The sequence below is a fragment of the Sulfitobacter marinus genome (genome assembly GCF_900116285.1).
Classification (GTDB): Bacteria; Pseudomonadota; Alphaproteobacteria; order Rhodobacterales; family Rhodobacteraceae; genus Sulfitobacter; species Sulfitobacter marinus.
In genome coordinates this window covers 340,915-455,832 of record NZ_FPAJ01000002.1, presented here as the reverse complement: position 1 = coordinate 455,832, position 114,918 = coordinate 340,915, and the positions used below count along the sequence as shown (strand labels likewise).

General features: G+C 57.2%; 108 protein-coding genes, 4 tRNA genes, 1 other RNA gene and 1 pseudogene (1 of these 114 only partly in view). 56 read left to right on the top strand and 58 right to left on the bottom strand.

The window, feature by feature from the left end; genetic code table 11:
- On the top strand, nt 1-725 hold the 3' end of the coding sequence (gene acs / locus BM347_RS07710; RefSeq protein ID WP_093915832.1) for an acetate--CoA ligase. 1,228 nt of this gene lie to the left of the window's left edge; only the last 725 of its 1,953 coding nucleotides appear in the window; its start codon lies beyond the left edge, outside the window; it ends in the stop codon at nt 723-725.
- A 133-nt stretch (nt 726-858) separates the two neighbouring features.
- Here acs and BM347_RS07705 read toward each other — a convergent pair whose 3' ends face one another.
- Nucleotides 859-1,269, bottom strand: a complete 411-nt coding sequence (locus tag BM347_RS07705; protein ID WP_175498530.1) for a response regulator — start codon at nt 1,267-1,269, stop codon at nt 859-861.
- Nucleotides 1,262-2,719, bottom strand: a complete 1,458-nt coding sequence (locus tag BM347_RS07700; protein WP_139226463.1) for a sensor histidine kinase — start codon at nt 2,717-2,719, stop codon at nt 1,262-1,264. The genes BM347_RS07705 and BM347_RS07700 overlap by 8 nt, the downstream gene beginning before the upstream one ends.
- 161 nt (nt 2,720-2,880) lie before the next feature.
- On the opposite strand from BM347_RS07700, the gene BM347_RS07695 reads away from it, so the two are divergent.
- Nucleotides 2,881-3,405 carry a flavin reductase family protein gene (locus BM347_RS07695; protein WP_093916107.1) on the top strand — a complete coding sequence of 175 codons (525 nt, stop codon included), beginning with the start codon at nt 2,881-2,883 and terminating at the stop codon, nt 3,403-3,405.
- On the opposite strand, the gene BM347_RS07690 is transcribed toward BM347_RS07695, so the two are convergent.
- The 3 genes from BM347_RS07690 to acnA form a co-directional block, all read right to left on the bottom strand.
- A complete protein-coding gene (locus BM347_RS07690) occupies nt 3,402-7,556 on the bottom strand; it encodes a translocation/assembly module TamB domain-containing protein (protein ID WP_093915829.1) in 4,155 nt (1,384 codons plus the stop codon). The two genes, BM347_RS07695 and BM347_RS07690, sit on opposite strands and share 4 nt — an antisense overlap.
- Nucleotides 7,553-9,370, bottom strand: a complete 1,818-nt coding sequence (locus BM347_RS07685; protein WP_245764214.1) for an autotransporter assembly complex protein TamA — start codon at nt 9,368-9,370, stop codon at nt 7,553-7,555. The genes BM347_RS07690 and BM347_RS07685 overlap by 4 nt, the downstream gene beginning before the upstream one ends.
- 281 nt (nt 9,371-9,651) lie before the next feature.
- Nucleotides 9,652-12,426, bottom strand: coding sequence for an aconitate hydratase AcnA (gene acnA, locus BM347_RS07680; RefSeq protein ID WP_093915827.1), 2,775 nt, complete (start codon nt 12,424-12,426; stop codon nt 9,652-9,654).
- A 231-nt stretch (nt 12,427-12,657) separates the two neighbouring features.
- Between acnA and BM347_RS07675 the strand changes: the two genes are divergently transcribed.
- Nucleotides 12,658-13,356 carry a DUF1223 domain-containing protein gene (locus tag BM347_RS07675; protein WP_093915826.1) on the top strand — a complete coding sequence of 233 codons (699 nt, stop codon included), beginning with the start codon at nt 12,658-12,660 and terminating at the stop codon, nt 13,354-13,356.
- A 14-nt stretch (nt 13,357-13,370) separates the two neighbouring features.
- Here BM347_RS07675 and BM347_RS07670 read toward each other — a convergent pair whose 3' ends face one another.
- From BM347_RS07670 to purB, 5 genes are all read right to left on the bottom strand, one after another.
- On the bottom strand, nt 13,371-14,273 hold the full coding sequence (locus BM347_RS07670) for a lysophospholipid acyltransferase family protein (RefSeq protein ID WP_093915825.1): 903 nt from the start codon (nt 14,271-14,273) through the stop codon (nt 13,371-13,373).
- 68 nt (nt 14,274-14,341) lie between these two features.
- Nucleotides 14,342-15,418 carry a flagellar motor switch protein FliG gene (locus tag BM347_RS07665; protein WP_093915824.1) on the bottom strand — a complete coding sequence of 359 codons (1,077 nt, stop codon included), beginning with the start codon at nt 15,416-15,418 and terminating at the stop codon, nt 14,342-14,344.
- Nucleotides 15,419-15,497: 79 nt separating this feature from the next.
- Nucleotides 15,498-16,070, bottom strand: a complete 573-nt coding sequence (locus BM347_RS07660) for a hypothetical protein (RefSeq protein WP_245764213.1) — start codon at nt 16,068-16,070, stop codon at nt 15,498-15,500.
- A gap of 34 nt (nt 16,071-16,104) precedes the next feature.
- Nucleotides 16,105-16,260 (bottom strand): hypothetical protein, encoded by a 156-nt coding sequence (locus BM347_RS17570; protein WP_175498529.1) that lies wholly within the window; start codon nt 16,258-16,260, stop codon nt 16,105-16,107.
- A gap of 102 nt (nt 16,261-16,362) precedes the next feature.
- Nucleotides 16,363-17,667 (bottom strand): adenylosuccinate lyase, encoded by a 1,305-nt coding sequence (gene purB, locus BM347_RS07655; protein WP_093915823.1) that lies wholly within the window; start codon nt 17,665-17,667, stop codon nt 16,363-16,365.
- A gap of 258 nt (nt 17,668-17,925) precedes the next feature.
- Here purB and BM347_RS07650 point away from each other — a divergent pair, with 258 nt between their 5' ends.
- From BM347_RS07650 to arsJ, 6 genes are all read left to right on the top strand, one after another.
- Nucleotides 17,926-19,074: a trans-sulfuration enzyme family protein gene (locus tag BM347_RS07650; RefSeq protein WP_093915822.1), complete on the top strand. Its 1,149-nt coding sequence runs from the start codon at nt 17,926-17,928 to the stop codon at nt 19,072-19,074.
- 121 nt (nt 19,075-19,195) lie between these two features.
- Complete coding sequence (locus tag BM347_RS07645) at nt 19,196-20,329, top strand: patatin-like phospholipase family protein (protein WP_139226461.1); 1,134 nt, start codon at nt 19,196-19,198, stop codon at nt 20,327-20,329.
- Nucleotides 20,330-20,527: 198 nt separating this feature from the next.
- Nucleotides 20,528-21,811, top strand: a complete 1,284-nt coding sequence (locus BM347_RS07640) for a serine hydrolase domain-containing protein (protein WP_093915820.1) — start codon at nt 20,528-20,530, stop codon at nt 21,809-21,811.
- A 161-nt stretch (nt 21,812-21,972) separates the two neighbouring features.
- A complete protein-coding gene (locus BM347_RS07635; protein ID WP_093915819.1) occupies nt 21,973-22,815 on the top strand; it encodes an arsenate reductase/protein-tyrosine-phosphatase family protein in 843 nt (280 codons plus the stop codon).
- A gap of 3 nt (nt 22,816-22,818) precedes the next feature.
- Nucleotides 22,819-23,817, top strand: coding sequence for an ArsJ-associated glyceraldehyde-3-phosphate dehydrogenase (locus BM347_RS07630; protein WP_093915818.1), 999 nt, complete (start codon nt 22,819-22,821; stop codon nt 23,815-23,817).
- Nucleotides 23,814-25,079 carry an organoarsenical effux MFS transporter ArsJ gene (gene arsJ / locus BM347_RS07625; RefSeq protein WP_093915817.1) on the top strand — a complete coding sequence of 422 codons (1,266 nt, stop codon included), beginning with the start codon at nt 23,814-23,816 and terminating at the stop codon, nt 25,077-25,079. Before BM347_RS07630 ends, arsJ begins: the two co-directional genes overlap by 4 nt.
- A 67-nt stretch (nt 25,080-25,146) precedes the next feature.
- Here arsJ and BM347_RS07620 read toward each other — a convergent pair whose 3' ends face one another.
- The 3 genes from BM347_RS07620 to BM347_RS07610 all read right to left on the bottom strand — a co-directional run bounded on the left by BM347_RS07620 (nt 25,147) and on the right by BM347_RS07610 (nt 28,623).
- The gene (locus tag BM347_RS07620) at nt 25,147-26,664 is read right to left on the bottom strand and encodes a catalase (protein WP_093916105.1); all 1,518 of its coding nucleotides are present in this window, start codon (nt 26,662-26,664) and stop codon (nt 25,147-25,149) included.
- A gap of 176 nt (nt 26,665-26,840) precedes the next feature.
- A complete protein-coding gene (locus BM347_RS07615) occupies nt 26,841-27,776 on the bottom strand; it encodes a 2-hydroxyacid dehydrogenase (protein ID WP_245764212.1) in 936 nt (311 codons plus the stop codon).
- Between the two features lies 1 nt (nt 27,777).
- Complete coding sequence (locus tag BM347_RS07610; RefSeq protein ID WP_093915815.1) at nt 27,778-28,623, bottom strand: fumarylacetoacetate hydrolase family protein; 846 nt, start codon at nt 28,621-28,623, stop codon at nt 27,778-27,780.
- Nucleotides 28,624-28,902: 279 nt separating this feature from the next.
- On the opposite strand from BM347_RS07610, the gene BM347_RS07605 reads away from it, so the two are divergent.
- The 5 genes from BM347_RS07605 (at nt 28,903) to BM347_RS07585 (ending at nt 35,317) form a co-directional block, all read left to right on the top strand.
- The gene (locus BM347_RS07605; protein WP_093915814.1) at nt 28,903-30,411 is read left to right on the top strand and encodes a UxaA family hydrolase; all 1,509 of its coding nucleotides are present in this window, start codon (nt 28,903-28,905) and stop codon (nt 30,409-30,411) included.
- Nucleotides 30,412-30,563: 152 nt separating this feature from the next.
- Nucleotides 30,564-31,544, top strand: coding sequence for a sialic acid TRAP transporter substrate-binding protein SiaP (locus tag BM347_RS07600; RefSeq protein ID WP_093915813.1), 981 nt, complete (start codon nt 30,564-30,566; stop codon nt 31,542-31,544).
- 69 nt (nt 31,545-31,613) lie between these two features.
- A complete protein-coding gene (locus tag BM347_RS07595) occupies nt 31,614-32,180 on the top strand; it encodes a TRAP transporter small permease (RefSeq protein ID WP_245764211.1) in 567 nt (188 codons plus the stop codon).
- A 9-nt stretch (nt 32,181-32,189) separates the two neighbouring features.
- Entirely contained in the window at nt 32,190-33,470 is a 1,281-nt protein-coding gene (locus BM347_RS07590; RefSeq protein WP_245764210.1) for a TRAP transporter large permease, read from the top strand.
- A 353-nt stretch (nt 33,471-33,823) separates the two neighbouring features.
- Complete coding sequence (locus tag BM347_RS07585; protein ID WP_093916102.1) at nt 33,824-35,317, top strand: serine hydrolase; 1,494 nt, start codon at nt 33,824-33,826, stop codon at nt 35,315-35,317.
- A gap of 156 nt (nt 35,318-35,473) precedes the next feature.
- Here the strand turns inward: BM347_RS07585 and BM347_RS07580 are convergent, their stop codons facing one another.
- Nucleotides 35,474-35,902: an RrF2 family transcriptional regulator gene (locus BM347_RS07580; protein ID WP_093915812.1), complete on the bottom strand. Its 429-nt coding sequence runs from the start codon at nt 35,900-35,902 to the stop codon at nt 35,474-35,476.
- A 106-nt stretch (nt 35,903-36,008) separates the two neighbouring features.
- Here BM347_RS07580 and zigA point away from each other — a divergent pair, with 106 nt between their 5' ends.
- Genes zigA through BM347_RS07545 form a run of 7 tightly spaced genes read left to right on the top strand, consistent with a single transcriptional unit; the run spans nt 36,009 to nt 42,824 of the window.
- A complete protein-coding gene (zigA, locus tag BM347_RS07575) occupies nt 36,009-37,220 on the top strand; it encodes a zinc metallochaperone GTPase ZigA (RefSeq protein ID WP_093916101.1) in 1,212 nt (403 codons plus the stop codon).
- Entirely contained in the window at nt 37,217-37,843 is a 627-nt protein-coding gene (locus tag BM347_RS07570; protein WP_093915811.1) for a DUF1826 domain-containing protein, read from the top strand. The genes zigA and BM347_RS07570 overlap by 4 nt, the downstream gene beginning before the upstream one ends.
- Nucleotides 37,840-38,142 (top strand): DUF6525 family protein, encoded by a 303-nt coding sequence (locus BM347_RS17675; RefSeq protein ID WP_281247848.1) that lies wholly within the window; start codon nt 37,840-37,842, stop codon nt 38,140-38,142. Before BM347_RS07570 ends, BM347_RS17675 begins: the two co-directional genes overlap by 4 nt.
- A complete protein-coding gene (locus tag BM347_RS07560; RefSeq protein WP_093915809.1) occupies nt 38,139-39,644 on the top strand; it encodes an ABC transporter substrate-binding protein in 1,506 nt (501 codons plus the stop codon). The genes BM347_RS17675 and BM347_RS07560 overlap by 4 nt, the downstream gene beginning before the upstream one ends.
- On the top strand, nt 39,641-40,570 hold the full coding sequence (locus tag BM347_RS07555) for an ABC transporter permease (protein ID WP_245764209.1): 930 nt from the start codon (nt 39,641-39,643) through the stop codon (nt 40,568-40,570). The genes BM347_RS07560 and BM347_RS07555 overlap by 4 nt, the downstream gene beginning before the upstream one ends.
- Complete coding sequence (locus BM347_RS07550; RefSeq protein ID WP_217644017.1) at nt 40,567-41,385, top strand: ABC transporter permease; 819 nt, start codon at nt 40,567-40,569, stop codon at nt 41,383-41,385. The genes BM347_RS07555 and BM347_RS07550 overlap by 4 nt, the downstream gene beginning before the upstream one ends.
- Nucleotides 41,382-42,824 carry an ABC transporter ATP-binding protein gene (locus BM347_RS07545; RefSeq protein ID WP_093915807.1) on the top strand — a complete coding sequence of 481 codons (1,443 nt, stop codon included), beginning with the start codon at nt 41,382-41,384 and terminating at the stop codon, nt 42,822-42,824. The genes BM347_RS07550 and BM347_RS07545 overlap by 4 nt, the downstream gene beginning before the upstream one ends.
- Before the next feature lie 341 nt (nt 42,825-43,165).
- Here BM347_RS07545 and BM347_RS07540 read toward each other — a convergent pair.
- A tRNA-Leu gene (locus tag BM347_RS07540) sits at nt 43,166-43,251 on the bottom strand.
- A 179-nt stretch (nt 43,252-43,430) separates the two neighbouring features.
- Between BM347_RS07540 and BM347_RS07535 the strand changes: the two genes are divergently transcribed.
- From BM347_RS07535 to BM347_RS17815, 6 genes and pseudogenes are all read left to right on the top strand, one after another.
- On the top strand, nt 43,431-44,105 hold the full coding sequence (locus BM347_RS07535; protein WP_093915806.1) for a DsbA family oxidoreductase: 675 nt from the start codon (nt 43,431-43,433) through the stop codon (nt 44,103-44,105).
- A 48-nt stretch (nt 44,106-44,153) separates the two neighbouring features.
- Complete coding sequence (lipB, locus tag BM347_RS07530; protein ID WP_093915805.1) at nt 44,154-44,810, top strand: lipoyl(octanoyl) transferase LipB; 657 nt, start codon at nt 44,154-44,156, stop codon at nt 44,808-44,810.
- Between the two features lie 374 nt (nt 44,811-45,184).
- Nucleotides 45,185-46,858 carry a cytochrome c oxidase subunit I gene (locus tag BM347_RS07525; RefSeq protein ID WP_093915804.1) on the top strand — a complete coding sequence of 558 codons (1,674 nt, stop codon included), beginning with the start codon at nt 45,185-45,187 and terminating at the stop codon, nt 46,856-46,858.
- Nucleotides 46,859-47,049: 191 nt separating this feature from the next.
- Nucleotides 47,050-47,439, top strand: a complete 390-nt coding sequence (locus BM347_RS07520) for an MAPEG family protein (protein ID WP_093916099.1) — start codon at nt 47,050-47,052, stop codon at nt 47,437-47,439.
- A 110-nt stretch (nt 47,440-47,549) separates the two neighbouring features.
- Nucleotides 47,550-47,624: transfer RNA gene (locus tag BM347_RS07515), tRNA-Gly, on the top strand.
- 407 nt (nt 47,625-48,031) lie between these two features.
- Nucleotides 48,032-48,403, top strand: a pseudogene (locus BM347_RS17815) (response regulator); the annotation flags it as partial.
- Between the two features lie 611 nt (nt 48,404-49,014).
- Here BM347_RS17815 and BM347_RS07505 read toward each other — a convergent pair.
- A complete protein-coding gene (locus BM347_RS07505) occupies nt 49,015-49,350 on the bottom strand; it encodes a hypothetical protein (protein WP_093915802.1) in 336 nt (111 codons plus the stop codon).
- Nucleotides 49,347-49,586: an Lrp/AsnC ligand binding domain-containing protein gene (locus BM347_RS07500; protein WP_093916098.1), complete on the bottom strand. Its 240-nt coding sequence runs from the start codon at nt 49,584-49,586 to the stop codon at nt 49,347-49,349. Before BM347_RS07500 ends, BM347_RS07505 begins: the two co-directional genes overlap by 4 nt.
- A gap of 146 nt (nt 49,587-49,732) precedes the next feature.
- On the opposite strand from BM347_RS07500, the gene hisB reads away from it, so the two are divergent.
- Nucleotides 49,733-50,320 carry an imidazoleglycerol-phosphate dehydratase HisB gene (hisB, locus tag BM347_RS07495; protein WP_093915801.1) on the top strand — a complete coding sequence of 196 codons (588 nt, stop codon included), beginning with the start codon at nt 49,733-49,735 and terminating at the stop codon, nt 50,318-50,320.
- A gap of 3 nt (nt 50,321-50,323) precedes the next feature.
- A complete protein-coding gene (hisH, locus tag BM347_RS07490; RefSeq protein WP_093915800.1) occupies nt 50,324-50,962 on the top strand; it encodes an imidazole glycerol phosphate synthase subunit HisH in 639 nt (212 codons plus the stop codon).
- 54 nt (nt 50,963-51,016) lie between these two features.
- Here the strand turns inward: hisH and BM347_RS07485 are convergent, their stop codons facing one another.
- Nucleotides 51,017-51,406 carry a DUF2147 domain-containing protein gene (locus tag BM347_RS07485; protein ID WP_093915799.1) on the bottom strand — a complete coding sequence of 130 codons (390 nt, stop codon included), beginning with the start codon at nt 51,404-51,406 and terminating at the stop codon, nt 51,017-51,019.
- Between the two features lie 142 nt (nt 51,407-51,548).
- Between BM347_RS07485 and hisA the strand changes: the two genes are divergently transcribed.
- From hisA to BM347_RS07470, 3 genes are all read left to right on the top strand, one after another.
- Nucleotides 51,549-52,265 (top strand): 1-(5-phosphoribosyl)-5-[(5-phosphoribosylamino)methylideneamino]imidazole-4-carboxamide isomerase, encoded by a 717-nt coding sequence (hisA, locus tag BM347_RS07480; protein ID WP_093915798.1) that lies wholly within the window; start codon nt 51,549-51,551, stop codon nt 52,263-52,265.
- Between the two features lie 93 nt (nt 52,266-52,358).
- Entirely contained in the window at nt 52,359-53,120 is a 762-nt protein-coding gene (gene hisF / locus BM347_RS07475; RefSeq protein WP_093915797.1) for an imidazole glycerol phosphate synthase subunit HisF, read from the top strand.
- Complete coding sequence (locus BM347_RS07470; RefSeq protein ID WP_093915796.1) at nt 53,117-53,422, top strand: phosphoribosyl-ATP diphosphatase; 306 nt, start codon at nt 53,117-53,119, stop codon at nt 53,420-53,422. Before hisF ends, BM347_RS07470 begins: the two co-directional genes overlap by 4 nt.
- A gap of 111 nt (nt 53,423-53,533) precedes the next feature.
- Here the strand turns inward: BM347_RS07470 and BM347_RS07465 are convergent, their stop codons facing one another.
- The 3 genes from BM347_RS07465 to rlmB all read right to left on the bottom strand — a co-directional run bounded on the left by BM347_RS07465 (nt 53,534) and on the right by rlmB (nt 55,347).
- Nucleotides 53,534-54,001: a CoA-binding protein gene (locus BM347_RS07465; RefSeq protein WP_093915795.1), complete on the bottom strand. Its 468-nt coding sequence runs from the start codon at nt 53,999-54,001 to the stop codon at nt 53,534-53,536.
- 182 nt (nt 54,002-54,183) lie between these two features.
- A complete protein-coding gene (locus BM347_RS07460; protein WP_175498527.1) occupies nt 54,184-54,546 on the bottom strand; it encodes a hypothetical protein in 363 nt (120 codons plus the stop codon).
- A 24-nt stretch (nt 54,547-54,570) separates the two neighbouring features.
- Nucleotides 54,571-55,347: a 23S rRNA (guanosine(2251)-2'-O)-methyltransferase RlmB gene (gene rlmB / locus BM347_RS07455; protein ID WP_093915794.1), complete on the bottom strand. Its 777-nt coding sequence runs from the start codon at nt 55,345-55,347 to the stop codon at nt 54,571-54,573.
- Between the two features lie 127 nt (nt 55,348-55,474).
- Here rlmB and BM347_RS17565 point away from each other — a divergent pair.
- The 3 genes from BM347_RS17565 (at nt 55,475) to BM347_RS07445 (ending at nt 58,130) form a co-directional block, all read left to right on the top strand.
- Nucleotides 55,475-55,558: transfer RNA gene (locus tag BM347_RS17565), tRNA-Tyr, on the top strand.
- Between the two features lie 129 nt (nt 55,559-55,687).
- Nucleotides 55,688-56,692, top strand: coding sequence for a hypothetical protein (locus tag BM347_RS07450; RefSeq protein WP_093915793.1), 1,005 nt, complete (start codon nt 55,688-55,690; stop codon nt 56,690-56,692).
- A 145-nt stretch (nt 56,693-56,837) separates the two neighbouring features.
- On the top strand, nt 56,838-58,130 hold the full coding sequence (locus tag BM347_RS07445) for an O-acetylhomoserine aminocarboxypropyltransferase/cysteine synthase family protein (RefSeq protein ID WP_093916097.1): 1,293 nt from the start codon (nt 56,838-56,840) through the stop codon (nt 58,128-58,130).
- Between the two features lie 83 nt (nt 58,131-58,213).
- On the opposite strand, the gene BM347_RS07440 is transcribed toward BM347_RS07445, so the two are convergent.
- Nucleotides 58,214-58,909 carry an SIMPL domain-containing protein gene (locus BM347_RS07440; RefSeq protein WP_245764208.1) on the bottom strand — a complete coding sequence of 232 codons (696 nt, stop codon included), beginning with the start codon at nt 58,907-58,909 and terminating at the stop codon, nt 58,214-58,216.
- A 198-nt stretch (nt 58,910-59,107) separates the two neighbouring features.
- Between BM347_RS07440 and BM347_RS07435 the strand changes: the two genes are divergently transcribed.
- Entirely contained in the window at nt 59,108-61,603 is a 2,496-nt protein-coding gene (locus tag BM347_RS07435; RefSeq protein ID WP_093915792.1) for a hypothetical protein, read from the top strand.
- A gap of 114 nt (nt 61,604-61,717) precedes the next feature.
- Here BM347_RS07435 and hppD read toward each other — a convergent pair whose 3' ends face one another.
- Nucleotides 61,718-62,812 carry a 4-hydroxyphenylpyruvate dioxygenase gene (hppD, locus tag BM347_RS07430; protein ID WP_093915791.1) on the bottom strand — a complete coding sequence of 365 codons (1,095 nt, stop codon included), beginning with the start codon at nt 62,810-62,812 and terminating at the stop codon, nt 61,718-61,720.
- Between the two features lie 136 nt (nt 62,813-62,948).
- On the opposite strand from hppD, the gene BM347_RS07425 reads away from it, so the two are divergent.
- Nucleotides 62,949-63,407 (top strand): Lrp/AsnC family transcriptional regulator, encoded by a 459-nt coding sequence (locus BM347_RS07425; RefSeq protein WP_093916095.1) that lies wholly within the window; start codon nt 62,949-62,951, stop codon nt 63,405-63,407.
- A 46-nt stretch (nt 63,408-63,453) separates the two neighbouring features.
- Nucleotides 63,454-65,382: a cation:proton antiporter domain-containing protein gene (locus BM347_RS07420; protein WP_093915790.1), complete on the top strand. Its 1,929-nt coding sequence runs from the start codon at nt 63,454-63,456 to the stop codon at nt 65,380-65,382.
- Nucleotides 65,383-65,452: 70 nt separating this feature from the next.
- On the opposite strand, the gene BM347_RS07415 is transcribed toward BM347_RS07420, so the two are convergent.
- The 5 genes from BM347_RS07415 to BM347_RS07395 all read right to left on the bottom strand — a co-directional run bounded on the left by BM347_RS07415 (nt 65,453) and on the right by BM347_RS07395 (nt 70,612).
- Nucleotides 65,453-65,968 (bottom strand): CarD family transcriptional regulator, encoded by a 516-nt coding sequence (locus tag BM347_RS07415; RefSeq protein ID WP_093916094.1) that lies wholly within the window; start codon nt 65,966-65,968, stop codon nt 65,453-65,455.
- 303 nt (nt 65,969-66,271) lie between these two features.
- On the bottom strand, nt 66,272-66,610 hold the full coding sequence (gene fdxA, locus BM347_RS07410; protein ID WP_093915789.1) for a ferredoxin FdxA: 339 nt from the start codon (nt 66,608-66,610) through the stop codon (nt 66,272-66,274).
- A gap of 51 nt (nt 66,611-66,661) precedes the next feature.
- Nucleotides 66,662-67,048 carry an RNA-binding S4 domain-containing protein gene (locus tag BM347_RS07405; RefSeq protein WP_093915788.1) on the bottom strand — a complete coding sequence of 129 codons (387 nt, stop codon included), beginning with the start codon at nt 67,046-67,048 and terminating at the stop codon, nt 66,662-66,664.
- A complete protein-coding gene (locus BM347_RS07400) occupies nt 67,049-69,973 on the bottom strand; it encodes a helicase-related protein (protein WP_175498526.1) in 2,925 nt (974 codons plus the stop codon).
- Between the two features lie 18 nt (nt 69,974-69,991).
- Nucleotides 69,992-70,612 (bottom strand): tetratricopeptide repeat protein, encoded by a 621-nt coding sequence (locus BM347_RS07395; protein WP_245764207.1) that lies wholly within the window; start codon nt 70,610-70,612, stop codon nt 69,992-69,994.
- Nucleotides 70,613-70,632: 20 nt separating this feature from the next.
- On the opposite strand from BM347_RS07395, the gene BM347_RS07390 reads away from it, so the two are divergent.
- The 5 genes from BM347_RS07390 (at nt 70,633) to BM347_RS07370 (ending at nt 76,494) form a co-directional block, all read left to right on the top strand.
- Nucleotides 70,633-70,923: an SCP2 sterol-binding domain-containing protein gene (locus BM347_RS07390; protein WP_093915787.1), complete on the top strand. Its 291-nt coding sequence runs from the start codon at nt 70,633-70,635 to the stop codon at nt 70,921-70,923.
- The gene (locus tag BM347_RS07385; RefSeq protein ID WP_093915786.1) at nt 70,923-71,870 is read left to right on the top strand and encodes an alpha/beta fold hydrolase; all 948 of its coding nucleotides are present in this window, start codon (nt 70,923-70,925) and stop codon (nt 71,868-71,870) included. The genes BM347_RS07390 and BM347_RS07385 overlap by 1 nt, the downstream gene beginning before the upstream one ends.
- A gap of 122 nt (nt 71,871-71,992) precedes the next feature.
- A complete protein-coding gene (locus BM347_RS07380) occupies nt 71,993-73,006 on the top strand; it encodes a ligase-associated DNA damage response exonuclease (RefSeq protein ID WP_093916091.1) in 1,014 nt (337 codons plus the stop codon).
- On the top strand, nt 73,003-74,601 hold the full coding sequence (locus BM347_RS07375; RefSeq protein ID WP_093915785.1) for an ATP-dependent DNA ligase: 1,599 nt from the start codon (nt 73,003-73,005) through the stop codon (nt 74,599-74,601). Before BM347_RS07380 ends, BM347_RS07375 begins: the two co-directional genes overlap by 4 nt.
- Nucleotides 74,602-74,673: 72 nt before the next feature.
- Nucleotides 74,674-76,494 carry a M3 family oligoendopeptidase gene (locus tag BM347_RS07370; RefSeq protein WP_093916090.1) on the top strand — a complete coding sequence of 607 codons (1,821 nt, stop codon included), beginning with the start codon at nt 74,674-74,676 and terminating at the stop codon, nt 76,492-76,494.
- A 114-nt stretch (nt 76,495-76,608) separates the two neighbouring features.
- On the opposite strand, the gene BM347_RS07365 is transcribed toward BM347_RS07370, so the two are convergent.
- From BM347_RS07365 to BM347_RS07350, 4 genes are all read right to left on the bottom strand, one after another.
- Nucleotides 76,609-76,878 (bottom strand): DksA/TraR family C4-type zinc finger protein, encoded by a 270-nt coding sequence (locus BM347_RS07365; RefSeq protein ID WP_093915784.1) that lies wholly within the window; start codon nt 76,876-76,878, stop codon nt 76,609-76,611.
- A 28-nt stretch (nt 76,879-76,906) separates the two neighbouring features.
- Nucleotides 76,907-77,869: a Gfo/Idh/MocA family protein gene (locus tag BM347_RS07360; RefSeq protein ID WP_093915783.1), complete on the bottom strand. Its 963-nt coding sequence runs from the start codon at nt 77,867-77,869 to the stop codon at nt 76,907-76,909.
- Nucleotides 77,870-77,988: 119 nt separating this feature from the next.
- Nucleotides 77,989-78,885, bottom strand: coding sequence for an RNA polymerase sigma factor RpoH (gene rpoH, locus BM347_RS07355; protein ID WP_093915782.1), 897 nt, complete (start codon nt 78,883-78,885; stop codon nt 77,989-77,991).
- Between the two features lie 175 nt (nt 78,886-79,060).
- Nucleotides 79,061-80,095 (bottom strand): RluA family pseudouridine synthase, encoded by a 1,035-nt coding sequence (locus BM347_RS07350; RefSeq protein ID WP_093915781.1) that lies wholly within the window; start codon nt 80,093-80,095, stop codon nt 79,061-79,063.
- Between BM347_RS07350 and BM347_RS07345 the strand changes: the two genes are divergently transcribed.
- Nucleotides 80,094-80,381 carry a DUF6476 family protein gene (locus BM347_RS07345; RefSeq protein WP_093915780.1) on the top strand — a complete coding sequence of 96 codons (288 nt, stop codon included), beginning with the start codon at nt 80,094-80,096 and terminating at the stop codon, nt 80,379-80,381. The genes BM347_RS07350 and BM347_RS07345 overlap by 2 nt on opposite strands.
- Nucleotides 80,382-80,408: 27 nt before the next feature.
- Here the strand turns inward: BM347_RS07345 and BM347_RS07340 are convergent.
- A tRNA-His gene (locus BM347_RS07340) sits at nt 80,409-80,485 on the bottom strand.
- A gap of 147 nt (nt 80,486-80,632) precedes the next feature.
- Here BM347_RS07340 and BM347_RS07335 point away from each other — a divergent pair.
- Nucleotides 80,633-80,833, top strand: coding sequence for a DUF6324 family protein (locus BM347_RS07335; RefSeq protein ID WP_093915779.1), 201 nt, complete (start codon nt 80,633-80,635; stop codon nt 80,831-80,833).
- An 85-nt stretch (nt 80,834-80,918) separates the two neighbouring features.
- On the opposite strand, the gene BM347_RS07330 is transcribed toward BM347_RS07335, so the two are convergent.
- Nucleotides 80,919-81,377: an MmcB family DNA repair protein gene (locus BM347_RS07330; protein ID WP_093915778.1), complete on the bottom strand. Its 459-nt coding sequence runs from the start codon at nt 81,375-81,377 to the stop codon at nt 80,919-80,921.
- A gap of 106 nt (nt 81,378-81,483) precedes the next feature.
- Between BM347_RS07330 and BM347_RS07325 the strand changes: the two genes are divergently transcribed.
- From BM347_RS07325 to ssrS, 3 genes are all read left to right on the top strand, one after another.
- A complete protein-coding gene (locus tag BM347_RS07325; protein WP_093915777.1) occupies nt 81,484-82,770 on the top strand; it encodes a hypothetical protein in 1,287 nt (428 codons plus the stop codon).
- Complete coding sequence (locus BM347_RS07320) at nt 82,767-83,534, top strand: COG3904 family protein (protein WP_093915776.1); 768 nt, start codon at nt 82,767-82,769, stop codon at nt 83,532-83,534. Before BM347_RS07325 ends, BM347_RS07320 begins: the two co-directional genes overlap by 4 nt.
- A 47-nt stretch (nt 83,535-83,581) precedes the next feature.
- Nucleotides 83,582-83,735: non-coding RNA, 6S RNA (ssrS, locus tag BM347_RS07315), on the top strand.
- Nucleotides 83,736-83,788: 53 nt separating this feature from the next.
- Here the strand turns inward: ssrS and nusB are convergent.
- From nusB to BM347_RS07290, 5 genes are all read right to left on the bottom strand, one after another.
- Entirely contained in the window at nt 83,789-84,268 is a 480-nt protein-coding gene (gene nusB / locus BM347_RS07310; RefSeq protein WP_093915775.1) for a transcription antitermination factor NusB, read from the bottom strand.
- Nucleotides 84,265-84,813, bottom strand: a complete 549-nt coding sequence (locus BM347_RS07305) for a 6,7-dimethyl-8-ribityllumazine synthase (RefSeq protein ID WP_093915774.1) — start codon at nt 84,811-84,813, stop codon at nt 84,265-84,267. The genes nusB and BM347_RS07305 overlap by 4 nt, the downstream gene beginning before the upstream one ends.
- 5 nt (nt 84,814-84,818) lie before the next feature.
- Nucleotides 84,819-85,943, bottom strand: a complete 1,125-nt coding sequence (gene ribB, locus BM347_RS07300; RefSeq protein ID WP_093916089.1) for a 3,4-dihydroxy-2-butanone-4-phosphate synthase — start codon at nt 85,941-85,943, stop codon at nt 84,819-84,821.
- Between the two features lie 139 nt (nt 85,944-86,082).
- Entirely contained in the window at nt 86,083-86,658 is a 576-nt protein-coding gene (locus BM347_RS07295) for a hypothetical protein (protein WP_093915773.1), read from the bottom strand.
- Nucleotides 86,655-87,242, bottom strand: coding sequence for a riboflavin synthase (locus BM347_RS07290; protein WP_093915772.1), 588 nt, complete (start codon nt 87,240-87,242; stop codon nt 86,655-86,657). The genes BM347_RS07295 and BM347_RS07290 overlap by 4 nt, the downstream gene beginning before the upstream one ends.
- Before the next feature lie 130 nt (nt 87,243-87,372).
- Here BM347_RS07290 and BM347_RS07285 point away from each other — a divergent pair, with 130 nt between their 5' ends.
- From BM347_RS07285 to BM347_RS07275, 3 genes are all read left to right on the top strand, one after another.
- Nucleotides 87,373-88,665, top strand: a complete 1,293-nt coding sequence (locus tag BM347_RS07285) for a capsule biosynthesis protein (protein ID WP_093915771.1) — start codon at nt 87,373-87,375, stop codon at nt 88,663-88,665.
- A gap of 117 nt (nt 88,666-88,782) precedes the next feature.
- On the top strand, nt 88,783-89,919 hold the full coding sequence (locus tag BM347_RS07280) for a polysaccharide biosynthesis/export family protein (RefSeq protein ID WP_093915770.1): 1,137 nt from the start codon (nt 88,783-88,785) through the stop codon (nt 89,917-89,919).
- An 8-nt stretch (nt 89,920-89,927) separates the two neighbouring features.
- Nucleotides 89,928-91,964 (top strand): capsular polysaccharide biosynthesis protein, encoded by a 2,037-nt coding sequence (locus tag BM347_RS07275; protein ID WP_093915769.1) that lies wholly within the window; start codon nt 89,928-89,930, stop codon nt 91,962-91,964.
- Between the two features lie 92 nt (nt 91,965-92,056).
- On the opposite strand, the gene ribD is transcribed toward BM347_RS07275, so the two are convergent.
- Entirely contained in the window at nt 92,057-93,127 is a 1,071-nt protein-coding gene (gene ribD / locus BM347_RS07270) for a bifunctional diaminohydroxyphosphoribosylaminopyrimidine deaminase/5-amino-6-(5-phosphoribosylamino)uracil reductase RibD (protein WP_093916088.1), read from the bottom strand.
- A gap of 23 nt (nt 93,128-93,150) precedes the next feature.
- Nucleotides 93,151-93,618, bottom strand: a complete 468-nt coding sequence (gene nrdR / locus BM347_RS07265; protein ID WP_093915768.1) for a transcriptional regulator NrdR — start codon at nt 93,616-93,618, stop codon at nt 93,151-93,153.
- 194 nt (nt 93,619-93,812) lie between these two features.
- Between nrdR and BM347_RS07260 the strand changes: the two genes are divergently transcribed.
- The gene (locus tag BM347_RS07260; protein ID WP_093915767.1) at nt 93,813-94,484 is read left to right on the top strand and encodes an SDR family oxidoreductase; all 672 of its coding nucleotides are present in this window, start codon (nt 93,813-93,815) and stop codon (nt 94,482-94,484) included.
- A 9-nt stretch (nt 94,485-94,493) separates the two neighbouring features.
- Here BM347_RS07260 and BM347_RS07255 read toward each other — a convergent pair whose 3' ends face one another.
- Genes BM347_RS07255 through BM347_RS07245 form a run of 3 tightly spaced genes read right to left on the bottom strand, consistent with a single transcriptional unit; the run spans nt 94,494 to nt 95,777 of the window.
- On the bottom strand, nt 94,494-94,910 hold the full coding sequence (locus tag BM347_RS07255) for a secondary thiamine-phosphate synthase enzyme YjbQ (RefSeq protein ID WP_093915766.1): 417 nt from the start codon (nt 94,908-94,910) through the stop codon (nt 94,494-94,496).
- Nucleotides 94,911-94,952: 42 nt separating this feature from the next.
- Nucleotides 94,953-95,351 (bottom strand): hypothetical protein, encoded by a 399-nt coding sequence (locus BM347_RS07250; protein WP_093916087.1) that lies wholly within the window; start codon nt 95,349-95,351, stop codon nt 94,953-94,955.
- A 15-nt stretch (nt 95,352-95,366) separates the two neighbouring features.
- Nucleotides 95,367-95,777 carry a hypothetical protein gene (locus tag BM347_RS07245; protein WP_093915765.1) on the bottom strand — a complete coding sequence of 137 codons (411 nt, stop codon included), beginning with the start codon at nt 95,775-95,777 and terminating at the stop codon, nt 95,367-95,369.
- A 307-nt stretch (nt 95,778-96,084) separates the two neighbouring features.
- Here BM347_RS07245 and BM347_RS07240 point away from each other — a divergent pair, with 307 nt between their 5' ends.
- Nucleotides 96,085-96,501, top strand: coding sequence for an MOSC domain-containing protein (locus BM347_RS07240; protein WP_281247846.1), 417 nt, complete (start codon nt 96,085-96,087; stop codon nt 96,499-96,501).
- An 86-nt stretch (nt 96,502-96,587) separates the two neighbouring features.
- Here BM347_RS07240 and rpoD read toward each other — a convergent pair whose 3' ends face one another.
- The 8 genes from rpoD to BM347_RS07200 form a co-directional block, all read right to left on the bottom strand.
- A complete protein-coding gene (gene rpoD, locus BM347_RS07235) occupies nt 96,588-98,567 on the bottom strand; it encodes an RNA polymerase sigma factor RpoD (protein ID WP_093915764.1) in 1,980 nt (659 codons plus the stop codon).
- A gap of 136 nt (nt 98,568-98,703) precedes the next feature.
- Nucleotides 98,704-100,677: a DNA primase gene (gene dnaG, locus BM347_RS07230; RefSeq protein ID WP_093915763.1), complete on the bottom strand. Its 1,974-nt coding sequence runs from the start codon at nt 100,675-100,677 to the stop codon at nt 98,704-98,706.
- Between the two features lie 146 nt (nt 100,678-100,823).
- The gene (locus tag BM347_RS07225; protein WP_093915762.1) at nt 100,824-101,132 is read right to left on the bottom strand and encodes a hypothetical protein; all 309 of its coding nucleotides are present in this window, start codon (nt 101,130-101,132) and stop codon (nt 100,824-100,826) included.
- A gap of 39 nt (nt 101,133-101,171) precedes the next feature.
- Nucleotides 101,172-101,717 (bottom strand): sarcosine oxidase subunit gamma, encoded by a 546-nt coding sequence (locus BM347_RS07220; RefSeq protein WP_093916085.1) that lies wholly within the window; start codon nt 101,715-101,717, stop codon nt 101,172-101,174.
- Nucleotides 101,710-104,643, bottom strand: a complete 2,934-nt coding sequence (locus BM347_RS07215; RefSeq protein WP_093915761.1) for a sarcosine oxidase subunit alpha family protein — start codon at nt 104,641-104,643, stop codon at nt 101,710-101,712. The genes BM347_RS07220 and BM347_RS07215 overlap by 8 nt, the downstream gene beginning before the upstream one ends.
- Nucleotides 104,640-104,912, bottom strand: coding sequence for a sarcosine oxidase subunit delta (locus tag BM347_RS07210; RefSeq protein WP_093915760.1), 273 nt, complete (start codon nt 104,910-104,912; stop codon nt 104,640-104,642). The genes BM347_RS07215 and BM347_RS07210 overlap by 4 nt, the downstream gene beginning before the upstream one ends.
- Before the next feature lie 77 nt (nt 104,913-104,989).
- The gene (locus BM347_RS07205; protein ID WP_093915759.1) at nt 104,990-106,243 is read right to left on the bottom strand and encodes a sarcosine oxidase subunit beta family protein; all 1,254 of its coding nucleotides are present in this window, start codon (nt 106,241-106,243) and stop codon (nt 104,990-104,992) included.
- A gap of 164 nt (nt 106,244-106,407) precedes the next feature.
- Nucleotides 106,408-107,838, bottom strand: coding sequence for a Glu/Leu/Phe/Val family dehydrogenase (locus tag BM347_RS07200; protein WP_093915758.1), 1,431 nt, complete (start codon nt 107,836-107,838; stop codon nt 106,408-106,410).
- Nucleotides 107,839-108,187: 349 nt separating this feature from the next.
- Here BM347_RS07200 and BM347_RS07195 point away from each other — a divergent pair, with 349 nt between their 5' ends.
- The 3 genes from BM347_RS07195 to BM347_RS07185 are packed head-to-tail and all read left to right on the top strand — an operon-like array spanning nt 108,188 to nt 110,714.
- A complete protein-coding gene (locus BM347_RS07195) occupies nt 108,188-109,621 on the top strand; it encodes a Tad domain-containing protein (RefSeq protein ID WP_093915757.1) in 1,434 nt (477 codons plus the stop codon).
- Nucleotides 109,618-110,157: a TadE/TadG family type IV pilus assembly protein gene (locus BM347_RS07190; RefSeq protein ID WP_093915756.1), complete on the top strand. Its 540-nt coding sequence runs from the start codon at nt 109,618-109,620 to the stop codon at nt 110,155-110,157. The genes BM347_RS07195 and BM347_RS07190 overlap by 4 nt, the downstream gene beginning before the upstream one ends.
- Nucleotides 110,157-110,714: a TadE/TadG family type IV pilus assembly protein gene (locus BM347_RS07185; protein ID WP_093915755.1), complete on the top strand. Its 558-nt coding sequence runs from the start codon at nt 110,157-110,159 to the stop codon at nt 110,712-110,714. The genes BM347_RS07190 and BM347_RS07185 overlap by 1 nt, the downstream gene beginning before the upstream one ends.
- Nucleotides 110,715-110,723: 9 nt before the next feature.
- Here BM347_RS07185 and BM347_RS07180 read toward each other — a convergent pair whose 3' ends face one another.
- From BM347_RS07180 to BM347_RS07155, 6 genes are all read right to left on the bottom strand, one after another.
- A complete protein-coding gene (locus BM347_RS07180; RefSeq protein ID WP_093915754.1) occupies nt 110,724-111,785 on the bottom strand; it encodes a Hint domain-containing protein in 1,062 nt (353 codons plus the stop codon).
- 399 nt (nt 111,786-112,184) lie between these two features.
- Nucleotides 112,185-112,703 (bottom strand): hypothetical protein, encoded by a 519-nt coding sequence (locus BM347_RS07175; RefSeq protein ID WP_093915753.1) that lies wholly within the window; start codon nt 112,701-112,703, stop codon nt 112,185-112,187.
- 77 nt (nt 112,704-112,780) lie between these two features.
- On the bottom strand, nt 112,781-113,287 hold the full coding sequence (locus tag BM347_RS07170; RefSeq protein WP_093915752.1) for a periplasmic heavy metal sensor: 507 nt from the start codon (nt 113,285-113,287) through the stop codon (nt 112,781-112,783).
- Nucleotides 113,288-113,290: 3 nt separating this feature from the next.
- Nucleotides 113,291-113,638: a hypothetical protein gene (locus BM347_RS07165; protein ID WP_245764205.1), complete on the bottom strand. Its 348-nt coding sequence runs from the start codon at nt 113,636-113,638 to the stop codon at nt 113,291-113,293.
- The gene (locus BM347_RS07160) at nt 113,625-114,224 is read right to left on the bottom strand and encodes an RNA polymerase sigma factor (RefSeq protein ID WP_093915750.1); all 600 of its coding nucleotides are present in this window, start codon (nt 114,222-114,224) and stop codon (nt 113,625-113,627) included. The genes BM347_RS07165 and BM347_RS07160 overlap by 14 nt, the downstream gene beginning before the upstream one ends.
- A gap of 55 nt (nt 114,225-114,279) precedes the next feature.
- Entirely contained in the window at nt 114,280-114,855 is a 576-nt protein-coding gene (locus BM347_RS07155; protein ID WP_093915749.1) for an EF-hand domain-containing protein, read from the bottom strand.
- Nucleotides 114,856-114,918: the final 63 nt, after the last annotated feature.

Genomic DNA, 114,918 nt, shown 5'->3' with positions numbered 1-114,918 from the left:
TTGACACCTGGTGGCAAACTGAAACCGGCGGCCATTTGATGACCCCGCTGCCCGGTGCCCACGCCACAAAACCCGGTGCCGCGATGAAACCGTTTTTTGGCATCAAACCGGTTGTTCTGGAACCCGCCAGCGGCGACATTATCGAAGGCAACGGCGTCGAAGGTGTGCTCTGCATTGCTGACAGCTGGCCCGGTCAGATGCGCACCGTTTGGGGCGATCACGAACGGTTCGAAAAGACCTATTTCAGCGACTACAAGGGCTACTACTTTACTGGTGACGGCTGCCGCCGCGACGAAGACGGCGATTACTGGATCACCGGCCGCGTCGACGACGTGATCAACGTGTCGGGCCACCGCATGGGCACAGCCGAGGTCGAAAGCGCGCTTGTCGCCCACCCCAAGGTGGCCGAGGCCGCCGTGGTGGGATACCCTCATGATATCAAGGGCCAAGGCATCTATTGCTACGTGTCGTTGATGGCAGACGAAGAGCCTACGGAAGAGCTGCGCACCGAATTGCGCAACTGGGTCCGTACCGAAATCGGCCCAATCGCGTCACCAGACCTGATCCAATGGGCACCGGGTTTGCCAAAAACGCGTTCGGGCAAAATCATGCGCCGTATCCTGCGCAAGATTGCGGAAAACGACTTCGGCGCGCTTGGCGATACTTCAACGCTGGCGGAGCCCGAGGTTGTCGACGAGCTGATCGAAAACCGGATGAACCGCTAACGCATTTTTTCCGGACACGGATTGCGTTATCCATCAAGGTAGGGGGGCATCTGATCGGGTGCCCCTTTTCATATCTGTGCTGTCCCGCCCCGCACTGACGCTGGATCATTCCAATAGCCAATGCGTGCACGACTCATCGATAAAGCGTGTGAATTTTACGTACTCCTTCATCATCAAGGGGTTTGAAAACATAGCCGTTGATCGTTTCCAGTTGCTCTGCTTGCTCCATGTCGCGCGGGTTGCTGGATGAGGTCAGCATCATCACAACCATACTCGGCTGCTGCGCGCCTTTATCGATCAGTTCTTCAAGCTCTGCGATCGTTTCAAAGCCGGTCTTGCGGGGCATATTGACATCCATCAAGATCAGCAAAGGGGCGTCTGGAGGCTCGTTATGAAAATCACCATTCTTAAGCCGGTTTAAAAAGTCATCGCCATTATCAGCCTCGAATATCTGGCCGAACCCGCCAGCTTTGGCCAGACGTCTGCGGACGATATAACGATCGGTCACGTTATCATCGACAATGACCACAGGGATGTCAGTCACACGCAATCTCCATTTCTGGGAGGGTGAAGGAAATCGTGGTGCCCTCTCCTTCGGTGCTGGACACCTTGATCGCGCCGCCCAGACGTTCGACTTGCTTTTGAACCAAAGACAAGCCCAAACCATCGCCGCTGCGGTCATCCAACCTTTTAAACATCTGAAAAACCTTAGGTAAATTTTCTTCGGAGATACCAATACCATTGTCCGAAATGGATATTTTGACGCCGGGGGGGGCCGGTTCACTTTTCACGCAGATCCGGTGCTCCGGTTTTGATGCATCGACATAACGCAATGCATTGGACAACATGTTTTCGACAATCACCTTCAAAGTTGGCAATTCCGTCACAACCGGCCCTTCATGAGAAAAATCAAGCGATAGCTCTGTATCGCTGGTGTCGCCTGTCAGATCGACCCAAATCTCCCGAATTGTGGTTTCAAGCGAAACTTCGGTGGCTGGCATCCCGTCGCGGCCTGCACGTGCGATCTGCAAAACGCCCTCAACCTTGCTGGCACTACGACGGCTGATCTCAATCACCTTGCACAGGTTTTCACGCACGCCCTCGATGCACCCGTCGTCCAGATCCTCGATACATAGGGTCAAAAGTCCGGTGATTGAGGATAGAGGAGCCTTGAGATCATGACTTGCGCTATAAGCGAAATGGGAGAGCTCGACATTCAAGGCCGCTAATTCGGCGCTTTTCTCGGCCACTTCTTCGGCGGCCGCGACACGTTCTGACAAATCCACGATGGTGCTCATCACCAAGGTGCCCGTGGGCGCATCAACAGGGGTGAGCGAGATTTCAACGGGGAAACGGGTGCCGTCACTGCGCCGCGCATATAGATCCCTGCCCAACCCCATGAAACGTTCCGTGCGGTTGTTCATAAAACTTTCGATATATACCGGATGGGCGCGGCGGAATTCTTCGGGGATCAGCATTTCGACAGCGTGGCCCAGCAAGTCGTCCTCGTCATACCCAAATAGCATCGATGCCGCTTTGTTTACGAAAACGATTGTGCCCCGCCCATCGACCATCACCATCGCACACGCAGCAGCATCCATCGCACGGTGCATCCGTTCCTCGTGAATTTTACGGTGCCGTATGTCGATTGCAGCCACCAGGGCCATCGTCTCAACCCCGTCGGTGACCGGCTCAAGCCCCAGTTCAAGCGGGATCACTTTATTGGATTTAGTCACCCCATAAAGGTCGCGCCCCGCCCCCATGCTGCGCTTGGTCGACGCGCGGCTATAGGCATTTCGTAGCTCGGGATGATGGTCGCGTATCGATTCCGGTACCAGCGCCTCAACGCTCAGTTCGCGAATTTCATCAATCGTATATTCAAAAAGCTCTAGAAAACCGTCGTTTGCGAGCAACAATTTGCCATCACTGGCAACCAAAAGCATTGGCACAGGGGAAATATCAAAGGCCAGACGGTACTTTTCGATAATAGACACGCAGTTCCCTTTGTCAGCAGGATCGCCGTTCCAACGACCGTTCGCCAATCAGCTAAGCCCTAGCAGGTTAATATTTCGTTGGCCGCAGCCCGTGTTATGCCCCCTGCGCCCAAATGCTTTGGCGTCTGGACAATCGCGCCCACCCGTGGCACCGCTGCGTCATGACAGATCGCTTGCACCATTTTACCCCCGATACCAACGATACCGCAGACCTGCGCCGCGCCTTTGGGCGGTTTGCAACAGGCGTGACAATCGTAACGGTGCAAACGCCGCGCGGCCCACTGGGTATGACCGCAAATTCGTTTTCATCGGTGTCTCTTGATCCTCCATTGGTGCTGTGGTCCCCCGGAAAATCATCGAAACGTCACGACGCTTTTGTCACGGCAGCACATTTCGCCGTCCATATACTTGGCGCGGGTCAACACCCCTTGGCAGATCATTTCGCTGCAAATGGCGAAGGGTTTGATCAGGTTGAATGGTCAGTGGGGCCCAACGGTGCCCCGACGCTGGCTGGGTGTCTGGCGACGTTTTACTGCGATACCTTTGCAGTACATCCCGCGGGGGATCATTCGGTGATCTTGGGGCAGGTCACGCAAGGCGCATATGATGCCGACCTGAACGCGCCCGCGATGCTTTTTGAGCAAAGCCGTTTTGGCGTTTTCAGCCCAGACAAGCCGCTGACTTAATAGTCTTTTTCAAAGAACAACCCGATACCCGTATTCCCGTCTGACCCGACCGTGCCTTTGGCGGTCAGGCTTTTGCTGATGTCCAGATTGATCGAAATATCAGCTGATCCATCCGATGCCGCAGTCACATCGGTATAGACATTGTCCGAGATATATTTCCCCGCGCGCACAGCCGTAGCACCGCTGTCCGTGGTGGTCACATCAAGATCATCCAGACCAAAGCCAGACCGCAAATTGGAAATCACACCTGCCCCGCCACGGCCCGCAAGCGTCGCAACGGCGTTAGCCAATTGCAGCGCCTGAAAGGCCGAAATCTCGGATATATTTCGTCCGAACAGCAGCTGTGCCAGTACTTCGTCCTGCGGCGATGCCGGGGTCGATTCAAATGATACTTCGGGCGCGGTTGCAGGGCCTTCGATGATGATCCGCGCCTCGCCGGTTTGGGTGGTCGTGGCGGTAACAAAACGCAGATAGGGTACCAGTTCCCCTTGGAACTTTACGGCACCCTCGGTCAGGTTAAACCGCTTGCCCAGGATATCCAGCCGCCCGCGGATCAGATCAAAACGGCCTGCCGAAATCATCTGGTTGGTGGTGCCGGTCAGTAAAAGGCTGCCACCCAGCTCGGCATCCAAACCCCGCCCGCGCACGAAAATCCGGTTCGGCGCATTGATACGCACGTTCAATCCATAGCCCAGTCCACTGCTGTCATCAGTCACATCGGTGCCCGCGTCACCGCCGTTTAATCCGGCCTTATGTCTGGTTGCGATCACATCAGCAGGTGCGCCGACAAAATCGATCTGCGGGATATCCCCAATGCTGGTCAGGCCGGTCGATGGGACCGTGACACTGGTTTCCCCCACATCGATCCGCCCGTCGATCCGAGCGCCACCCGTCAGAGGGCCAGTAAAACTGAGCCCCCCGTTCAGCGAGGTGCGATAAAGCGACGGATCAATCAGCACCAGATTGTTCAAAGCAATCTGCAAATCAGCGGCCATGGACCCCGTTAAGCCTACGGCCCCGTCGACCTTGATCTGGCCGCCCTCTGTGCTCTCCGCTGACAGATCAACCTGGGCGCTGTTGTTGCCGATGTTGATATTGGCTGCGATGTTTTTCAACGCAATCCGCAGGTTAGGAGCAGAAAGTGATGCATTCGAAGTCCGGATCGTGCCCGTGACCGACCCCAGTTGCGGTGGGCCGTTCACGCTTAGATCAAACGCCGCCTGCCCTTGCAAAATACGCGGCGTCGTAAAAGGCGCGGACAGGCCCAGTGGGGCATTGCCGTCGATATCGATGTTCAGCGTCCCATCCGTCCCGACCAGCCCCGCAATCGTGGCCTGCGTGCCAGCAGGGCCATCAGCATTGGTGTTCAAGCGCCAGCCAGCGGCCTCTTGCTGCGCAGTGCCCGTCACATTCAGCGGACCGTTCAACTGCGGCACCAAGGCCGCCAAATTCGGGATCGTGACATCGTAGGTTAATGCCGGCACCGCGCCGGTCACGACCCCCGCAACCTGCGCCCGCGACGCGTAAGGCCCGGTCGCGGTGGTATCTACGGCAATGCCATCAGGTGTTTGCCGGATCGCTCCCGTCGCCGCCAGCGGGCCAGATACGCCGGGCATCAAGGGCTGCACATCGGGCAGCGACACATCAAAGGTCAGCGACATATCAGGGCCGGTTGCCAAGCCTTCAACCATAGCCCGCGCGCCGTAGAGGCCAGTGGCAGAGGTATCGATAAAGAAGCCCTTGTCGGTCTGGCGCAGCCGCCCGTTGGCAGTCAGCGGGCCGCTCACCTGCGGCACCACGCGGTTCACCTCGGGTAGCGCGGCGTCGAAAGATATATCGATCACCGGCGTCAACGCGCCTTGCACGGCAGCCTTTGCCGCATAAGGGCCCTCGGCCTGAGCATCGATGACAATACCACCCTCAGATTGTCTCAGATTGCCTGACGCGGTTAGCGTTCCAGCAACCTGCGGGGCAAAGGCCTGCACCCGTGGAATAGTTGCCTCGAAATCTATATCAAGGGGTGTCAGCGGCCCGTTAACCGTGGCCGACACATCCTCTGGCGCTTGCGCCTTGGCGTCGACCTGCCAGCCTGCGGGCGTCTGACGCGCGAGACCCTCCAGGGCAACTTTTCCTTCGATCGGTGTATCGGGTACGAAATCTTTGATTTCAGGCACTTCCGCGGCAAAGCTCATCACGGCATTTGGCCCCGTGGCCAGCCCTTTGGCCGTCAAAGCCGTCCCATAGGGACCGTCGGCGCTGGCGTCGACTGTCCAGCCACGGCTGTCTTGATCGGCCTGCGCCGTGAGCGTCACGGGGCCGGAATATTGCGGCGCGATCAACGCGATGTCCGTCAGCTTGGCCATAAACCGCGCTTGCGAATTATTGCTGCGCAGTTCTGCACCGCCCGTGGCGGTCAGTGCCGCATTTTCAAGCGACAGATCCCGCACAAATGTGCCCGTCTCATCGCGTAAGGCGGCGACGCTTAGGGCTGTCTCACCGACCAGCACGGCATCAGCTTGGTCAACACCGACCTTCAGATCGCGCGTCAGACCATTGATGTTCACATCAAACATACCATCCAGCGGCTGAATTTGCCCCGCTACATCAACATGGGCCGCGCCGCCCAGATCGCGCCCGGAAAGGGCGGAAAAACGCGTGATATCATCAGCCTCCAGACGCATCTTCAACTGTGTCAGGAACTTCTCTGCCGCCCCGAAAATAGAGATGTCACCGGACAACCCGTAATCGGTCCCCGACAGATCAAGCCCGCTGATTTGCACCGGCGCGCCAGTTTCATAGGCGATATTGGCGCGACCGTTTAACGCTTGGCCCAAAGCCTCAGACATTGCCGCATTGGTCAGGGTCAGCCCGTCGGACGAAAACACCAAATCCCCGTTGAAGGTCCCCACAGCGCCAGAGTTCCCTGCCAGCGCCCCGGTCAGGTCCAAACGGCTGCGTTCAATGGCCAGCGCATCAGTCGCCAACCCATCCACGTCAAACACTGCCGTAATCTCATCGCCGTCATCGACGTTATATTTAACATCCAGATCCATTCGCCTTACGTAGGTGCTGGCCCCTGACACGGGCAGCAAAACACGTTCACCATTGGTGGCGGCGACGGTCCCCGTAATATCAATGACACTTGGCCATTTTTCGCTGTCTAGGATAAACTTGCCGCGCAGCTTTGCCGCTTGGGCAGCGAGGGCGAGATCGCTGACCTCCAATCCGCCATCCGCCCGCACCAACGCATCAACGGTCAGCCCCACATCGGTGCCAAAGAACGCTCGGTATTGCGAGAGAACCAATGCCGTCACATCCCCGCGCAGATCGGCCTGAATGCGTCGGTCCGGATCATCGGCGGCACCCTGCTCGGCCAGATTAACCTGACCTGACAGGCGTTCGGCTGCATCGGTTGCGAGATTGATATCCACGTTAAAATCAGACAACGGCCCCTGCCCTGCAACGGTCAGGTTAACGGACGGTTCATCAGGAATGTTCAGCGACCGCGAAAGGATGCCATTTGGCTCTTCCGACAGGTTAATCAGCAAATCCAGCAACCTATCGTTCCGGTTCAGGTCAGCCGAAATTTTGAATACCCCTTGCTTGCCATCGGTCCGCACAGCGTCAATGTCCAAGGTTGCCACATCGGTGTTCAGTTTGGCCGTCGCTGTCAGGTTCATCTGCGCAGCTTCACCTAGAATAGGCGCGCCCAGAAAAATCTCAGCGACCTCGAAATTCGCAACATCAACAGCGACGGGCAAATCCGGCAGTGTTGGAAAACTGAACGGTTTTGCCTCGGGATCGGGCAACGTATCCTCTTGAGCGACGGGCAAACGCGGCACTGACAGTCGTTTGGCCGTCAGGGCCTGAACCTCGAGACGCCCGCGCAGCAATGCGGACCGGTTCCAATCCAGTTCAACACCTTCAAGCGTCAGCCAAACCCCTTGATCATCGGAAATCGTCATCTGATCGAATGTCGCGCGCGAACTAAGCGCACCTGCAAAGCCATCAATACTGACCGTACGCCCCGCCCCGCTAAGCGCGTTCTGGATGGTTCGAGTCAAAAAACCTTTGTCGTCTTCTTGGGCCGATGCCACAGAAGCAAGGAAAACCATGCAGGTAAGGATAAAGCTGCGTAAATAATGGATCAAAACGATTGTCCAATGCCGATATAAACCTGAAAATTTTCGTCGGTTTCGGGCCCGGATGTGGGCACCGCAAAATCGACACGGATGGGCCCGATGCCTGTGGCATAGCGCAGACCAATCCCGGCCCCCGAATGCCAACGGCCCGAGCCGTCAAAGATTTCCTCAGACCCGACATAGCCCGCATCCACAAAGGCGACGATGCCGATTTTGTCCCGTAGGGCCACGCGTGCCTCTGCCGAGAGACCCGCAAAACTACGCCCGCCAACGGTGTCACCGCTGCTCAAATCAACGCCAAGCGTTTGATAAGGTTGCCCGCGAACGCTGCCGCCACCGCCCGAATAAAACAGGTAATCCGCCGGGGCCTGCGCCAGCGTTGGTCCATAGACCGACCCAAGCTGCCCGCGCAGGGCAAATGTCACCGGGCGCACGGTGCCAAAGGTTTTGTAACCACGCAGATCAACATAACTCCGCAAGCCGTTCGCCGAACCGGATACTGCGAGAAACGGGGTCATGCTGGCTTTGGCATAGAATCCGTCTTTGGCGTCCAGACGATTGTCACGATAGTCATGCTCGGCGGTCAGTGGCAGCGTCAACAGCGTGTACCTTTGGGTCCCGAAGGCATCGCGCGTTTCCGCTGTGCGCACCCCGACGCCCAAGCTATAGGTCCGCTCGGCGCTGGCGATCCGTTCGATCCCTGTCTCTAGGTCCAGCTGGCGAGAAAAGAAATTCACCTCGTCCAATTGCTCAATTTCGCCAAAGGCATAAAAATTCGTGTCAGCGTTAAAGGTCGCTGGACGCTCAAACCGCGTCGACAGCCGGTAATCGGTCCCGCCCGAGCTCCCGCCGATGCCCGATACTTCACCTTCGATCCGCAGGTTTTCCGCGCCGCCCAAAAGGTTGCGATGCATCCAATAGCTGCTGACGCTCACCCCTTCGAGCGACGAAAGCTCGGCCCCGAAACCAAAGCGGCGCGGGGGTGCGTCAGCGATTTGGGCAGTGATCGGCAGAATATCAGGCGCGGTGATCTGATCCGCCTCGATCATTGCGACTGAACTAAACGCGCCGGTGCGGCGCAGACGGGTGGCCGCCAGATCAAGCTGTTGCTGGGAATAGATCTGCCCTGTCGGCAGCCCGGCGATCTTGTAAATGCGATTGCGGCGCACGGCGCTTGTGCCCTTTACGGTCAGTTCACCAAAGCGCAGGCGCGGCCCCGGATCGAGCCGCAACGCAGCACTGATTGTGCTCTCGGGTACACGTGCTGTTAACCGTTGTTCCGTTAAGATTGCCTTGGCATGGCCTTGATCACGCCAGCCGGTGATAGCCTTGGAAACCGTATCTTTCAAAATACCTAGACGCGCCGGCTGGCCCACGGCAAACCCATCAGGCAGCTCTGTTTCGGGGGCAACGGGGCTGATGTCAGCCTTGGCGAAGGTAAATTTCTTGCCGGGTTGGATATTGATTACGGCCCTGTTGATTTGCGCAGGCGGCGACACCGGCGCAATTGCCGAAGCGTCAACGCCATCAACAGTGATCTTGATCACAGGGGCAAAATACCCCCGATCATAAAGCACGGCCAGCACCCTGGCGTAATCGGCCTGCGCCGCCGCCAGCAATTCTTGGGTCGATGGGGCTGCATCTTCTGCGGTTTGTTCGCGCAGCAACGACCCGCCCAGCACCCCATCATAAAGGTCAGACCCTTGATCGATTCCGGTCACGTCCAACGATGCGGCATGCCCGATCGAACTGCACCAGACCATTGCTATGGCAACGCCAGCCGCCCGCATGCCCCTGAAAAACCCGTCTGCCGTAGAACGCACTCCGCGCCCCCCTTGTTTACGACTGAAATGTGATCAGCAACATCTAGCCCAATTATTCGGCGCGTCAGCACCTCTGTTCGATAATACTTGCTTCATACGTGAAAGGAACGGCTGGCAGCAAACACTCTGCTAGGCCAAGACACGAATGTGAACGCGTAATCAGACATCTGCCGCCGGATCGGCAGAAAGCTGCAAACGAACGTCCTATTTTTCGGCCTTAGAACGTAAGAACGCCCGCCAAGGCAGTGCTTGGCGGGCGTTCTTAAACCTGTGCAGATAGATCAGGCAGATTTGGCCAGATTGCGCAGAACATAGTGCAAGACGCCACCGTGTTCGATGTACTCAATCTCAATCGCGGTATCGATGCGACACTTGATCATGATCTCTTTGACCGACCCGTCCGCCATGGTGATTGTGCATGGCACTTCTTGCAGCGGCTTGATTGTATCCAGACCCGATATCGAAACAGTTTCGTCACCAGTCAGACCCAAAGTTTTGCGCGTGTCGCCATTGGTGAATTCGAACGGGATAACGCCCATACCAACCAGGTTGGAACGGTGAATACGTTCAAAGCTCTCGGAGATAACCGCCTTGACGCCCAGCAATGCCGTACCTTTGGCCGCCCAGTCACGCGAAGACCCGGCACCGTATTGTTCGCCACCAAAGATCACCAACGGCGTGCCAGCTTCCTGATAGGCCATTGCCGCATCAAAGATCGACGTTTGTTTACCATCAGGGCCCTTGGTATAGCCGCCTTCGACCCCATCCAGCATCTCGTTCTTGATCCGGATGTTGGCGAATGTGCCGCGCATCATGACCTCGTGGTTACCGCGGCGCGAGCCATAAGAGTTGAATTCGCGCACGGGCACTTGGTGTTCAAGAAGATACTGACCGGCAGGCGTGCTTTCCTTGAACGAGCCGGCCGGGCTGATGTGGTCGGTTGTGATCATGTCACCCAAAACAGCGAGGACTTTCGCCCCTTCGATGTTGGTGATCACGCCCGGTTCTGGCGACATGTTTTGGAAGTATGGCGGGTTCTGCACATAGGTCGACGCAGGGGGCCAGTCGTAGGTCTTGGCATCCGTTGTCTCGACCGACTGCCACTTTTCGTCGCCTTTGAACACGTCGGCATATTTCTCTTGGAATGCTTCACGCGTCACTGTTTTCTCAACAAGTTCAGCCACTTCCTGTGTGGTTGGCCAAATATCCCTAAGGTAAACATCGTTGCCGTCCTGATCTTGACCCAACGGTGCATGCGCCAGATCGACGTTCATATCACCCACCAGCGCATAGGCCACAACCAAGGGAGGCGACGCGAGATAGTTGGCACGGACATCAGGTGAAATCCGGCCTTCAAAGTTGCGGTTACCCGACAGAACCGACGTTGCAATCAAGTCATAGTCGTTGATGGCTTTGCTGATCGGTGCTTCAAGAGGGCCCGAGTTCCCGATACAGGTCGTGCAACCATAGCCGACAAGGTTAAACCCGATGGCGTCCAAATCTTCTTGGAGGTTTGCAGCCTCAAGATAGGCAGAAACCACCTGGCTGCCGGGGGCCAGCGATGTCTTAACCCAAGGTTTGCGGGTCAAACCAAGTGCGCGCGCCTTGCGGGCCACCAGACCAGCACCAATCATCACATAGGGGTTCGATGTGTTGGTACAGGATGTGATTGAGGCAATCACGATAGAGCCGTCATGCAGTTGGTAATGGCCATCGTCCGTCATCACGTAACCGCGTTTGTGGTTACCTTCGTCGCCGGGAATATCCTCTGGCTCGGGCTGACCGCCCTCACCTTCCCAACGCACTTCGGCAGCGGGTGACGCATCTTTGCCCTCACGGATGCCTTTAATATATTCGGCAAAGGCTGTGTGTGCAGAGGTCAATGCGATGTAATCCTGCGGGCGTTTGGGGCCGGAAATCGCAGGCACGATGGTACCCATGTCAAGCGACAGCGTGTCGGTGTAGATTGGCGCGTAATCCGCGTCGCGCCACATGCCGTTTTCTTTGGCATAAGCTTCGACCAGCGCGATACGATCCTCGTCGCGGCCGGTTGTCCGCAGGTAACGCAGGGTCTCACCATCAATCGGGAAGAACCCACAGGTTGCGCCATATTCAGGGGCCATGTTGGCAATCGTCGCGCGGTCTGCCAGTGGCAGGTGATCCAGCCCTTCGCCGTAGAATTCCACGAATTTGGAAACCACGCCCTTTTCGCGCAGCATTTCGACGACTTTCAACACAAGATCGGTACCGGTGGTGCCTTCCATCATCTTGCCTGTCAGCTCAAAACCCACAACTTCGGGGATCAACATCGAAATCGGCTGGCCCAGCATCGCGGCTTCGGCCTCGATCCCACCAACGCCCCAGCCCAGAACGGCCATGCCATTTACCATTGTTGTGTGGCTATCCGTTCCAACCAGCGTGTCAGGATAGGCAACTTCGGCACCGTTTTGGTCTGTGTCCGTCCAAACGGTTTGCGCCAAATACTCAAGGTTCACTTGGTGGCAAATACCGGTGCCGGGGGGCACAACACGGAAGTTGTTAAACGCCTTTTGCCCCCATTTAAGGAAGGTATAGCGTTCGATGTTCCGCTCGTATTCGCGGTCAACATTCATCTGGAACGCACGCGGGTTGCCAAATTCATCAATCATGACCGAGTGGTCGATGACCAAATCAACAGGGTTCAACGGGTTAATTTTATCAGCGTCGCCGCCCAGTGCAACCAGACCGTCACGCATCGCGGCCAAATCGACGACCGCCGGAACACCGGTAAAGTCCTGCATCAACACGCGCGCCGGGCGATAGGCGATTTCGCGCGGGTTCTGACCGCCCTTTGCACCCCATTCGGCAAATGCCTTGATATCGTCAACCGAGACGGTTTTCCCGTCCTCGAAACGCAGCATGTTTTCCAACACCACTTTCAGAGCAGCAGGCAGTTTCGAGAAATCACCAAGTCCGGCTTCCTGCGCGGCAGGAATCGAATAATAGTCAATGGATTGGTCGCCCGACGTCAACGTCTTGCGTGTCTTGGCGGTGTCCTGCCCAACAATAATGGTCATGGAAGCTCCCTTCGGTGGCTTAATAAAGATTGGTGGCTTGGTGCCTAGATGCAGTATTGCGCGGCGCGTTTCAACAGTTATCCATCACTGAAATCGCTTTTGTATACCATTGTGTACAGAAATTAGCGCAAATTGGAGAAAACTTGACGTTACAGCGCTTCAACAAAGCTTGAGTGGTAATTAATTCGCGCCCGGTCTACAAAAAGCCACCTTGTGAAAGTGGCCCGATCGATGAAATTCCTATTTTCCACTCTCCTCGTTTTGGGCCTTACTGGCGCGGCAGCTGTGCACGCTCAGGATCGCCCCGTGGTGGTCGAGCTGTTTACCTCGCAAGGCTGTTCCTCCTGCCCGCCCGCAGATGAAATATTGGCCGCACTTGCAGGACGCGATGACGTGATCGCGCTGGCACTACATGTCGACTACTGGGACTACATCGGCTGGAAGGACCAGTTTGGCGACCCAGATCATGCCACGCGCCAGCGGGCCTATGCTGTGGCTGGTGGCAGGAAATCGGTTTATACACCGGAAATGATTATCAACGGCATAACGGATATTGTGGGCGCAAAACCCATGGCCGTGGCCCAAGCGATCATTGATCATAAAAATGACCCTGCACTCGTTGATCTAACCCTGACCCGCAGCGGTGGCAGCTTGCGTATCAACGCCCAAACTCGGCCCGGTGCCAAGGGGCCCTTCACGGTACATTTGTTGCAATACATCCCCGCGCAAAAGGCCCATATCAAACGCGGTGAAAATGCGGGGCACGCCTTTTCATATCATAATATCGCCAAAGACTGGTCGGTATTGGGCGATTGGCCCGCGCAAGAGCCGCTTGCCCTGACCACCCAGATCGAGGCAAGTTTGCCCGCGGTCGTGATCATCCAGCAAAGCGGCGCAGGTCCGATCGCCGCCGCTGCACGGGCAAAGTAACTCTCTGAAATAACCTAACCTTCTTCAGGCCGCCACCGCGTGTGGACCCAAAACCACTGTTCAGGATGCGCCTTTACCCGTGCGGCCAAGCTGTCGTTCAGCGCCTGCGTCATGGTGATTGCGTCCGAATGCGGGATAGGGGCCTCAAGCACAGCATCAAAGGAAACGCCATCGGCTTGCCTGATTCCGTAAAACGGGATCAAAAGCGCGTCATAGCGCAGGGCAAGTTCCGCCGCCGATAGCGCAGTATTTGCGGGTTTTCCAAGAAAATCAAGCTTTGGCGCGCCAAAAACATGTTGATCGAACAGTAGCACAAGCTGCCCGCCATTCTTGAGGTGCCGCACAAAACCCGCCGTGCCGCGCCGCCCTTGCGGAAAGACCGGCCCCCCGAAAGCTTCCATCGTTTTTACGTAATGCGCGTTGAAATACGGGTTCTTCATATCGCGGTACAAGCCACCAATATCATAGCCGCGCGCAACCAGACAGGCACGGGTCGCCTCGTAATTGCCGAAATGCCCCGTCACCAGAATGACAGCTTGCCCCTTTTGCGCGGCCTCTTCCAATGCGGCAAAGCCCGGCCCTTGGGGGGTATTTCGCGCCATGCGGGCGGGAAACGCTTTGGTCGAATAATTTTCAATAAAGGTGCGGCCAACGTTGTTCAGGCAGCCCGCAACGATTTCATTTCGGCGCGTTTCCGAAAGTTCTGGCCAGATCATCGCCACGTTTTGCAACGCACGGTCGCGGTAACCGGCGACAGGACCGATGATATTTTGCATAACCCAGCCCACAAAACCAAGCCGTGCGCGAAACGGCATCAGCAACCCAACTTTGATAATCCCGACAATCAGCGCATTGGTCAGAAAATGACCAGCACGGCGGGAAAACGGTTCTTGGGGGGGGAGCTTGGGATCGGCCATATACCTCTGCCAGATAACTGCGTCGCGTGGTGCTGTTTACAGTGCACAAACGCAGGCAACAAGCACGATCAGGTGCCTTCTTCCTCCTCTTCAACGACCAGTTGCAGATCGCCCTCCGCCTCCATCTCGCGGATGACCGAGACGAAGCCCGCCATCGCCTCCTCTGCGTCAGCGGGTTTAACCTTGCCAGCATCGGTAATATCTTCGCGCAACTGGTCGGCCATGCGCCCCGACATGTTTTCAAGGATAAAGTCAGCGACGTTCTGCATCCCCGCTTCCTCTGCCCCGGCGAGGGCGATCACCAGCTGTGGCTGGTCGGCACGGCGCAGAATAGCCGGAATATCGCGGGGCATGATGCGGCCCGGGATATTTGCGAAAGTAAAGATCGCCTTGCGCACAGCTGTCGCAAACCCTTCGTCCGTTTCCTCTAGCCCCGATAACATGTCATCGCGTGTCAGCGTCGTGGACGAGTTCAAAATCGCACCGACCCGTTCCACCGCGCCGGTGTCGAATGCCATGACGGGCACAAAATCAAGCTGGCTGGCCAGTGAAAGACCAATGCGTTCAACAGCTTGGGGTGTGACCATGCTGGTTAGGGAAACCGCATAGGTGATCTGGCGCGCCTTGGGGCCGGGTAACAATCCCAGCAGTTCAGCCGCCAAACCGACCTTGAGCTTGGACAAGACCACGGCGGCGACTTCGATGCTTTCGTTTTCGATCATCGGCAGCAGTTTGGCCGCCTCAAGCCCGCGCAAACGATCCCATGGATCCCCCATTTCCAACACGCCCGCCTCTTTGCGCAGGCGGTCAGCGGTTTGTTTGCTGATTTTGCCATCCAGTGCCGAAATCGCCCCTGCAATCCCGCCCGGAAAAGACAGCCCAATACTCTCCAGCTCTTGTGCAAATTCCTCGACTACGGCGGCAAGCGTGTGGCGATCAACCGTCCGCATTGCGCCCATTTGCTGCGTCAGGCTGGCCTGAAGCGTCTCGGGCAACTCCTCAAGCGGGATATCCGCCCCCTCATTCAAGAGCAACCTGACCACAATCGCCGCCTTTGCGCGCCGGGTAAGCCCAGGCACTGTCATCGTGCCAGATGATGGCATCTGAACAGGTTGAATTTGCCCTAACGTCGCGAGTTCATTCATGAAATCTTATCTCTGACTGTCACCATGCCTGTCAGCGTTGTGGCAGTCAGAGATAAACAAAAAACGAAGAAACATGCGCTCAATAATTAAAAGTCTGTCCAGTTGCGATGGCCGTGCGCAAGGACGTTTCAGCCCATGTACCGGTGCCGCCATGGGATCGAATCGCGCGCAATTGCGCCAACGCACCGGCGATATTTCCCTGCTCGACCATGCCCTGCCCCATATAGGATCGCGCCAGAATATTAGCCGGATTAACTGCTAAAGCACGGGTATAGAAGGCCAGACCGGCCTCGGCTTTGCCTAATTTGCGGTTGGTAAAACCCATATAGGTCAGAGTGCGATCATCATCCTGCGGCATCGCGGCAAGAATGATCTGCGCGCCCTCATAATCACCCGCATAAGCCAATTCGCGAACAGTTTGAAATAAGTCTTCCGGAGTTAACCGGTTGTCCTGCGCCGAAACGCATTTCTTGGTTTTTTTGTCATAAACCATTCCCTGTTCACAGGTGACCTTCGGTTTGGGTGCCACCGGTTCAGGCCCATTGGCAAAAAGGCTGCAAGGCAAAACGGCTGCAAGGGCTGATATCAAAAAGACACGCATCATACTCTCCCGATCAGATGAGGGTCGGATGTTAAGACCAGCGCAGACCAAGTAAAGCAGCGCGGGTTAAACTTTGCGTGTTGTTTTATGATGTGACCACAGCTACGCAGGTCGCGGTTTTCGTGTCATAAACGCTGCCTTCGGCGCAAGACATCGCATGCTGTTGCCAGCCGCACTCGGCAAAACCAACCGCAGGAAGTGCCGCAAAGACAAATGCAGAAAGTGCAATTCTAAGTTTCATCATACTACTCCTTTGAGATGCAGCATAAGCGTACAATGGCTTGGTGCATTCTCAAAGGAATAATGTAAATCACGTTAGCCGGTTGGTTAACCGGCCAATGTTTCAGTCTTTAAAGACGCGGGAAAAGATCGTGTCGACATGTTTGGTGTGGTAACCAAGGTCGAATTTCTCTTCGATTTCCTCGACACTGAGCGCAGCCAACACTTCTGGATCAGCCAACAGTTCGGTTTTGAAATCCTTGCCTTCTTCCCAGACCTTCATCGCATTGCGCTGCACCAGCTTATAGCTGTCTTCGCGGCTTACCCCTGCTTGGGTCAAGGCCAGCAACACCCTCTGAGACATCACAAGACCGCTGAACTTGTTCATGTTGGCCAGCATGTTGTCAGGATAGATCAGCATTTTGTCGATCACGCCGGTCAAACGGTGCAAGGCAAAATCAAGGGTGATTGTGGTATCAGGCCCGATCGCACGTTCGACCGAGGAATGCGAGATATCACGCTCGTGCCACAGGGTGACATTTTCCATCGCCGGGATCACAGCCATGCGGATGGTGCGCGCCAAACCTGTCAGGTTTTCGGTCAATACAGGGTTCTTTTTATGCGGCATCGCCGACGAACCCTTTTGACCCGCCGAGAAAAACTCGGCCCCTTCCAACACTTCAGTGCGTTGCATGTGACGCACTTCGGTGGCAACGTTTTCGATGGAGCTGGCAACAACGCCCAGTGCTGCAAAGAATGCCGCGTGACGGTCGCGCGGGATTACTTGGGTGCTGATCGGCTCAGGGCTCAGGCCCAATTGTTCGCAGACATGTTCTTCTACGCGGGGATCGATATTGGCGAATGTCCCGACTGCGCCCGAGATCGCACCGGTGGCAATCTCTTCACGGGCAGCTTTCAGCCGGGTCAGGTTCCGGTCCATTTCGGCGTAGAAACGCGCGAACGTCAGACCCATTGTCGTCGGCTCTGCGTGAATGCCGTGGCTGCGGCCCACCCGCAACGTGTCTTTATGTTCGATCGCGCGGCGTTTCAGCGCTGCCAAAAGCAGGCCCATATCCGCGATCAAGATGTCAGCCGCGCGGGTCAGCTGAACGTTGAAACAGGTGTCTAGCACATCGGACGATGTCATGCCCTGGTGCACAAAACGCGCCTCGTCACTGCCCACATGTTCGGCCAGATGGGTCAGAAACGCGATAACGTCATGCTTGGTGACCGCTTCGATTTCGTCGATACGGGCCACGTCAAATTCAACGTCCTTGGCTTTCCACACCGCGTCGGCGTTGGCCTGCGGGATAACGCCCAGCTTGGCCATGGCATCACAGGCATGTGCCTCGATCTCGAACCAGATGCGGAACTTGGTTTCGGGGGACCAGATTGCAACCATCTCGGGGCGGGAATAACGGGGAATCATGTGGTGATACCTTTATCTAGGGGCGTGAGGGTTCGGGCGCGGCATAGACCGCAAAGGGCTAAAGAACAAGGCTCAACAGGGGTTTGCAGCCAGCGGTTGCGGCGCATGGCGCGAGGGTCGGATGCCTCCGGCGGGAGTTTAAGGGGCAAAATGAAACGCAACGCCGCGTTCGTACATTTCCAGGCTGGCAGTTTCACAAGGGTCCGGTTTAGGTGTAGGGGATTGAAAACAGGTCATCTTTGAGGAGCGGCGCGCGCCATGTCCGACACGTCACGTTTAAACCAAGCCACCATCGCCGCGCAGGCCGCAGGCAGCGTTGATCCGCAAAGCGGCGGCGTCGTTCCCTCGTTGCAGATGGCCACCACCTATCTGCGCGACGCCCAGTATGAACTGCTGCGTCCCGAGAACATCTATCTGCGCGATCAAAGCGATATCGTCCGCGTCGCCGAAACCATTTTAGCCCAGCTTGAAGGTGCTGCGGAAAGCTTGCTGTTTCCCTCAGGCATGGCGGCGATTGCAGCGGCGTTTCGCACGGTCCCCAATGGCGGCTGTGTTCTGGTGCAATCGCAAATCTATTGGGGCACCACCAAATGGCTGCGCGATTTCTGCAACCGGCGTGGGATCGCTCTGCATGAGGTCGAGGCATCGGATACTGGCGCGTTTGAAGCTGCCTGTGTCGCGCATAAGCCTTCGCTGGTGCTGATTGAAACACCTTCAAACCCGTGGCTGCGGGTGACCGATGTAGAGGCCTCGGCCAAGGCCGTTCATGCGGTTGGTGGGTTGCTGATGGTTGACAGCACCGCCGCCACGCCTGTGCTGCAAAAGCCGCTGGCCGCTGGTGCCGACATTGTAATGCATTCCGCGACCAAGGGCATTAACGGCCATTCGGATGTTCTGGCGGGCGTATTGGCGACCAATGACACCGAGGCGCAAATCTGGACTGATATCAAGGCGGACCGCCACGATGCTGGCGCTGTCATCGGCCCGTTTGAAGCATGGCTGCTGGTGCGCGGCATGCGGACCCTGCCCTTGCGGATGCGTGAAATGTCACGCAATGCCCAAGCGCTGGCCGAATTTCTGGACCAGCATGATCAGGTGGAAACCGTGCTCTATCCCGGCCTGCCCACACACCCCGGACACGACATCGCCCTGCGTCAGATGAACGGTGGTTTTGGGCCGCTGTTGTCCTTTGTCGTGAAGGGTGGGGCCAAGGCTGCATTGGCCGCCGCCGGAAAGCTTGAGCTGTTCCACCGTGCAACCTCGCTTGGCGGGGTCGAAAGCCTGGTGGAGCATCGCCACACGATTGAGCCACACACAGGTATTCCCGAAGGATTGTTGCGCGTATCCGTCGGGATCGAGGACGTCGCAGACCTGCAAGCCGATCTTGCTCGGGCGTTGGGCATCTAGGATGCCGTTGGCACAGCGGACCATCGATTGCAAATCTCCGCGCGCTGCTTTTTAGTGGCCGTGCGGCGGCGATCACCGCTTTTGCCCGCGACATTGCCAAGACGAGACCACGGAGCCAACAGTGAACACTTCGAGCGATATGCCCAATTTCTTGGGGCGGCGGCGGCTTTTGGCCGGGTTCGGTGCGACTGCGGCCCTGGGAGCCTGCGCAAACGCGGCCGAGCAAACCCCGCCCAATCGTCCACCCTTGGGCAGCGATCCGTTGGCACGGTTCCGTTTGTTTGCCGATGCCGGCCAACAAAAATGGGAGGACCATCTGGCAGAGCCAGCCGCCGGGCGCAAGCTGCGCGTTTTGGCCCTGTCCAGTGGTGGCGAAGAAGGCGCGTTCGGTGCTGGTGCGCTGGTGGGGTGGTCTGCCACCGGAACGCGGCCCGAATTTGATATCGTCACGGGCATTTCAATCGGGGCGTTGATCGCGCCTTTTGCATTTATCGGCAGTTCGGTCGACGATAAGCTAGAGGGCATATTCACCGATTTTGGCACCGAGGACATTGTAAAGTTCAGCCCGTTTCACAGCCTGTTCCGTCAGGCGCTGTATGACACAACCAAACTGGACCAGTTGATCACACGCTCAACGCCGAACGAATTTATCGACCTTGTGGCGCAGCGACATGCGGCCGGAGCGCGACTGTTTATCGTCACCTCCGAGCTTGAAACTGCCCGTGCCTCAGTCTGGGATATGGGTGAGATTGCGCAGGCCGGGGAATACACTTTGTTCCGTGCGATCATGCGGGCCTCGGCGGCGCTGCCGGGATTGTTTGCACCAGTCGATCTGAAATTCACCGCAAACGGCGAGACCTATACCGAAACCCATGTAGATGGCGGCGTGCACATGCAGTTTCTGGCGGTCCCTGCATTTGCCTTTAGGCAGCGCACCCGCGATTTGCCCGACGGAGAGATTTATCTGCTGATTAACAACACCCTAGATCCGGCACCCGTCGCTGTTGCACGCAATCCGCTTGCGATCTCGCAGCAGGCGCTTACAACATTTGCACGTGCCAGCGCCCTGTCATCCATGAACGCCACCAGCCTGTTCGCCCGCGAAAACGGGTTGGATTTATATGTGACATCGATCGATCCCAAGTCAGGGATCGTTTTTGATCCGTCGAACCGGTTTTCGCTGCCCTATATGACCGAGCTGTTTGAATACGGGCTAGAACGCGGGAAAAACGGCACCCTGTGGGTACGCGGGTAAGACCGCGCGCGCCAATTTGCCGGCAACACCTATGGCTGTAAGCTTTCTTTGCCGTAACTGCCCTAGGGTAAAGTTACGGTGCGTCAAATTGCGGATGGTAGTGCTTTAAGGTGCCCTGCGGCTGTTGCCACAGCTAAATCCCCCCTCCTAACCTGAAGATGTCCGCATATCGGGCAATAACATCTGGGAGGAGTTATTATGAAACGGTTGAAATCAGGCCTGTCGGTGGCGGCCCTCGCACTTGCTGCGACATTGGTTGGTGTCACGGGATCTTGGGCCCAAGATCTACCTCGTGGCGACGCCAAGGCGTTGGGGTTTGATCCCGCACGTCTGGCGCGAATGGACGCAACATTTGGCGCATTGATCGAAAAAGGCATGACACCGGGTGCGGTGATTATGGTGATCCGTGATGGTCAGGTCGCGCATCTATCCGCCATGGGCAAGCGCACGCCCGATGGCGACGCGATGACAGAAGACAGCATCTTTCGCATCTATTCGATGACCAAGCCCATCACATCAGTCGCCGCAATGATGTTGGTCGAAGAAGGTCGTTTGATCCTGAACGCGCCGGTGGCAACCTATTTGCCCGCGTTCAAGAACATGACGGTGGTGACCGGCGAAAAAGACGCCGACGGCAACGCAGTGACGCGCCCTGCAAAGGGGGCGATGACAGTACAGGATTTGCTGCGCCACACATCCGGCCTGACCTATGGATTTTTCGGGGCTGGTCCCGCCCGCGAGGCATATAAGGCCGCCGAAGTTGCCAGCGCGGAAAACACCGGCATCGAGCAGGCAAACCTGCTGGCCAGCCTGCCGTTGGAACATGATCCCGGCACCGTTTGGGAATACTCCCGCGCGACGGATGTCTTGGGTGCCGTGGTCGAAGTCGTGTCCGGACAAAGCCTTGAAGACTTTATGAAAGCGCGGATTTTTGACCCCTTGGGCATGACCGATACGGCATTCTATGTGGATGACGAAGCTGACTTTGACCGCATCGCGGAACCCTTTGCCGATCAAGACACGCTTGGCGGTAGCTCCCTGTTCGATCCGCGTGTGCGCAAACCCAACCAGTCGGGCGGCGGCGGGCTGATGTCCACCGCGCAGGATTATGCCAAGTTTGCGCAGATGATGCTGAACGGGGGCGAACTGAACGGCACGCGGCTGTTGTCGCCCAAAACGGTGCAGCTCATGACCTCGGACCACTTGAAGGGGATCAAACCGGGTAAATACTATCTGCCCGGCGCGGGATACGGGTTCGGCCTTGGCTATGCGGTGCGTCTTGAGGATGGCAATGCCCCGTCCTTTGGCACGGCTGGAGAATTCAACTGGGGCGGCGCTGCAGGCACCGGCTATTACACCGACCCCAAGGAAAACATGATTGCGTTATTGATGATCCAGTCCCCCGCGAACCGAGGGCCCCTGCGGCTGATTTTCCGCAACCTGCTCTATCCGACGATCGCAGAAAGTCGCAACGACGACTAATCACGGCAAAGGCCCCGGTCAAAGATGATCGGGGCCTTTCGTCATTCGGCAGCATCTATGCATGTATAGCGAGGCCCCTCTTCCTCACCGTCATGAAACTATCACATTCAACGCGCATATATCGGTTGACTCTGTGTCTTTATTTTAAATATACATGAAATATGGAAACAGCTCTTACAAACCGCCTTTCGACCCTAAGCCATCCCCAACGAATGGGAGTTTTTCGGCTGTTGATGCGGCGCTGCCCTGACGCGCTGCCCGCAGGGGAAATCGCCCAAGTGTTGAACCTCAAATCCAGCACTGCATCTGTCTATCTTGCCGCCCTGACCCAAGCCGGAATGATATCTCAGCGACGCGATGGCACGCGGCTTATGTATTCCGTGAATCTGGGTGCCGCACGCGAGGTCGTGTCTGATCTGTTTCTTGAATGCTGCCGTGGGCGGGCCGACGTCTGCCCGCCTCAATTTTCTGATCTTCTCAGGAGCATCTCTCCCATGACAGACAAAAACTATAACGTCCTGTTCATTTGCACGGGCAACTCTGCCCGGTCGATTTTCGCCGAAACCATTCTGCGCGACATGGCCGGTGACAGGTTTACCGCCTATTCCGCAGGTACCACGCATCGATCTGAACTGAACCCGCTTGCGGTGGAAATGCTAGTGTCCAAGGGGCATGATATCTCCGTGCTTCGGTCAAAGAATGTTAGCGAGTTCCAAGGGTCAGATGCGCCCAAAATGGATTTCGTCTTTACCGTTTGTGACCGTGCGGCGAACGAAGAATGTCCCACATGGCCCGGACAGCCGGTATCTGGTCACTGGGGTATGGAGGATCCGGTAAAGGCCCAAGGCACCGAGGCTGAAAAACGTCTGGCCTTTCATCAGACCTATGGCGCGTTACACAACCGGATCAATGCGTTTACATCCCTGTCCATCGAATTGCTGGACAAAGCAACCTTGCAAAAACACGTCGACGAAATCGGCAAAAACAAAGCGACACAGGAATAAATTATGACCACTTACGCACTTAACGGCCTAGGCCGGATGGGTAAACTTGCCTTGCGTCCACTGTTGGAAAGCGGGGCCGAGATTGCCTTTATCAACGACGCGGTGGGCGATCCGGCCATGCACGCGCATCTGTTGGAGTTTGATTCCGTCCATGGGCGCTGGCCCGCCAAGTTCGAAGTCGATGACAATTCGATCAGTATCGATGGCACCCGCATTCCCGTGACCAGCACCCGCAATCTGGACGATCTGCCGCTGGACGGCGTTGATGTGGTGATCGACTGCACCGGTGCGTTCAAGACCGAGGCCAAGCTGGCCCCGTATTTTGCCGCTGGCGTGAAAAAAGTCGTGGTATCAGCGCCGGTCAAGGACGGCCCCACGGCCAATATTGTTTTTGGCGTTAATGACGATGTCTATCAGCCAGACGCCCATCACATCGTGACCGCAGCCAGCTGTACAACGAACTGTTTGGCCCCCGTGGTCAAGGTGCTGCTTGAGGGGATCGGCATCAAACACGGGTCGATCACGACCATCCATGATGTGACCAACACGCAGACTATCGTGGACCGCCCGGCCAAGGACATGCGCCGCGCGCGGTCGGCGTTGACCAATCTGATCCCGACCACGACCGGATCCGCGACGGCGATCACCTTGATTTATCCCGAATTGACCGGAAAGCTGAACGGCCACGCCGTGCGCGTACCGCTGTTGAACGCCTCCATCACCGATTGCGTATTCGAAATGGCCCGCGAGACCACGGTTGATGAGGTCAACACCCTGTTCGAAGCCGCAGCCAACGGCCCGCTCAAAGGCATATTGGGCTATGAAACACGTCCTTTGGTATCCTCGGATTACACCAACGATACCCGCAGCAGCATCATTGATGCGCCATCGACCATGGTGGTGAATGGCACGCAGGTGAAAATCTATGCGTGGTATGACAATGAATACGGCTATGCGCACCGACTGGTGGATGTGGCCCTGATGGTAGGCGGCAAACTGTGACACGTCCGGCGGGTTTTGCAGCCTATATGACGGTGACGGCGGCCTATTGGGCGTTCATGCTGACAGATGGTGCCTTGCGTATGCTGGTGCTGCTGCATTTTCACACGCTGGGCTTTTCGCCCGTGCAACTGGCCTATCTGTTCGTTCTCTATGAGATCGCAGGCGTCGTAACCAACCTGTCGGCGGGGTGGATCGCCGCGCGGTTCGGGCTGACCTCGACGCTTTATGCCGGGCTTACCTTGCAGGTGATCGCATTGCTGGCGCTGGCACAGCTTGATCCCGCGTGGGGCATCACGGCATCGGTGGTTTTTGTCATGCTGGTGCAAGGGCTGTCCGGGGTGGCCAAAGACTTGGCCAAGATGAGCTCCAAAAGCGCCGTCAAAATCCTGGCTCCGACGGATGGTGGCGGATTGTTTCGCTGGGTGGCGCTGCTGACCGGATCAAAAAACGCCGTCAAAGGCTGCGGCTTTTTGCTGGGGGCGGCGCTGTTGGCGGTCCTTGGCTTCGTGCCATCTGTGCTGACAATGGCGGCGATCCTTTTCGCGATCTTGATCGGCGTGGTGATTGGCATGCCAACGGGGCTTCCCGTCGGGCGCAAAGACGCAAAATTCTCCGAGGTTTTTTCCAAGAACCGCAACATCAACTGGCTTAGCGCCGCACGGTTGTTTTTGTTCGGCGCACGCGATGTCTGGTTCGTGGTGGGCATCCCGATCTATTTCTATGCGGTACTGTCTGACGGATCAGAGGCCGGAAACCGCGCCGCGTTCTTTATGATCGGGTCGTTTATGGCGGTTTGGACAATCCTCTACGGCGTCGTGCAGGGCTGGGCCCCACGCATCCTGCGCGCGGCATCCCGCAGTGATGCCGAAATACTGGCGCAGGCCAGAAGATGGGTCGCTGTTTTGATGATTATCCCGGCGATGTTGGCCACCGTTGTCTGGGTCGCACCTGCACCGTCACCCCCGCTGACGGCAACGATCATCTTGGGGCTTTTGGTGTTTGGCGGGATATTCGCGGTCAATTCGGCCTTGCATTCCTTTTTAATCCTCAGCTTTACCGATGCAAAACGGGTCACGATGGATGTCGGGTTTTACTATATGTCCAACGCAGCAGGCCGGTTGGTCGGCACGCTGCTTTCGGGGTTCACCTATCAAATGGGCGGGCTGCCCCTGTGCCTTGGCATGGCTGCCGGTATGATCTTTTTCAGCTGGCTCGCCACATCGCAGCTGCGCGAGATGGCTGCGAATGAGGTTCATTCATAGCCTTTGATACAAAAGAATAAGCGAAGCCCGCAGGCTCCGCTTATTCTGTTTTCAGATTCCGGAAGACTTAGCCGCTGATGCTCTGGGCCGAGGCCATACCGGCGGCTTTGGATTCGCCGCCGATCGTCTCACGAACAGCTATTTCGATGCGATCCCCGATCTCTAGATCCACATTGCGCCAGTATTCAAACGCGCGCACCAGAACCTTTTCGCTGACCCCGTCCGCCAAATGGCCCGCGACGTTACCGACAAAGCGCTCGCGCGCATCATTGTCCATCACCTCACGCACCAAGATACCAGCTTGCGTCCAATCATCGTCCTTTGGTCGCAAGGTGTAGGCTTGACGCACCATGTCACCGTCAGCGTGCCACAGGCCCGCCTCGCCGCCTGGCTCTGGCTGTGCTGCCGGCCCGCCATAGGAATTCGGCGCGTAGACCGGATCGGTCACAGGTACGGTGCGGCCCGCCCCGTCTTTGGAATAGCTGTGAACAGGCGATTTCGGCGTGTTCACCGGAATCTGCTTATAGTTCACACCCAAACGGGCACGGTGCGCATCCGCGTAGGAAAAACCGCGCGCCAGCAGCATTTTGTCAGGCGACAGACCAACACCCGGCACCATGTTGTTCGGCTCAAACGCCAACTGTTCAATCTGCGTGTGAAAGTCGGTCGGGTTTTGATTCAACGTCAGTTTACCAACCTCGATCAGCGGATAGTCGTCATGCGGCCAGACCTTGGTCAGATCAAAGGGGTTGATGTCATAGGTTTTGGCATCCTCATAAGGCATGATCTGCCATTTGAGCGTCCAGCTCGGGTGGTCCCCCTTACTGATTGCATCGAAAAGATCGCGGCGGTGGAAATCGCCATCGGTGCCTGCCAGTTTGTCGGCCTCATCCTGGCTTAGATAGGCATTGCCGTCGCCTTGGTCGGTGTGAAAATGGAATTTCACCCAGAACTTTTCGCCATCCGCGTTGATCAGCGAATAGGTGTGGCTGGAATAGCCGTTCATCTCGCGCCAGGTCCGGGGAATGCCCCGATCCCCCATCAAATAGGTCACCTGATGTGCACTTTCTGGTGATAAGGTCCAGAAATCCCACTGCATATCATGGTCGCGCATGTTGTTGTCAGCGCGGCGTTTTTGGCTGCGGATAAAGTGCTGGAATTTCATCGGATCGCGGATAAAGAAGATTGGCGTGTTGTTGCCAACCATGTCAAAAATGCCCTCTTCAGTGTACATTTTGACGGAAAAACCACGCGGATCGCGCCATGTGTCGGGGCTGCCGCGTTCACCGGCAACGGTCGAAAAACGCATAGCCACGTCACATTTCGCACCGGGCTGGAAAATCTGGGCCTTTGTGTACTGCGACACATCCTGCGTCGTCTCAAACGTGCCAAACGCGCCCGAGCCTTTGGCATGAGGCTGCCGTTCGGGGATGCGTTCGCGGTTGAAATTCGCCATCTGTTCAAGAAGATAGTGATCGTTCAACACGATAGGACCATCGGGACCAACGGTCAGTGAATGCTCATCACTTTGAACCCTGATACCGGCATCGGTTGTTGTGGGGGGAACGTTTTTATTCTCGGTCATCATCACTCTCCAAAGCTTGTCTGGGTGAAAAACCCGTCAGAGCGAGGAAGGTTCCTTGTCCATATTCCACCAAGGCACCTGCAAGAATACCGCGTTGGCCCGGCGCAAGGGCCGGACCAACGTTTCAATGCCGCGAAATTAGTGCTGCGCGATTAGACCGGCGTCGCAATACTCAGTTAGAGACCTGAGCATTCAGGAACGGGGCTGATAACGGTGCCATCCTTGAGGTGCTGCAACAGGTTTTCCACGGTCAGCGCCCCCATGGCAGCGCGTGTTTCGACGGTTGCGCTGCCCACATGCGGCAGCAGCACCGTGTTGGGCAAATCCCGCAGGGCTTGTGGCACATGCGGCTCGCCTTCAAACACGTCAAGACCAGCCCAGCCCAACTTACCTGACGCCAGCGCCTCAATCAGCGCGGCCTCATCCACGACAGAGCCGCGCGAGACGTTGATCAGTGTGCCGCGCGGGCCAAGCGCCCCAAGCACTTCGGTATCCACCAGCTTTTCGGTGCCGGCACCGCCCGGAGTAATGCAGATCAAAACATCACAATCGGATGCCATTGCGGTCAGGTCATCGTAATAGGTGTATGAAACATCTTTCTTACTGCGGCTATGATAAACGATGGTCGGGTTCCATGGGGCCAATTTGTTGGCGATGGCCAGACCGATCCGGCCCAACCCCAAAATGCCAACGGTTTGGTTATCAGCGGATCGCGTCAGGGGCGCGCCGCCAGACGCCTCCCATTCCCCCGCTCGCACATAGGCATCGTCGCGCAGCAGCTCGCGATAACAGGCCAGCATCAGCAGAACCGCCGTGGTCGCCACCTCTTCATTCAGCACGTTGGGGGTGTGGGTCACCATAATGCCGCGCCGGGCCGCTTCGACAGCATCAATGGCATCATAGCCCACACCATAGCACGAGATCATTTTGAGGTTCGGCAAAGCGGTCATGATCTGAGGCGTGACGCCAGCATGGCCATTGGTGACGATATGGGTGATCTCCGCGCCATTTCCCCCCAGCCATGCCAAATCATGATCGCCCCATTTATGGATGGTGAAGTGTTTCCCAATGCGGGCCAACATGGCATCGGTCGCACCCCCGATCAAAAGCATATCAGGCATCCTGACCAACCTTTTGGCGCTGCTGCCCCAATCCTTCGATTTGCAATTCCATCACGTCGCCGACTTTCAGGTATACCGGCTCGGGCTTCATCCCCATACCAACGCCCGGCGGCGTGCCCGTTGTAATCACATCGCCGGGGTGCAGCGTCATTAATCCGCTGAGGTGTTCGATGATTTCAGCCACGGTAAAGATCATCGTGGAGGTGTTTCCGGTTTGCATCCGCTTGCCGTTCACATCAAGCGACAAGGCAAGAGCCTGCGGTTCCGCGACCTCGTCGCGGGTCACCAACCAAGGGCCAGTGGGGCCAAAGGTGTCGCAGCTCTTGCCCTTTGTCCATTGTCCGGTCAGTTGGGTCTGAAAGTGGCGCTCGCTGACGTCATTGATGATGCAGTACCCTGCGACATGCTCCAGCGCATCAGCCTTTGAGACGTATTTAGCCGTCTTGCCGATCACCACGCCCAGCTCGACCTCCCAGTCAGTGTGGGTTGATCCCCGCGGCATGACCACATCATCGTTTGGCCCCACCACAGCAGAGTTGGCTTTGAAAAACAGGATCGGGTGCTGCGGAATCGCGGCACCGGTTTCGGCAGCGTGATCTGAGTAATTCAGACCGATGCAGAGAAATTTGCCGATGTTACCTACGCAGGGGCCAATACGCGGGCTGCCGGTGACCTCAGGCAGGGTGGCAGGGTCGATGTTGCGCAGCTTTGCCAAGGTCGCATCGTCCAACATCTCACCGCTGATATCCGACACATGGCCGGACAAATCCCGCAACAGGTCCCCATCCATCAGACCCGGCTTTTCAGCACCTTTTTCACCGTATCGAACAAGTTTCATATGGTTTTCCTTAGTTAATGATCAGCGTGCGGGCGCGCCCGATGCCCTGCCCCGCAACCGTTTTCTTGTCATGGCATGTAGCCTAATTCCATTTTTCTGATCACCAGATTTTCGGTCAAGCTACGTCAGCCTGCTGCGCTTGACCACATCCTTTTGTTTCCTTCCAAAGACCCGAAATAATCGTCAACTCTGACTTCTTGTGACACCGGCTGCCACCTTGTAGCTTGACCACGGGCAAGATTTGCAAACACTTGCGCCCTGACAACGAAGGATCCTGAAATGCAGATTGTAAGACTTGACGACGCAGATAACGTCGTAACCGCTATCCGATCCCTCGAGGCAGGCACGCCGGTCGAGAACGTGCTAACCGCGCAGCTGATCCCGTCTGGTCACAAGATAGCAACCGCAGCCATCGCGCAGGGCGCGCCGGTATTCAAATACGCGCAGGTGATCGGGTATGCATCGCAAGACATTGCCGAAGGGGAACATGTTCACACCCATAATCTTGCCTTCCGGGCGACAGAGGCAGCGTACGAATTCTCAACCGATCTGCGCCCGGTTGCCCTCGTGCCAGAAGATCAGCGCGATACATTTATGGGGTACCGCCGCGAAAACGGCAGCGTAGGCACACGCAATTATATCGCCATCGTCACATCGGTAAATTGCTCGGCCACTGCGGCGCGGATGATTGCGGATCACTTTACCCCTGCACTGCTGGCCGAATATCCCAATGTCGATGGGGTGGCCGCCTTTGTACATGGCACCGGTTGTGGCATGGCCGGAGATGGCGACGGGTTCGAAGCCCTTCAACGGGTCATGTGGGGCTATGCCCGCCACCCCAACCACGGGGGCGTCCTAATGGTGGGTTTGGGCTGCGAAATGAACCAGATCGACTGGCTGCTCGAGGCATATGGCCTGAAACAAGGGCCGCTTTTCCACACGATGAACATTCAAAATGTGGCTGGCCTGCGCCGGACCGTTGAATTGGGCATCAAAAAAGTGTCCGAGATGTTGCCGCTTGCCAACCGGATACAGCGCACCCCCTGCCCGGCGTCTGAGCTAAAAGTGGCCCTTCAATGTGGCGGCTCGGACGCGTGGTCGGGCATTACGGCCAACCCGGCCCTTGGATATGCCTGCGATCTGCTGGCCGCGCAGGGCGGCACCGGCGTGTTGGCTGAAACCCCCGAGATTTATGGTGCCGAACACCTGCTGACCCGCAGGGCCGTGACACCCCAAGTGGGTGAAAAGTTAGTCGGGCTGATCAGATGGTGGGAAGACTACACCGCCCGCAACAACGGCTCGATGGATAACAACCCCAGCCCCGGCAACAAGAAAGGTGGACTGACCACGATCCTTGAAAAGTCGCTGGGGGCCGCCGCCAAGGGTGGCACAACTCCGCTGACCGGCGTCTATAAATATGCCGAACCTGTAACCGCACCCGGTTTCACCTTTATGGACAGCCCCGGTTATGATCCCGCCTCTGTAACGGGGCAGATCGCTGGCGGGTGCAATCTGGTGTGTTTCACCACGGGGCGCGGGTCGGCCTTCGGCTCCAAACCCAGCCCGACGATCAAGGTGGCCACGAATACCCAAATGGCCCAGCGCATGGTCGATGACATGGATGTAGACGCCGGAACGATACTTGGCGAAGGCATAAGCGTCGCTGAAAAAGGCCGCGAGATTTATGAGATGTTCCTGAGTGTCGCTTCGGGCCAACCCAGCAAATCCGAGGCACAGGGGCTGGGTGACTATGAGTTTGTTCCGTGGCAAATCGGAGCCGTAATGTGAAATTACGCCCCTAGAACAAACTTGACAGGTTTTTACAAAACATCTCAAGTTACCCTTGGTAAGCTGCGATTCACCTAAGGTTGAAATCAACGCTAACAGATGAACCCGGCAGTCAGATTGATAATGCCGGGTCACCCCAAGGGAGGAACGACATGAAATCCAACACGACAATTGCGCTTGCCGCATCGACTGTTACCGTACTGGGACTTATGCCAGCTATGGCGGCCGCTGAAACCAAATTGAAATGGGCCCACGTTTACGAGACGAGCGAGCCCTATCACACCTGTGCTGTCGCCGCGAATGACATGCTGATGACAGCCACCGACGGTCGCTACGGCATCGAAGTCTTCCCTGCATCTTCGCTCGGGAAAGAGGTAGATATCAACGAAGGCCTGGGCTTTGGCACGGTCGATATCATCTACACCGGGCAGCTATTTGCGGGCCGGTCTTATGGACCCATCTCGATCGGTGGCGCGCCCTTTATGTTCCGCGACTATGCGCATTGGGATAACTACCGTAACTCGGACCTGTTTAATGAATTGGCCAAAGGTTACACTGATGCAACGGGCAACCATATCACCGCAATGACCTATTACGGCGCGCGCCATGTGACCTCGAACAAGCCGGTCCTTGCGCCTAACGATATGGAAGGTATGAAAATCCGGGTGCCGAATGCGCCACTTTATATGATGTTCCCCGAGGCCGTTGGCGCGAATCCGGCCCCAATCGCCTTTGCCGAGGTCTATCTCGCGCTGCAACAGGGCACAGTGGATGCTCAGGAAAACCCTCTGCCTACGATCCAGGCCAAGAAATTCTATGAAGTACAAACCAACATCAACCTGACCGGCCACATCACAGATGCGCTGCTGACCATCGTGGGTGGCCCGGCATGGGATGCGATGGATGGCGCGGATCAAGCAGCCCTAACCGAAGTCACCAAGCAAACTTCGGTCTGTGCCACCGACGCGATCATCAAAGCCGAAAACGAACTGGCTGAATGGTTCCGTGGCGAGGGTGTCCAAGTCAACGAAGTCGACCGCGTCCCATTCATTCAAGCCGTGCAAAAGCTGCACAACAGCGATGCGGCGACATGGGATCAAGCCACCTATGACCGTTTGCAAGCCATCGACTAATCAACGTCTCCATTGAACACCCAGGCGGGGCGCAAGCAGCGCCCCGCCCTTATGTCAAAGGAGTTTATGATGGCATCGCCCTCACAGAACGACCCATCTGATACGCCCATCGCGTTTGAGGATGAAAAGATCGATCTATCCGACCACCAATGGGATGATGGCTTTGTGCTTATCCTGTTTTGGTTGCTGGCTGCGGTCGTGTTTTTGCAGTTCTTCACACGATATGTCCTGAACGATTCAGTTGCCTGGACCGAGGAAATCGCGCGGTTTCTATTGATCGGTGTTACCTTCATCGGATCGATTATGGCCACCCGCAAGCAAAGCCATATCGCGGTCGAGTTCATTTATCGCTGGATCCCGCGTACGGGCCGCAAGATTGCACAATTCCTGATCGACGCTGCAACCACCACTTTCTTTGCCGTTCTGGCAATCCTAAGCGGGCAGATCGCAGGTCGGACCCGGCAATTAATGGTCTCAATCGAGCTGCCAAAATCGACAGTCTACTGGATCGTCGCGGCCGCATTCGTCTGTATGGCGCTCTATTCCGCGTGGAACATGTGGGTTCATCTTCGTGATGGCACCTCGAAATTGATAGACCCTGAAAAATATGCGGATCAGGTCCGCGGCATCGACTAGGAGCACCCCTTGGATATTATCTGGCTTTTCGCGATGTTGTTTGGGATGCTTGTTTTCGGCGTTCCTGTTGCTGTTGCCCTTGCTGGCGCTTCCGTTGTTTTCATTTTTGCAAACGGCATGCCCCCGCCCATGGTGGTGGCACATCGCATGATCAATGGTGTCGATAGTTTCCCATTGCTGGCCGTTCCGTTCTTTATTCTGGCGGGTAATTTGATGAACACCGCTGGGATCACTGAACGTATATTCAGCTTTGCCCTCGCGATGGTCGGATGGATGCGAGGGGGATTGGGCCATGTAAATGTCGGTGCCAGCGTGATCTTTGCCGGTATGTCAGGCGCGGCTGTGGCCGATGCCGGGGGCCTTGGCGCGATCGAGATCAAAGCAATGCGCGACGCTGGCTATGATCCAAAGTTCGCCGTGGGGATCACGGCTGCATCCTCTACCATCGGGCCGATCATCCCGCCGTCCCTGCCGATGGTCATCTATGGGGTGGTAGCAGGCACAAGCATTGGACAGCTGTTCGTCGCCGGATTTATCCCCGGTTTGTTGATGGCCGTATCGTTGATGATCATGATTGCGATCATGGCACGCACCCGTGGTTTCGGTCGGGATCAAGCGTTCTACTGGCCGGTCCTGTTTTCCACATTCAAACGCGCTTTCCTGTCGCTGCTCACCCCGGTCATCATTGTCGGTGGCATCCTGTCAGGTGCCTTTACCCCTACCGAGGCGGCGGTGGCCGCCTGCGCTTGGGCATTGTTTTTGGGCGTTTTGGTCTACCGGACTTTGACGATCCCTCGTTTTCTGAAGGTCAGCTTTGACACCATTGAGACAACGGCAGTTGTTCTGCTGGTTGTCGGGGCCGCGTCCATCTTTGCCTGGATACTGACCAGCAACCGCGTCCCCGAACAATTCGCCGCCGGTTTGCTAGCCATCTCAGACAAGCCATGGGTGATCCTGATCGTGATGAACCTGATCCTGTTGGCCGTGGGCTGCTTTATGGAAACGGTGGCCGCGATCACTATTCTAGTGCCTGTGATGCTTCCTATTGCAATGGCTCTGGGCATCGACCCGGTCCATTTCGGCGTCATAATGGTATTGAATCTGATGCTGGGGCTTTTGACACCCCCCGTGGGCATGGTGCTTTATGTGCTGTCCCGTGTCGCAAAGATTCCGTTCGAGCAATGCGTTGTCGGCACGGCACCCTTTCTCGTCCCGCTGGTGATTGTATTGATGATGGTCACGTTCATTCCGAGCATCACCATGTGGCTGCCAACCCTGATCTACCGCTAGAACGCGGTGGCCAAACACTTCCCAATCTCGCGACAAGTATTTGGCCAATGTCCCACCCAGATGCCAAAGTGACCTAGCGGAAGTCTGTCCTTGTAATGCGAGCAAATTCTGTCAGCATGTTCGGGCCTGCATTCAGAACTGAGTATCTAGAATTTGGGGAATAGCTCTTGAAAAATTATTCCAATTCGCCGGCCATATCTTTCAAGCGAACACCTGATAAGGGTGCGAGGCTTGGGCTTGCGGCTCGTCATCTTCTTTGTAGCACCCTACTATTGACCTGCCTGCTTGTCGGGACGCTGCCAAGCGCGGCAGATACGGAAAGTCTGCTACCCACCCTTGCCTTACCCGATCCGATGACCGCACCGCCAAAGACCGTGCTATTGCCCGTGCCTGATGATCGGATTATGGCGGCGGTTTCGACATTAGATGATCTTGCTCAGGATACGCTAATGCGCACGGGCATCCCCGGTCTGGCCATTGCGGTCGTCCACGACGGGCGCACCTTATACGCGCGTGGATTTGGCACACGTGCCGTTGGTCGTCAGGGTGACATTGATGCCGACACGGTTTTCTTGCTGGCCTCGCTGTCAAAACCGGTAGGAGCCACCGTTGTCGCAACCCAAGTGGATGCTGGCCGGGTGAACTGGGACAGCCCCATACGGGATTTCATGCCGTCTTTCAATATGGGCGATCCCTGGATCAGCGATCACGTCACGGTGGGGGATCTTTACGCACATCGCTCGGGTTTGCCGGATCATGCCGGGGACGACCTTGAGGATATCGGATTCGACCGTAGCACAGTGCTTGAGCGGCTTGCGCTGTTGCCGCAAGGCGATTTCCGAGTGGACTATGCCTATACCAACTTCGGGGTCACGGCTGCCGCCGAAGCGGTGGCGACAGCATCTGGTATGGATTGGGCAAAACTGTCAGAAACCGCGCTCTATGCGCCGCTGGGCATGAGTTCGACCAGTTCGAGAAATGCCGACTACGTAGCGCGTGACAATCGGGCCTCAAGCCATGTTCCTGCGGGAGACCAATACGCGATTGCCGATGTTCGCCAAACCGATGCCCAAAGCCCGGCAGGCGGGGTCAGTTCCAGCGTTCGGGACATGGCGCGTTGGATGGCGATGGTGCTTGGCGGCGGCATGGCAGATGGCGAACGCGTGATATCTAAGGATGCCCTTTTGCCTGCAATATCCGCCCAGTCTATCCACGGGGCCCAGACGGATGCCTCTGCTCGAACCTCCGCCTACGGTTTCGGATTCAATGTCAACACGCGGTTTTCGGGGCGCGTCGCACTAAGCCATTCAGGGGCCTTCATACTTGGGGCTTCAACCAGTGTTGCGATGATTCCCGACCTTGATCTGGGCATTGTAGTATTGACCAATGCGCTCCCCGTCGGCGCTGCTGAATCTATTACTTCCAGTTTTCTCGACCGGGCGGAAATCGGAATGGACAGCCGCGACTGGCTGGCTGCTTTCGCCCCGTTCATGGCCCCTCTTTCGGCACCGACGGGACATTTAGTGGGCGCTGAGCCGCCAGCCAACGCTGCCCAATCGGGTCCTGCTGAAAACTATGTTGGCACCTATGAGAATGAGTATTTCGGCCCCGCGTCGGTGGGTATGACCAACGGACAGCTCGTGCTTGAGCTGGGGCCGAACAATTGGGAGTTGCCCATGCAGCATTGGGCCGGCGATAGCTTTGTTATTTATCCCCTGACCGAGAACCAGCCGGCAGGCTCGATCTCGCTTGTAGAGTTTCTGAAAACCACATCGGAAACAGGAATGACAATGAAGATTGAACACCTGGACGGCTACGGTCTTGGCAGTTTTCGACGTCCAGAATGACCTGTATGGCCTAACAGGAACATTCCTGGCGTCAGTGTCCCCTGCCTTGCGGCATCTCAGAACCCGACATCCGCAGGTAATTCTGGACCTGTAATTAGCTATGATTGGCGTGCCAGAGACGCGTGATCATTTTTAGCGCGTAAAACGACTACGCCTCTACTTGCTCATACTTTTTTGATCAGTCGCGCCGCGTATGGCAAGGATTGTGGTCTCCGACAGCTTCTGGATCAGGGTCTGTTCGACCTCTTCCATCACCTTGGAAACACGGAAATGAAGGGCGTGTTCGACGCTGCAATCATGCGTTTCGGCGGTGGGTTCAGCTGCAGTCAGGCGTTCGTCGAGTGCAAGATAAACATCCGCCAACGTGATCTCCTGCGGCGCGCGCGCCAGACGCCAACCACCGGCATGGCCGCTCTCGGACACCAGCAATCCTGCTTCACGCAGGCTCCCCAATACGCGTCGAACGACCACGGGATTCGTACCCGCATGTGCTGCGATATCGGCGGATTTGCGCATGCGTCCCGGGTCTCGGGCCATGTGTCCGAGGGTATGAAGGGCCAGTGACAGGCGGCTATTGCGTTTCACAAGCAGTCTCCGGTGATTGTGTTACCTTGTAACATTAACAGTTGCGCATCTTTAGTAACTCAACTAGTTACATGATTCTAAATTCTACAAACGGAAAGGTATGTCCGTGCTCCAAGATCGTCTTCCTGTAACAGTCCTGTCAGGCTTTCTGGGTGCTGGCAAGACGACGCTCCTTAACCGTGTTCTGAACAACCGCGAGGGCCGCCGTGTTGCGGTCATTGTCAACGACATGTCAGAGGTGAACATCGACGCCGATCTGGTGCGCGAAGGCGGGGCGAACCTTAGCCACACTGACGAAACGCTTGTGGAGATGTCGAATGGCTGCATCTGCTGCACCCTGCGCAACGACCTGTTGCAAGAGGTCCGGCGCTTGGCCGAGGACGGCCGGTTCGACTATCTGCTGATAGAATCCACCGGCATCTCCGAACCCCTGCCCGTGGCCGCAACATTCGATTTCCGCGATGAGGCGGGCGAAAGCCTGTCGGATGTGTCGCGTCTCGACACGATGGTGACGGTGGTCGATGCGGTGAACCTGCTGCGTGACTATTCCAGTCATGATTTCCTGCGCGACCGGGGTGAAACGCTAGGCGACGAGGACGAGCGCACGCTGGTCAACCTATTGGTGGAACAGATCGAATTCGCCGATGTGGTAATCCTCAACAAGATCGCAGACGCCGAACCACAACAGGTGGACGCCGCGCGCAAGATCATTCGCAGCCTGAACGCCGATGCGCGGATCATTGAGACCAATCATTCCGACGTCCCAGCGGATGCGATCCTGAACACGGGTCTTTTTGACTTCGAGAAGGCCCACGAACACCCGATGTGGGCCAAGGATCTGTACGGTTTTGCCGATCACGTGCCCGAGACCGAGGAATATGGCGTGGCCAGTTTCGTCTACCGTGCCCGCCGCCCGTTTGAACCGGAAAAAATCATGGCCGTGTTAAGCGGCGATCTGTCCGGTGTGATCCGCGCCAAAGGGCATTTCTGGATCGCCACGCGCCCCGAATGGGTGGCCGAATTCAGCCTCGCTGGGGCACTTTCATCGGTCAAACCTTTGGGGACCTGGTGGGCATCCGTCCCCCGAGATCGCTGGCCCGACCATGAAGGCGTACGCCAGTATATGGCCGCGCATTGGTCTGAGCCTTGGGGCGATCGCCGTCAAGAGCTTGTGTTTATCGGTGCGGGTATCGACTGGCCAGCGATCAAGTCACAACTCGACGGGTGCCTCGTGCCCGAACACCTTGCGCCAGGGCCCGATGGATTGCCGGACCTGCCCGACCCATTCCCCGTCTGGCGGCGTGCAGAGGCGGCATGATATATCAGCGTGACACTCTTTCAGCCGCCGCGATTGGCGTTGGCATCGTTCAGACCGGCCCAGGCCTGGACGTGATCAACACCGGTGGCTGCGCTGCTGCCATCTGGCATCGTCGCCCGACACCCTCATTGCAGAGCTGGATCGGCGCAATGGCCCCCTCGTTGTTGCCGCAAGTCCGGTTGACCCTGCGGCCAGAGACTGTCCGCGAAGCGGTTCTTCAAGCCTGCGTGGCATCCGGCACACCGGACTGCCCGGAACGGGCGATATTGATCGACGATATCGCGGCGCAGGCGGAAATCTTTACCGCGCTGATGCCCTCGCGCTATCTGCGGGTGCGGCTGGATGTCATAGAAACGAACGCCTGCCGGAAGTTCCACATCGACGCCGTGACTGTGCGACTTGTCTGCACCTATCGCGGGACAGGGACGCAATACGGCAACGGGGCCAAGCCGAGCCGTGTTTTCACGGTGCCAACCGGCAGCCCGATCCTGCTGCGCGGCACGCTTTGGCCGGAAACGCCCCGCTCTGGCCTGTCGCACCGCTCTCCCCCGATCGAAGGCACGGGGGAGACACGGCTGGTTCTTGTGATTGATCCGGTTGACGATCCGGAGGACGCGGTGTGACTGCTTCGAACCGAGGTGCGACCAGCCTTAGGACAAGACGCCGCGACGAGAACCCGATGCAGGCATTTAATGCGCTTCCGGCTCCCGTCAGGTCCTGGCTTTCCCAAGCGGCGTTGCCTTGGTCTGCCGCCTCGTGTCGCAAGATCCTGCGCCAAGCACGGGCGCGCGGCGAGAGCCTTGATGACGTACTGGCGCGGCTTGATCGCGCCCAGCAGAAAACCCTTGCCCGCGACCGTTATGCAAGGTGCGGCATCATCGCGAAAAACCATTCTTTCAATCAACAGGATAGGAACACATGACAAAACCATTCCTCAAAACAGCCTTGGCGCTCGCATGCCTCGCGTTGCCAACGCTTGCGCATGCAGACGGCACCCTTGATGTCGTCGCGCAATTTGAAATTCAGTCGCCGGAACCGTCAACAAGCGGCTACATCTTCACGCGAATGGGCGTGGCCGAGACTTTGGTTAACGCGAACGCCGACGGAAAACTGACACCCGGCCTCGCCACGTCTTGGGAGGTCTCCGAGGACGGTCTGACTTGGACTTTTGCGCTGCGGGATGGCGTCGCGTTTCACGATGGCAAAGCGATGACAGCCGATACAGTTGTTAATGCCCTCGAAATTGCGCGCGCCAAACCGGGGCCGTTGCGAGACCTACCAATCACCGGCATGGTGGCCAACGATGGTGCGGTCACGATCACGCTGTCCGAACCGCTGGCAGCACTGCCTGCGTTTCTGGCCGAATTCCGGTCGCAAATCCTGTCGCCCGCGTCTTTTGCAGCGGACGGCACCGGGGTCGCGATCATCGGCACTGGCCCCTACCGTATCACAGCGATCGAGCCGCCGCTCAGCCTTGATGCGACGGCATTTGCTGGCTACTGGGGCGCGGCACCGCATATCGCCGATGTCAGCTATTCGGGCGTGAGCCGGGTTGAGACGCGGGCACTAATGGCCGAATCCGGCGAAGCCAAATTCGTTTTCGGGCTAGATCCCGCCAGCGTGTCGCGCCTGAACATGCTGGACAATGTTGACGTTCTTTCTGTCGCCATCCCACGCACGTTGCTGATCAAGGTGAACGCGGCCCAACCGTTCCTTGCCGACCCCAACGCCCGCCGTGCGCTAAGCCTTGCCATTGACCGTGCGGGTATCGCCAAGGCCGTATTGCGGTACCCCGAAGGTGCCGATCAATTGTTCCCGCCCTCCATCGCCGGCTGGCACAGCGATGCAATTGCGCCTCTGGATTATGATGTCGAGGCGGCGAAAACCCTCCTGAAAGATCTGGGCTGGGAAGCGGGTAGCGACGGTATTCTGATGCGCGACGGTGAACGCTTTGCGGTGACGTTGACCACCTACCCGGACCGGCCTGAATTACCCCTCGTGGCCGCCGTTCTGGAACAGCAGTTTCGCGCCATCGGGGTCGAGTTGACAATCAATACCACGAATTCGTCAGCAATCCCTGCCGGACACCAAGATGGCTCTCTTGACCTTGGCCTGATCGCGCGCAATTTCTCGCTGATCCCTGATCCGATCGGCACCGTTCTGTCCGATTATGTCGGCAATGGCGACTGGGGCGCGATGAACTGGAAAAACCCGGAATTCGCAACGCTGGTGCGTAGCCTCGCGCGCGGTGAAGGCGGTGATGCGGAACGCGCCGCAGCCGCAGCCATCCTGCAAGCCGAACTGCCTGTCATCCCGATTGCATGGTATCAGCAAACGCTTGCCGTATCGGATAAGATTGACGGTGCGCAGATCGACCCGTTCGAGCGCAGCTTTGGCCTTCAAGACATGCGGTGGGCCGAGTGAGCGCGCTTGCCTCGCGATTGGTACAGGCAATCATGGTGGCGGTCCTGATCGGGACCGCTACTTTTGTCATGATGCGCAGTCTGCCCGGTGACGCAGCCTGGCGGATTGCCGCCGGGCGCTATGGTTACGACAATGTCGATGCCGCCGCTGCCGATGCTGTGCGTGCGGAACTTGGCCTTGATGGTCCAGCGCTTCCTGCGTTGCTGCAATGGTTGGGCGATCTTGCGCGGTTTGATTTCGGCAATTCGCTGGTCACCGGACAGCCGATCGTTGACGAAATCGCCCACCAGCTTGGTGCCTCGGCGTCTTTGGCGCTGGTGGCAGTCCTCCTCTCTCTTTTAATCGGGCCGCCTTTGGGAATACTCGCGGGGCTAAGACCCGGCGGGCTACTTGACCGCGTGTTGCTAGTCGTCTCAACCGGCATCAAAGCTATACCGCAATTTCTGTTGGCGCTTGTTCTAATTGTCGTTCTTGCCGTGCAACTGCGTTGGCTGCCTGCTGCGGGCCACGGTGAGGCACGTCATTTCATCCTGCCCAGCCTGACACTTGCGCTTGGCCTTGCGGCGGTGAATGCACGCATTGCACGTGATGCGATGGCCCGGATAGCCGACATGCCGTTCTGGCGCTTTGCGAAGTGGAAGGGCTTGTCTGAACGACAGACCCTGATGCGCCACGGGTTGCGCAATGTTTCGGTGCCGCTGATCACATATCTGGGCCTGCAATTCGTGACGCTGGTCGAAGGTGTCATCATCATGGAATCGATCTTTGGCTGGCCCGGTATCGGACACGCGCTGGTGCATGCCATCTTCTCGCGCGATGTGCCAATGGTGCAAGGTACGGCGCTGGTACTTGGTCTTGGCTTTGTCATGGTCAATGCGCTCATTGACGTCGCTGTGCGACGTCTGGACCCGAGGGTCGCGGCATGAGCACACTTGATTTTGCCACAGCACCACAGGCGCAGCTATCACCATCCCGCATGATCGGTGTGGTGCTGATCATGTCGGTCGCTGCGGTGTCACTGCTTGGCCCGCTGATCCTTCCGGGCGATCCGCTCGCGCAATCCTTGACGAAGGCGCTAGCGGGTCCCGAGGTTGGCGCGCCGCTGGGTTATGATCATCTGGGGCGCTCGGTGTTTCACCGTCTGGCGGACGCGCTTCGCTTGTCACCTGTCATTGCACTGGCGGCAGTGATGATGGCCTGTGCTGCAGGTCTTATTCTCGGAACGCTGACAGCTACCAAGGGGGGCTGGATCGACAAGGGACTGGTTATGCTGGCGGATGCGCTGCTTGCCCTTCCGGGATTACTGCTCATCCTCATCGTGCTGGCGATGGTGCCGGGAACGGTGGTTGGCTTCTGGGCGGGGCTGTCGCTTGTGCTTTGGGTCGAATTTTTCCGCCTGACCCGCGCAGCCACCCGTGAAACGCTGGCCTCTCCGGCGGTGCAGGCGTCACGACTTCTGGGGTTTGGCCCCGTCTATATCTTTCGCGTTGATATCTGGCCCGAGATCGCGCCGATGATGCTGACCGCTGCCGCCTTTGGCACGGCCACGGCAATCATGGCGATTGCTGCGCTTGGTTTCGTACATGTGGGCATGCGTGCACCGACACCCGAACTGGGGCTGATGATGGTCGAATTACTGCCCTACTGGCGCGAGGCACCGCTGGCGCTTTTGTCGCCGGTCATTGCCACCTTTGCCCTGCTTCTGGGTCTTACTCTACTGGCCGGGAGCCGTGAAACATGAGCTTGCTGAAAGCAGAAGACATCACCGTCCGCGATGGACCTGCAACGCTGTTAGAACCGCTCTCTTTGCGTCTTGAACCCGGTGAACCACTGGTCATTCTGGGCGAAACAGGCTCCGGCAAAAGCCTGATGGCCCAAGCAATCATGGGCACGCTCCCACCAGGGCTGGAGGCCAAGGGACAGGTTGGTGTGGGCAAGCACATGCTTAATGCCGCCGCTCCACAGCGTTTCCGGGGGCTCTGGGGGCGCGAAATCGGTGTCCTGCCGCAAGAGCCGTGGCTGTCGCTTGACCCTTTGATGCAGGCGCGCAGTCAAATCGCCGAGGCGCACAGGCTGGTCCGGGGGCTGGATCGCCCTAACGCAACGACGCGGGCAGAGGCCGATCTGGCCGCACTTGGCCTTGCCGGGGCTGCGAACAAGTACCCGCATGAATTGTCGGGGGGTATGGCACAGCGTGTGGCCATTGCCGCCGCAAGAGCTGGTGGTGCGCGGATCGTCATCGCGGACGAACCCACAAAGGGGCTGGATGCAGCCCGTCGCGACGATGTGGCGCGCCTGCTTTTGTCCGAAATGGGCCAGATCGGGGGGCTTTTGATCATCACCCATGATCTGGCGTTGGCTCGGATGGTTGGCGGTCGGATGATTGTTTTGCGATCGGGCAAGATCGTGGAACAGGGCACGACAAACCAGATCTTTGCCGCGCCGCAACACCCCTATACCAAAGAGTTATTAGCCGCCGACCCCGAAAATTGGACGCCCCGGCAAAGAGCCGGAAGCGGCCAAACAGTCGTGAGCACAAGTGGCCTCGCCGTGGAGCGGGCGGGGCAACACCTGTTTTCGAAAATCACTCTGGATATCCATGCGGGTGAGGTTCTCGGCGTGACCGGACCATCGGGTTGCGGCAAATCTTCTTTGGGGGACGCATTGCTCGGGTTGCTCAAACCTGCCGCAGGGACGATCACCCGCGGGTCTGAAAAGCATGCTTTCGCGTTTCAGAAGCTTTATCAGGACCCGGTCGCGGCCTTCCCGCGCAAGCGAACGCTGGGCCGGACCATTTACGATACCCTTACCCTGTCAGGCGGACGACCCAATGAGGTTGATGCTCTGCTCGCCCGACTTGGGCTCGATCCACGTCTGCTTGCGCGGCGGCCCGATGCGGTTTCCGGAGGCGAGTTGCAAAGAGTGTCGCTGCTTCGTGTCCTTCTGCGCAACCCAAGTTTCATCGTGGCTGACGAACCTACATCGAGGCTGGACCCGATCACGCAGGCTCAGGTCATATCACTGCTGACCGAAATCGCGGCACAAGACGACGTCGCTGTCATGCTGGTCAGTCATGATGCTGCGCTGATCCGAAACACAAGCGATGAGGTTCTGGATCTTGGTCCACACGGCGTTCCTGATACATTTGAGAATGCGACAGACGTGCGGGTGGGGACCTAGAAACCGCGGGGCGGCCGTTCTTCGCCATGAGCTTATTCTTGAGGTTATGGCGAAGGAAATAGACCACGTGGGGCAATAGCCGCTGCCCTTACATGTTTTTCAAGCACAGCAGAGACCGCTCAGGGCCAGCCTCAAGGGCCTAAGCAGGCCCTGAGGGACTTCTGGAAGATAGTTTTCCCTCTGACCTCGGCCACCTTATGTGGAGACTCTTTCGAGCATCGCGGCAGAGCATCAATATTGCAGGTTCACGGTTAAGGTCGTCGATAATGTCTCGCATGTGCCCCAAGACAACAACGCAAGCGCTTGTTAGCTAATGAGATATTAGGTCTCAACCGAAGTTGTGGTGCGGTCGGAGAGACTCGAACTCTCACGGGTGTTACCCCACAGCGACCTCAACGCTGCGCGTCTACCATTCCGCCACGACCGCACGCCATGGATGGTGTCGCTCGTTTAGACAAAGATGATCGCCTTGTGAAGAGGCAATCCTCATCATTTTAAACAACAGAATTTTCTGTCCCGCCCCCCTGCCTAAATTCCCCGCGCCCCTTGAATTACCCGCATAAAACCTGACTTTAGGGGCACGTCTTTAATAACAGGTGATCTCCCGTGACCAATGATGCGCCCCCACAAACCGCCCCTGCCCTGCAAATCGACATTATATCCGATGTGATGTGCCCTTGGTGCATTGTAGGGTATCGGCAGCTGGAACAGGCGCTTGCGCAAACCGGGGTGGGCGCTTTCATCCGCTGGCATCCGTTCGAACTGAACCCGCAGATGCCACCCGAAGGTCAGAATACGGCCGAGCATATTATGGAGAAATACGGCGCGAGCGCCGAGCAGTCAGCACAGAACCGGGCGCAGCTGGTGCAAATTGGCGAAGGGTTGGGCATTGATTTCAACTTCACCCCCGACAGCCGTATCGTTAACAGCTTTGCCGCGCATCAGCTGTTGCACTGGGCGCAGGAATACAATCTTCAGCACCCCCTGAAGCTGGCCCTGTTCAATGCGCATTTCACACAAGGGCGCGATGTCTCTGATCATAGCGTGTTGGCCGATGTTGCCGAAGAAGTGGGCCTTGACCGCGCCCAAGCCGTCGAGGTTTTGGAAGGCGGCAGCCACGCAGATGCGGTGCGCGAGCTGGAAGGGTCGTGGACCGGTCAAGGAATCAGCGGCGTGCCCGCGATGGTGTTCGAGGGTAAATATCTGGTAACCGGTGCGCAGGGTGCAGAGAACTATGGCCAAGTCATCCAGAAAATCATGGCGGAAAAGACAGCGGCCTAACGGCGGCAGTATTATGTCAGCCAATAGCGGGGCAAAAAGCGACTGAAAATGGTGGAATGGATCATCTCTGATGGCTTGACCGATTTCAGGACCGCCGAGGCGTGGATGGAAGAGCGTGCGACCCAAATCGCGGCGGATACGGCGGACGAATGCATCTGGCTGGTTGAGCATCCTGCCCTTTATACCGCTGGCACCTCGGCCAAAATCGATGATCTGACCGATCCTGATCGGTTTCCCGTCTACGATACCCGGCGCGGCGGGCAATATACCTATCATGGGCCGGGCCAGCGGGTCGTCTATGTTATGTTGGATGTGGGAAAACGGGGACGTGATGTGCGCCGCTTTGTCCAAGACTTGGAGGCTTGGGTGATTGCAACCCTCGACAGCTTTAACGTCACCGGCGAAATACGCGAGGGCCGGGTTGGCGTCTGGGTTGAACGACCTGATAAACCACTGACAGCGATTGGAAATACGGCAGAGGATAAAATCGCGGCCATTGGCATACGTCTGCGTAAATGGATTAGCTTTCACGGCATCAGCATCAACGTTGACCCTGATCTGAGCCACTTTGATGGCATTGTGCCCTGCGGGATCAGCGGCCATGGTGTTACGTCGCTGGTGGATCTCGGGCTGCCTGTCACGATGGATACTCTCGACGTCGCGTTGAGGGCCACCTTTGATAAGATTTTCGACCCCCAGCGATAGTACATCTTGATTCGCGCGCGCATTGCCCGCGGTCGATGCCGACTGCCCCAGCTGGCATTCCGGACGGCCACGCCATGAAACAGTCCAGAAAACGGTGCCTACAGCGGCTTTTCGGTCAAAAGGTATTCTGAAATTTACATATGTTTCACTTGTTTCATCTTACCTGTCGGGCGAAAGGTCCGAAAAACGTAGCCATAACAGCCTTTTTTCCAAAATCAGCGTAGCTGCCACGCGCTTGCTTTTTTGAGAAAATACCGCCCCTGCGGCAATGGTGGCCATTGCCCCTGTGGGCAAGGCGCACTAAAACGAATGATAATCCAACGCGCGTTCCCTGTCGGGGCGTGGGTTGACCAACCAATCTCAGGAGGCACCGCATGGCCGACGCAGCCATTCACGGGCAAGACCATCACGACGAGCGTGGATTTTTCACACGCTGGTTTATGTCCACGAACCACAAAGACATCGGTATTCTATATCTGATCGTCTCAGCCCTCGTTGGCTTTGTTTCTGTCAGTTTTACCATCTATATGCGACTTGAGCTGATGCACCCAGGTGTTCAGTACATGTGTATGGAAGGTGCGCGTTTTATTGCTGACAGTTCAGCGACATGTACGCCAAACGGACATCTCTGGAACGTTCTGATCACAGGCCACGGCATCCTGATGATGTTCTTTGTGGTTATCCCCGCCCTTTTCGGCGGCTTTGGCAACTACTTCATGCCGCTGCAGATCGGCGCGCCTGACATGGCATTCCCACGCATGAACAACCTGTCTTTCTGGCTGTATGTTGGCGGTACAACCCTGGCAATCTGTTCGGTTCTGACACCGGGCGGCAACGGCCAGCTGGGTTCTGGCGTTGGCTGGGTTCTGTATCCTCCTCTGTCCGTCCGCGAGGGTGGGATGTCGATGGATTTCGCGATCTTCGCGGTTCACGTATCCGGCGCGTCCTCGATCCTTGGTGCGATCAACATGATCACCACCTTCCTGAACATGCGTGCCCCCGGCATGACCCTGTTCAAGGTGCCATTGTTCAGCTGGTCGATCTTTGTCACCAGCTGGCTGATCTTGCTGTCCCTGCCCGTTTTGGCTGGCGCAATCACCATGCTGCTGATGGACCGTAACTTTGGCTTTGCGTTCTTTGACCCAGCAGGCGGCGGCGATCCGGTACTGTACCAGCACATCTTGTGGTTCTTCGGTCACCCCGAAGTGTACATTATCATTCTGCCCGGCTTTGGTATCATCAGCCACGTCATCGCCACGTTCAGCCGCAAACCGATCTTTGGCTATTTGCCAATGGTCTGGGCGATCATCGCCATCGGTGCGTTGGGCTTTGTTGTATGGGCACACCACATGTACACCGTCGGTCTGACACTGAACCAACAAGCCTATTTCATGCTTGCCACCATGGTCATCGCGGTGCCGACAGGCGTCAAGGTGTTCAGCTGGATTGCCACCATGTGGGGCGGTTCTATTGAATTCAAAACGCCAATGCTTTGGGCCTTCGGCTTCTTGTTTCTCTTCACCGTTGGTGGGGTCACAGGGATCGTTCTGTCGCAAGCCGCTGTGGACCGTTATTACCACGACACCTACTATGTGGTTGCCCACTTCCACTATGTGATGTCGCTGGGTGCCGTGTTCGCCATCTTTGCAGGCATCTATTTTTACCTGCCAAAGATGTCGGGCCGTATGTACCCTGAATGGGCGGGCAAGCTGCACTTCTGGGCGATGTTCATCGGCGCAAACCTGACCTTCTTCCCACAGCACTTCTTGGGCCGTCAGGGCATGCCACGTCGCTACATCGACTACCCAGAGGCATTTGCCTACTGGAACCTGTGGTCCTCGATCGGCGCGTTCCTCAGCTTTGCATCCTTTATCTTCTTCTTCGGCGTCATCTTTTACACATTGACCCGAGGCGCACGGAGCACGGCTGCAAACCCATGGAACGAATATGCCGACACGCTTGAGTGGACTTTGCCAAGCCCACCCCCAGAGCACACATTCGAAATCCTGCCAAAGCAGGAAGAATGGGACAAGCAGCCAAGCCACTAAGGCAAAGCACAGCACGCAACAAAAAGGGGCTCCAACGGCGGTTGAGGCCCCTTTTTCACGTCTGTTATATTTTACGTCTGTTATAGCCCCTCTCTCGACAGCGCAGCGCTTTGCCTATGCAGCAAAAGCTTTTGAAAATTGCGTTTTGCCTTAAGGTGCCATTTGAACCTGAAACAAATGGACGCCTACCTATGCACCTACCAATTACATCGCTCTATGCGGCCTTGACCGCTTTGATTTTTCTGACGCTCAGCATTCGCGTCATCGCCTACCGGCGGGCCAATACTATCTCGCTTGGCGATAGCGGCGACAAGAACTTGCTGAAACGAATGCGCGCCCAAGCAAACTGCGCCGAATATGCCCCACTGGCTTTAATCCTTTTGATGCTTAGTGAATTGGCTGGTGCCCCCTCATCGGCCCTGCATGCGCTTGGGGTCATGTTGGTTGCGGGGCGCGTGCTGCATGCCATTGGTTTTGCCTCCACGCCGCAGAAAATCATTCTTCGTCAATTGGGGATCCTTCTGACTATGGCCATGATCGTCTTCTCTGCTCTGGGGCTTTTGGGTCACGCGCTGCTTTAACAGGGCCCCAAAACTCTGACTGAAAAAAACTTTGAAAAAAGTGCATTCAAAGCTGATTTCCCTCTTGCAGACACAGCGCCCTATGGGTATCTCACGCCCTACCAGAGGATGCGGGCGTAGCTCAGGGGTAGAGCATAACCTTGCCAAGGTTAGGGTCGGGCGTTCGAATCGCCTCGCCCGCTCCAACTGGTTTCTGCAACCCCAGCAGATAAAAACAAGGCCGCCTTCGGGCGGCCTTTGTGTTTTCAGCGACAGATTTTGGGGGTGCTGAAATACCCTTCTGCCTCATAGACAAGTCATGAAGATTACGTTCAACCGCTGCTAAACGCTGATCTTGATGCAGCCCGAATTGCATCGAAAACTTTGGATTGCGCAACCGCCCGCCGTCTAACCCCTTGTCGCAATCGGCGGAAAAACGCGCCCCTTCTTTGCCGAATGAAATAACGTACTATGTGTATAAAAGAATGCTTCTTGTGGCGATAACGCAGCGGCCCAAGACCTATAAAACAGTAAGAAAACAGACCGTTGTCATATTCTTGCCTAGATTGAAAATTAGCTTCGAAACTACTCAGCGGCAGATGCGTCGAATTAGATGCAAAAGCAACAAATCAAGGACGGGCGAGTTATGAAAATTCTAGTGGTAGACGATGATCCATTTATTCTGGAGTTGTTTCCCGAGATTTTTGAGCTTGCCGATATGACAGATATTCACACGGCGGCTGGGGGGCCTCAGGCTCTGGAATTGATCGCCGCTGAAAAGCAACCATTCGATTGCTTTGTGCTGGATGTCGACATGCCCGAGATGGACGGGATCGAGCTGTGCCATCGCATCCGCTCGCTCGCCGGGCACGACATGACCCCGATCTTGATGCTGACCGCCCGCACCGATGCCTTTTCGATCGAAAGCGCCTTTGCCGCAGGCGCGAATGACTATATCTCGAAACCGTTTAACCTGAAAGACGTGTATAACCGCATTCGCGTCGCAGAGCGTCTGAGTGAAGCTGCCAAAACCGTGGTCAGCATCGACGCGCTTGATATTCCTGCTGAAAACCCGATTGGCGAACATCACTTTGCCCTAACTGAAAAGCTGTTTTTCTCCCATGTGGACCGGCTGATCCTGTCCTTTTCGCTGGGCAATTATCTGACCCAACTGGACCGGAAGACCCTGAACGGATGCAAGGCGTTCTGCGTATCATTAGATTCCGCCGACCGGGTGTACGAGGCAACGACTTCGGCCGGTTTTGCGAGGCTCTTGTCCGATCTGGGCACGAGCATCTACAACGTCGTCGCCAGCCCGCATCTTCTGATGTCCTACGAGGGCAACGGGCAATTCGTGTGCATCACCCGCGAGACTGAACTGCCTGATTGGGAGGTTATGGAAACCGAAATCCAGCGCAGCATCAAAGAGGCGTCATACGGGATGACCTTGGACGATCAGGTCGACATAACGGTTTCGGTCGGCACGCCGATTGTACCCAATGCGAACCGGACCCAACGCGTAAAGAACACCTTTACCCGTGCCATTTGCCGTGCGGAAATGCGCGCATCAAACAAGGGGTCGGTTGCCGTTAAGGTCTAGTTGATCGGAAACTGCACCAAACATTTGGCCGCATTGGCGCGGTAATCCTGCAGCGTGGCATCTATGTCCCGCCGGTCGCGTATGATCCCCATTGCAGCTTTCTTTTGGGCCCTTGTCCCTGTCACATGCCGCTCCAGGATCAAAACGGTAATGCCCAGCATGACGTTCTTTTGATCTTCATCGATCATATCCGCGCGCGCCAGCGTCACCGCAGTATAGGCCAGCATATTCGCACAGCGTAGTGCCGCAGCTTCCTCACCTTCGTAGATGCGTGCGGCAGAACTCGGGCCGGCACATAGCAGCGCGACGCACAGGGCGATCAGAAGTTTCAAAATACTTTGAACGTCATCGTCGTCAAAGACCGCTCAATCCCATCGATATCCAGCAAATGATCGTTGATATATACGCCGACATCCTCATTTTTCGGGATATACAGCTTCATCAGCAGGTCAAAATCGCCAGATGTTGAATACAGCTCTGAATGAATTTCGCGCAGGGCGATTTCTTCGGCAACGCGGTAGGTTGTGCCGGGGCGGCACCGTATCTGGATAAAGACGCAGGTGGACATGAATAGGCTTTCGGCTGGTTGCGATGTCAGCAGGCTGTCATAGCGGGGTAAGCGCCGCAATCCCCTATGACGCGCAAATCGGCTTTGCGGGCCTTGGCGTGGCCGCGCGCACTGCTATAAGGGCACCAACAGCCGGAGAATTTCCAATGCGCCAAAGTACCGTCAGCCGTTCCACCGCCGAAACCCAAATCGCCGTCGAGATCAACCTTGATGGCACTGGGGCCTATGACAACAACACCGGCGTCGGGTTCTTTGACCACATGCTGGATCAACTGGCGCGGCATTCGCTGATTGACATGAAAATCACCGCCAAGGGGGATCTGCATGTTGATGATCACCACACCGTCGAAGACGTGGGTATTGCATTGGGTCAGGCGCTGACAAACGCGCTTGGCGACAAACGTGGCATTCGCCGTTATGGTGCGTGTCTGCTGCCCATGGATGACGCTTTGGTGCGCACGGCCCTTGATCTGTCTGCCCGCCCGTTTTTCATCTGGAACGTGGATCTGCCATCGGCCAAGATCGGAAGCTTTGACACAGAACTGGTGCGCGAGTTTTTTCAGGCGCTGTCGACCCATGGCGGGATCACGCTGCACGTCGACATGCTGCATGGCCTCAACAGCCACCACATCGCCGAGGCTGCGTTCAAATCCGTGGCCCGCGCGCTGCGCGAAGCGGTCGAGGTCGATACCCGCAAAGCAGGCGATATCCCCTCAACCAAAGGTGCGCTCTAGGGCATGTTGACCGCGATTATTGACTACGAATCCGGCAATCTTCACTCGGCTCACAAGGCGTTTGAACGCATGGCCCGCGAAGGAAATGCAGGCGAGGTGGTTGTTACCGCCGATGCTGATGTGGTTGCCCGCGCCGATCGTCTTGTATTGCCCGGCGACGGGGCATTCCCGTCCTGCATGGCGTCTCTCAAGGGCCACAGTGGCATCTATGCCGCCATGGTCGAAGCCGTCGAAGTCAAAGGCCGCCCTTTTTTGGGGATTTGCGTCGGGATGCAGTTAATGGCCTCTTGGGGCCGCGAATACGAAGACACGCAAGGGTTGGGCTGGATCGAGGGGGAGGTGACCAAGATCACCCCCGCCGACCCCACGCTGAAAGTGCCGCATATGGGGTGGAATGACTTAATCATCGATCATCCGCATCCTGTGTTCGACGGCATCAACACCGGCGATCACGCCTATTTTGTGCACAGCTACCACATGGCCGTGACCGACCGTGCGGAACGGCTGGCTCATGTGGATTATGCGGGCGATGTCACCGCCGTGATCGGGCGCGACACCATGCTAGGCATGCAATTCCATCCAGAGAAAAGCCAAACCACCGGCTTGCGCATGATCGCCAATTTCTTGAAGTGGCGACCATAAGTTTCCCGCACCGGCCCGCTATTCGGGGCCGGGTGCGCCATACGAAAACCCAGCTTACTTAAGCCGGCTCCAGTTTTGCTTTGAACACAGCAAACCGCCCGCAATGCAGCCGGACAGCTTCAGGTTATCACCCGTAACGGTCATCTTCCCGATATAGATTTTATCGTTCGACGGCCGCCAGACCTTGCCCGCATAGTTGCCCTTGCCATCCGGCACCATGCCGATGACCAGCTGTTTGCCAAGGTTGGGAGACGTATACTCGCCATCGTCGTTAAACGTGCGCATCATCGTGCCGCAAATTTCTGCGCCACATGGCGTCATTTTCACATGCGCATAAGACCCGTCATCCGGTTGGGTCTTCCACACGCCAACAGCAGGATCCTCCGCCATCGCAGCGCCCGCCGCCATGACACCTAGTACCGCTGCCAAAATCACTCTTTTCATGATGTATCCTCCCGATATACGAGTAGCTTGCCGCATATTTGCCGCTTCGGGCAAGCTTAACGTAAGGGCGACACTGCTGCGTTGCACATTTCGGCCCATCATGCGATTTCATCTCTCAACACCCGCAACCCAAGGCGCCCACATGATACTTTACCCCGCAATCGACCTCAAAGACGGCCAGGCCGTGCGCCTCGTGCATGGCGACATGGAAAAATCCACGGTTTTCAATGACGACCCCACCGCACAGGCGCGCGCCTTTGTCGATGCAGGCTGCAGCTGGCTGCACCTAGTTGATCTGAACGGCGCATTTGCAGGGGCCCCGGTCAACGCCGCCCCGGTCGAGGCGATCTTAAAATCTTGCAACGTTCCCGCCCAGCTCGGCGGCGGCATCCGCGACATGGCCACAATCGAGGCTTGGCTGGACAAAGGGCTCGCCCGCGTCATCCTTGGCACCGTTGCCGTTGAAAACCCCGATCTGGTGCGCGAAGCCGCACGCGCCTTCCCCGGCAAAGTTGCCGTAGGAATCGACGCGCGCAATGGCCGCGTCGCGACCAAAGGCTGGGCCGAAGAGACCGACGTGATGGTCACCGATCTGGCAAAATCCTTTGAGGACGCAGGCGTCGCGGCAATCATCTACACTGATATCCTGCGCGACGGGGCCATGGGCGGCCCCAACATCGATGCCACAGCCGATCTTGCCCGTGCCGTCAAAATTCCGGTCATCGCCTCCGGCGGCGTCAGCTCTCTTGATGACCTCAAAGCACTCAAAGCCACCAACGTGATCTCTGGCGCGATCTCGGGCCGCGCGCTCTACGACGGGGCCATCGACCTCCAAGAAGCCCTCAAAGCGCTTGCCTGATCTTCCAAATGGCTACAAATCCTCGGGTGGTCTGGAGGGCAGACAGCCCTCCAGCGGCTTGCCACCCGAACCTGCGCCATCTAAAGAATACCCATGCTTAAAACCCGTATCATCCCCTGCCTAGATGTCGCCGATGGCCGTGTGGTCAAAGGCGTAAATTTCGTTGGCCTGCGTGATGCGGGCGATCCTGTTGACGCAGCCATCGCCTATGATGCCGCCGGCGCGGATGAACTGTGCTTTCTCGACATTCATGCCACCCATGAAAACCGCGGCACCATGTTTGATTTGGTCACCCGCACCGCTGAACATTGTTATATCCCCCTAACCGTGGGCGGCGGCGTGCGGACGGTGGCAGATGTGCGCGCCCTACTGCTGGCCGGTGCCGACAAGGTCAGCTTTAACTCGGCCGCCGTTGCAGATCCCGATGTCATCGCGCGCGCCGCCGATCAATTCGGCAGCCAATGCATCGTCTGCGCCATCGACGCCAAAACCGTCAGCCCCGGCAAATGGGAAATATTCACCCATGGCGGCCGCAAACCCACCGGCATCGACGCCGTGGAATTTGCCAGGCTGGTCACCGCCAAAGGTGCAGGTGAAATCCTGCTGACCTCGATGGACCGCGACGGCACCAAACAAGGCTTCAACCTTCCCCTGACCCGCGCCATCTCTGACGCTGTCAGCGTACCGGTTATTGCCTCGGGCGGCGTTGGCAATCTGGATCACCTCGTAGACGGCGTTACCAAAGGCGGGGCCTCTGCCGTTCTGGCCGCATCAATCTTTCACTTTGGCGAATACACGGTGGCGCAAGCAAAACAGCATATGGCCGCCGCCGGCATCCCAATGAGGCTGACATGACCCTAGATGACCTTTTCGCGACCATCAGCGCCCGCAAGAATGCTGATCCCTCAAGCAGTTGGACAGCACAGCTGCTTGCCAAAGGCCCGGAAAAATGTGCAGAGAAATTCGGGGAAGAGGCAATAGAAGCCATTATCGAAGCGGTGAAGGACGACAAAAAGGCGCTCACCTCCGAAGCCGCCGATGTGCTTTATCATCTGCTGGTCATGCTCGCTTCGCGTGATGTCCCGCTCACAGATGTACTGGATGAACTCGCGCGCCGTCAAAACCAAAGCGGAATCGCAGAAAAAGCATCCCGCTAGGCTTCTCTGGCTCTTAAATATCCTGGGGGGAAAGCCGATATATCGGCTTGGGGGGCAAGCCCCCCTTCCCCGCCGCCGCAGGCAAAATCGCCCCACATAGCGGGCATTCCATCACAGCTTGCTCGAAATCACGCCCGTCGCAAAACCGCCCATGCGCAGCTCGGAAAACAGCCGCTGATATTCCATCTTCGGGCAACGATTCTGAATCACGATGACCCCGCGCGCCTCTGCCAATGCCGCAGCTTCGGCATGCTCGACCCCAATTTGCATCCAGATCGTCTGTAACTTGGGAAACGCCGCCAACGCCTCGTCTACAATCTCGGGCACGGCTTCTGAGCGACGGAAAATATCGACCATATCCACATCACCGTCAATGTCAGACAGCTTCGCGACAACCTTGGCACCGAACAACGTCTTGCCCGCGTGACCGGGGTTCACGGGAATCACCTCAAACCCCTTGAGCGACAGATAACGCGCCACAAAATAACTGGGGCGCACGGGGTTCATTGACACGCCAACAACCGCGATCCGCTTGGTCCGAGTCAGCACATCTTTCAAAAGGGCATCTGAATACGTCATCGTCTACATCTACACCGATTCAAGCGGAAAAAAAGCGCCCATCAGACGAAGGTCCGAGGGCGCTAAGGTATGGAACGAGGGACAGTTACAGATCGGCAGGTGTTCCGAACCCGCCGCCTTGAACATGAAGTAAGCACTCTTCGCGCCATTCAAAGACCGTCTAACAAATCCGTGAATAAAATCTAAACATCTGGGCAGAATACCGCCCAAAGCTTGACGTTCCGCTCAATCAAAATGTCTTCTACAGCATCAAAAACGTCTTCAAAGACGTCGCTGGCCATCTTTTGCAGCCAGGATTTCCGGCGCTTCTGACGTTTCACCTTGGGCTTCAGCCCCCGTTTTACAGGCTTGGCACTTGGAAACCGCCGCAAGGCAGGCGACACGCCGCCGCCCGCATTTTTGGATTTAGAAACAGGGATTTGCTTCAAATCATGCAGCGGCGCGCCGCATTGCGCGCAGGACAGTTCGTGGCGGCCCACATCCAGCGTCAAAGCCGCTTTGCTGCCGCAAAAACAGCAGGTTGCGATCTTGGTTGGGTAGGCCATTGCGTCGTTCCTCTAGCGCCGGATTTACCCGTGCGGACGAGACGCATATAGGGCGATTGCCGCCGCGTTCGAGACGTTGAGCGAGCCAAATCCGCCATCTGCGTCAATCCGCACCAGCATATCCACCGTTTCTTTGGTCTTCTCACGCAGCCCCGGCCCCTCGGCCCCCAACACCAGTGCAACGGGGCGATCCCGTTTACCGTCCAATGCGGCCTCGACCGTCATATCGGCCTCACCATCAAGCCCAAGCACCAAATACCCCATATTCTGCAGCTCTTTGATCGAATCCGCCAAGTTACGCACCCGCAGATAGGGCTGACGCTCCAACGCGCCACTTGCGGATTTCGCCAGCGATCCGGTCTCGGGGGCGGCGTGGTGGCGCATGCCGATCACGGCAGACGCGCCCAACACCTCGGCAGAGCGCAAGATTGCCCCAACGTTATGCGGATCGGTGACGCGGTCGAGCAGCAACACACGCGGTGCCTCGGCCCCGATACATACCTCTTGCAAGGATCCCCACGCCAGCGGTTTGACCTCAAGCACAGCGCCCTGATGCACCGACCCTTGATCAAGCGGCGGGCGGAATTTGCGTGGGTCCACGACCTCTGGTACGATTCCCGCTTTGGCAATCGCCTCTTCCAGCTTGATCTGCGCATTTGGCGTGACCATCAGCTTTAGCTTTTCGCGTTTGGGATTCTCCAGCGCGTCACGCACAGCATGCAAGCCGAACAACCACACGGTCTGGTTCGCCTCAGCCTTTTTATCTTGCTCTTTTTGCACGACCCACTTCGGTTTTTTCATGCCCAGACCCTCTATCATATGCTGCAAGGATCATTTCCCTGCCTTTCGCCTAGGTTTTCGCCTTGACGCCTATCAGGACCGCTTGTAATCACGCCTTCACATCCGGTGCAATGCACTGGCTGAAAGTGGGCGACAGGCCGCAAGGTGTGGCAGGGGACTGTAACTCCCTCGCGGAGACGCACGCCTGGTTCGATTCCAGGGTCGCCCACCACTTTCACATCAGATGCGCAATAGGGTCAAACCCCGACCTCATGGCTGGTGTAACTGCCGAATTTATTTGGTATCTTTTGCGAAACGCCCTTTGCTCCTATAGTCCAGAAAAAGGACAAGAGGCAGCGCGTTGACCAACACCCCCGCCCCATCGCAGGACTTTAACATTGTCGTGGTCGGGCAGCAGGGCCGCTTGGCCTATGAGGCATTGCTGTTTGCAGCGTCCCTGCGCCACAGCAGCCCCGATTTTCACGGTCGTCTTTTGGTGGCCGAACCGCAGCCCGGTGACCATTGGCCAAAAGACCCCAACATCAAAAGCGATGAGATACGTGGCGCGCTAACCGATTTGGGCGCTGAAATTATCCCGTTTCACTCGGAACATTTCGGGGCATCCTACCCCTATGGCAACAAGATCGAGATGCTGAGCGCGCTACCCAAAGGCGAGCCCTTTGTCTTTTTCGATACCGATACGCTGATCACCGGCGACATCACCCGAGTTCCGTTTGATTTTGACCGCCCCACCGCATCCCTGCGCCGCACCAATACATGGCCTGTGCCGCAACTATATGGGCCGCAATATACCGGGCTGTGGAAATCTCTGTATGACATGTTTGGTCTGGATTTCGAAAGCAGCCTCGACCTAAGCCAACCAGACGAATACTGGCAAAGATACCTGTATTTTAACGCGGGCTTTTTCTTTTACCGCTGCCCGCATGAATTCGGCGCCAAGTTCTTGGAATATGCGCTGGCCATCCGCGACACGCCGCCGGAGGAACTCTGCGCACAAAGCTTTGATCCGTGGCTGGACCAGGTCGCCTTGCCATTGGTCATCCACGCATTGGGCGGCGGACGCGACACGCTACCAGAGGGTCTGCTAGATGGCAGCGTAAGCTGTCACTACAGGTTCCTGCCCCTGCTTTATGCGCGCGAAAGCCAAAGCGCGGTTGATATTCTGGAGACGGTCGCGGCACCTAATAAACTAAAGAAAGTCCTGAAAGGCCACGATCCGATCAAACGGATGGTATATCAGGGGCGCGGTCAGAAAGCGCGGGCGCTGTTTGACCAAGACAACTTGCCCCGCAAGGAACAAGCGATCCGGAACCGTCTGAAATCCAACGGCTATTGGATGCGATAGGCCTCGACGGGTGCCGCGAAATTCGAATTCTTCGGGCCGGAATTTTTCTGAAAATTCCGTCTCCCCCCGCGCGCCCTGCACAATTACTTGTACCGCAAAGCCCATTCCAATATCTCTTTCTCAAACAATCCACGGGAGGATGACCATGACTGACGGCCCAACATACGGTTTTGACACGCTGCAAATTCACGCAGGGGCCAAGCCTGATCCAGCCACCGGCGCGCGCCAGACGCCGATTTACCAAACCACCGCCTATGTGTTCCGCGACGCCGACCATGCCGCTGCGCTGTTCAACCTGCAAGAAGTCGGGTTTATCTATTCGCGCCTGACCAACCCGACCGTCGCTGTCCTGCAAGAACGCATTGCCACGCTTGAGGGCGGCGTCGGTGCCGTTTGCTGCTCCTCCGGTCACGCGGCCCAGATCATGGCGCTGTTCCCGCTGATGGGCCCGGGCAAAAACATCGTTGCATCGACCCGTCTTTATGGTGGCACCGTCACCCAGTTCAGCCAAACGATCAAGCGTTTCGGCTGGTCCTGCACATTTGTTGACTTCGACGATATCGACGCGGTCAAGGCGGCCGTTGATGATGACACCCGCGCCATCTTTGGTGAGGCGATTGCGAACCCCGGCGGATATATCATGGATGTGCGTGCCATCGCAGATGTGGCCGATGACGCTGGCATTCCGCTGATCATCGATAACACCACTGCCACGCCGTATCTGTGCCGCCCGATCGAACATGGCGCGACATTGGTCGTGCATTCCACCACGAAATACCTGACCGGCAACGGCACGGTCACTGGCGGCTGCATCGTGGATTCGGGCAAATTCGACTGGTCCGCGAATGACAAATTTCCGTCGCTCAGCCAGCCAGAGCCTGCCTATCACGGCCTCAAGTTCCACGAGACCTTTGGCCCGCTGGCCTTCACCTTCCACGGCATCGCCATCGGTCTGCGCGATCTGGGCATGACCATGAACCCCCAAGCCGCGCATTACACCTTGATGGGGACCGAAACCCTGTCCCTACGGATGGAGCGCCACGTCGAAAATGCCGTCAAGGTCGCGCAGTGGCTCGAAAATGATGATCGCGTGGATTACGTGACCTATGCTGGCCTCGAATCCTCGCCGTATTTTGAGCGCGCCAAGACCGTTTGTCCCAAGGGCGCTGGAGGCTTGTTCACCTTTGCGGTCAAGGGTGGCTATGATGCCTGCGTCAAGTTGGTCAATGCGCTGGAAATCTTTAGCCATGTTGCCAACCTTGGCGATACACGGTCGCTGATCATCCACTCGGCTTCGACCACGCACCGCCAGCTTAGCGCGGAACAGCAAGAGGCCGCAGGTGCGGGTGCAAACGTCGTGCGGGTCTCCATCGGGACCGAAGACGCCAATGACCTGATCGCCGATCTGGATCAGGCGCTGGCCAAAGCAACCAGCTGATCCAGCCATACCGACAACAAAAAGCGCCCGAAGGACCATCGTCTTTCGGGCGCTTTTGCATTTCAAAGATGTTTATAGCGCGTCTAGTCCTGCGCGATCGCGAATTGCATATTCACCTGCGCGCGTACGCTGACCTCGCCTGACTCAATCGGCACATCCAGACTGCGCATCTGCGACGCGTTCATTTCCATCGGGCGGAAACCTTGGCTGGATTCAGACATCTGAACAACCTCGCCCAGTTTGATCCCCGCCGCGGCGGCAAGCTGGTTGGCCCGCGCCATGGCATCTGCGACCGCCCCTTTACGCGCCTCGATCAAGGCCTTTGCATTATCTTGAAGGCCGAATTCCAAACCGTTGAAATCATTTGCGCCTTCCGCCACGACAGCATCCAAAAGCGCGCCCAGTTTGCTCAGGTCGCGCACGGTGACACTGACGGTATTCCCCGCCTCATAGGCCACCACTTGGGCCGGGCCGTTATTTTCGCGGGGGCGATTGTCATAGACCGGGCGCAGATACAGGCCGCTGGTTTGCCGATCCAGACCCGCCACCTGAATACTGTCCAATTGATCCAGAATGCCCCGAACCTTCTCTGAGGTCTGGAGCATCGCATCAGATGCAGTCGCCGCGCGTTCGGACACCCCTAACCGGATTGTGGCCATGTCTGGGGCCAATGAGACAACCCCTTCTCCCGTTACGCTGATACCCCGCATACCGTCTTGCGCCATGGCACCTGTTGCCAACGCAACCCAAATCACAGCTACCCATTGCAAAATTCGCATTTTTTCAACCTTTGGTTTGATAAGTTCATCCTAGTTCATACTTGGCGGGCCGATGTCGATATCACAAGCCCCGTCGCCCTGCAGCCCTTTCCATAGGCAAACTACTGCTATAACCTGAGAGAAGTTCCGAAGCTCTGTTTTAACGAACGTGCACATGATAAACTCCCACTCACAACAGCCCGGTCAAAAAGCGTCCCTATGAAGCCAAATTTTGCTCTGTCCCTGTCCGTAGAAGGCATCAGGCTATTGCACCGCTCTGCCGGGGGCTGGCACAGCATTGGCGATGTGTCTTTTGACGCCGAGGATATGTCGGCAAAACTGGCTATGCTGCGCAAGACCGCAGCGGCGTTGGAACCGGGCGGCGTGCGGACGAAACTGCTGATTCCCAACGATCAGATCAAGTTTATGACGCTGGATACCCCCGGTATTTCCGACGCAGACAGAATATCCGAAGCCAACCGCGCCCTTGAAGGGGCGACCCCTTATGCGGTTGAGGATTTGGCCTTTGATATCAGCAGTGCTGGCGGGCAAACCTATATTGCAGCCGTTGCGCGCGAAACCTTGGCCGAGGCAGAGACCTTTGCCACAGCACACCGGTTCCATCCCGTCAGCTTTGTCGCGCAACCGGACGCGGGCCAGTTTCAAGGCGAGCCGTTTTTCGGCCAAACCAATGCCGCCGAAACCCTGCTTGACGCTGGAGACAAGGTTGAACCGGATGAGTATGCCCTTGTGGTTCTGAGGCCCGGCGAGGCACCTGCCGGGAATATCTCCGCACAAGATAAAGACAATGCTACACAAAATCCTGAGACTGCCCCCTCTGAGGCTCTGCTGGAAGAAGACGAAGAAGGCAAAGACCCCGACGCGCCGACGCCATCAGCGGATCAGAAACAGGGTGATGTGCCTGAAGTAGAAGCCGAAACAGCGCAGGCCGATGATATCCCCGAAGATCCCGACCCTGTTGAGCCCGCAGCGGCACCCACGCCGTTTTCCAGCCGCCGTGCCGCCACTTCCCCCTCAGTCGGAGCGACCACGCGCGGTGCGGCGACGGCCATGACACCCCCTGCAGGGTACACGCCCGTTTCGGGGGACAGGGCCACTGCAAAACCAGTGATATCCGCAGATATCCGCCCCCAGCCTGTGCCCGACAGCAGCTCGCTCAGCACCACCGCGAATGATACGTCTTCAAGCAAAAAGCTAAAGTTCCTCAGCAGACGCACCAGCGCCGAGAAGGCCACTGCGGCGCTGGTCAAAGACGCAGGCTATACGTCTGGCAGACCCGACTCCGAAGCCGAAAAAATGATGATTTTCGGCGCGCGAAAATCCAATGGCGTTGGCGGAAAGCCGAGATTTCTGGCGCTCTTGCTGACGGCGGGTTTGCTGGTTTTCCTGGCTGGCGTTGCGGCATGGGCGTCGGTGTTTCTGGACGACGGTATTTCGCTGTCACGTTTGTTTTCCAACCGCGACACAACGGCGACCGCCTCAGCCCCCTCGCCGATCGCCGATCCCGTGCTTGCCGCCCCTGCTAATGCAACGGATGCACCCAACGCGCCGATGCCACCAAAAGAGGAACGCGTCGCCGCGTTGGCCCCCGGCCTGACAGACGAAGATGGAGCAGTATTGGACGCGTTGCGCGTGCCGGAGCGGGCCGCGCCTCGCGTGCTGTCCCGACAAGAGATCGAAGCGAAATATGCCACGTCGGGCATCTGGCCGTTGGCCCCCGAAACGCCGGGCGCGCCGGCGATGATCCCCATTGATGATCTGTATATGACCAGTATTGACCCGGTCAGCACCGCAAATGATGCGGTAGCGCTGCCTGCGCGGGCGTCTTTTGGCGGCGATGAATTCGATTTTGCGCCGTCTTCCCCGGCACCGCCGGGCACGACCTTTGCACTGGATGACAGCGGTATGGTTATTCCAACGCCTGACGGCGCTTTGAACGCGGATGGGGTTAAAATCATCGCGGGTCGCCCCCCGGTGGAGCCACCGCAATCGGTGATACGGGGTGCCGAAACACCCCAGAGCGGGCAGGATGCGCCGCCGCGCCAAGCCTTGCTTGATCTAAGGCCCGTTGAGCGGCCGGAGGGTTTGGTCGAAAGCAACGAGCGTTCAAACCTTGGCGGGTTAACGCGTAACGAGCTAAAGACATTGCGCCCAGTGTTGCGCCCGCAGTCTCTTCAGCAAGAAGCCGCAGCCGCTGCGCCCGAGGCACCCGACAGTTCCACCTCGGTCAACGCGTCGCTTGCGGCATTGGGCACACGCCCCCCCAACCCCGCAGACAATGTTTTGCAGAACGTCACCCCCTATGCGGTTCAGACATCGCTGCGCCCCGATACGCGGCCACGCAACTTTGCCAAGATCGTGCAACGTGCAGAACGCAACAGACCGGAACCGATCCAAGTGGCGAGTGCCGCGTCTTTGGTACCGCGCACCGTAAAGCCAACCCTGCCGTCAAAGGCCTCTGTCGCGAAACAAGCCACGGTTAAGAACGCCATAAAATTGCGTAAAATCAACCTGATCGGGGTTTATGGCAAACCGTCCAGCCGCCGCGCCCTGGTGCGGCTTGCCAATGGGCGATACCAAAAAGTCACCGTTGGTGACCGGCTGGATGGCGGCCGTGTGTCCGCCATTGGCGAAAGCGAGCTGCGCTATACGAGAAGTGGGCGCGATGTTGTGTTGAAAATGCCGCGCAGCTGACGTGGGTTCAGTTGGGGGCCAGCCCCCACCGCCAGTCGGCGGTTCCCCCGGGATATTTTCAAGCCAGAGAAGCAATAAGGCCGCACCATTCAGCGCGGCCCTTTTTATTCTTGATCACGCCGATTTCAGTTCGCCGCTGTCGATCTGCTCTTGCTCGATGCTTTCAAACAACGCTTTAAAGTTACCCTCTCCAAATCCGTCATCGCCTTTGCGTTGGATGAACTCAAAGAAGATAGGGCCAATCACTGTTTTCGAGAATATTTGCAACAGGATGCGCGTCTCGCCACCGTCGACCACGCCTTCACCGTCGATCAGGATCCCGTGCTTTTTCATCCGGTCCAGCGGTTCGTCGTGATCTTTCACGCGGCCCTTGCTGAGCTTGTAGTATGTATCAGGGGGGCCGGGCATGAATTTGAGGCCGTTGTCAGCGATTTTGTCTGTGGCATCATAGATATCGCGCGCGCCCACGGCGATGTGCTGTATCCCCTCGCCTTTGTATTTTTTGAGATAGGCGACGATCTGGCCCTTTTCATCTCGATCCTGATTGATCGGAATGCGGATGCGGCCGCAAGGTGACGTCAAAGCGCGCGATGTCAGGCCGGTAAACTTGCCTTCGATATCAAAGAAACGGATTTCGCGGAAGTTGAACAAATCGCCGTAGAATTTGAACCATACGTCCATGTTGCCCTTGAAAACATTATGCGTGAGGTGGTCGAGATAATAGAATCCTACCCCTGCCGGTTTGGACTGCGCGATCCAGTCGTATTCCTCGTTATAGGGGGATGTGTCATAATACTGATCGACGAAATAGATCAGCGAGCCGCCGATCCCTTCGATGGCAGGCACATCCAGCACCTTGCCCGGCCCAGTGTATTCGGTGGCCCCGTTCGACACCGCATGCGCCAATGCATGCTGCGCATCAACAACGCGCCAGCCCATAGACGGAGCGCAGGGGCCGTGATCTTGCACGAATTTCGCGGCAAAGCTGTCGGGGTCAGCGTTTAGCACATAGGTTATATCGCCCTGTTGCCACAATTCGACCGCCTGGGTTTTATGAGTGGCCACGTGGGCATAGCCCATGCGTGTGAACAGATCGCGCAATTCCTGCGGGTTTTCGCTGGCGAATTCAACGAATTCAAAACCGTCGGTTCCAGCCGGATTTTCATCAGTGATCTGAGACTTTTCTGCATCGTGGGGAAACGGACCCATGGGGATTCTCCTGTGGCTGGGATGTTTTGTCCAAGGTATCGGCAAAACCCCGCTGGAATTGCGCAAATTCGACCCATGTTCTGGCAAAATACGCGCGAACCCCGCATATTGGACCAAAATCAAGCGAGAACCCCGCATGACACTGGATGAAACAGATAGCCGCCTGCTGGCTGCCCTGCAAAAGGACGCACATTTGACGGCGCAGGAGTTGGGCGAGCGGCTGCATCTGTCGCCATCGCAAGCCGGGCGCAGACGCCAACGACTTGAAACCGAAGGATATATCGAAGGCTACCGCGCCAAGCTAAACCCGATCCGGTTGGGTCTGGCGGTGCAAGGCTTTATTCAGGTGCATCTTGGCACCCACGGGCCGGAGCATTCAGCCAGCTTTGCGCGGCTGTTGGCCACCCGCCCCGAGATTGTAAGCGCTTGGACCATGACGGGGGACGCCGATTACCTTTTGCGGGTTTACTGTACCGACCTGTCCAGCCTTAATCGGTTGATACATGATGTTCTGCTACCTCACGGCGCTGTCGCAAAAGTGCATAGTCAGATCGTTATGGACCAATTAAAGCACGATAGTCCCCTGCCCACCTAACGGCCCCCAGCCGGGACAATACCGGCCTTATGAAAGAAGACGCCCTATGGAAGGTTTCCTGTTCCAAGCCACGATATATCTGGCGGCCGCGGTTATTGCGGTTCCCATTGCCTCGCGCTTGGGGCTTGGGTCGGTGCTGGGCTATCTGGCGGCGGGTATTTTGATTGGCCCCGCCTTGGGTTTTGTCGGATCGGAAACCAAAGACCTGCAGCATTTCGCGGAATTTGGCGTGGTTATGATGCTGTTTCTGATCGGGCTTGAGCTGGAACCCCGCGCGCTGTGGAATATGCGCCATCGCTTGTTGGGTTTGGGCGGCTTGCAGGTGTTAATCTCTGCGGCAGCGCTTATGGGTATTGCGATGGCCTACGGGCAACCCTTGGGCGTGGCGATTGCAATCGGTCTGACGCTGGCCCTGTCATCGACCGCGATCGTGCTGCAAACCCTGTCAGAAAAGGGTTTGATGCAAACCGCAGGGGGACGATCAGTGTTTTCTGTCCTGTTAACACAGGACATCGCGGTGATCCCCATCCTTGCGTTTCTACCGCTACTGGTGACGAAAATGGCGGCCGAGGTATTGCCAGACGGGTCCATCTCAATCGCCGCGAATGATCATGCTGCGTCCGCAGCTGGACACGGGAATACAGAACACGTGGGTCAAGGGGCCGAGGTGGCCTATGCGGCGATATCGCTGGTTCAGGGTCTGCCCGGCTGGGGCATTACCCTTGTGACCATCGGTGCCATCGCGGGCATCATCATCACCGGCGTGTTTTTCACCCGGCCCGTGTTCCGCTTTATCCACGCGGCAAAACTGCGCGAGATGTACACCGCTCTTGCCCTGCTCATCGTCGTCGGGATTTCGTTTCTGATGGAGCTTGTCGGCCTGTCGCCCGCATTGGGCGCGTTTTTGGCGGGCGTGGTTTTGGCCAGCAGCGAATTCCGCCACGAGCTGGAAACCGACCTTGAACCCTTCAAGGGGCTGTTGCTGGGCCTGTTTTTTATCACCGTCGGCGCGGGCATCAACTTTGAGCTGCTTTATGCCGATACCGTGATTATCATGGGCATGGCCCTGCTGGTGATCATCGTCAAAGGGATCATTCTGTTTGGCTTGGGCAGCTTGTTCCAACTGCGCGGGCGCGACAGGTGGTTGCTGGCCCTGGGGTTGGCACAGGCGGGCGAATTCGGCTTTGTGCTGGTCAGTTTTTCGGTCGCGACCGGTGTGATGCCCAACGACGTTGCCGAGGTCTTGCTGCTGGTGGTCGCCCTATCAATGTTGATCACACCGCTGCTGTTCATTCTATATGACCAGATCAGCAAGCGCCTTGACACCAAGGCCGGCCCCATCGTGGCGGATGAAATCGACGAACAGGGCACCGTCATCATCGCAGGCGTTGGCCGGTTTGGTCAGATCGTGAACCGACTGGTTCAGGCCTCGGGCTTTCGCACGGTGGTGCTGGACCACAACCCCGAAACAATCACCGTCATGCGCCGCTTTGGGTTCAAGGCATTCTTGGGTGATCCGACGCGCCCTGACATCCTGCGCAAGGCTGGGCTGCGCGATGCAAAGGTGCTGGTCGTGGCCCTGGACGATCCCAAATCAGCGCTTCAGCTTATCACCTATGCCCGCAAGGAATGCCCAGATCTGCACATCGTAGCCCGCGCCCATGATCGCACCGATGTGTACCTGCAGTATCAGGCCGGTGCCAATGACATCGTGCGCGAGATGTTCGACAGCTCGCTGCGTGCCGGGCGCTATGTGCTAGAAAATCTGGGCCTGTCTGACTATGAGGCCGCCGAAGCGCAGCGTATGTTCTATAGCCATGACCGTGCATCGGTGCGCGAACTGGCGGCGCTGTGGCGGCCCGGTGTTCCGCCGAGCGAGAACAAGGCCTATGTAAGCCGTGCGAAAGAACTGCAAAAGGATCTCGAAACCGCATTCATGAACCGGATCGAGGCAGAGCAAAAGAAGCAAGCCTAGCACCAGACATGCAAAAGCCGCAGCAGGGGAAACCCGCCGCGGCTTCTGTTAATCTGTGATAGGGCCTCGTTTAAGCGGCGGCCACGCGGCTTTCCAATACGTCACCGATCTGCTTGGCGGCTGCCAATTCGTCACCACCGGCGACGGCAGACACTTCGCGCGTCAGACGCTCAAGCGCCGCTTCATAAAGCTGACGCTCGGAATAGCTTTGCTCGCGTTGGTCATCGGTGCGGTGCAGGTCGCGCACGACCTCGGCAATGGCAATCAGATCGCCAGAGTTGATTTTTTGCTCGTATTCCTGCGCACGGCGCGACCACATGGCCCGCTTTACCTTGGCTTTACCCTTGAGGGTTTTCATCGCGTGGGAAATCGTGTCGGGGCTGCTCAGCGCACGCATCCCGATCTCGATCGCCTTGTGGGTCGGCACGCGCAACGTCATCTTGTCCTTAACAAAGGCAATCACGAACAGTTCCAGCGTCATACCCGCGACTTCCTGCTCTTCGACCGATACGATCTGCCCAACGCCATGCGCGGGATAGACAACGAATTCGTTGGGGCGGAAATCTAGCTTTTTCGACTTGCTCATAAACATGGCTCCTTGGTCGCGGGACATGGCCCGCAGGGGTAGATTGCCTTTTCACAAAGACAAAGGCTGCACGGCCCAGAAGGGCCGACAGCCAGCATTCATAACTTCAGAATTACAATTTCAACCGCAGCAAAGAGGTTGAGAGATGGCAAACATGTAAGTTCATTGAGTAGAATATACCACAAAAACGCCCTTACCGAAAGCGATGGCAAGGCAGTTCTTGATCAAATTATCGCGCCGCAGGTGTATTTTACGTCAATTCACTGACAATTTTACCCAACTATGGTGCGCGTTGCGAATCGCTTAACCGCCCTCGCCCGGTGCCTCGGAGAAATACTTATCCAGCTTACCCTCTTCGCCGTCGCGCTCCTCTGCCTCGGGCAGCGGGTCCTTTTTCGTGATGATCACTGGCCACAGCTCGGAATACTTGCGGTTGAATTCAACCCATTTCTCCATATCCGGCTCTGTATCAGGGCGGATCGCATCGGCCGGGCATTCAGGTTCACAGACGCCGCAATCGATGCATTCATCTGGGTGGATGACCAACATGTTCTCACCCTCGTAGAAACAATCCACGGGGCATACCTCGACGCAGTCGGTATATTTGCATGCAATGCAGGCGTCATTAACGATATAGGTCATAGGGTCATCTTTTATAACGGATTTGGCGCATTGCTAAATCAGCACAGCACATCATTCAAGATGGCGTGCCCGAGAAAGATCAAGCACACGCCTATCGCGCTTGCTAGGGCGCCCTTTTCCCTCAAAAGCTGGATTTTCAGGCTGTTTTTTCTCGGACTTGGGCGCAGGAGGGGACAGATCGGTATAAAGTTCCTGAGCCTCGGGGGCTGGCCCACGCCGTGTGCCAATCCCGTCGATCTGTATCACACGAATGTCATCGCCCATCGCAAAGGACAAAACGTCGCCGGGCACAATAATTGTCGCCCGTTTCTGCGCGACACTTCCGTTCACCCGGACGGCACCCGCTTGCACGCGTGCCGCCGCCAGTGATCGTGTCTTAAAGAACCGCGCATGCCACAGCCATTTATCCAGCCGAAGCTTTGTGGCCGCTTCCGACAATTACTTGTTCTTGAGCCCCATCAGGGCCGCAGCAAAGGGGTTGTCTGGATCGATCGGCTTGTCAGCTTTGGGCGGGCGCGCACTATAGTTTTGCGATTTATTGCCCCCCTTATCACCGCGCGGGCCACCTTTTTTCCCACGTGGTCCGGGTTTTCCCTTACCTTGTGGACGATCACCACCGCCGCGCCGCGCATTCTGGTTGGCGCGGGGCGCACGGCCCCAGGTGAAGACGTAAAACACCTCGGTCTCGGCCCCGGCAATGGATGCGTCAGGCGCTGTGCCCTGCGGCGTTTCGCCCTTTGCCGTATCGCCGATGTGGTCAGACACCTCCGCACTTTCGCCCTCTTCCGAGATTATCGGCGCAATGCCTTCGTCAATGATTCCAGCGGTTTCAGGTACAATATCAGCCGGTTGCGCGGGTTCCGGATCAGCGACGATGCCACCTGCGGGCTGTTCCGCTGCGATATCCATGACGGGCTTGTCCGCATTTTCATCGGTACCGGCTGCAAACGGGGACTCGTCATGCGGCATCACCGTATCAACAGGTTTAACCTTGGTACGCTCCGCCTTTTCGGCCTTATAACCCAACCCTTCCATGAGGGCTGCGAACTGCTCAAGCGTCATACCGGTGATCGACAGCATGTCAGGCTTGGCTTCGAACCCGCCGCGAGAATCCTCGGACCGCAGCATATCTGCCAACCGCTCAAGCATATCGATGCGGATCGCGCGCGTGCCAGCGTTACGGTAGCCCGACATGGTATCCGCACCGGCTGGGGCACCGGCCTCAACGGGGATTGTCACCAAACCGGGTGGGGGCGATTCAGGAAACTCTTGCAGGCCTTTTGACAGCGACCACAGCACCAAACGCAGACGCGTCGGCGCGGGCTTTAGCAATGCTTGCATGAAGATGGTGAACTGACCAAAGCGAATGCCGTGTTTGCGCAGGGCACCGCGTGCCTCTTGATCCAGCGCCTTCACGTCATCGGCAATATCAGCGCGCGGAATAATCCCAAGGTTTTCAACCATGCGGAACGCAAAACCGCGGGCCAGACCTGTCAGCGTCTCGTCCTTGGACAACGCGACAAGCGGCTCGAAAAGTGCTGCGATCTTGCGATCAATGAAATGTTGCAAACGCCGCTGCACCTTTTGCGCAACCTCTGGGCCGGCAACATCATCAACGAAAACCTCGATCCCGGGTTTCAGCGCATCAGGGCCGGCAACCAGCTTTCCCACTGCCGCGCTGCCCCACATCAGGCCACCTTGTTCGGTGAAATCAATCTCGGTATCGGGTGCATTATAAAAACGGTCTGCGCGCAAATGGAATTGCGGAGCCAAAGCCTGCAATGACGCGGTCTTGATCGTTTTGTCTTCCGCGACGCCAGCGCCTTTGTCTTGCCGGAAGCGGAACCCGTCCAACTTGCCTACAAATTCGCCTTCAACGGTTACTTCACCGGTCTCGTTTACTTCGGCCACCATGGCTTCCTTCTGTCCTAGTCGGCGCAAAAGCACGGATGTGCGCCGATCTACAAATCTTTGGGTCAAACGCTCGTGCAGCGCGTCTGACAGTCTGTCTTCTACGACACGCGCTTCGTCTCGCCAATGGTTTTCGTCACCCGTCCACCCTTTGCGTTGGGTGACATAGGTCCATGTGCGGATAAAGGCCAGTCGCTTGGACAACGCATCAATATCGCCATCGGTTCGATCTATGCGCTGAATATGTCGCGCTATCCAGTCATCCGGGATAGATCCGCGCTGATGAAGATAGTTAAAAATCACCTCTAGCAGGCTGGCGTGCTCTGCATAGCTTATACCACGAAAGTCGGGAATCCGGCAAACATCCCACAACAGCTTGACCGACGGTCCGTCCGTGCAACGCGCAATGATTTCAGCGTCCTCGCCCAGGGTTTTAAGCGCCCTTAGATCATCTGCTTCGCGCGCTTTGAACAGGCGTTCGTGATCTGGTGCCATCTCAAGCGTTTTAATCAGCCGGTCAATGGATCCGAATTGCAGCGACGGGTTGCGCCAGTTGATCTTGTTCTGCGGGGTAAAGCTGTGATCCATGATGGCTTGGGCCACGCCATCCTCCAGCGGAGGAGCATCACCGGTTACGCCGAATGTCCCGCTCTTGAACCCGCGCCCCGCCCGCCCGGCGATCTGCGCCAGTTCGTTGGGGGCCAGCGGGCGCATGCGGCGACCGTCAAATTTCGTCAAAGCTGAAAATGCAACGTGATCGACATCAAGATTTAGTCCCATCCCGATGGCATCCGTGGCCACCAGATAATCAACCTCACCGTTTTGATACATCTCGACTTGCGCGTTACGCGTGCGCGGACTGAGCGCCCCCATAACAACCGCCGCCCCACCCTTCTGGCGGCGAATAAGCTCGGCTATCGCATATACATTATCAACTGAAAAACCGACGATTGCACTGCGTGGACGCATTCTACTTATTTTTTTCGAACCAGTATAGGTCAATTCAGACATTCGCTCACGCTTGATGAATTGCGCCTTTGGCACAAGCGCCGCGATGGCCCCGCGCATGGTGTCAGAGCCCATGAAAAGTGTCTCATGCAGCCCCCGCGACCTAAGCAAACGGTCCGTGAAGACATGGCCGCGCTCGGGATCGGCGCAAAGTTGAATTTCATCGACGGCCACAAGGTCTGCGCCCATGCCTTCGGGCATCGCCTCGACGGTACAGACCCAATACTGCGTGCGGGGCGGTACAATCCGTTCCTCGCCCGTGACCAAAGCCACCACAGAAGGGCCGCGCAGCGCTACGATCCGATCATAGACCTCGCGCGCAAGCAGCCGCAGCGGCAGGCCGATCACCCCCGTACGATGCGCCAGCATCCGTTCAATGGCATATGTCGTTTTGCCCGTGTTGGTCGGGCCTAAAACGGCCACGACCCTACCTTCGCCTGTCACCAGAATATTCCCGACGTATTAAACTGTGCGCCCGATGCCGTCGCGCCGAAGCCCGTCCAGCGCCTTTTGCGCATTTTCATGGTGAGGGTTAATCTCTAAAACCCGGCGATACAATTGCGCGGCGGACCGCAGGTTACCAAATTCTTGCAAGATCGCGCCCAACCCGAAAATCGCATAATATTGCAACGGGTTAAACGTCAAAGTTGATTCCAGATCATCAATTGCAGGACCATATAAATCGGCATGAAAATAGGCCTGCGCCCGCAGGTGATACCCTTCGGCGAACTCTGGCGCGTGGTCGGTCAGGGCGGTGAAATGTTCAATCGCCAGTTTTGTGTCCCCGGCGCGCAACGCATCGCTTCCTCGCTTGATCAGCAGGTCAATGGTCGCGGATCCGGACCGCAGCCATGCCGTCTGAATGTCCCGGTCGATTCTCGCGGCCTCGTCAGCGGGGGCGCTGCGCAGTTTGTCCAGCAATAAATCCACTTCACTTTCTGTGGATTGCGCAAAACATGCACCAGCAAGCAACACCATCAGACCAATTGCCGCTACGGTATGTTTGAGGTTGACGATTTGATTGGCCATAACAATGTTAAATGTAACAGGCTGCCGCCACTTTTCCAGACGTGTCGGTGCCATTTGACAAAAAAGGGCCCATTATGAGCGATATTGTGAACGAAGCGGTAACCGTACTTAATGAAAAGCTGGCAGGCGCTGATTTTGACGGGACAGCAAAATTCGACATCGAAGGCGAAGGCTGCGTGATGATGGACGACGCCGGCGCGCGCGCCGCGGACGAGCCTGCAGACGTTACCCTGTCCGCCGACGCTGAAACCTTTCAAGCGATCCTTTCCGGCGATACCAACCCCACCGGTGCCTTCATGAGCGGCAAGCTCAAGATTGATGGCGACATGGGTATGGCGATGAAACTGGCCTCTGTACTGGCTTGATGAACCTAACGCCCGCACCGCTATTTACCGACATCTACCCCGGGCCAGACACAGGTGTGGCCCATTGGGTAGAGACGTCTGATGGTCGGCGCGTGCGGATTGCACATTGGCCTGCTGAAGGGGCAAGAGGGACCGTCCTCTTGTTCCCCGGCAGGACCGAATACATTGAAAAATATGGCGTAATCGCCACTGAGCTGACCAAACGCGGGTTGGCTGTCATCACGATTGACTGGCGCGGTCAGGGGCTGGCGGATCGTATGCTGCCGGACCCGCGCATCGGATATGTCGACGCATTTTCCGACTATCAAAAAGATGTAGCCGCCATGATGCGTACCGCGCGAACGCTGCAACTGCCGCGCCCCTTCTTTTTGCTTGCCCATTCAATGGGCGGCTGCATTGGGCTGCGCGCCGTGATGGAAGGATTGGCTGTGCAGGCCGCGGCCTTTACGGCCCCGATGTGGGGCATTCGTCTGGCCCCGCATCTGCGCCCTATCGCCACTGTTTTGGCGCATCTGATGCCAAAGATCGGCCAGGGGCACCGTTTGCCAGCGGGCACGACAACAGCCTCTTATGTCGCGGACGCCCCGTTTGACGATAATATGCTTACCACCGACGAATCCATGTACGATATGATGCGTGATCAGCTTATTGCGCATCCAGATCTGTCTTTGGGCGGCCCCAGCTATGTCTGGCTGCGCGAGGCCCTGTCCGAGACCAAGCATCTGTCGCTCCGCGCGGCCCCCAGCCTGCCTTGTATTACATTTTTGGGCTCGAACGAGCGGATCGTTCATGTTGGACGGATCAAGGAACGGATGGAAAGTTGGAAAAACGGTCAGTTGCAGCTGGTTCAGGGGGCCGAGCATGAAATTTTAATGGAAACGCCCACCCTGCGTGATGCGGCCATAGATGACATTGCACGACTGTTTCTGAGAAATGCAAAAGGTTAAAACTCATGTTTTGCATGAGCTGTTAAACCTATCACCCTGATCCGGAATGAATTTGATAAGCCACTGCTTGTTTCATTCGCATGCCCCCTGTTCAAAGCACAAGACACCGCTATCTGTCTTACATGAGCAATCAACCGGTCCTTAGCTTTACCGAAAACGGAATCTACTGCGCGGCAGGAGATTTCTATATCGACCCGTGGCGGCCCGTAGACCGTGCGTTGATCACCCACGGCCATTCAGACCATGCAAGATGGGGGATGGGGCGGTATCTTGCCACCCATGCCGCCCTGCCCGTTATGCGCCACCGCTTGGGCGACATCACGGCCGAGGGGATAGCCTATGGCGAAACACGGCGGATCGGAGGCACCGATGTGTCGTTTCACCCGGCGGGACACGTACCCGGGTCGGCACAAATCAGGGTCGAAGTAGACGGCGAGATCTGGGTCGCATCGGGTGACTATAAGGTGGTTGATGATGGGCTGTCAGAGCCGTTTAACCCTATAAAATGTCACCACTTTATCACCGAAAGCACCTTTGGCCTGCCGGTGTTCCATTGGGCAGATCAAGCCAGCATCGCAGCCGAAATCAATGACTGGTGGGCGGACTGTGCAGCCCAAGGGAAAACCGCTTTTCTAGGCGCGTATGCGTTGGGTAAAGCGCAAAGGTTGCTGACCATGCTCGACCCTGACATTGGCCCTATCCTGACCCATACAGCCACGGAAAACACCAATCAGGCCATGCGTGACCAAGGGATCAGCCTGCCAGATACAATCATCGCTAATGCGGACCTGAAGCCCAAGGACCATCCCGGCGCAATCGTATTGGCACCGCCATCCGCGTTGGGCAGCGCGTGGTCAAAGAAATTCGGGCCCCAAGAAACCGCATTTGCAAGTGGCTGGATGGCGATCCGAGGCGTACGGCGCAGGCGCGCGGGTGATCGTGGTTTTGTTATCTCGGATCACGCGGACTGGGATGGGTTGCTGTCAGCGATCAAAGAAACCGAGGCTGAAAACATATATGTGACCCATGGTTACACTGATATCTTCAGCCGATACTTGAATATTAACGGTTGGAACGCGCAGGTCGTGCCGACGCAGTTCGAAGGGGAAAGTCTGGACAAGGATGCCAGCGAATGAAGCGATTTGCCCAACTGTTCAACACCATCGACCAAAGCACCAAGACGAACGTCAAGGTCGCGGCCCTTGCCGCCTATTTTCAGGACGCGCCTGATACAGATCGGCTGTGGACTATCGCGCTGTTCTCTGGCCGGCGGCCAAAACGCGCTGTCACGACAACCAAACTGCGCGAATGGGCGGCTGAGCGCGCAAATATCCCGCTGTGGCTGTTCGAGGAGAGCTATTCCATCGTTGGCGATTTGGCGGAAACTATCTCGCTTGTCCTGCCCCCGAACAGCAGCCAAGACACGCGGACATTGTCCGAATGGATCGCCGCCCTGCGCGAGGTCTACACTCAAGACGAAGAGACCCGCAAAGCCTTCGTTTTGTCGGCTTGGAAACAACTTGGCGGGACAGAGCGGTTTATCTTTAACAAGCTGATTACAGGCGGTTTTCGGGTGGGCATCAGTCAAAAGCTGATGACCCGAGCCCTCGCCCGCGCCACCCAAAAACCCGAGGCAGAGCTGGCGCATCGGCTGATGGGAAACTGGCACCCCGACGACACCACATGGCACGCTTTGGTCATTGCTGAAGATGCCTCAGTCGACGCCTCGCGGCCCTATCCGTTTTATCTGGCCTACGGGCTTGAGGACACAGCCCACGCCCTTGGTGACACCGCAGATTGGCGCGCCGAGTGGAAATGGGACGGCATCAGGGGCCAGTTGATCCTGCGTGATGGCCAGTATTTCGTTTGGTCCCGGGGCGAAGAGTTGATGACCGACCGCTTTCCAGAGCTAGCCCGCGCTGTGGATTACCTGCCCGATGGCACAGTGCTGGACGGTGAATTGTTGGTTTGGCCGTCAGATCAGCCAAATCCGTCGTCCTTCAACGCGCTGCAATCACGCATTGGCCGCAAAACCGTGCCGAAAAAACTGCTGTCCGAGGCCCCCGTGGTGCTGCACGCCTATGATCTACTGGAATGGCAAGGTCAGGACATGCGCGACACGCCCTTTGCCGCCCGGCGGGCACTGCTGGAAAACGCCTGTGTCAACCTGCCACCTGAGGCCCCCGTGCGCCTGTCGCCACAGCTGGATTTCACAACTTGGGATGATCTCGCCGCGATCCGCGCAAATGCCCGGGCGGCCCAAGCCGAAGGGTTGATGCTGAAACGTGCCGATAGCCCTTATTTATCGGGGCGAAAGAAGGGCGATTGGTGGAAATGGAAACTGGACCCGCTGACCATTGATGCGGTGATGATCTATGCCCAATCTGGGTCTGGTCGCCGTGCCAATCTGTTCACCGATTTCACCTTTGCGGTCTGGAATGGCAATGATCTGGTCCCCTTTACCAAGGCCTATAGCGGGCTGACCGATGCCGAATTTCGCCAGATCACGGCTTGGGTGCGGAAAAATACGCTCGAGAAATTCGGCCCCGTACGCAAAGTCACGCCGCATCACGTCTTTGAAATCGCATTCGAGGGCATCCAGCGCAGCACGCGCCATAAATCCGGTGTCGCCCTGCGGTTTCCCCGCATGCTGCGCTGGCGACAGGATAAACCCCTGCAAGAAGCCAACACATTGGCCGATCTGGAAGAGTTATTGCGCATTTACGGCTAATCGACCGGCTGGCCCGCTTGCTTTGGCGCGGTGGCGCGCCTAGGTACTTTAGACGTTAAAAAGAGGTATATGATGTTCCAACTCCCCTTCCCCGTCCGTGATGCAAATGCCGGTGCTGGCACCTCTCCTTTCGGGGATCTGCCCGAATGGAATCTTGATGATCTGTATACCGGTGAAAACGCGCCCGAACTAAAGCGCGATCTGGACTGGCTGGAGGAGGCCTGCCGGAGCTTTGCCGCGGATTACGAAGGTAAGCTGGCAGACCTGGACGCCGCTGGTTTTCTGGACTGCGTGCTGCGCAATGAAAAAATCAATCAGATTGCCGGGCGCATCATGTCCTTTGCGGGCCTGCGCTATTATCAACTCACCACCGATGCGGCCCGGGCCAAATTCATGTCCGACATGCAGGAAAGCATCACGAATTTCACCACACCACTGGTGTTTTTCACGTTGGAACTGAACCGCCTTGAAGACGACCATCTGGGCAAGCTCTTGGCCCAGAACGCTGATCTTGCGCGCTATAAACCCGTGTTTGACCGCATCCGCGCCATGAAGGATCACCAGCTGAGCGACGAGCTGGAGAAGTTCCTGCATGATCTGGGTGTCGTTGGGGACGCATGGGAACGCCTGTTTGATGAAACCATCGCGGGTCTGGAATTCGAGGTCGATGGCGAGCCGCTGAACATCGAAGGGGTACTGAACCTGCTGACCGATCCCGGCCGGGAAATTCGCGAAGCCGCTGCGCGTGAGCTGGCCGATGTGTTCCAAAGCAATATCAAAACCTTTGCACGGGTTCACAACACCCAAGCCAAGGAAAAAGAGGTCATCGACCGCTGGCGCGGCATGCCGACCCCGCAAACCGGCCGCCACCTGAGCAACGACGTGGAGCCCGAGGTTGTCGAGGCCCTGCGCAATGCTGTGGTCAAAGCCTACCCGAAGCTGAGCCACCGCTATTATGAGCTGAAGCGTAAATGGTTGGGGCTGGACGTGATGCAGGTCTGGGACCGCAACGCGCCGCTGCCTATGGAAGACCCCAAAACCGTGGACTGGGACCAAGCCCAGAGCATGGTGATGGATGCCTATAATGCATTTGATCCACGCATGGGCGAAATCGCCAAACCATTCTTTACCGATGGCTGGATCGATGCGGGTGTAAAACCGGGCAAAGCGCCCGGTGCCTTTGCCCACCCGACGGTGACCAATGTGCATCCCTATGTGATGCTGAATTATCTTGGCAAACCGCGCGACGTGATGACACTGGCGCATGAACTGGGCCACGGTGTGCATCAGGTTCTGGCTGCCGGTCAGGGCGAAATGCTGTCGTCCACGCCGTTGACCCTGGCGGAAACGGCATCTGTGTTTGGCGAGATGCTGACCTTCCGCAAGATGCTGGACAACGCCAAGACCAAGTGCGAGCGCAAAGTTTTGCTGGCGGGTAAGGTCGAGGATATGATCAACACGGTCGTCCGCCAGATCGCGTTCTATGACTTTGAATGCAAGCTGCATGATGCGCGGCGTGGCGGGGAACTGACCCCCGATGACATCAACGCGCTGTGGATGTCAGTGCAAGCCGAAAGCCTTGGGCCCGCGTTCGAGTTTATGGACGGGTATGAGACCTTTTGGGCCTATATCCCCCATTTCGTTCATTCGCCCTTCTACGTCTATGCCTATGCCTTTGGCGACGGGTTGGTGAACGCGCTTTATGCCGTTTATGCCGAAGGCAAGCCGGGCTTTGAAGACAAGTATTTTGATATGCTGAAAGCCGGTGGGTCGAAGCATCACAAAGAGCTGCTGGCACCGTTTGGGTTGGATGCATCGAATCCGGCGTTCTGGGACAAGGGTCTGGCGATGATCTCAGGCTTCATCGATGAATTGGAAGCGATGGAAGACTAGGCCGATGCCGTGCTGAAGAGAAGAATGCCTTCGGCGAGGTTTTTTTTCCATTTGGGAATAAAGACATGAATTAATGAACGGGCCTTTGATGTATCAGAGGCCCGTTTTTTCGTCTTACTTCAATTGGCTGTCTTTACTGCCACGGCGATTTATTCCGCCGCGTGTTTCGGGGCGGTTGTCGCGTTCATTCACGCAATCAATGCAAAGTTTGACACCTGGCAGTGCCGCGCGCCGGGCTTCGGGAATGGGTTCTTCGCATTCGGCACAGTGGGTGCGGCTTTCGCCCTGCGGTAGCTTGCGCGCCTTGAGACGGGCCAGCTCGTCGTTGATCGACGCCTCGATCTGTTCGCTTACCGCGCCGTCTTTTGCCCAGCCTCCTGCCATTTTACACGTCCTCTCACATTATCGCTGCCTAGCGTGCCGCATAGGCCATATCGATCATTGCTTGTGTGCCTTTGCTGAATTCAAGCGGGCACGGATAGGCCGCGCCTGTCGTGACCGAGCGGCCAAAAGCTTCAACCTGTTCAATATAATGATTTGTCCCGGGAAAACGTTCCGTGGTGATTGTATTCTTTTCTGTCTCTAGATGCAGTTCTGCCTGCGAATGCACTGTCGGATTGAACGGGCAAGTCAGGCGCAAGACCCCTTTCTCACCGTGAACGACGACTTCTTGGCGGGGGAACATCCGCATAGACACCGTTGCGGAATAGCCGAAACCGTCAAACTCTGCGGCCACCTGGGCAAAGACATCAACGCCGTTTTCATAGTCGATTTTCGCATAAGGGATCGAGAGCGGCTCCTGCCCCGTCAAAAACCGTGCGGAACCGAAGGTATAGATGCCGATATCGGGCAATCCGCCGCCGCCTGCCTCGGGTTTGTTGCGGATGTTATCTAAATCCCCGTTATAAAATGAGAATGTCGCACCCACATGGCGCACGCGGCCGATGGTGCCGGCCGCGATGATGTCACGGGCGCGGATCATTTGCGGGTGGTGGACGATCATAAACGCCTCGGCCGCGAGCAGGCCCGACGCGTCGCGCGCAGTGATCAATTGGTCAAATTCCGACGCCTGCATCGTCATCGGCTTCTCGCAGAGCACATGCTTTCCCGCCTCTAGCGCCTTGAGGGTCCATTCGACATGCATGTGGTTGGGCAGCGGTATGTAGACCGCGTCGATGTCCGGATCATTCAGCAGCGCGTTATAGTCGGAATAGACATTAATGTCGGGGGCGAAAGTTTTGAAACGTGACGCTTTATCCGAGCTAGACGTGGCGAGCCCTGCAAGACGTGCGCCCCGCGCGGCATGGATCGCGGGCCCCATATGTTCGCAGGCAAAATTCGCCGCGCCGATGATGCCCCAGTTCAATGTTTTCATGTCCAGCCTCCTGTTTTGACGCAGTTTAGGCAGGATCTACGGCCAAGACGAGGGGAGAATGAAAACCCCCGCAATAGCCGGGGCTATGCGGGGATGATTTTTCGACACGGATGGGCGCGTTATGCGTTTGCCATCATGCCTTTTTCGCGGGCCAGCTCACGCATGCGCTGTTGCAGCTTCTCAAATGCGCGCACTTCGATTTGGCGGATACGTTCGCGGCTGACGTCATACTGACTGCTCAGATCTTCGAGCGTGATGGTTTCATCGGAAAGGCGGCGCTGTGTCAGAATGTCCTTTTCGCGGTCATTCAGCACATCCAATGCCTCGGCCAACATCTCGCGGCGGGTTTCCAGCTCGTCACGTTCGGCGTAATCGCCGGCTTGATCGGCATCTTCATCCTCGAGCCAATCCTGCCATTGCATTGTGCCTTCGCCCTCGGACCCGACGGTCGCGTTCAGCGAGGCATCGCCGCCCGACATACGACGGTTCATCGAGATGACTTCGGTTTCGGTCACGCCAAGGTCGGTCGCAATACGCTTCACGTTTTCGGGGCGCATGTCGCCCTCTTCCAGCGCACCAATGCGGTTTTTTGCTTTGCGCAGGTTAAAGAACAGTTTCTTTTGGCCCGAGGTGGTGCCGAGTTTGACCAAGCTCCACGAGCGCAAGATATACTCCTGGATCGAGGCGCGAATCCACCACATGGCATAAGTCGCCAAACGGAAACCTTTTTCGGGATCAAACCGTTTGACGGCTTGCATCAGACCCACGTTGGCTTCCGAGATCACCTCGGCCTGAGGCAACCCATAGCCGCGATAGCCCATGGCGATTTTCGCCGCCAAGCGCAGGTGAGATGTGACCATCTTATGCGCAGCTTCGGTGTCTTGCTCTTCAACCCAACGTTTGGCGAGCATGTATTCTTCTTCTGGTTCCAACAGCGGAAATTTGCGGATTTCCTGCATGTAGCGGTTTAAACCGCCCTCTGGTGTTGGAGCTGGCAGATTTGCGTAATTAGCCATTTTCTTGTCCCTTTCCCTAGTTTTAGGGGCCCATGTTATTGGGCTTAACATAGATATGGAGAGCGCCAACACTGATTTCAAGGGCTCTCTACCGTCAGTTTACTAATATGGCGTTAATCTTAATGAAGGAAAGCTTAGCCTGGTATGCTCACGCGGACGTGCAATTTGTGACCAATTACGCCTGCGCAAGCCCGACCAGTTCCAGCAGCTCCATCATATCGGGCGGCAGAGGGGATTCAAACCGGACCAACTCGGCTGTCACAGGATGTTCAAACCCCAAAACAGCGGCATGCAAGGCCTGACGCGGAAAGGCCCGTACGGCGTCGGACGCAATCTCTGGCAAGGCAGCTTTGGGGAGTTTGCGTTTGCCGCCATAGGTTTGATCGCCAACCAACGAATGCCCAGCATGGGCCATATGTACCCTGATCTGATGGGTCCGCCCGGTTTCCAGCCAACATTCCATCAGCGCCAGAACAGGGGGATTCCCAAACCGGTTGATCGTCCGTGCCCGCGTAACAGCATGGCGGCCACCTTGGAACAACACCGCCTGACGCTGCCGATCGGTGCGGTGGCGGGCCAGCTGGGTGGTCACCTTGAGGATATTGCCTGGCTCAAAGCTAGCCCCTTTGACGCCGCGCAGACGCGGATCATTGGCATCGGGCACACCGTAAACAAGCGCCTGATAATAACGTTCCACCGTGTGTTTTTCGAATTGTTTGGCAAGCCCGTGATGGGCCGCGTCAGATTTCGCCACCACCAGCAGACCCGATGTGTCCTTGTCGATGCGGTGCACAATACCGGGGCGTTTCATACCGCCAACGCCAGACAGATCATCACCACAATGGGCCAGCAGGGCATTAACCAAGGTGCCCGAGGGGCTGCCGGGGGCGGGATGCACGACCATGCCCGCAGGTTTATTGATCACGATCAGATCAGAATCCTCAAAGATCACATCCAGCGGGATGGATTCGGGAGCGATGTGGCTTTCCTCGGCCTCTTCCACTTCGATGGTGATTTCCTGCCCTTCCATGACGCGTGCGCGGGGGTCTGTTACAACAAAGCTGTCGATTTGCACGGCCCCCTCGGTGATCAGCCGCAGCAAACGGGTGCGTGACAGGTTCGCATCCTCTGGCACATCGCGGGCAAGCGCCTTATCAAGGCGCGGCGGCGGTGTGTCCGCGATGACAAAGCTGATACGGCGGTGCGACATGACTGATCCTTCCGAGCCCCCAAACATCAAATTCCTGCGGAGACTGGTGACGGTGCTGACCGCCACAATGATTTGCGGCCTTCTAGTCGTGATTGGCCTGCTTGTCATCCGCTTCTCAAGCAAAGCACCAGATTTACCGAGTGTGATTACGCTGCCAAGCGGCGAAAAGGCGACTGCATTCACCCAAGGCCCCGATTGGTATGCCATTGTGACACAGGGCAATCAGATTTTGATATTCGACCGAACGAGCGGGAATTTACGACAAACCATCGATATCGATGAGTAGGGTCAGTATTAAATGGCTGGGGGGTGATGGTACCACCTCCTGGTCTCGAACCAGGGACCTCCTGATCCACAATCAGGCGCTCTAACCAACTGAGCTAAGGCGGCACTTGCGCCGATCTAACGTCCAAGCAAAAAGATTGCAATACCCTAAGACGTGGGAATTTGATTTGTTCGGGTTCATGGCCCATTTGGCCAAACTTGCCTTTCATCTGTACCCGCGCTAGGGCTGGCGACAACATTTCGGAGGGACCTATGGGTATCGACACTGAACGCGACATCGAAGCAAATCTGCAAATCGGACCGACCGATGCGGGCATGGTCCGGCTTTTTGTAGAGGCTGAAGGTGGCATTGAGATTCCGATGGATTTCACGCCTGATGAGGCGGTCGAGATCGCCGAAGAGATCATGGCAGCGGCCCACCGCGCAGGCAAAGCTGGCAAGAAAAAGCGTTAAGAGCTTTGACGCGGGGATAAGGGGGCCAGCCCCCACCGCGCCAAGGCGCGGCCCCCCGGGATTTAAATCCATTTGGAATTCAAGATCAGTCCCAATGCTGGGCCATGTGTGGATCGCGCAAGTGGTGGAGTCTGCGCGCGGCGTGGGTTGCGAACCTATGGGTCATGGCCTTGCGGCGGGCGGCGGCAAGACGGGTTTCCGCGCCCATGCGCAGCATTTCGGCACCGTAGCCATCCGCTATGATAAGGCCAGAGTGCTCCGGCAGTAGGTCCGTGTCGAATTCTGCATCAACGGCCCAGAAAAAGCGGTCTGCCCATTCAAGATAGCCCTGCCATTTGCTGTCAGTCAAGAAATCAACGCGGCTGGATTTACATTCGACGATCCAGATATCGCCCTTAGGACCGAGTGCCATAACATCGACGCGCAGGCCCCGTGTGGGGACCAGTTCCTCTACGCAGACAAAGCCGAGGGAAGACAGGTGGCGGGCCACGCCGCGGGCCAGAATCTGGCCGGGCTGAAGTTGTTTGGTGTCGTCGAGCATCATGACATCAACTATGAACAATAGGTGAACATGAGGCAAGGTCTGACCTTGTTTCTTGGTAATCTTGATGTGCCGCCCTATCTTAGGACCCTGAGATAGGGGACGATCCATGACAGATGAAACAACCGGCACGTCGGGGAACCAGCGTGGCGCGCGCTATGCTCTCGAGCTTGAGGGCCACTTGCGTTGGCTCGACACATTTTCTGGCACGGCTTTGGGCGTTCTGGCGGTGGCATCGGGGATTTACACCTACCTAGGGGTGTCGTCTTTGCTGGATGACAATGGCGCGATGTCGGCCTTTGCGGCAATCGCCTATTCCATTGCGGTATCCGTCGGCATCTTTGTGTTCTGGTCCTATATGCTACGTCTGTTCCCAGCGGTGCGCAGTGCGCGAGCGCGTGCCGGATTATTGGGGGCGATGGGGCTGGGGTCTTTCGCGATCATCGCGATGTCCAGCTGGCTGAATGCGGCGGCCCTTGCCGGATCGGCAGCGGTTGAGCAGCATCTGGCCGTCACGGTTCAGGAATATCAGGGGTCGCTGGAACGCGCCCACGAGATCGCCCTGTCCGCCCAAGGGTTGGAGCGTGACGTGACCCGCGTGCGCCAAAGCTTTGAAGACCTGAGCGAGCAGGAAGCCAGCGGCGGGCTGTCCGGTCTGGCCGGGCGCGGCGCTGTGTTTCGTGTGCTGCGGCAGAAATCATCCGAACTTGCCGGACTTGAGGCGCAGATCGCCACACAAACCCCGCTGGTCGAAGCCGCTTTTACCGAAGGCAATCAACTACTTAGCCGCATGCGTGCCCTGACGGTTGAGCCTGGCCCCGTAGAGGCACGGTCGGTCGAGTTTTCAGAGCAAGCCGTGCGGCTTGCCGGTTTGATCACGCAGTTGCGCCAGCTTTCGGTCGCCTCGCTGGTGGAGCGTGCAGCACAGGATTTGTCGGCCTCGGTTGTCCTTCCGGAACTGGATGGCAGTTCGGAAGAACAGCGCGGCAATCAGGCGTCCACCATCACATCGGTGCTTGAGGTCCTGGCCCAACGCGCCACCACATTGGAACGCGCCGCCCAAGCGGTACTCGCCATGCCACCACCGACCGAGACCACCTATACCCCGATCTCCAGCGCCGATGCGGTGATTAAATATGCGCGCAACTTTGTGCCATCCTGGGCCGGGGCCATTGCGATTGATCTCTTGCCGGCCGTGTTGGTTTTCATCCTTGCCATTACCCAAGGCGCGATCCGCGAGGGGCGCGAAGGCACATCCATCGAGGAAACCCTGACGCTGGCCGAACTGCGCGCCGCCGTACATGCAATGCGCGAGGTAGACGCGGAGTTGAAGGGGGCGGTGGAAATCGCCGAGGCTGACAGTCCGACACGTATCACGTCTTTGAAATCAACATGAGCGACACAGCAGACACGCCCAAACGCAACCCGATTGGCAGGGTGCTGGCGTGGGTTTTGATCTTTCAACTGGGGCTGGCGGCGTTGCTGTTTTGGGGCGACCTGCGTGACGGGTTGAGCCTGCCCAGCTTTGGCCCGCACGCGCCAGAGCTGACTGAACCCGTGCGCCCCGGTGACCAAACAAGGCGTTTCCGCCCTGACCGCGCACCGCCCGGCGGTCGACCCATGCCATCGTCGCCCCTGCCCGACCGGTTGACGCTGACAGTTGTTGAAGGCGGGCAAAGGGCGCTACTGGAAGGTGCCATTTTGCCGGGCGACGCCGAACGGATCGAGAAACAACTGACCGAGCTTGATCCCAAACCGCAAGGTGTGATCCTGAATTCCCCGGGTGGGTCAATACAAGACGCGCTGTTGCTGGGCCGTTATCTGCGCGATGCCGATCTGACGACGGCCTTGCGGTCTGGCGACATCTGTTATTCCGCCTGCCCCTATCTGCTGGCCGCAGGCATCGATCGCTCCATCCCTGATGATGCGTCAGTGGGCGTTCACCAACATTACTTCGGCGAAAGCACGCTGCTGCCAGCCTTTGTCGCGGTCGAGGACATCCAGCGCGGTCAGGGCGAGGTGATGGCGTATCTGGATGACATGGGCATCGATCCGCTGGTCATGCAGCACGCATTGGTCACACCGCCCAATGAAATCTATGTGCTGCTGCCGCAAGAACTGGAACGCTACCGTTTTATAGAAAAACCGGACGGCAGCTAAGATAGCCCCTTGTCGCGAGGCCAGCGCGGGCCTACCTGTTGGCTGTGACGGTTCTGCCCTGTTTGTAAAAGTTACATTCCAGTGGCCTTAAGCAAATCCGAGGGAGCTGGCTCTGTTCGAACCCTGGTTCTTTTACCTGGCGCCCACCTGTACATACAGGTCCTCGGGAATATACAACGGTACGGCAGTGGTGGTTCCGTCACACTTTGCAAGCGCGCTCAACGCGCGACAGCACCAGATTTCGTGAAATTCATTTAGAACGCTTCGGGACGCGCTTCTCGGGCCATGTGATCCAGAACCGCATTCACAAATTTCGGCTCATCGCTGCCTTCAAAGAACGCACGAGCTACGTCTACGTATTCGGTGATCACGACCTTTGGTGGTGTATCCTGATCGCGCAACTCGGCCCCCGCCGCACGGAACAAAGCGCGCAAGGTTGGGTCGATGCGGGCAATCGGCCATTTCGCGACCAAAGCGCGGTCTGTCATCTGGTCAATCGCCGCTTGGTCGTTCACTGCCGTCTCAAGCACCTGAGAGAAATGACGGATATCGCCGTCAATCATTTCCTCGCCATCGTAGGTCGCCCCGAACCGGTGGTTCAGGAACTCTACCTTCACGGTGTCATAGCTTTGCGATGAATGTTCCATCTGGAACAGCGCCTGCACCGCATAAAGCCGCGAGGCTGATTTCATCTTGCGTTTTTGATTGCCCGAAAGGCCGGCGGTGGGTGTCATGCTGTCTTGGGTCCGTCATTGTCGCCCGCCATCAGATATTCATCCGAGCGCGGCTTGAAACCGATGTCTTTGCGAATTTCGCCCCACTTACGGGCGAGCGCGATCAGATGCAAGGCCGCAGCCGCAGCGCCACCCCCCTTGTTTTGCCCGGCAGGATCGGCCCGGACCGCCGCCTGTTCGTGATCTTCCACGGTTAGGATGCCATTACCGATGCACAGCCCCTGTAGGCCCAGCAATTGCAAGGCGCGGCTGCTGTCATTGCACACGGTTTCGTAATGGGTGGTTTCCCCACGGATCACGCAGCCAAGGGCGACATAGCCGTCAAAGTTGCTTTTGCGGTCAGAGATGCCAATGGCGGTGGGAATTTCCAACGCACCCGGCATTTCAACCACATCCCATTCAACACCCGCAGCTTCCAATTCGGCCTTGGCCCCTTTTAGCAACCCATCCGCAATGTCGGAATAATAGGGCGATAGCACGATCAAAACCTTAACGGGCTTATCAAACTGCGGCGTCGCCAATGTGGTGTGGTTTGTAGCTACCATTGGGGTTACTCCGTTGTGATGGGGCGCGTGCCCACGATGCTTAGATCGTAAGCGTCCAGCCCCAGATAGCGCGTGTCAGGGTTGTCCGTCAGCAAGACCAGTTTATGCAACCCAAGCGTCGCCATGATCTGCGAACCAAGACCGGTGCGTTTGATGGTGCGCGGGCGTTCGTCTTCCTCGTCCTCAAACCGCAGGCGTGGATCGGGGTCACGGAACAGCAGTACGGCACCGCGTCCCTCGTCTGCGATGATTTGCATCGCGCGGGGCAATTCATCTGCGGGGCTTGGACCAAGGCCCAAGATATCCTCAAGCGCGTTAATAGCGTGGGTGCGCACCAAGACAGGTTCACCCGTGGTCAAATCGCCCTTAGACAATACCACGTGATCGGTGCCGCTGATCTCATCGGTAAAGATTTGCATCTTCCAGTCGCCGCCATAGGCCGAGGTCACGGTGCGGCTGGTGCGCTCGACCAGCAGGTTGTCGTGCTTGTGGCGATAGGCGATCAAATCGCTGATCGTGCCCATCTTCATGTCGTGCTTTTTGCAGAACTCAACCAGATCCGGCAGCCGTGCCATGGTGCCGTCTTCCTTCATGATCTCGCAAATCACGCCCGACGGGTGCAGCCCCGCAAGCCGCGAGATATCCACCGCAGCCTCTGTATGGCCCGCGCGCACCAGCACGCCACCATCGCGCGCGCGCAAAGGAAATACATGCCCAGGTGTGGCGATATCAGCAGGGCCAATATCCTCATCAATCGCCGCCTTCACAGTCAACGCGCGGTCAGCGGCTGAAATGCCGGTGGACACCCCCTCGCGGGCCTCGATGGACACGGTGAATGCAGTCTCGTGGCGGGCCGAGTTATTGACCGCCATCATCGGCAATCCCAGCTTTTCGATCCGCTTCTCGGTCAGCGGCAAACAGATCAAACCGCGCCCGTGGGTGGCCATGAAATTAATCGCGGCCGCATCGGCAAACTGCGCAGGGATCACCAGATCGCCCTCGTTCTCACGGTCTTCATGATCGACCAGAATAAACATCCGGCCCTTGCGGGCCTCTTCGATGATCTCTTCGATGGGAGAGATGGCCGATGACAATTCAGTTTCAACCGGGCCGGGCGTTTCAAATTGCATGGGGCATTCCTCTTGTGTCGCGTGTTCTGGCACATAGCCCACCACAGGTGACATTTCTAGAGCATGCACACCAACGCCCCTGCTTCATTTTGCCAAATAAACTCAATTCCGCCGCGTACCGTGCACGCAGATGCCCGCGCTAGGCCCCTGCCCCGAAATAACGCCCCGCCTCAAGATATCCGGCAGCCTTACTTGCGGCGGACCAGTCGCGTTCAATCGCCGTGTCGCCGATGATCAGCACTTGATCGCCAGCCAGCTTGCGGCCCTGTACCGCATCATTCAGATGATCGCGCATGTCGGACCAGCTATCGGTGAACTTGGGTGCCTGATCGACGAAATCCAGTGCGGGGTTGGCGCGGCTGATCATTTCTGGAGCAAGCGGGCGATGCACCAACGCCAGCTTTTGCGCCCCTTGAACCGCGTTCAACACATCAGCCTGACGCACAGGCATTTGCGGCGCATCGGCGCGCACCACCCGCAACGCATTGTTCGAAAACAGCAGCGCCAGAATATCACGCCCCGTGGCCTGACGGATTGCCGCGTAGGCCTTGTAGTCCAACCCCAATTCACGCGCCCGTTTGACGCGCATCTTTACCACCATCAGCGGGATCGTCTTTGGCATCGCCGCTTCGCGGGCCTTTTGCCATTGGAAGCTGCGCCACTTATGGCCCCCCTCCATGCTGGGACCGTTGTTATGACCGATCCCCGCGCTCATGACATTTCCGCCAACCGCGCGACGTAGCGCGCCAGCGTATCAATCTCGAGGTTGATGCGGTCTCCAACCTTCACATCGCCCCATGTCGTCACGTCTTTGGTGTGGGGGATAAAGTTGATGCCGAAATCACAGCCGTTCACCTCATTCACCGTCAGGGACGTACCGTTCAGCGCAACCGATCCTTTGGGCGCGATGAACCGCGCAAGGGCAAGCGGGGCGCGCAGGGTAACACGGGTGCTGTCACCTTCATCCTGCATCCCGATCACCTCGGCCACGCCATCGACATGGCCCGATACGATATGCCCGCCCAGCTCATCCCCGACCTTCAACGCCCGTTCCAAGTTCACCCGCCGCCCCAACTTCCAATCGCCAAGATTGGTTTTCTCGACGGTTTCGGCGCTAATCTGTACCTCGTACCAATTGGGCCCAAGATCCACGACCGTCAGGCAAACCCCGTCGCTGGCGATGGATGCGCCCATATCGATCCCGCTTGTGTCATATCCGGTCTCTATGCGCGCACGCAGGTCGCCTTCTTGCGTAAGCGTTGCGATTTTTCCGACGTCTGTGATAATTCCTGTAAACATGCGCAGCCCTTTTTGTACCCTATAAGGAGTTAGCCCCCCGCCACGACCATGACAAGTCCGCGCCCGCGCCCCATTTTAGCCCCAATTGAATGAATATACCCTCGTTAACCAAATTGAACCGAAAGCAGAGATGAATTCCGCCCCTTCAGATCATAGGGTTTTCTTGTTCTTGCAAGGCCCCCATGGCCCCTTCTTTAACAGATTGGGGAAAATGCTCCGGCTTGCCGGGGCCGAGGTATGGCGCGTGGGATTTAATGCAGGCGATCAGGCTTTTTGGTTTCATCCGGCCAGCTATATCCCGTTTCGGGGTAAGGCGGAGGCCTGGAAAGACACCTTTGTTGGACTGCTCGCCGACAAAGGTGTCACCGATATTGTACTATACGGCGACACCCGCCCGATCCATGCGCAGGCCGCGGCCGAGGCCAAAGCCCGTGGGTTGACGGTACATGTATTCGAGGAAGGCTATATGCGGCCCTATTGGGTCACCTACGAACGCGGCGGGGCGAACGGCAATTCACGTCTGATGGACATGACCATCGAACAGATGCAAACCGCGTTGGCCAATTCCGATATGGAGGCCCCGTTGCCGCCCGGCCATTGGGGCGACATGCGCCAGCATGTGTTCTATGGCGCGCTATATCACTGGTTCATTCTGGCGCGGAACGGCAAGTACCGTAATTTCCGCCCCCACCGCAGCATCCCTGTAACCAAAGAGTTCAGCCTGTATATCCAGCGGTTGCTCCTGATGCCTATACTGGCCTTGGACCGGCTGATTTCAACGATGCGCATTCGTTTGGGCGGCTTCCCTTATCATCTGGCCCTGTTGCAGCTGGAACATGACAGCTCGTTTCAAGAGCATTCCACATTCGATACGATGCCAGATTTCCTGCGTCTCGTGTTGGATGAATTCGCGAGCGGCGCGCCGCGTCATCACCATCTGGTGGTCAAGGCACATCCGCTGGAAGACGGCCGCGCAGCAGTGCGCCGCAACCTCAAACAGATCGCCCGCGAATTGGGCATATCAGACCGCGTGCATTACGTGCGTGGCGGCAAGCTGGCGCAGCTGTTGAACGACGCGCGCACGGCGGTGACGGTGAATTCGACCGCAGGCCAGCAGGTTCTATGGCGGGGGATCCCGCTCAAGGTGTTTGGCCGTGCTGTCTATGCCAAGCCGGAATTTGTATCTGATCAACCGTTAAGCGAATTCTTTGCAGCTCCCGCGCGCCCGGACAACAAGGCCTACAAGGACTATCGTCGCTATCTGTTGGAAACCTCTCAACTCCCCGGCGGGTTCTATGCCGCGCGCGCGCGGACCCAGTTGCTACGTCAAGTGGTCGATATGATGCTGGCCGCTCACGACCCCTATGACGCACTGGAACAGGGCACCGCGGCCCCTCGGCAACAGTTGCGCGCTGTAACTTAAACCGCTCCGTTCCAAACAGTAGCTTTTTAATCCAAACTGCGATAAGTTGTCCCAAATTACGCCGAAACAATCGGTGAACTTGAGGCAGAATTTGAAATAGGTCGAGGAGACCGGGCAGTGAAATCCGTATCTTTTCGGTGGGCGCGTCCCATCGCAGTTCTTGTGGCAACGGCGGTGATATCTTCATGTGGCTTGCCCCAACTTGGCCCGAATAAACGTCAGATATTTTCCGGTTCAGTGCAGCGTGAAGGTGACGCATTCATTGTAGAAGTGAATGATCGCGTGACTCGCGCCACTGCCGTAACCCCTGCCTTGGGATTTAACCAAGCCTTTATCAACGCAGGGAAAATCGGATCGGACACGATCAATGCCGGTGATACGCTGGGCCTGACGATCTGGGAAAACGTCGATGACGGGCTATTGGCCAACGAGGCCAGCAACGCAACCTTGCTCGAAGAAGTTCAAGTCGACGGGGCGGGTTTTATCTTTGTGCCCTATGCCGGGCGCATCAAGGCGTCAGGCAATTCCCCCGAAGCCATCCGCCGTATCATCACCGAACGCCTGTCCGAACAAACACCTGATCCGCAGGTTCAGGTGCGCCGTCTTGCAGGCGATGGCACAACCGTATCGCTGATCGGGGCCGTGGGCGCCCAAGGCGTCTATGCGATTGAGCGTCCAACGCGGACGTTGTCGACCATGCTGGCGCGCGCCGGCGGTGTGTCGATCACACCGGAAATCGCCCAGATCACCGTTCTGCGGGGCGGGCATCGCGGCAAAATTTGGTTCGAAGACCTGTATGAGCACCCCGAGCTGGACATCGCCCTACGTGGCGGGGACCGTATTCTGGTCGAGGAAGACACACGTTCGTTCACCGCACTGGGGGCTACCGGTTCCCAACAAAGGGTGCCATTTGAATCGCAAAACCTGTCCGCCCTCGAAGCGATTGCGCAGGTCGGGGGCCTGAACCCACGCTCGGCTGATCCAACCGGTGTCTTCGTGTTCCGCAACGAACCCCAAGAGGTCGTCGCACAGGTTCTGGGCCGCAACGATCTGCAAGGGGCACAACGGCTGATTTACGTGTTGAACCTGACCAAGCCCAACGGCATGTTCATGGCCCGCGACTTTGTGATCCGCGATAGCGACACGCTCTATGTGACCGAAGCGCCGTTTACCCAGTGGACCAAGGTGATCTCCTCCATCACTGGCCCTGCAGGCTCGATCAACGCGCTCAGCAGTCTCGCCTCGAGCGACTGATCGCAAAAATGGCTTTAGGGCCTGAGATATATGACAGCCCCGCCGCCGGACCTGACAAGGGCCGGCGGCTTTTTGTGTATAATGGCGGATTTCTGCGGCAGAAACGGCTGCGGCGGATTTTGCAGCTATCGGGATATTCCATTCATCTTGGCCTGCCACGACAAGGGGACGCCGTCGCGGTTTGGGGCAATTCCCCGACGGCCCATCGCGGTCTTGCGGTGGCTGCAAAACGTGGTGCCCCCGTCTTACGCATTGAGGATGCGATGCTGCGCTCGCTGTTTCCCGGCCGCGCGGGCGAGCTGCCCTTGGGGCTGCTGATCGATAGCAAAGCCGCCCATTTTGATCCGTCCCGCCCGTCTGATCTGGAAACCTTGCTGGCCAGTCATCCGTTGGATGATACGGCGTTGTTGAACCGCGCGCGCGGCTGCATTGCCCGCATGATCGAGGCGCATCTTACCAAATACACCGGCTTTGACGCAAATCGGCCCGCACCCGACCCCGGCTATGTGCTGGTGATCGACCAGACGCGCGGCGACGCGTCGGTGACGGCATCCGGCGCAGACCGGTCGCGGTTTTTGGAAATGCTGGTTTTTGCCCAGCAGGAAAACCCCGGTGCACGCATTATCATCAAAACCCACCCAGAGACGACCAAAGGCTACCGTGTGGGACATTTCAGGCCAGAAGATACCAATGATCAGATCACACTGCTAACGGACCCGATCAGCCCCTGGGCGCTGTTTGAAGGGGCTGTTGGCGTCTATACGGTGTCGTCGCAAATGGGTTTCGAAGCGATTTTTGCCGGCCATAAACCGCGCGTGTTTGGACAGCCGTTTTATGCGGGCTGGGGCCTGACGGATGACGAATTTCCCGTACAGCGCCGTCAACGCACACTTACCCGCGCCCAGATTTTTGCGGCGGCGATGATTTTATATCCCACATGGTATGACCCGCACCGCGACCAGCTTTGCGATCTGGAAACAGCCATCGAAACACTGGCAGCACAAACCCGCGCTTGGCGCGAGGATCACAACGGCTGGACCGCCTCTGCCATGCGGCTGTGGAAACGCCGGCCCCTGCAACGCTTCTTTGGTGCGTGGTCGCCAGTCGTGTTCCACGATGATCCAGTCCGCGCACGCAAGGCAGGTAAGCCTTGGATGGTTTGGGCTGGCAAAGCGGGTAGTGATCACGAAGGGGCAATTCGGGTCGAAGACGGGTTCTTGCGCTCGCGCGGGCTGGGGGCCGATCTGGTACCCCCCCTATCGTTGGTGTGTGACGATCTGGGCATTTACTATGATCCCCACCAGCCCAGTCGGCTGGAAAAATGGATCGAGACACGGCAAAAAATGCGGCCCGACCAACAGCTGCACGCCGAGCGTCTGATCGCTGCCTTGCGCACCAGCGGAGCGAGCAAATATAACCTCGGCGGCGCGGCTGGTCTTGAGAAAATCCCCAAGGGGTACCGCATTCTGGTGCCGGGTCAGGTCGAAGATGACGCATCGATCAGAACAGGGGCGGGTGCGGTGTCGACCAATCTGGCGCTGCTACAAGCAGTACGCGCAGTGCATCCCAATGCCGTGATAGTGTACAAACCCCATCCTGACGTCGAAGCCGGTCTGCGCAACGGGGCTGTTGATGCCACCGGTCTTGCTGATGTTGTGCTAAGGCATGCTGATCCCATTGCAGCACTTACCCATGTTGATGAGGTTTGGACTATGACCTCGCTTTTGGGGTTCGAGGCCCTGCTAAGGGGCATCAAGGTCGTCACATTGGGCGCGCCGTTCTATGCGGGCTGGGGGCTGACTGATGACCGCGGAGAGGTGCCAACGCGCCGCCGAGCAAAAGTAACGTTAGAAGGCCTCGTTCACGCGACGTTGATCGATTACCCGCGATATTTCGATCCGCGCACAGGCAGCGCCTGCTCGGTTGAGGTGGTATTGGAGCGGATCAGTGACGGAGATATCCCGCATCCCGGCGTGGCAAACCGGCTACTGGCCAAGCTGCAAGGTGCGCTGGCCAGCAGATCACATCTGTGGCGTAGGGGCTGAGCACTGGACTGTGGGCCAGCCCCCAGAAGGAACGCGCGGTTGGGGGCCAGCCCCCAAACCCCCGGGATTTAGGACCATTTGGAAGATAAGGGTTAAGCGCGGTCCCAGATGTGTAGCACGTCAGGGCCGATGGTTTGAGCTGAGTGGAGTTTGAAGCGTGGGGCGGAAGCAAGGCGGGATATGCCAAGCGGGCCGATTGCGGGTATGCCGTCAGAACCGATCGCGACCCCTGCGGTAAAACCGATGAGACGGTCGACCAGCCCCGCATTGAGCAAGCTGGCAGCAAGGCCGCCGCCGCCTTCGCAGAAGATACGGGTCAGCCCGTGGTTGCCGAGGTTCTGTAGCACGTCATGCGGGTCAAGTTGCCCCGCGCTGATCGCACAAGGCAGCAGGGTCGCCCCGATGCCCTGCCATGCCTTGACCAATTGCGGGTCAGCACTGGGCGCATGACACAGGAGCAGCGGAATTTGTGATGCTGTTTGCGCAAGTTTACCGCCCAAGGGCAGATCAAGATGCTTGCTGATCACGATGCGCGCCGGCTGGCGGGATATGCCAAGGTCGCGGACGGTGAGGCTGGGATCATCCTTGCGCGCTGTACCGCCGCCCACCATCACCGCGTCATGGCGCGCGCGCATGGCATGCACCAATCTGCGCGCTGGCGCAGCAGTGATCCACTGGCTATCCCCTGTCGCGGTCGCGATGCGCCCGTCAAAGCTGCTTGCCAGCTTTAGTGTCACCATAGGGCGGCCTTGATCTACCTTTGAGAAGAAGCCGAGATGATCCGCGCGGGCCTGATCCTCCCACAGGCCGATTTCGACCTGGATGCCAGCAGCTTCCAGCATCGCAATCCCTTGGCCGCTGACACGCGGGTCGCTATCGGTGCAGGCAATGACCACGCGCGCAATCTGCGCATCAATCAAAGCTTGCGAACAGGGCGGGGTTTTTCCCGTGTGTGAGCAAGGCTCAAGCGTGACATAGGCAGTTGCACCCTTGGCGGCACGACCCGCCTGGCGCAACGCTTCGGTTTCGGCATGGGGACGCCCGCCGGGCTTGGTCCAGCCGCGCCCCACGATACGGGTGCCTTGCACGATGACACAGCCCACGGCGGGATTGGGCCAAACCGCCCCTTCCCCCCGCTTGCCCAACGACAGGGCAAGCGCCATAAATCGAGTGTCGGCTGCGGTTGTCACTCTTCTGACGGAACGTCGGGACGCAATTCCTGCACGAATTTATCGAAATCATCCGCCGCTTGGAAGTTTTTGTAAACGCTCGCGAAACGCACATAGGCAACGGTGTCGATGCGGGCCAAAGCCTCCATCACGATTTCACCGATCTGCTTAGATCCTATGTCCGTTTCGCCCATGCTTTCCAGACGCCGTACAATGCCGGAAATCATCTGGTCGATCCGCTCGGGTTCAATCGGGCGTTTTTGCATCGAAATGCGAATGGAGCGTTCAAGTTTGTCACGGTCAAAGTCTTCGCGTTTGCCTGACGTTTTGATGACCACCAGATCGCGCAGTTGCACACGTTCATAGGTCGTAAAACGGCCACCACAGGCCGGGCAAAACCGGCGACGGCGAATGGATACGTGATCCTCTGCCGGACGGCTGTCTTTGACTTGGGTATCTATATTTCCGCAAAACGGGCAGCGCATTGCCGTCCCCCTCTATATTCTAATCCGCCTCAATAGTGGGGCTGCTCGCCCTCTTGTCTAGAACTATAGGATACCCGCAGAGTTTTGGGTAGGGGCGAAATGCAACGCTAGATGTTGTGCTTTGAAAAGTGGCATGAACCCAACAGCGTGCCCGTGCGTTGGCCCCGGAACGACACAGAATTCAGGAGACGATCATGACCAAGACCCTCTTTATTACTGGCGCATCCAGCGGCATCGGTGCCGCAACAGCCAAGGCTGCCGCAGCCGCTGGTTGGAACGTCGGATTGTTCGCGCGCAGCGAGGATAAGCTGAACAAACTGGTGAATGAAATCGGCGCGCAAGCGATTGCCTTGCCCGGCGATGCAACATCTTATCAGGCTCAAAAGGATGCGTTGACCAAACTGGCCGACAAGTTTGGCCAAGTGGACGCCGCGTTTGCAAACGCGGGTCGTGGCACGGTGCAAGGCGGCACGGAAAAGGGCGATCCCGAAGATTGGAAATCCATGGTCGACCTGAACGTGATGGGCGCGCTTTATACCGCCCATGCAGCCATGCCACATCTGCGCAAGACGACCGGCCAATACATCGTCACCGGCTCCGCGGCGGGACGTCGTCATATCAAAGGGTCGATCTATGGCGCGACCAAATTCTTTATCCACGGCTTCGCAGGCAATCTGGCGGATGAGATGGCCGAATGGGGTGGCCGCTGCATGGTGGTATCCCCCGGCATGGTGAACACGCCATTCTTTGATGAGGCCAAGCCAGACAAGCTGCAACCCGATGATGTGGCATCGGCTGTCATGCACGCGCTTGAGGCCCCTGCCCATGCTGCCGTGCGTGAAATTCACCTGATGCCGGTGGGGTAATGCCGTAATCTAAGACGCCGCAAAATGTGCTGCGACGCGCCTGACATGAGGTGCGTCGCGGTGTTCGAACAGATAGATACCCTGCCACGTGCCCAGCATCATCACCCCTGCTTGAACCGGGATCGACAAACTGATGGGTAGCATCGCTGCCTTGATATGGGCTGGCATGTCATCGTGTCCTTCCAGAGTGTGTGTCAGGTACGACATCGACGGATCATCGCCGCGCGGAACGGCACGGTTAAAGAACGCCAGCAAGTCGCGCTGCACATCCGGATCGGCATTTTCCTGTATCAACAAGGACGCAGAGGTATGACGTACCATCAGCGTCAGCAGCCCGTCTGACGGACCGTTTAACCATCTGGCCACGTCACCTGTGAACTCATACAGGCCCTGCCCTCGGCTGGTGATCTGAAACTCGGCAATCATTTATGCAGCTTAGGCGCGCAATCTGGTACAGACAACCACCGGTCAGCGGCTGGGAAGGTACAGATCAGGACAGAACGACAATGCATGCCCAACAGACAGCCGCGATCCCTGTCGGTTAAGCGATGGGCCGACGATCAAAACTTCCACCGGCGTCAAACCGGTTGGATCAAGCGTAAATGACACGGCGTTAGGGTGGCCAAGCCCGCGAATGCGCGGCTCACTAACGTAGAGATCTTGGTCGCTCCTTGCGCCAAGCTCATCACGTGCATAATCCGCAGCAGCACACCAAATGCCGCCCGCACCATTGCCCGTGTCACCTTCGATCCGGACACCGTTTTCGAGTGGCGTGAATACCAGCCGGCCGTTTGCCGGATACCTTTGGGCCGCCAAAGGGCCCGCCATCACCGAGGCGATGACGACTGCTGCTATATTGCGTTTCATAACAGGCTTCATCCCTTACAGGTCGTGCAATTCAATAATGTAATCTTTGCAATACTGGATGCTATGCCCGATGGTCAGACCAATGCTTTGTTGATCAACGCTAATGGAATAAGATTTCCGTGGCGGGCTTGGCAGATCGTTTGGGTCAGTTGTGAAAACAACACCGGTGGGACCCGCACCACTGACCGACGGGCCACGTGGGGTTTTGATATACATCCGTGTTGAATTGGTTAGCCCAAGGCGGTCCTGCGCGTAGCTTGCGGCGGCACACCAAATACCGCTCGGGCCTTCGCCCCGTGCCTCGATCACCTCAAAGCTTGATCCGCCAAGTGGAATAACATTCAAGCGGTTGATCGCCTCGTAGCTCTGCGCATAGGCGGTAAAAGGCACGGTGACACAGATAACGGCAGCAAGAATTGAACGCATTTGAATTTCTCCTGTTCAGCGGCTGTATTGCTAAGGTAGTGCCGCGTTGCAAATAGCAAAATCACAGCTCGGTGACTGGTGTCTTGCTGTTACTGAGGGGCTGATTGGGCCCTGTTTGACATCCTGTGGTGCGACAGAGAGTGTTCGCATATTCTGTTTAAAATCGATCGGAGACGCCTTGTTGACCAGAAGAGTTATTGCCGTCGCGCGGGATAGCGTTCATCGCTTCTCCAAAAGAGTAGTGCCTGAAATACGTGTTATAGACGGGTTAGGCGTCGAAGGTGATGCTCACCTTGGTGAGACTGTAATGCATCTCTCTCGCGTCGCAATTGATCCAACGCAACCCAACCTTCGGCAAGTCCACTTGATCCATTCAGAACTGTTCGACGAGGTCGCCGGAAAAGGATTTACCCTTCATCCTGCGGATCTTGGGGAGAACATTACGACCGTCGGCATCGATCTGCTGGCGCTCCCGCGGGGGACCATCTTGCGCCTTGGCGAGACGGTAGAGCTTGAAGTGACGGGCCTCAGAAACCCTTGCCACCAGATCAATGACTTTCAACCGGGGCTTCTGTCCGCCGTGTTGTGGAAGGGTGAGAGCGGTGAGGTCGTGCGAAAGTCCGGCATCATGACGGTGGTTAAGAAGGGAGGGATCGTAAAGGCAGGGGATTTTATCCAGTCCGTTCACCCCGAAAAACCCTATCTGCCGCTTGAAAGGGTCTGATACCCAGAACGTAAGCAGGTGGCTGCACAACGCAAAAGGGGCGAGGTAATGACCCCGCCCCTTACGCAAAATACTGAAATGCAGCTTTACTGATCCAGGAACGACCGCAGCTTGCGCGAGCGGCTTGGGTGCTTAAGCTTGCGTAACGCCTTGGCTTCGATCTGGCGAATACGTTCGCGCGTAACGCTGAACTGTTGGCCCACTTCTTCGAGCGTGTGGTCAGTGTTCATACCGATACCAAACCGCATCCGCAGCACACGTTCCTCGCGTGGCGTCAGTGACGCCAGAACCCGCGTAGTCGTTTCCTTGAGGTTTTCCTGAATGGCACTGTCGAGCGGCAGCACGGCATTCTTGTCCTCGATGAAATCGCCCAACTGGCTGTCTTCTTCGTCGCCAATCGGTGTTTCCAGCGAAATCGGTTCCTTGGCGATTTTCATCACCTTGCGCACTTTTTCCAAAGGCATCTGCAGCTTTTCTGCCAATTCCTCGGGCGTTGGTTCGCGGCCGATCTCGTGCAGCATCTGACGGCCTGTGCGGACCAGTTTGTTGATCGTTTCGATCATGTGCACAGGAATACGGATGGTACGCGCCTGATCCGCGATGGACCGGGTGATTGCCTGACGGATCCACCATGTCGCATAGGTGCTGAATTTATAGCCGCGACGGTATTCGAACTTATCAACGGCCTTCATCAGGCCAATGTTACCTTCTTGAATAAGATCAAGGAATTGCAGGCCGCGGTTCGTGTATTTCTTGGCGATCGAGATAACCAGACGCAGGTTTGCCTCGACCATTTCTTTTTTGGCCTGACGCGCTTCTTTTTCGCCCTTCTGAACCTGCTGCACGATGCGGCGGAATTCAGAGATATCAAGACCAACGTACTGACCGACCTGGGCCATGTCAGCGCGCAGATCTTCTACCTTGTCCGAGGAGCGCTCAATGAACATCTGCCAGCCGCGACCGGTCTTCTCGGCCATCCGTTCCATCCAGTTCGGGTCAAGCTCGTAGCCGCGATAGTTGTCGACGAATTCCTTGCGGTTGATCCGTGCTTGGTCGGCAAGTTTCACCATCGCAGAGTCGATCTGCATGATGCGACGGTTGATGCCATAAAGCTGGTCAATCAATGCTTCGATACGGTTGTTGTGCAGGTGCAGCTCGTTCACCAGCAAAACGATTTCCGAGCGAACCTTTTGGTACTCTTCTTCGTCCTTCTTAGAAAACGTGCCGTCTTCATTCAGGGTCGCAGAAATCCGGCTGTCCTGAATTTCGCTAAGGCGAACATAATCGTCAGCGATGATATCCAGCGCCTCAAGCACTTGTGGCTTAAGCGCGGCTTCCATCGCGGCCAGCGACATGTTGGCTTGTTCATCTTCATCGTCGTCATCGTCATTTGCAATCGGGTTACCGTCTGCATCAACCTCACTGGTTTCTTCAACAGGCTTGGCCTCGGCTCCGGGGACGGCGGGGACAACCGGCGTGGTCTCTTCCTCGCCCATCTGGGTGCCAAATGTCGCCTCAAGATCGATCACATCGCGCAGCAAAATATCTTCGGACAAAAGTTCGTCACGCCAGATCGTAATCGCCTGGAATGTCAGCGGGCTTTCGCAAAGCCCCGCGATCATCGTGTTGCGACCTGCCTCGATCCGTTTGGCGATGGCAATCTCACCCTCACGACTCAGCAGTTCGACAGACCCCATTTCACGCAGATACATGCGCACGGGGTCATCGGTACGGTCCAGCTTTTCCGAGGTCGAAGCCGACAGCGTTACATCGCGGTTGCTGTCCGTGGTGGCAACATCGGTGCCGCCCTTGGCTTCTTCTTCCTCAGCGTCTTCGTCTTCAATAATGTTAATGCCCATTTCGGACAGCATCGACATCACGTCTTCGATTTGCTCCGAGCTAACTTGCTCGGGCGGCAAAACCGTGTTCAGCTGATCATAGGTGATATAGCCTTTTTCACGGGCGTCACCGATCATTTTCTTGACGGCAGCTTGGCTCATGTCGAGCGAGTGGCCGGCATCCTGATCGTCAGACTTCGCGTCTTCATTAGTATCTTTGGCGGCCATTAAGCTTCCTCCAGCGAACATACACGAATCACCTGAGGTGATTCGAAATTTTCCGAATCATGCGGGGTTCTGGGTGATTCTTAAACCCGTTACCCTGCTTTTTATTAAACATCCCGACGAAAAAGCCACGCAGGGGTCATTTATCTTCCTCAGCGCCCTTTCCACGGATCGCCCCAAGCAACGCATCAAAGGCGCTGCGCTCGTCTCGGCTGATATGCGCACCGTTTTCCGCGATGTCATATTCCGCCGTATCTTCCTGCCCGCTACGCTGCGCACGGTCGGCATTTCGCGCCGCCTCACTTAACCGCCACGTCAGCCCCTCGTCGGCGACGCCGGTTAGATCTTCCATGGCATCGGCAATCTCGGCATCCAACCCGCGAACGGCTTCCAGCTTGCCCAGCTCTTCGGCAACAGTCATTCGGGTCATGTCGGAATTGCCGGGGGTCCTAATGCACGGCGTCACTGCAACGTGGCGTTGCGACCGCATATTTTCAAGGGTCTGCTCGCCCAGTGCGCCGTATATCTTTTCGCGCAACGCTGCGGGCTCCAGATGCATGTGGCGCAACATCAAATCCCTGATCCGCCCATGATGGCTGTCCTGACACTGCATCGCCGCCAGCCCGGTCTCGAATTCCTCGACCAGCGCGGGGCATTCCAGCAAAGCGCAAAGGATCACCGCCTCGCGCAAATGCTCTGTCGCGCCCAACCCGGCGGCGGTGACCAACATCGATGACTTTGCGCTGGGCGATGGCCCCTGCGGTGCCGCATTCCACCGCCCCTGCCCGCCGCTGCGCGCGCCCGGCGTAAAGGCCTTTTTCGCCTGTTGTGGCCGGAACAGCTGATAGCGCAGGTCCTTGATTTCCTGACCATAGTGGCTGCGGATTGACGGGTCCTTGATCAGCTTGATTTTCTCGCGCAGCGCCTTGTCCAACGCGGCCTTGCGTTCGGGGCTGTCAAAGACGCGCCCTTCCGTCTCGCGTTGCCACAACAGCCGTACCATGGGCATGGCCCCATCCAGCAACCGTTGTAGCGCTGGTGCCCCGTGGGCACGCAGCAGATCATCAGGGTCTTGCCCCTCTGGCATCATCGCAAACCGCAGGGATTGCCCCGCCTCAAGCAGTGGCAGCGCGAGGTCAATCAGACGCAACGCGGCGCGCTGACCAGCGGTGTCGCCGTCCAGCGTGATGATCGGTTCCGGCGATATCCGCCACAACATCTGCAACTGGCTTTCGGTGATCGCAGTGCCCAGCGGTGCAACCGCCGCACCAAACCCGGCCTCGACCAAGGCAATCACGTCCATATAGCCTTCGGCAACCAGCAAGGGTTGCCCCCGCCCTGCGGCCGTGCGTGCCTCTTTTACGTTGTACAGGCTGCGGCCTTTGTCGAATAATTCCGTCTCGGGCGAGTTCAGATATTTGGCGTTGTCGCTCGGGTCCATCGCACGCCCGCCAAAGGCAATAGCACGCCCTCGCGCATCGCGGATCGGGTACATAATCCGTCCCCGAAAGGTGTCATAGGGCCGCCCGCCCTTGGTCGACGGCTTGGCCAGCCCAGCACCAAAAATCAGTTCATCCTCGACGCCTTTCGCCTTCAGATGATCCCACAACCCCTGCCACTGATCCGCGGCAAAGCCGATCTCCCAACGCTCCAAGGCCTGCGCCGATAGCCCGCGCCGTGCCAGATACTCCCGTGCCGCCACCGCCGCACCGGTTTGCAACTGCAACCGGAAAAACTGAACGGCCTGCTCCATCACCTCCGCAAGCTGGGTGCGTTTGTCCGCCTTCTGTTGCGCACGCGGGTCCTGCTTGGGCACCGGCATCCCGACCTCGCGCGCCAAAATTTCGACCGCTTCCATGAAACTCACATTCTCGGTTTCACGGACAAAGGTAATCGCATCCCCCTTGGCATGGCAGCCAAAGCAGTAATAAAAGCCCTTGCGGTCATCCACATGAAAACTGGCAGATTTTTCCTGATGGAACGGGCATGGGGCCCACATGTCACCCTTGCCCTGATTGGACTTGCGCGCATCCCATATGACTTTGCGCCCCACCACCTGTGACAGGCTGGAACGGCTTCGCAATTCATCTAAAAATCCAGGGGGCAGACTCATAACACTATATATTGGCCCAGCATGGACAGAGTCCAGAACCCACTGCGTGAAACAGTTGTTTCATTTTGCCAGGTAAACTCCGGGGGTATCGCCCTTCAGGGCGATGGGGGCTGGCCCCCTTGGGCGCTCAGCCTTGATTTCATGGCTTACCGGGCCATGCACATTTCATTCCAAGCCGCGCCCAGATCAGTTGTTTTCACGTCGGACATTTTCATCTCATAGATCCACGGTGCCACCAGTGGCACAACCGCAGAATACTTTTCAGGCCAGCCGGGTGCCGCCGCCTGAACATGCGCGGCAACTTTGCGTTCTTTGACACGTTCAAGCCGCGCCTGGCGCACGGCATTGACGACATCGGCCTGATAGCCGCAGTCAGTTTGTTTCGCCGTCTGTGCCAGAACCGGGGCACCGCTCGCCAAAAGACCTGCGATCATCACGGCTGTTATACGCTTCATTCTTCGTCTCCAAATCTGTCTATCACTGCGGCAAGCACCTCAAGCGCGGCGCGCGACAATAGACTGCATCGCCTGTTTCAGTTCATGGATCAAGGTAGTCGCCATAGACCGGAAGACAAGGATCATAAAACTGTCTGGTCCCGTGCGCGTAATCGACGCTGGCATATGCCCGACCTGCGTCCGAACCGTGTGGCCCCGCTTGAACTCTGCGCGACGTATATCCACCGGCACCAACCGCGCCAGAACCGCCTCCGTTGCCTCCCCACTGAGCGACACCGCACACCATGCATCGCTTTGGTCGACAATCGCTGCGTGCTCGCCAAGGCTGGCATCCGCGGCCGCCCCAATCAGCAGCGCTTGATTTCGTCCGAACCAGATACAGCGGGCCGCGTTCTTGCTGCCGCTGCGGTTGGGTTTTGGAAACGCCATCCCATGCGCTGCCTTCATCGCCGCCGACAGCTCCTGCTGTGATCCCCATGCCGTAACCGAGGTCACCGGCCCCAAATCAAGCTCGGTCAATTGTGCCGCCCCAATCACAATGGGCAACGCGTCACCACAGGCCGTTCTCGCTTTCAATTCAGCCACGCGCACGCCCTCCCTCTGGGTCAAAAAACACGGGCGGGCAGATTTCCACCTCGACCTCAAGTTCACGCAAGTGATCCACCACGCGCATCACCTCACCATACCTCTCAGGCCCGTTTTTCACAAAGCCCAAGCCGATATAGGTGCCGACCTCAGGCGAAAAACACACCGATGTGACATAACCCTCGTCATTCTCCCGCACGGCTTCGGCGTCTTTGGCAAAAATATGCGCGCCCGCACTCAACAGCTTTACCGCGCCCACGGGCTTCATCCCGACCAACCGTTCACGATCCGCCGCAACCAAGCCGGGCCGTCCCGCCATGACCTTGCCGATGCAGTCTTTCTTGGCCGAGATCATCCCCGCCATACCCACATCAAAGGCCGTCGTCCGCCCGTGGATTTCCGAATGCGTGATGAACCCCTTTTCGATGCGCAGCACATTCAGTGCTTCCATCCCATAAGCGCCCCCGCCCACCCCTTGGGCGCGGGAAACCAGCTCGCGAAACAGGCTCTCGCCATAGCGCGCGGGCACGGCGATTTCATAGGCGTGTTCCCCCGAAAACGATATCCTGAACAACCGCCCCTTAACGCCCAGAACCGACATGTCGCCGCAGGCCATAAAGGGCCAGCTGTCATTATCAATGGGGGTGTCTAAAACCCCATTCAACAGATCGCGCGATTTTGGTCCGGCCACCGCAAACTGCGCCCATTGCTCAGTCACCGATGTCATCGCAACGCGCCATTCGGGATGCAGACATTGTGCTACAAACTCCAGATGCTTCATCACCGCACCTGCCGCCGCCGTTGTCGTGGTCATCACGAAATGCGTCTCGCCCAACCGTGCGCAGGTACCGTCATCCATCACTGTACCGTCTTCACGCAGCATCAACCCATAGCGCACGCGCCCGACCTTGAGCGTCGAAAACATGTTGGTATAGACGAAATCCAGCAACGCCGCCGCGTCCGGCCCCTGAATGTCTATCTTACCCAGCGTCGACACATCGCAGATCCCGACCGCCTTGCGGACATAGCCCACCTCACGGTCACAGGATTGCCGCCAGGTCTTTTCCCCCGGTTTGGGAAAATAGCTGGGCCGATACCACAACCCCGCCTCGATCATCGGCGCGCCTGCCTCGACGCTGGCACTGTGCGATGTGGTAAAGCGCTCTGGCGCAAACCCCTTGCCTTGCGCACCTGCCCCCATCGCCGCGATGCTTACCGGAGAATACGGCGGGCGAAATGTTGTCGTCCCCGTCTCGGGTATCCCGCGCCCGGTGGCATCGGCCAAAACAGCCAAGGCCCCAACATTCGAGTTCTTGCCCTGATCTGTCGCCATGCCTTGGGTCGTATAGCGTTTCATATGCTCGACCGACCGAAAATTCTCGACAGCGGCCTGTTTGATGTCCTTCACGCTCACATCGTTCTGGAAATCCAGCCAGGCACGCCCCTTGCCTGCAATCGCCCATAGCGGGGCCATCCTGTACGGCGCATCCTCGGCCTGCGGCAACGGCAAATCCGGCTGCTTTTTACCCAACATCCCCAAAACCTTACCCGCGACCTGCGCCCCTTCGGCTAAACAGCCATGGGTCGAAAACGTGCCATTACACGCCCCCGCCGCGACCATGCCGGGAATGGCCCCTTCGCTGGGCACGAACGCCTGAATGTCAGGCCGCCATGTGGGCCGTCCGTTCATGTGGCAGGTCAGATGCACCGTGGGATTCCAGCCGCCCGACATAGCCAGACAATCGGTCTGGATTTTCTCAACCCCGTTGATGGTGCGGATCGAAACACTCTCCAGCGCCTTGCCGCCACTTGTGTTGAACACTTGCGCGCCGCGATAAACGGGATAGTCGCCCTTGATATCCACATCGGTACGGCTGTCGATCACCGCAGCAATGCGCACACCCGCTTCGGCCAGATCAAGTGCCGTGCGATGCGCATCGTCGTTATTGCCAAAGATCGTCAGCGCCTTGCCCGGGCTTACCCCCCAGCGGTTCAGATAGGCACGTACCGCTGCGGCTGTCATAATCCCGGGCCGGTCATTGTTCTGAAACGCGATAGGCCGCTCCAACGCGCCACCGGTCAAGATGCTGTGCTTGGCCACGATGCGCCAGAAACACTCAAGCGGTGCGCCCTCGTCGCGGCGACCGTGATGGTGACCAACCCGCTCCAGCGCGCCAAAGGTACCATGATCATAGGCCCCGGTCACCGTGGTCCGCGACATCAGCCTGACGTTATCCATCTCGGCAAGCTCGTCCACAACCTCAGCCACCCAGACATGCCCAAGCTTGCCATTAATCTCATAGGTCTCGGCATTCAGCCGCCCGCCCATCAACGCGTCCTCATCGGCCAGGATCACATCTGCGCCGCCGCGCGCTGCGGTCAAGGCCGCCATCAGCCCCGCTGGCCCCGCGCCAATCACCAACACATCGCAAAACGCAAAAGCCCGCTCGTAGCTATCCGGGTTATGCGCACCGCTCAGCCCGCCCAAACCCGCCGCGCGCCGGATCACCGGCTCATAGACACGTTCCCAGAACTTCCGGGGCCACATGAAAGTCTTGTAATAAAACCCCGCCCCCAAAAACGGCGAAACCAGATTGTTCACGGCCATAATATCGAAATCCAGCGACGGCCAGGCGTTCTGACTGCGCACCTGCAAGCCGTCGTAAATCTCCTGTACGGTGGCCCGCACATTGGGCTCGGATGCCGCGCCCCTGCCGACCGTGACCAAGGCATTCGGCTCCTCGCTGCCCGCTGTCAAAACCCCGCGCGGGCGGTGATATTTAAACGACCGCCCCATCAATCTCACGTCATTCGCCAACAGGGCCGAGGCAACGGTATCCCCCGCAAACCCGTCGTAACTGCGCCCGTCGAAACTGAACGTGACCGTGTCGGACCGATCAACCAGCCCCTTGCCCGCGACCCTCATGCCATAGCCCTCTTCACGTCCGACGCCAGTTCAACGGCCGACACCGCATGTGTCACCGTATCGCGCGTCACCACAAGCCATGCGCCGCAGCCCGCCTCGTGCTGCCACAGTTCCCGCGTCTGACCCGCCGGATTATCCCGCAAATGCAAATAGCTGTCCCAAGCCGCCTCTCCCGCGTCCACCGCCGGGCGCGCCAGCATCACGGCATCCCCCTGATAATAGAACTCGCGCCGGTCGCGGCTCCCACACATCGGACAGTCCAGTCTCATGCCAACTCCCCCGGAACGGGCCCTTGCCCCTTCACCCTTTTAAAAATACTCAAATCCGACATCGCAATCATCGCCCCCTAATGAAGGTTATGCTGCGCGCCGGTGCCTTCTTCATCCATCAAACCGGTGCCAGTGCGGAACCGGTCCAACCGGAATTTCGCCGCAGGCCCGTGATGGTTTCCGGTTGCCATCAGATGCGCGAAACTGAACCCCGATCCGGGCACCGCCTTGAACCCGCCGTAGCACCAGCCGCAATCAATGAACAAACCCTTGGTATCGGTCTTGTCGATGATCGGGCTACCGTCAGGCGTCATGTCCATGATGCCACCCCAACTGCGCAAGACCTTGGCTTTGCCGATCATCGGCATCAGCGTCATCCCCGCCTCCATCACATGTTCGGCCATCGGCAGATTGCCCCGACTGGCATAGGAGGCATAGAAATCCAGATCGCCACCAAAAACCAACCCACCCTTGTCGGATTGTGAAATATAGAAATGCCCCATGCCAAAACTTACCACATGGTCAATGCAAGGCTTTAACCCCTCGGTGACAAAGGCCTGCAAGATGTGGCTCTCAATCGGCAGGCGCATGCCCGCCATGGCGGCCACTTGACCGGACCGGCCAGCGACCACGATACCAACTTTTTTGGCGCGGATCGCCCCGCGCGTGGTTTGCACGCCGCGCACCTGACCGTTTTCGATATCGATCCCTGTGACCTCGCATTTCTGGATCAGATCGACCCCGCGATCTGACGCGCCGCGCGCATAGCCCCAGGCCACCGCATCATGACGCGCCGTGCCGCCGCGCGGATGCAGCAAACCGCCGTAGATCGGAAACCGCACATTGTCGAAATCCAGATAGGGCAGATATTTTCGCACGCCTTCGCGGTCCAGCAGAACAGCATCATCGCCTTGGTTGATCATGCTGTTGCCGCGCCGCGCAAAAGCATCGCGCTGGCCGTCGGAATGAAACAGGTTGATCAGCCCACGCTGCGAATGCATGACGTTATAATTCAGGTCTTCTTCCAACCCTTCCCACAGCTTGAGCGAATGGGAATAAAACTCGGAATTGCCCTGAAGGAAGTAGTTGGCCCGCACAATCGTAGTGTTGCGCCCGACGTTGCCACCGCCAAGATAGCCCTTTTCCAGAACCGCAATATTCGTCAGCCCGTGCTCTTTGGCCAGATAATATGCGGTGCTTAGCCCGTGACCGCCGCCGCCGATGATGATTGCGTCATATTCGGCTTTGGGTTCGGCGTCGCGCCAATGCGGTGCCCACCCCTTGTTTCCGGTCAATCCTTCGCGCAGCACGCGCCATCCTGAAAACCGCATCCCGTCCCCCAGTTCATCTGCCGTGATGGCAGTGCCTTTGGTCTACTCAATCAACTCCATTGCAAAGGTGCAATGGCCGGAAAACCAATGGGGGGCATTTTGCGCCGCGGACAGGTCCGTCCGCGACAGTGTTTTATCGATTTCAGCTTTTGCGCGTCGTTCGCTTACAGCCCTTTGGCGCGGTAGCTTGCCGCGACCTTGGTAATGCTGACCAGATAAGCTGCCGTGCGCAGATCGGTCACGTCATCACGGGCATGCCAGATATCGGCCATCGATTTGTAAGATTCGATCATCGTGTCGTAGAGCCCCGAACGCACCAGCTCCAGCTCGTCCGCGCCGCGCAGGTATTTGTCCTTGAAATTCGGGCTCAGTTGCCAGCCGACACCGCTGTCCGAACTCAGACGCTCAAGCTCGTCCACCAGCAACTGGTGGCGACTTTCTTCGTTGCGACGCTGCATCCGGCCAAAGCGGATGTGGCTCAGGTTTTTGACCCATTCGAAATAGGATACCGTCACACCGCCCGCGTTTGCATACATATCGGGAATAATCACAACACCATTGGCACAAAGGATTTCATCGGCACCCGCAGTGACAGGCCCGTTCGCCGCCTCAACGATCAAGGACGCCTTGATCTGATTGGCGTTGCTCAGGTTAATCACCCCCTCCAGCGCGGCCGGGATCAGAATATCGCATTCCTGTTCCAACAACGATGCGCCGTTTTCGACCATCTTGGCGTCTGGATAGCCCTTGATTGTACCGTGTTTGACGATCCACTGATGGACCGCCTCGACATCCAGCCCGGCCTCGTTATGCAGTCCGCCGTCGCGTTCAATGATCGCAGTGATCAGGCTTCCGTCTTCTTCGCTTAGAAACTTGGCCGCGTGATAGCCCACGTTACCCAAACCCTGCACGATCACCCGCTTGCCGTTCAGCTTGCCCTCAAGCCCGGCTTTCTCAAGGCCCTTCGCATCGCGAAAGAACGCGTGCAGGGCGTATTGAACACCGCGGCCCGTCGCCTCGGTCCGGCCCTGAATCCCGCCCGCATTGATCGGTTTGCCGGTCACACAAGCGACGCCGTTAATGTCGGTTGTGTTCATCCGCTTATATTGGTCGGCGATCCACGCCATTTCTCGCTCGCCTGTGCCCATGTCGGGCGCGGGCACGTTTTGGGCCGGGTTGATCATGTCGCGTTTGATCAGCTCATAGGCAAAGCGGCGGGTGATCAATTCCAGCTCGTTTTCATCGTAATCGCGCGGATCAATGCACAACCCGCCTTTGGAACCACCAAACGGCGCTTCGACCAGCGCGCATTTATAGGTCATCAAAGCCGCCAGCGCCTCGACCTCGTCCTGGTTCACGCCAAGGCTATAGCGAATGCCGCCTTTTACCGGTTCCATATGTTCCGAATGCACCGAACGATAGCCGGTGAACGTCTGAATGCGTCCGCGCAAACGCACCCCGAAACGCACGGTATAGGTCGCATTACAGACCCGTACTTTTTCTTCTAGCCCCGGCGAGAGATCCATCAGGGCAACGGCCCTGTTAAACATGATATCAACACTGTCGCGAAAGCTGGGTTCATTTACGGGGGTCATAGAGTGCTCCTATTTGGCAATGTGACCTAGGGTAAAATATCGTTAGCCCCACCTGTTGAGCATGGACTGGGTCACTTTAGAACCCTCAAAGATTAAAAAATGCATATAAAACAGGCAGAATGAAAACTTTTCCCGCGCAAGCCCGCCCCGGCCACGCATAAGGTGCAATTCTGCCGGACCCGAAACAATGACCATCGATCAGCTCTCTTTACGTCCGAATCCCATAAAATCGCCTTAATTTGCAGAAATTTCCGCCGCATTTGAGCCATCTTCTATCTCTAAACCCAAGCGGTGAGGCCACCGGCACAAGGCCACGCGCCAAGGCCGAACCGGTTATAAGGGATTTGAAATGTCGCCTGCATTGCTGACGATGAAAACGCTGCGGAACGCAACAGCGCTCCAGGCGCGACGCTTTGCGCGCGAAGAAGACGGGATCATGACGGTCTGGGTTCTTTTCGTCGTCTTGATGATGGTCATGGTAGGCGGCATCCAACTGGATTTCATGCGCCACGAACTTGAACGCTCAAAGCTTCAGGCGGTATCGGATCGCGCGGTTCTTGCGGCGTCTGATCTAGACCAGACACTGGACCCCGAAGACGTTGTAAAAGACTATTTCGCCAAATCCGGCATGACTGAATATCTGTCAAATGTTACCGTCAATGACGGGTTGAACTTTCGCACGGTGACGGTGGATGCAACCAAACCGCTCGACACGCCCTATCTGCGCAAGTTCGGCTTTGATACCTTGGACGTTCCCGCCCATAGTCAGGCCGAAGAACGCGTCGCAAATGTCGAGATTTCACTGGTGTTGGATATCTCTGGGTCAATGGCGCAAGGGTCTCGTATTTCTAACATGCGCGATGCCGCGAAGGTGTTTATCGACACTGTCCTGCGAGACGAAACCGAAGACCTGATTTCGATCTCGTTGGTCCCTTATTCAGAGCATGTGAATGCCGGCCCGCTGATTACCGACCGCATGAAGATGTACACCAAACACAATTATTCGCATTGCGTTGAATTTGATGACAACGAATTCAAAAGCGCCGCATTGGACCTGACCAAATGGCATGATCAAGCGCAGCATTTCCAGTGGAGCTATAACGGCAGAAACAACGACCGCAGTGAAACTGTGTGCCCGCGCTATAGCTACGAACGTATCCAACCGCTTTCACAAAGCAACCGCGCGCTGAAAAACCAGATCGATGATCTAAGGCCCCGCGTGGGCACATCGATCTTTATGGGGATGAAATGGGGCGCTGCCATGCTTGATCCGTCGTTCCGCCCGATCAATGACTCGCTGGTGGCCGCGCGTGAAATAGATCGGGAATTCAAAGGTCGGCCCGCCGATTACGATGATGCCGAGACGCTAAAGACCGTCATTCTGATGACCGACGGCGAAAACACCACGTCCCACCGGATCGTCAACCGCCACTACAACAGCTCCAGCGAATATGTGCATTGGGACAGATACAACCTAAACTGGTACCTTCAGAACTATGTTTCATATTGGGACCGCTCTGACTTTTACTGGCGCAAATACGACCATTCTCTCGGCAATAGATTGCTGGACGACATCTGCACCGCCGCCAAGGCCAAGCGTATCGTGATCTGGACCATCGGGTTCGAGGTCAACGACAACCCTTATGATAACAATGACGGGGCTGACGTGATGCGCAAATGCGCCTCATCGCCCAGCCACTTCTTTAAGGTCGAAGGGGTTGAACTCTCCGAGGCATTCAAGGCCATCGCCCGTCAGATCAATCAACTTAGGCTGATCCAATGAGGACCTGCATACAAAAAGCCCTCCGGCGGTTTCGCAAGGATGAAAGCGGCGCGGTTCTGATGATCGAGTTCGTGATCCTCTTTCCGCTGATCTTTGGCATCCTGCTTTCCTCAATCGAGATGAGCGTATATTCACTGCGCCAAGTGTATCTGAACCGCGGCATGGAAGATACGGTGCGCTATATCAGGCTGAATACCCGTACCCCGATGACCCATGCTCAGATCAAGGATATGGTCTGCGAAAAGGCGGGAAATCTGCGCAATTGCGCGCAGACGCTGCGCCTTGAAATGGTGGTCGTCGATCCGCGCAACTTTCAGAAACTGCCCTCCGATATCGACTGCATCGACAGCTCCAAGCCCGTGACACCAGAACGTGGTTTTAGTCTGGGCCAGCAACATGACCTGATGGTTTTGCGCGCCTGCCTGAAATTCGATCCGATGCTGCCAACCTCCCGTTTGGGGTTCAAGTTTGCGGCCGATGGCTCGGGTCAATCGGCTATGTATGCCATCTCGTCCTTTGTGCAGGAGCCCGGGTAATGGCGATGAAACGTCTCACCCTCTTTGGTCTGCGCCGCTTCGCCGCCCAAGACGACGGCAGCGTATCGCTCGAGGCCATGATCCTGATGCCGATGGTGTTGTGGGTCTGGGCTGCGATGTTCTCGGTCTTCGAGACCTACGAAGAATACAGCCTCAACCAAAAAGCGGCTTACACCATCGGCGATATGATCTCGCGCGAGACATTGCCGATCGACGGTGATTATCTGGACGGCGCGCATGATCTTTTGGATTATATCACACAGTCTCAAGGGGCATCGGCGGTGCGGATCAGCTCGCTTCAGTATGATAGAAGGCAGGGCCGTTTCTATGTCCACTGGTCCCGCGCACGTGGTGCTTTATCTGCCGCTACGAACACCGACGTTGCCGGGTGGACAGATCGCCTGCCTAGCATTCCGGACAACGAATACATCGTTGTGACCGAAACCATGACAACCTTTACGCCACCGTTTAATATCGGACTTGGCAGCCCAGAAATCACGAATTTTGTCTTCACGCGCCCGCGCTACGCCCCCCGCGTTTTGTACACTGGCGGCTAGGCGACGACATCACGCCGATGCGCGTGGCAAAGCAAAGGTTTCGTTGACGGTAAGCGTCGGATAGGCGGTTTTAAATTGCGCCATTCCATCTGGGGAAAGTTCGGGGAAGATGGCATTGATCTCTTCGCGCGCTTCCTCAGTCAAACTGTCATACGACCATTTCCCCAAGGCAAAGCTCTCGGCCTCTATCCCGTCCACATAAACAATCTGATGCGCATCAAATAGAAGGTGCACATATTCGACGGTGCTCATCTCGTTATCGATGGTGATCGTCGTATCATTGATCAGGCCCTTGGCCGGCACAAGCAAATGCGATTCAGTGAATAAGATCTCGTTGCCAAGATCACTGTGCAACACTCTGTGTTGTTGAGACAGGTGCATGTCTCGACAAGGCATGCCTTGTCCGAATGCATTTGCTGTGATTTTAACAGGTTTCAGACTTGGGTTTTCGGACATCTCGTACTGAGAAATGGTGCGCTTATAAACCCAAAGCAGCTTTTGAAAGCCGTTGTCACGGGTTTTGATACGCATGCCCGGCTCTAGATCGCATATCTGAACAATCGCCTCGTCCGTCTTGATGTAAGAGTTCGATGTAAAGCAAATGGCACCTTCAATATCTTCATATTCGGGGGAGTTCCCAGAGACAGTGTTTGCCGTTGAATATGTATAAGTTACGCCTGGTACGAGTGGGGAGGACGGCAGATATCCAATGAAAATACCGGTACCGGAATTTGAATTCGGGTCTGAATCCATTTCCATATAGTAAAGCGTAATTGTGCTGCCATCCGAGCCTGAGAGTTCGTATTGAAACTCGGAGTACACAGTTGTTGGTGACGACGATGTTGATGACCCCCCAGAAATATAGGTTCCGCTGAGGTCCGTGAGCGTCCCGTATTGATTGCTGTCATTGCCGTCTTCGTTGTTAAAACGATCGCCCTCTAAAACGCTGTCATCATCGTCAATTTCCAGCAACACATCTGTGGTGTCATCATATGAGCCGGAAAGCGTGATCGTGGATCCCGTAATGTTGAGCGCACCTGCCGTATACAACTGAAACGTTTCTATGGGCATTGCGGGTCTCCTGAGTACGAAAATTCAGAACTTCGGCACGTTAAGGCATTGTTTTAAGGAGATATACCCCAATCTTTATTAGGGTTTACCCTTATTTTTAGACAAATGCCAGATTGTGATGCTTCGATTTTCAGTCATAACACTGCCTAACCCTAGGGCAACAAGGGCAAGACGCTTGGGCGCATTTCCTGGCCGCCGCATGTGTGCAAGCTTCGCCATGCTCACTTGTTACGATACAAAGTTGTTGCGAGCCGACTACGACATATGTTCGAAAATCTTCCAGATGGCGCTGACGCCGTTCCTTAGCCAAGCCGGCTCATGCACACGAACGTCGGTTCCTACCGCAGCGAAAGGCGGCCTTTCGCTGCTCAAACGGCCTAGTGCAACATCTCTAACGGGTCAAAGCTTGCCCGTTGCGTCGGGTTGATTGCGTACTACCATCATGGTCGAGATCACTTCGGCCATGTATTTGGTCTGATTGCCCGGTGTCATCCCCCCGATGCCGACCCGGCGCCCCATCCGCCACCAAAGACCCGGACGCCAAACCCTCTCGGCACCAGTGCCGGGCTTTGTGCGCAACAAGAACCCGTTGGAGGGTTTGAACGCGAAAACGCCCCGGTCGATATGTTCGATATCTTCGACACGTGCGATCAATGTGCCGTCGCTGCCGCGCAGCACCTGCGCCGTCAGCTCGATCGTGCCTTCAGTTGCGCGGCGCATGAAATCGGCCATCCAGATCGCGCCGCCCCCGACCACCAGCAAAAACAGCTGCCATCCCAAGCCGGGGGATGATGTGAACGCCACATAGATCAGAAAGATGCCCAGAAACCCCAGCGAGACCAGCCCGATCAGCCGCCGCCCAGAGGAGGCACGCGCAGTGGCCAGAACGGTATCGTCTTCGGGAAATTCAAGCGTCATGGCAAAGTCTCCGGTTTGGGTCGCTTTGCGTACCTTGCCCCGTCCCTGTTTGGCAAGCCTATTGATCGCGAGGGGGCTTAATCGTTTCTCGACGGTTTACGATCATTCGGTTGCCTTCTTGTCGGGCGGGACAGCACCTCTTGCAGGCGATCTGCATAGGCCGCGCGGGCGGTGTCATCCATGGTTTCGATCTCTCTCAGCCACACATCTTGCACGGCCTCTTGAACCGCAACACTTGCGTTGGCCTGTTGATCAAGCGCCGCACGGACACGGGCAACGTCAAACGGTTCGGCGCGAATGGCCGACACGACCTCGTTATAAAGCGCGCGCCGGGCACGCCGGGTCAAATGACCTGCCGGCTTGTTTTGCCGCAGTCCCTTGAACAGATCGCGCCTCCGTTCATCTTCAAGCGCCATGATGTAAGGGGTGCCATAGGCACGCATGCTGCTACCGCCCCCGCCATGCGGCCCGTCAAAACGGTACGCCGCACCGACAACCAGTCCAGCAATCAGAAGGTTCACCCCAAGGGAAAGCCCCAACGCCCACCGCATCCACGTGCCGTTTCCTGTCTTTTCCGATGCCATGGTCTATCCTTCTTCAATGTCCCAGCCAAAGGCTGAGAAGTCGGGCAACGAGGTATCATCAAACGATGCATACTCCGTGCCCGTAATAATCTGCGTTGCAATGTCGGGCAGATTGCTGGGCGGGGCCACCCCGATCCAGAACCCGACAGCTGTCGCCGTGACCAATCCACCAAATGCAGGTGCACCGCCGATGGTTTGCCAGATGGCACGCCAACCGCCCGACTTGGCCTTGGGCTGCTGCGCCACGGCATCCGCCATGATCCTGTCCATCAACCCGTCGGGCATGGCAGGCGGGGTCGCCCGCGCGTCTTGGAACAGGGCCTCGAGCATATCTGTGTCAGGTTTTGTCATCACTATATCCCAATGCGTCGCGCTGTCCGGACAACAGAGCAGTCAAAGCGCGTTTGCCCCGCGCTGTCAGGCTTTCCACAGCTTCGACCCCAATATCAAGGATCTCGGAAATCTCCGGATTGGCCAAACCTTCGATGTGGCGTAGCACAACCGCTTGTCTTTGGCGTTCCGGCAAGGCGTCCAATGCGATCTGCAGCGCATCTTCACGCGAGCCCCGTTGCAGTTTGGCCTCAGCGCTCTCGGCGGGGTCGGCAGGCTCTGCGATGTCGTCAAGCGGGACACCACCGCGGCGCTTGCGCAGCCGATCGGTACACAGATTTGCAACCACACGGTACAGCCAGGTTGACACCTTGGCCTCTCCGGTCCGCCACTGCGGCGCGATTTTCCACAGCCGCATCAACGCCTCTTGGGTCACATCCTCGGCCTCGGCCCCATCGCCCAATACCCGGAATGCATGACCAAACACGCGCGGCGACAATTGCATCGTTAACAAACGTGCGGCAGCCTCGTCGCCATCCGCATACCGCGCCAAAAGCGCGGCATCAGGGTCGTCGACCACATCGTCGATGGAGGCGTCAAAGCTCATAGTCTTAGGGCTAACGGCTGCGGGCGCGCCATTCAAGCACGCCCGCGCCACTAGATTACTCGGACTTGTCGCCGTGGCGCTTGCCGTGATCGTCATGCTTGCGGTGTTTACCGTGCTTGCCACCCATCCGCGCTTTCTCGAACTCTTCAGCGCTTAGGGTGCCATTGCCATCAGTATCCAGTTTGGCAAACATTTTCTCCGGCGAGCGGCGGCCCGTCATTTCTTCCATCGACAGCTTGCCATTTTTGTCGGCATCCATCCGCTTCATCATTTTGCCAGACCGCTTGCCCATCTTGCCTTTGCCCATGGCTTCCAGCTCGTCTGCGGACAAAGAACCGTTACCATCAGTGTCCAACTTGCTCAGCATACGCTCGGCACGTTCCGTGCGGCGCTCGGCGGCAGCGGCTTGCATTTCAGTCTCGCTCAGAAAGCCGTCACCATCTGTATCAACTTTGGCGAAACGCGCCTCGGCATGCGCTTTCATTTCTTCCTGCGTCAACTGACCGTCGCCGTTTGTATCCAGCTGGACAAAGCGATCCTGCTTTGGCGTTTCCTGCGCGACCAAGGCGGTACCGCCCAATGCAATCAGGCCACTCAACAATGCGATTTGGAAATTTGCTCGTTTTGTCATTTGTTTTTCCTTTGGTGATCTCAGTTTCACCCACCCTTTTGGCGTGGTGATACTGGTTCAAAC

Coding starts and splice junctions, on each gene's coding strand:
- BM347_RS07175 (WP_093915753.1), bottom strand. CDS start 112,703: ATGACGCTTGAATTTCCCGAAGACGATACCGTTCTGGCCACTGCGCGT.
- BM347_RS07390 (WP_093915787.1), top strand. CDS start 70,633: ATGAGCGATATTGTGAACGAAGCGGTAACCGTACTTAATGAAAAGCTG.
- BM347_RS07445 (WP_093916097.1), top strand. CDS start 56,838: ATGACTGACGGCCCAACATACGGTTTTGACACGCTGCAAATTCACGCA.
- lipB (WP_093915805.1), top strand. CDS start 44,154: ATGGTGGAATGGATCATCTCTGATGGCTTGACCGATTTCAGGACCGCC.
- BM347_RS07320 (WP_093915776.1), top strand. CDS start 82,767: ATGAGCGACACAGCAGACACGCCCAAACGCAACCCGATTGGCAGGGTG.
- BM347_RS07370 (WP_093916090.1), top strand. CDS start 74,674: ATGTTCCAACTCCCCTTCCCCGTCCGTGATGCAAATGCCGGTGCTGGC.
- BM347_RS07250 (WP_093916087.1), bottom strand. CDS start 95,351: ATGAAACGCAATATAGCAGCAGTCGTCATCGCCTCGGTGATGGCGGGC.
- BM347_RS07425 (WP_093916095.1), top strand. CDS start 62,949: ATGACACTGGATGAAACAGATAGCCGCCTGCTGGCTGCCCTGCAAAAG.
- BM347_RS07375 (WP_093915785.1), top strand. CDS start 73,003: ATGAAGCGATTTGCCCAACTGTTCAACACCATCGACCAAAGCACCAAG.
- BM347_RS07670 (WP_093915825.1), bottom strand. CDS start 14,273: ATGGCCGATCCCAAGCTCCCCCCCCAAGAACCGTTTTCCCGCCGTGCT.
- BM347_RS07675 (WP_093915826.1), top strand. CDS start 12,658: ATGAAATTCCTATTTTCCACTCTCCTCGTTTTGGGCCTTACTGGCGCG.
- BM347_RS07165 (WP_245764205.1), bottom strand. CDS start 113,638: ATGACAAAACCTGACACAGATATGCTCGAGGCCCTGTTCCAAGACGCG.
- fdxA (WP_093915789.1), bottom strand. CDS start 66,610: ATGACCTATATCGTTAATGACGCCTGCATTGCATGCAAATATACCGAC.
- BM347_RS07225 (WP_093915762.1), bottom strand. CDS start 101,132: ATGAAGCGTATAACAGCCGTGATGATCGCAGGTCTTTTGGCGAGCGGT.
- BM347_RS07435 (WP_093915792.1), top strand. CDS start 59,108: ATGAAGCCAAATTTTGCTCTGTCCCTGTCCGTAGAAGGCATCAGGCTA.
- BM347_RS07170 (WP_093915752.1), bottom strand. CDS start 113,287: ATGGCATCGGAAAAGACAGGAAACGGCACGTGGATGCGGTGGGCGTTG.
- BM347_RS07440 (WP_245764208.1), bottom strand. CDS start 58,909: ATGCGAATTTTGCAATGGGTAGCTGTGATTTGGGTTGCGTTGGCAACA.
- BM347_RS07550 (WP_217644017.1), top strand. CDS start 40,567: ATGAGCACACTTGATTTTGCCACAGCACCACAGGCGCAGCTATCACCA.
- BM347_RS07215 (WP_093915761.1), bottom strand. CDS start 104,643: ATGAGGGTCGCGGGCAAGGGGCTGGTTGATCGGTCCGACACGGTCACG.
- BM347_RS07180 (WP_093915754.1), bottom strand. CDS start 111,785: ATGCCCATAGAAACGTTTCAGTTGTATACGGCAGGTGCGCTCAACATT.
- BM347_RS07335 (WP_093915779.1), top strand. CDS start 80,633: ATGGGTATCGACACTGAACGCGACATCGAAGCAAATCTGCAAATCGGA.
- BM347_RS07610 (WP_093915815.1), bottom strand. CDS start 28,623: ATGAAACTTGTTCGATACGGTGAAAAAGGTGCTGAAAAGCCGGGTCTG.
- BM347_RS07385 (WP_093915786.1), top strand. CDS start 70,923: ATGAACCTAACGCCCGCACCGCTATTTACCGACATCTACCCCGGGCCA.
- rpoD (WP_093915764.1), bottom strand. CDS start 98,567: ATGGCCGCCAAAGATACTAATGAAGACGCGAAGTCTGACGATCAGGAT.
- hisH (WP_093915800.1), top strand. CDS start 50,324: ATGTTGACCGCGATTATTGACTACGAATCCGGCAATCTTCACTCGGCT.
- rpoH (WP_093915782.1), bottom strand. CDS start 78,885: ATGGCTAATTACGCAAATCTGCCAGCTCCAACACCAGAGGGCGGTTTA.
- BM347_RS07595 (WP_245764211.1), top strand. CDS start 31,614: ATGGCATCGCCCTCACAGAACGACCCATCTGATACGCCCATCGCGTTT.
- ribB (WP_093916089.1), bottom strand. CDS start 85,943: ATGCAATTTGAAACGCCCGGCCCGGTTGAAACTGAATTGTCATCGGCC.
- BM347_RS07380 (WP_093916091.1), top strand. CDS start 71,993: ATGAGCAATCAACCGGTCCTTAGCTTTACCGAAAACGGAATCTACTGC.
- BM347_RS07245 (WP_093915765.1), bottom strand. CDS start 95,777: ATGCGTTCAATTCTTGCTGCCGTTATCTGTGTCACCGTGCCTTTTACC.
- BM347_RS07500 (WP_093916098.1), bottom strand. CDS start 49,586: ATGTCCACCTGCGTCTTTATCCAGATACGGTGCCGCCCCGGCACAACC.
- BM347_RS07585 (WP_093916102.1), top strand. CDS start 33,824: ATGACCGCACCGCCAAAGACCGTGCTATTGCCCGTGCCTGATGATCGG.
- nusB (WP_093915775.1), bottom strand. CDS start 84,268: ATGACACCCACCGCCGGCCTTTCGGGCAATCAAAAACGCAAGATGAAA.
- acnA (WP_093915827.1), bottom strand. CDS start 12,426: ATGACCATTATTGTTGGGCAGGACACCGCCAAGACACGCAAGACGTTG.
- BM347_RS07275 (WP_093915769.1), top strand. CDS start 89,928: ATGGCTTTAGGGCCTGAGATATATGACAGCCCCGCCGCCGGACCTGAC.
- BM347_RS07345 (WP_093915780.1), top strand. CDS start 80,094: ATGACTGATCCTTCCGAGCCCCCAAACATCAAATTCCTGCGGAGACTG.
- BM347_RS07325 (WP_093915777.1), top strand. CDS start 81,484: ATGACAGATGAAACAACCGGCACGTCGGGGAACCAGCGTGGCGCGCGC.
- BM347_RS07415 (WP_093916094.1), bottom strand. CDS start 65,968: ATGAGCAAGTCGAAAAAGCTAGATTTCCGCCCCAACGAATTCGTTGTC.
- BM347_RS07350 (WP_093915781.1), bottom strand. CDS start 80,095: ATGTCGCACCGCCGTATCAGCTTTGTCATCGCGGACACACCGCCGCCG.
- BM347_RS07285 (WP_093915771.1), top strand. CDS start 87,373: ATGAATTCCGCCCCTTCAGATCATAGGGTTTTCTTGTTCTTGCAAGGC.
- BM347_RS07620 (WP_093916105.1), bottom strand. CDS start 26,664: ATGACCGAGAATAAAAACGTTCCCCCCACAACAACCGATGCCGGTATC.
- BM347_RS07615 (WP_245764212.1), bottom strand. CDS start 27,776: ATGCTTTTGATCGGGGGTGCGACCGATGCCATGTTGGCCCGCATTGGG.
- rlmB (WP_093915794.1), bottom strand. CDS start 55,347: ATGAAAAAACCGAAGTGGGTCGTGCAAAAAGAGCAAGATAAAAAGGCT.
- BM347_RS07560 (WP_093915809.1), top strand. CDS start 38,139: ATGACAAAACCATTCCTCAAAACAGCCTTGGCGCTCGCATGCCTCGCG.
- BM347_RS07330 (WP_093915778.1), bottom strand. CDS start 81,377: ATGATGCTCGACGACACCAAACAACTTCAGCCCGGCCAGATTCTGGCC.
- BM347_RS17570 (WP_175498529.1), bottom strand. CDS start 16,260: ATGAAACTTAGAATTGCACTTTCTGCATTTGTCTTTGCGGCACTTCCT.
- BM347_RS07695 (WP_093916107.1), top strand. CDS start 2,881: ATGACAGATCGCTTGCACCATTTTACCCCCGATACCAACGATACCGCA.
- BM347_RS07365 (WP_093915784.1), bottom strand. CDS start 76,878: ATGGCAGGAGGCTGGGCAAAAGACGGCGCGGTAAGCGAACAGATCGAG.
- BM347_RS07240 (WP_281247846.1), top strand. CDS start 96,085: ATGCATCTCTCTCGCGTCGCAATTGATCCAACGCAACCCAACCTTCGG.
- BM347_RS07640 (WP_093915820.1), top strand. CDS start 20,528: ATGAAACGGTTGAAATCAGGCCTGTCGGTGGCGGCCCTCGCACTTGCT.
- hppD (WP_093915791.1), bottom strand. CDS start 62,812: ATGGGTCCGTTTCCCCACGATGCAGAAAAGTCTCAGATCACTGATGAA.
- ribD (WP_093916088.1), bottom strand. CDS start 93,127: ATGGCGCTTGCCCTGTCGTTGGGCAAGCGGGGGGAAGGGGCGGTTTGG.
- hisB (WP_093915801.1), top strand. CDS start 49,733: ATGCGCCAAAGTACCGTCAGCCGTTCCACCGCCGAAACCCAAATCGCC.
- BM347_RS07210 (WP_093915760.1), bottom strand. CDS start 104,912: ATGAGACTGGACTGTCCGATGTGTGGGAGCCGCGACCGGCGCGAGTTC.
- BM347_RS07360 (WP_093915783.1), bottom strand. CDS start 77,869: ATGAAAACATTGAACTGGGGCATCATCGGCGCGGCGAATTTTGCCTGC.
- BM347_RS07630 (WP_093915818.1), top strand. CDS start 22,819: ATGACCACTTACGCACTTAACGGCCTAGGCCGGATGGGTAAACTTGCC.
- BM347_RS07525 (WP_093915804.1), top strand. CDS start 45,185: ATGGCCGACGCAGCCATTCACGGGCAAGACCATCACGACGAGCGTGGA.
- purB (WP_093915823.1), bottom strand. CDS start 17,667: ATGATTCCCCGTTATTCCCGCCCCGAGATGGTTGCAATCTGGTCCCCC.
- BM347_RS07420 (WP_093915790.1), top strand. CDS start 63,454: ATGGAAGGTTTCCTGTTCCAAGCCACGATATATCTGGCGGCCGCGGTT.
- hisF (WP_093915797.1), top strand. CDS start 52,359: ATGCTTAAAACCCGTATCATCCCCTGCCTAGATGTCGCCGATGGCCGT.
- BM347_RS07190 (WP_093915756.1), top strand. CDS start 109,618: ATGAGGACCTGCATACAAAAAGCCCTCCGGCGGTTTCGCAAGGATGAA.
- BM347_RS07635 (WP_093915819.1), top strand. CDS start 21,973: ATGGAAACAGCTCTTACAAACCGCCTTTCGACCCTAAGCCATCCCCAA.
- nrdR (WP_093915768.1), bottom strand. CDS start 93,618: ATGCGCTGCCCGTTTTGCGGAAATATAGATACCCAAGTCAAAGACAGC.
- BM347_RS07545 (WP_093915807.1), top strand. CDS start 41,382: ATGAGCTTGCTGAAAGCAGAAGACATCACCGTCCGCGATGGACCTGCA.
- BM347_RS07160 (WP_093915750.1), bottom strand. CDS start 114,224: ATGAGCTTTGACGCCTCCATCGACGATGTGGTCGACGACCCTGATGCC.
- BM347_RS07395 (WP_245764207.1), bottom strand. CDS start 70,612: ATGGCACCGACACGTCTGGAAAAGTGGCGGCAGCCTGTTACATTTAAC.
- BM347_RS07290 (WP_093915772.1), bottom strand. CDS start 87,242: ATGTTTACAGGAATTATCACAGACGTCGGAAAAATCGCAACGCTTACG.
- BM347_RS07305 (WP_093915774.1), bottom strand. CDS start 84,813: ATGGTAGCTACAAACCACACCACATTGGCGACGCCGCAGTTTGATAAG.
- BM347_RS07570 (WP_093915811.1), top strand. CDS start 37,217: ATGATATATCAGCGTGACACTCTTTCAGCCGCCGCGATTGGCGTTGGC.
- BM347_RS07665 (WP_093915824.1), bottom strand. CDS start 15,418: ATGAATGAACTCGCGACGTTAGGGCAAATTCAACCTGTTCAGATGCCA.
- BM347_RS07260 (WP_093915767.1), top strand. CDS start 93,813: ATGACCAAGACCCTCTTTATTACTGGCGCATCCAGCGGCATCGGTGCC.
- BM347_RS07600 (WP_093915813.1), top strand. CDS start 30,564: ATGAAATCCAACACGACAATTGCGCTTGCCGCATCGACTGTTACCGTA.
- BM347_RS07485 (WP_093915799.1), bottom strand. CDS start 51,406: ATGAAAAGAGTGATTTTGGCAGCGGTACTAGGTGTCATGGCGGCGGGC.
- hisA (WP_093915798.1), top strand. CDS start 51,549: ATGATACTTTACCCCGCAATCGACCTCAAAGACGGCCAGGCCGTGCGC.
- dnaG (WP_093915763.1), bottom strand. CDS start 100,677: ATGAGTCTGCCCCCTGGATTTTTAGATGAATTGCGAAGCCGTTCCAGC.
- BM347_RS07255 (WP_093915766.1), bottom strand. CDS start 94,910: ATGATTGCCGAGTTTCAGATCACCAGCCGAGGGCAGGGCCTGTATGAG.
- BM347_RS07460 (WP_175498527.1), bottom strand. CDS start 54,546: ATGGCCTACCCAACCAAGATCGCAACCTGCTGTTTTTGCGGCAGCAAA.
- BM347_RS07465 (WP_093915795.1), bottom strand. CDS start 54,001: ATGACGTATTCAGATGCCCTTTTGAAAGATGTGCTGACTCGGACCAAG.
- BM347_RS07650 (WP_093915822.1), top strand. CDS start 17,926: ATGTCCGACACGTCACGTTTAAACCAAGCCACCATCGCCGCGCAGGCC.
- BM347_RS07205 (WP_093915759.1), bottom strand. CDS start 106,243: ATGCGGTTTTCAGGATGGCGCGTGCTGCGCGAAGGATTGACCGGAAAC.
- BM347_RS07520 (WP_093916099.1), top strand. CDS start 47,050: ATGCACCTACCAATTACATCGCTCTATGCGGCCTTGACCGCTTTGATT.
- BM347_RS07295 (WP_093915773.1), bottom strand. CDS start 86,658: ATGAGCGCGGGGATCGGTCATAACAACGGTCCCAGCATGGAGGGGGGC.
- BM347_RS07605 (WP_093915814.1), top strand. CDS start 28,903: ATGCAGATTGTAAGACTTGACGACGCAGATAACGTCGTAACCGCTATC.
- BM347_RS07155 (WP_093915749.1), bottom strand. CDS start 114,855: ATGACAAAACGAGCAAATTTCCAAATCGCATTGTTGAGTGGCCTGATT.
- BM347_RS07470 (WP_093915796.1), top strand. CDS start 53,117: ATGACCCTAGATGACCTTTTCGCGACCATCAGCGCCCGCAAGAATGCT.
- BM347_RS07185 (WP_093915755.1), top strand. CDS start 110,157: ATGGCGATGAAACGTCTCACCCTCTTTGGTCTGCGCCGCTTCGCCGCC.
- BM347_RS07200 (WP_093915758.1), bottom strand. CDS start 107,838: ATGACCCCCGTAAATGAACCCAGCTTTCGCGACAGTGTTGATATCATG.
- BM347_RS07195 (WP_093915757.1), top strand. CDS start 108,188: ATGTCGCCTGCATTGCTGACGATGAAAACGCTGCGGAACGCAACAGCG.